This window comes from Serratia sp. MF1(2023), from assembly GCF_030954545.1.
Classification (GTDB): domain Bacteria; phylum Pseudomonadota; class Gammaproteobacteria; order Enterobacterales; family Enterobacteriaceae; genus Serratia; species Serratia sarumanii.
The window spans coordinates 1-113,997 of the sequence record NZ_JAVHUX010000046.1 but is presented as its reverse complement, the minus strand read 5'-3'; the positions used below and the strand labels follow the sequence as shown (position 1 = coordinate 113,997).

Annotated in this window: 109 protein-coding genes, 1 tRNA gene, 1 other RNA gene and 1 pseudogene (1 of these 112 only partly in view); 30 read left to right on the top strand and 82 right to left on the bottom strand. The window is 58.8% G+C overall.

Annotated elements, in window-relative coordinates; all coding sequences use genetic code 11:
* From REA38_RS22695 to REA38_RS22615, 17 genes are all read right to left on the bottom strand, one after another.
* Positions 1-34: the 5' end (the start) of a response regulator transcription factor gene (locus tag REA38_RS22695; RefSeq protein WP_004931798.1), read on the bottom strand. 650 nt of this gene lie to the left of the window's left edge; only the first 34 of its 684 coding nucleotides appear in the window; the start codon lies at positions 32-34; its stop codon lies off the left edge, out of view.
* A 45-nt stretch (positions 35-79) separates the two neighbouring features.
* Positions 80-775, bottom strand: coding sequence for a response regulator transcription factor (locus REA38_RS22690; RefSeq protein ID WP_033649483.1), 696 nt, complete (start codon positions 773-775; stop codon positions 80-82).
* Between the two features lie 50 nt (positions 776-825).
* A complete protein-coding gene (locus REA38_RS22685) occupies positions 826-1,353 on the bottom strand; it encodes a fimbrial protein (protein ID WP_103774440.1) in 528 nt (175 codons plus the stop codon).
* A gap of 57 nt (positions 1,354-1,410) precedes the next feature.
* A complete protein-coding gene (locus tag REA38_RS22680) occupies positions 1,411-2,469 on the bottom strand; it encodes a fimbrial protein (protein ID WP_308886677.1) in 1,059 nt (352 codons plus the stop codon).
* A 10-nt stretch (positions 2,470-2,479) separates the two neighbouring features.
* On the bottom strand, positions 2,480-5,029 hold the full coding sequence (locus tag REA38_RS22675) for a fimbria/pilus outer membrane usher protein (protein ID WP_308886676.1): 2,550 nt from the start codon (positions 5,027-5,029) through the stop codon (positions 2,480-2,482).
* Positions 5,030-5,134: 105 nt separating this feature from the next.
* On the bottom strand, positions 5,135-5,812 hold the full coding sequence (locus REA38_RS22670; protein WP_033635793.1) for a molecular chaperone: 678 nt from the start codon (positions 5,810-5,812) through the stop codon (positions 5,135-5,137).
* 97 nt (positions 5,813-5,909) lie between these two features.
* On the bottom strand, positions 5,910-6,431 hold the full coding sequence (locus tag REA38_RS22665; protein ID WP_033635794.1) for a fimbrial protein: 522 nt from the start codon (positions 6,429-6,431) through the stop codon (positions 5,910-5,912).
* Between the two features lie 481 nt (positions 6,432-6,912).
* Entirely contained in the window at positions 6,913-7,461 is a 549-nt protein-coding gene (locus tag REA38_RS22660) for a tyrosine-type DNA invertase (protein WP_033635795.1), read from the bottom strand.
* A 553-nt stretch (positions 7,462-8,014) separates the two neighbouring features.
* A complete protein-coding gene (locus tag REA38_RS22655) occupies positions 8,015-8,257 on the bottom strand; it encodes an acyl carrier protein (RefSeq protein WP_033649480.1) in 243 nt (80 codons plus the stop codon).
* Positions 8,258-8,268: 11 nt separating this feature from the next.
* Complete coding sequence (locus REA38_RS22650) at positions 8,269-9,522, bottom strand: beta-ketoacyl-[acyl-carrier-protein] synthase family protein (protein ID WP_060438394.1); 1,254 nt, start codon at positions 9,520-9,522, stop codon at positions 8,269-8,271.
* A gap of 2 nt (positions 9,523-9,524) precedes the next feature.
* The gene (locus REA38_RS22645; RefSeq protein WP_060436997.1) at positions 9,525-10,904 is read right to left on the bottom strand and encodes an efflux transporter outer membrane subunit; all 1,380 of its coding nucleotides are present in this window, start codon (positions 10,902-10,904) and stop codon (positions 9,525-9,527) included.
* Positions 10,901-12,853, bottom strand: coding sequence for an ABC transporter permease (locus REA38_RS22640; protein ID WP_308886674.1), 1,953 nt, complete (start codon positions 12,851-12,853; stop codon positions 10,901-10,903). Before REA38_RS22640 ends, REA38_RS22645 begins: the two co-directional genes overlap by 4 nt.
* The gene (locus REA38_RS22635) at positions 12,843-13,970 is read right to left on the bottom strand and encodes an efflux RND transporter periplasmic adaptor subunit (RefSeq protein WP_374213804.1); all 1,128 of its coding nucleotides are present in this window, start codon (positions 13,968-13,970) and stop codon (positions 12,843-12,845) included. Before REA38_RS22635 ends, REA38_RS22640 begins: the two co-directional genes overlap by 11 nt.
* A 40-nt stretch (positions 13,971-14,010) precedes the next feature.
* Complete coding sequence (locus REA38_RS22630; RefSeq protein ID WP_033654087.1) at positions 14,011-16,134, bottom strand: peptidase domain-containing ABC transporter; 2,124 nt, start codon at positions 16,132-16,134, stop codon at positions 14,011-14,013.
* Positions 16,135-16,153: 19 nt separating this feature from the next.
* Positions 16,154-17,098: an ABC transporter gene (locus REA38_RS22625; RefSeq protein WP_308886673.1), complete on the bottom strand. Its 945-nt coding sequence runs from the start codon at positions 17,096-17,098 to the stop codon at positions 16,154-16,156.
* Positions 17,098-17,763 carry a DsbA family protein gene (locus tag REA38_RS22620; protein WP_308886672.1) on the bottom strand — a complete coding sequence of 222 codons (666 nt, stop codon included), beginning with the start codon at positions 17,761-17,763 and terminating at the stop codon, positions 17,098-17,100. Before REA38_RS22620 ends, REA38_RS22625 begins: the two co-directional genes overlap by 1 nt.
* Positions 17,764-17,938: 175 nt before the next feature.
* On the bottom strand, positions 17,939-18,142 hold the full coding sequence (locus REA38_RS22615) for a DUF4762 family protein (RefSeq protein WP_033635804.1): 204 nt from the start codon (positions 18,140-18,142) through the stop codon (positions 17,939-17,941).
* Positions 18,143-18,569: 427 nt separating this feature from the next.
* Here REA38_RS22615 and REA38_RS22610 point away from each other — a divergent pair, with 427 nt between their 5' ends.
* The 3 genes from REA38_RS22610 to lldD all read left to right on the top strand — a co-directional run bounded on the left by REA38_RS22610 (position 18,570) and on the right by lldD (position 22,579).
* Entirely contained in the window at positions 18,570-19,490 is a 921-nt protein-coding gene (locus REA38_RS22610) for a LysR family transcriptional regulator (RefSeq protein ID WP_308886670.1), read from the top strand.
* 323 nt (positions 19,491-19,813) lie between these two features.
* Positions 19,814-21,397, top strand: a complete 1,584-nt coding sequence (locus tag REA38_RS22605) for an L-lactate permease (protein WP_164098811.1) — start codon at positions 19,814-19,816, stop codon at positions 21,395-21,397.
* Between the two features lie 42 nt (positions 21,398-21,439).
* Positions 21,440-22,579, top strand: a complete 1,140-nt coding sequence (gene lldD, locus REA38_RS22600) for an FMN-dependent L-lactate dehydrogenase LldD (RefSeq protein WP_308886667.1) — start codon at positions 21,440-21,442, stop codon at positions 22,577-22,579.
* Between the two features lies 1 nt (position 22,580).
* On the opposite strand, the gene REA38_RS22595 is transcribed toward lldD, so the two are convergent.
* Entirely contained in the window at positions 22,581-23,390 is an 810-nt protein-coding gene (locus REA38_RS22595; RefSeq protein ID WP_308886665.1) for a MoaF C-terminal domain-containing protein, read from the bottom strand.
* Positions 23,391-23,426: 36 nt separating this feature from the next.
* The gene (locus tag REA38_RS22590) at positions 23,427-24,692 is read right to left on the bottom strand and encodes an MFS transporter (protein ID WP_041036539.1); all 1,266 of its coding nucleotides are present in this window, start codon (positions 24,690-24,692) and stop codon (positions 23,427-23,429) included.
* Positions 24,693-25,346: 654 nt separating this feature from the next.
* On the opposite strand from REA38_RS22590, the gene REA38_RS22585 reads away from it, so the two are divergent.
* Positions 25,347-25,778 (top strand): VOC family protein, encoded by a 432-nt coding sequence (locus REA38_RS22585; RefSeq protein ID WP_033654080.1) that lies wholly within the window; start codon positions 25,347-25,349, stop codon positions 25,776-25,778.
* Between the two features lie 6 nt (positions 25,779-25,784).
* Here the strand turns inward: REA38_RS22585 and REA38_RS22580 are convergent, their stop codons facing one another.
* A complete protein-coding gene (locus tag REA38_RS22580) occupies positions 25,785-27,329 on the bottom strand; it encodes a BCCT family transporter (RefSeq protein ID WP_033654079.1) in 1,545 nt (514 codons plus the stop codon).
* A gap of 158 nt (positions 27,330-27,487) precedes the next feature.
* Between REA38_RS22580 and betI the strand changes: the two genes are divergently transcribed.
* Positions 27,488-28,084 (top strand): transcriptional regulator BetI, encoded by a 597-nt coding sequence (gene betI / locus REA38_RS22575; protein WP_033649464.1) that lies wholly within the window; start codon positions 27,488-27,490, stop codon positions 28,082-28,084.
* A 9-nt stretch (positions 28,085-28,093) separates the two neighbouring features.
* Here the strand turns inward: betI and REA38_RS22570 are convergent, their stop codons facing one another.
* The gene (locus REA38_RS22570; RefSeq protein ID WP_041038101.1) at positions 28,094-29,863 is read right to left on the bottom strand and encodes an ABC transporter ATP-binding protein/permease; all 1,770 of its coding nucleotides are present in this window, start codon (positions 29,861-29,863) and stop codon (positions 28,094-28,096) included.
* A gap of 181 nt (positions 29,864-30,044) precedes the next feature.
* Here REA38_RS22570 and REA38_RS22565 point away from each other — a divergent pair, with 181 nt between their 5' ends.
* Positions 30,045-30,902, top strand: a complete 858-nt coding sequence (locus REA38_RS22565; protein WP_033635812.1) for a GyrI-like domain-containing protein — start codon at positions 30,045-30,047, stop codon at positions 30,900-30,902.
* A gap of 34 nt (positions 30,903-30,936) precedes the next feature.
* Here REA38_RS22565 and actS read toward each other — a convergent pair whose 3' ends face one another.
* Both actS and REA38_RS22555 read right to left on the bottom strand, forming a co-directional pair.
* Positions 30,937-31,689, bottom strand: coding sequence for an amidase activator ActS (gene actS, locus REA38_RS22560; RefSeq protein ID WP_033635813.1), 753 nt, complete (start codon positions 31,687-31,689; stop codon positions 30,937-30,939).
* A 159-nt stretch (positions 31,690-31,848) separates the two neighbouring features.
* On the bottom strand, positions 31,849-32,526 hold the full coding sequence (locus REA38_RS22555) for a hydrolase (protein ID WP_033635814.1): 678 nt from the start codon (positions 32,524-32,526) through the stop codon (positions 31,849-31,851).
* Between the two features lie 272 nt (positions 32,527-32,798).
* Here REA38_RS22555 and REA38_RS22550 point away from each other — a divergent pair, with 272 nt between their 5' ends.
* On the top strand, positions 32,799-33,662 hold the full coding sequence (locus REA38_RS22550; RefSeq protein ID WP_308886663.1) for a LysR substrate-binding domain-containing protein: 864 nt from the start codon (positions 32,799-32,801) through the stop codon (positions 33,660-33,662).
* Between the two features lie 119 nt (positions 33,663-33,781).
* Positions 33,782-34,351 (top strand): HdeD family acid-resistance protein, encoded by a 570-nt coding sequence (locus REA38_RS22545; RefSeq protein WP_033635816.1) that lies wholly within the window; start codon positions 33,782-33,784, stop codon positions 34,349-34,351.
* 58 nt (positions 34,352-34,409) lie between these two features.
* On the opposite strand, the gene REA38_RS22540 is transcribed toward REA38_RS22545, so the two are convergent.
* Both REA38_RS22540 and REA38_RS22535 read right to left on the bottom strand, forming a co-directional pair.
* Complete coding sequence (locus REA38_RS22540) at positions 34,410-35,669, bottom strand: glycoside hydrolase family 75 protein (RefSeq protein WP_171884656.1); 1,260 nt, start codon at positions 35,667-35,669, stop codon at positions 34,410-34,412.
* A 293-nt stretch (positions 35,670-35,962) separates the two neighbouring features.
* On the bottom strand, positions 35,963-36,469 hold the full coding sequence (locus REA38_RS22535; protein ID WP_308886662.1) for a hypothetical protein: 507 nt from the start codon (positions 36,467-36,469) through the stop codon (positions 35,963-35,965).
* A 607-nt stretch (positions 36,470-37,076) separates the two neighbouring features.
* Here REA38_RS22535 and REA38_RS22530 point away from each other — a divergent pair.
* From REA38_RS22530 to REA38_RS22515, 4 genes are all read left to right on the top strand, one after another.
* Positions 37,077-37,691 carry a 2OG-Fe dioxygenase family protein gene (locus REA38_RS22530; RefSeq protein WP_223182037.1) on the top strand — a complete coding sequence of 205 codons (615 nt, stop codon included), beginning with the start codon at positions 37,077-37,079 and terminating at the stop codon, positions 37,689-37,691.
* Positions 37,688-38,920 (top strand): cysteine desulfurase-like protein, encoded by a 1,233-nt coding sequence (locus REA38_RS22525; RefSeq protein ID WP_308886660.1) that lies wholly within the window; start codon positions 37,688-37,690, stop codon positions 38,918-38,920. Before REA38_RS22530 ends, REA38_RS22525 begins: the two co-directional genes overlap by 4 nt.
* A gap of 160 nt (positions 38,921-39,080) precedes the next feature.
* Entirely contained in the window at positions 39,081-39,428 is a 348-nt protein-coding gene (locus REA38_RS22520) for a hypothetical protein (protein ID WP_049194800.1), read from the top strand.
* Positions 39,429-39,583: 155 nt separating this feature from the next.
* Positions 39,584-41,581, top strand: a complete 1,998-nt coding sequence (locus REA38_RS22515; protein WP_308886659.1) for a choline BCCT transporter BetT — start codon at positions 39,584-39,586, stop codon at positions 41,579-41,581.
* A gap of 133 nt (positions 41,582-41,714) precedes the next feature.
* On the opposite strand, the gene REA38_RS22510 is transcribed toward REA38_RS22515, so the two are convergent.
* From REA38_RS22510 to xerD, 12 genes are all read right to left on the bottom strand, one after another.
* Positions 41,715-42,020 (bottom strand): contact-dependent growth inhibition system immunity protein, encoded by a 306-nt coding sequence (locus REA38_RS22510; protein WP_185741838.1) that lies wholly within the window; start codon positions 42,018-42,020, stop codon positions 41,715-41,717.
* A gap of 18 nt (positions 42,021-42,038) precedes the next feature.
* Positions 42,039-42,869 (bottom strand): RNase A-like domain-containing protein, encoded by an 831-nt coding sequence (locus tag REA38_RS22505; RefSeq protein WP_142002913.1) that lies wholly within the window; start codon positions 42,867-42,869, stop codon positions 42,039-42,041.
* 208 nt (positions 42,870-43,077) lie between these two features.
* On the bottom strand, positions 43,078-44,559 hold the full coding sequence (locus REA38_RS22500) for a DNA translocase FtsK (protein WP_308886658.1): 1,482 nt from the start codon (positions 44,557-44,559) through the stop codon (positions 43,078-43,080).
* A 150-nt stretch (positions 44,560-44,709) separates the two neighbouring features.
* On the bottom strand, positions 44,710-45,042 hold the full coding sequence (locus REA38_RS22495) for a hypothetical protein (RefSeq protein WP_142002917.1): 333 nt from the start codon (positions 45,040-45,042) through the stop codon (positions 44,710-44,712).
* Positions 45,043-45,893: 851 nt separating this feature from the next.
* A complete protein-coding gene (locus REA38_RS22490; protein WP_142002919.1) occupies positions 45,894-46,154 on the bottom strand; it encodes a hypothetical protein in 261 nt (86 codons plus the stop codon).
* A 13-nt stretch (positions 46,155-46,167) separates the two neighbouring features.
* Entirely contained in the window at positions 46,168-46,494 is a 327-nt protein-coding gene (locus REA38_RS22485; protein WP_142002921.1) for a hypothetical protein, read from the bottom strand.
* Positions 46,495-46,958: 464 nt separating this feature from the next.
* Positions 46,959-47,032 (bottom strand) — tRNA-Gly (locus REA38_RS22480).
* 147 nt (positions 47,033-47,179) lie between these two features.
* The gene (lysS, locus tag REA38_RS22475) at positions 47,180-48,697 is read right to left on the bottom strand and encodes a lysine--tRNA ligase (RefSeq protein WP_033649459.1); all 1,518 of its coding nucleotides are present in this window, start codon (positions 48,695-48,697) and stop codon (positions 47,180-47,182) included.
* Positions 48,698-48,706: 9 nt separating this feature from the next.
* Positions 48,707-49,805, bottom strand: a protein-coding gene (gene prfB, locus REA38_RS22470; protein WP_096242572.1) for a peptide chain release factor 2 whose coding sequence is annotated in 2 segments (ribosomal slippage) — positions 48,707-49,729 and positions 49,731-49,805 — 1,098 coding nt in all. Because the reading frame shifts where the segments join, the coding sequence is not laid out codon by codon here.
* Between the two features lie 166 nt (positions 49,806-49,971).
* Complete coding sequence (gene recJ / locus REA38_RS22465) at positions 49,972-51,705, bottom strand: single-stranded-DNA-specific exonuclease RecJ (RefSeq protein ID WP_308886657.1); 1,734 nt, start codon at positions 51,703-51,705, stop codon at positions 49,972-49,974.
* 6 nt (positions 51,706-51,711) lie between these two features.
* Positions 51,712-52,428 carry a bifunctional protein-disulfide isomerase/oxidoreductase DsbC gene (gene dsbC, locus REA38_RS22460; RefSeq protein WP_041036552.1) on the bottom strand — a complete coding sequence of 239 codons (717 nt, stop codon included), beginning with the start codon at positions 52,426-52,428 and terminating at the stop codon, positions 51,712-51,714.
* 26 nt (positions 52,429-52,454) lie between these two features.
* Complete coding sequence (gene xerD, locus REA38_RS22455; protein WP_033638574.1) at positions 52,455-53,354, bottom strand: site-specific tyrosine recombinase XerD; 900 nt, start codon at positions 53,352-53,354, stop codon at positions 52,455-52,457.
* A gap of 106 nt (positions 53,355-53,460) precedes the next feature.
* On the opposite strand from xerD, the gene fldB reads away from it, so the two are divergent.
* Positions 53,461-53,979 (top strand): flavodoxin FldB, encoded by a 519-nt coding sequence (fldB, locus tag REA38_RS22450; protein WP_033635825.1) that lies wholly within the window; start codon positions 53,461-53,463, stop codon positions 53,977-53,979.
* Positions 53,980-54,016: 37 nt separating this feature from the next.
* Here the strand turns inward: fldB and creD are convergent, their stop codons facing one another.
* The 5 genes from creD to sdhE all read right to left on the bottom strand — a co-directional run bounded on the left by creD (position 54,017) and on the right by sdhE (position 58,241).
* A complete protein-coding gene (gene creD / locus REA38_RS22445; protein WP_041036554.1) occupies positions 54,017-55,381 on the bottom strand; it encodes a cell envelope integrity protein CreD in 1,365 nt (454 codons plus the stop codon).
* 80 nt (positions 55,382-55,461) lie between these two features.
* A complete protein-coding gene (gene creC / locus REA38_RS22440) occupies positions 55,462-56,880 on the bottom strand; it encodes a two-component system sensor histidine kinase CreC (RefSeq protein ID WP_033654070.1) in 1,419 nt (472 codons plus the stop codon).
* Positions 56,877-57,572 (bottom strand): two-component system response regulator CreB, encoded by a 696-nt coding sequence (creB, locus tag REA38_RS22435; RefSeq protein WP_049232287.1) that lies wholly within the window; start codon positions 57,570-57,572, stop codon positions 56,877-56,879. Before creB ends, creC begins: the two co-directional genes overlap by 4 nt.
* Positions 57,572-57,994, bottom strand: coding sequence for a protein YgfX (locus tag REA38_RS22430; protein WP_033649453.1), 423 nt, complete (start codon positions 57,992-57,994; stop codon positions 57,572-57,574). Before REA38_RS22430 ends, creB begins: the two co-directional genes overlap by 1 nt.
* Complete coding sequence (gene sdhE, locus REA38_RS22425) at positions 57,975-58,241, bottom strand: FAD assembly factor SdhE (protein ID WP_004931679.1); 267 nt, start codon at positions 58,239-58,241, stop codon at positions 57,975-57,977. The genes REA38_RS22430 and sdhE overlap by 20 nt, the downstream gene beginning before the upstream one ends.
* A gap of 320 nt (positions 58,242-58,561) precedes the next feature.
* Here sdhE and ygfZ point away from each other — a divergent pair, with 320 nt between their 5' ends.
* Positions 58,562-59,554, top strand: a complete 993-nt coding sequence (gene ygfZ, locus REA38_RS22420; protein ID WP_047570651.1) for a tRNA-modifying protein YgfZ — start codon at positions 58,562-58,564, stop codon at positions 59,552-59,554.
* A 38-nt stretch (positions 59,555-59,592) separates the two neighbouring features.
* On the opposite strand, the gene REA38_RS22415 is transcribed toward ygfZ, so the two are convergent.
* Together REA38_RS22415 and REA38_RS22410 are read right to left on the bottom strand one after the other, a co-directional pair.
* Positions 59,593-60,090 (bottom strand): DUF2165 family protein, encoded by a 498-nt coding sequence (locus REA38_RS22415; protein WP_033649451.1) that lies wholly within the window; start codon positions 60,088-60,090, stop codon positions 59,593-59,595.
* 150 nt (positions 60,091-60,240) lie between these two features.
* The gene (locus REA38_RS22410) at positions 60,241-60,915 is read right to left on the bottom strand and encodes a hemolysin III family protein (protein WP_033649450.1); all 675 of its coding nucleotides are present in this window, start codon (positions 60,913-60,915) and stop codon (positions 60,241-60,243) included.
* A 183-nt stretch (positions 60,916-61,098) separates the two neighbouring features.
* Between REA38_RS22410 and REA38_RS22405 the strand changes: the two genes are divergently transcribed.
* On the top strand, positions 61,099-61,707 hold the full coding sequence (locus REA38_RS22405; protein WP_025304127.1) for an HD family hydrolase: 609 nt from the start codon (positions 61,099-61,101) through the stop codon (positions 61,705-61,707).
* Positions 61,708-61,739: 32 nt separating this feature from the next.
* Here REA38_RS22405 and rbsK read toward each other — a convergent pair whose 3' ends face one another.
* From rbsK to REA38_RS22345, 12 genes are all read right to left on the bottom strand, one after another.
* Positions 61,740-62,666, bottom strand: a complete 927-nt coding sequence (gene rbsK, locus REA38_RS22400) for a ribokinase (protein ID WP_033635835.1) — start codon at positions 62,664-62,666, stop codon at positions 61,740-61,742.
* Positions 62,663-63,571 carry an allose kinase gene (alsK, locus tag REA38_RS22395; protein WP_060443588.1) on the bottom strand — a complete coding sequence of 303 codons (909 nt, stop codon included), beginning with the start codon at positions 63,569-63,571 and terminating at the stop codon, positions 62,663-62,665. The genes rbsK and alsK overlap by 4 nt, the downstream gene beginning before the upstream one ends.
* 10 nt (positions 63,572-63,581) lie before the next feature.
* Positions 63,582-64,253: a D-allulose 6-phosphate 3-epimerase gene (gene alsE / locus REA38_RS22390; protein WP_033649445.1), complete on the bottom strand. Its 672-nt coding sequence runs from the start codon at positions 64,251-64,253 to the stop codon at positions 63,582-63,584.
* Between the two features lie 31 nt (positions 64,254-64,284).
* Positions 64,285-65,319 (bottom strand): ABC transporter permease, encoded by a 1,035-nt coding sequence (locus tag REA38_RS22385; protein ID WP_308886655.1) that lies wholly within the window; start codon positions 65,317-65,319, stop codon positions 64,285-64,287.
* Between the two features lie 10 nt (positions 65,320-65,329).
* Positions 65,330-66,316 (bottom strand): ABC transporter permease, encoded by a 987-nt coding sequence (locus REA38_RS22380; RefSeq protein WP_033635839.1) that lies wholly within the window; start codon positions 66,314-66,316, stop codon positions 65,330-65,332.
* Positions 66,309-67,826: a sugar ABC transporter ATP-binding protein gene (locus REA38_RS22375; protein ID WP_308886654.1), complete on the bottom strand. Its 1,518-nt coding sequence runs from the start codon at positions 67,824-67,826 to the stop codon at positions 66,309-66,311. The genes REA38_RS22380 and REA38_RS22375 overlap by 8 nt, the downstream gene beginning before the upstream one ends.
* Before the next feature lie 2 nt (positions 67,827-67,828).
* Positions 67,829-68,812 (bottom strand): substrate-binding domain-containing protein, encoded by a 984-nt coding sequence (locus REA38_RS22370; RefSeq protein ID WP_033635841.1) that lies wholly within the window; start codon positions 68,810-68,812, stop codon positions 67,829-67,831.
* 49 nt (positions 68,813-68,861) lie between these two features.
* Positions 68,862-69,680, bottom strand: a complete 819-nt coding sequence (locus REA38_RS22365) for a DeoR/GlpR family DNA-binding transcription regulator (protein WP_004931653.1) — start codon at positions 69,678-69,680, stop codon at positions 68,862-68,864.
* A gap of 311 nt (positions 69,681-69,991) precedes the next feature.
* Complete coding sequence (locus REA38_RS22360) at positions 69,992-71,317, bottom strand: MFS transporter (RefSeq protein WP_033654062.1); 1,326 nt, start codon at positions 71,315-71,317, stop codon at positions 69,992-69,994.
* Positions 71,314-71,967: a DUF4286 family protein gene (locus tag REA38_RS22355; protein ID WP_308886653.1), complete on the bottom strand. Its 654-nt coding sequence runs from the start codon at positions 71,965-71,967 to the stop codon at positions 71,314-71,316. The genes REA38_RS22360 and REA38_RS22355 overlap by 4 nt, the downstream gene beginning before the upstream one ends.
* A gap of 49 nt (positions 71,968-72,016) precedes the next feature.
* Positions 72,017-73,363, bottom strand: coding sequence for an amidase (locus tag REA38_RS22350; RefSeq protein WP_308886652.1), 1,347 nt, complete (start codon positions 73,361-73,363; stop codon positions 72,017-72,019).
* A complete protein-coding gene (locus REA38_RS22345) occupies positions 73,363-74,076 on the bottom strand; it encodes a DUF2848 domain-containing protein (protein ID WP_033635845.1) in 714 nt (237 codons plus the stop codon). Before REA38_RS22345 ends, REA38_RS22350 begins: the two co-directional genes overlap by 1 nt.
* 162 nt (positions 74,077-74,238) lie before the next feature.
* Between REA38_RS22345 and REA38_RS22340 the strand changes: the two genes are divergently transcribed.
* Positions 74,239-74,883, top strand: a complete 645-nt coding sequence (locus REA38_RS22340) for a GntR family transcriptional regulator (RefSeq protein WP_170929847.1) — start codon at positions 74,239-74,241, stop codon at positions 74,881-74,883.
* A gap of 225 nt (positions 74,884-75,108) precedes the next feature.
* Here REA38_RS22340 and REA38_RS22335 read toward each other — a convergent pair whose 3' ends face one another.
* The 3 genes from REA38_RS22335 to REA38_RS22325 all read right to left on the bottom strand — a co-directional run bounded on the left by REA38_RS22335 (position 75,109) and on the right by REA38_RS22325 (position 76,535).
* Positions 75,109-75,426 carry a BrnA antitoxin family protein gene (locus tag REA38_RS22335; RefSeq protein WP_033635847.1) on the bottom strand — a complete coding sequence of 106 codons (318 nt, stop codon included), beginning with the start codon at positions 75,424-75,426 and terminating at the stop codon, positions 75,109-75,111.
* The gene (locus REA38_RS22330) at positions 75,389-75,712 is read right to left on the bottom strand and encodes a BrnT family toxin (protein ID WP_308886650.1); all 324 of its coding nucleotides are present in this window, start codon (positions 75,710-75,712) and stop codon (positions 75,389-75,391) included. Before REA38_RS22330 ends, REA38_RS22335 begins: the two co-directional genes overlap by 38 nt.
* 76 nt (positions 75,713-75,788) lie before the next feature.
* Positions 75,789-76,535: an SDR family oxidoreductase gene (locus REA38_RS22325; RefSeq protein WP_308886649.1), complete on the bottom strand. Its 747-nt coding sequence runs from the start codon at positions 76,533-76,535 to the stop codon at positions 75,789-75,791.
* 137 nt (positions 76,536-76,672) lie between these two features.
* Between REA38_RS22325 and REA38_RS22320 the strand changes: the two genes are divergently transcribed.
* Both REA38_RS22320 and REA38_RS22315 read left to right on the top strand, forming a co-directional pair.
* Entirely contained in the window at positions 76,673-76,831 is a 159-nt protein-coding gene (locus REA38_RS22320) for a hypothetical protein (RefSeq protein WP_154231761.1), read from the top strand.
* Positions 76,828-77,358 carry a GNAT family N-acetyltransferase gene (locus tag REA38_RS22315; RefSeq protein WP_033649436.1) on the top strand — a complete coding sequence of 177 codons (531 nt, stop codon included), beginning with the start codon at positions 76,828-76,830 and terminating at the stop codon, positions 77,356-77,358. The genes REA38_RS22320 and REA38_RS22315 overlap by 4 nt, the downstream gene beginning before the upstream one ends.
* Positions 77,359-77,368: 10 nt before the next feature.
* Here the strand turns inward: REA38_RS22315 and REA38_RS22310 are convergent, their stop codons facing one another.
* The 8 genes from REA38_RS22310 to REA38_RS22275 form a co-directional block, all read right to left on the bottom strand.
* Positions 77,369-78,334, bottom strand: a complete 966-nt coding sequence (locus REA38_RS22310; RefSeq protein ID WP_049194810.1) for a zinc-binding alcohol dehydrogenase family protein — start codon at positions 78,332-78,334, stop codon at positions 77,369-77,371.
* Between the two features lie 108 nt (positions 78,335-78,442).
* Positions 78,443-81,322 (bottom strand): aminomethyl-transferring glycine dehydrogenase, encoded by a 2,880-nt coding sequence (gene gcvP, locus REA38_RS22305; protein WP_033635855.1) that lies wholly within the window; start codon positions 81,320-81,322, stop codon positions 78,443-78,445.
* A 92-nt stretch (positions 81,323-81,414) separates the two neighbouring features.
* Complete coding sequence (gene gcvH, locus REA38_RS22300; RefSeq protein ID WP_033649434.1) at positions 81,415-81,801, bottom strand: glycine cleavage system protein GcvH; 387 nt, start codon at positions 81,799-81,801, stop codon at positions 81,415-81,417.
* A gap of 46 nt (positions 81,802-81,847) precedes the next feature.
* A complete protein-coding gene (gene gcvT, locus REA38_RS22295) occupies positions 81,848-82,945 on the bottom strand; it encodes a glycine cleavage system aminomethyltransferase GcvT (protein WP_033635857.1) in 1,098 nt (365 codons plus the stop codon).
* A gap of 506 nt (positions 82,946-83,451) precedes the next feature.
* The gene (ubiI, locus tag REA38_RS22290; protein WP_039567268.1) at positions 83,452-84,654 is read right to left on the bottom strand and encodes an FAD-dependent 2-octaprenylphenol hydroxylase; all 1,203 of its coding nucleotides are present in this window, start codon (positions 84,652-84,654) and stop codon (positions 83,452-83,454) included.
* Positions 84,655-84,734: 80 nt separating this feature from the next.
* On the bottom strand, positions 84,735-85,913 hold the full coding sequence (gene ubiH, locus REA38_RS22285) for a 2-octaprenyl-6-methoxyphenyl hydroxylase (RefSeq protein ID WP_308886648.1): 1,179 nt from the start codon (positions 85,911-85,913) through the stop codon (positions 84,735-84,737).
* Position 85,914: 1 nt separating this feature from the next.
* Complete coding sequence (gene pepP, locus REA38_RS22280) at positions 85,915-87,234, bottom strand: Xaa-Pro aminopeptidase (RefSeq protein WP_308886647.1); 1,320 nt, start codon at positions 87,232-87,234, stop codon at positions 85,915-85,917.
* 55 nt (positions 87,235-87,289) lie between these two features.
* Positions 87,290-87,868, bottom strand: a complete 579-nt coding sequence (locus tag REA38_RS22275) for a YecA family protein (protein ID WP_308886646.1) — start codon at positions 87,866-87,868, stop codon at positions 87,290-87,292.
* A 319-nt stretch (positions 87,869-88,187) separates the two neighbouring features.
* Here REA38_RS22275 and zapA point away from each other — a divergent pair, with 319 nt between their 5' ends.
* From zapA to REA38_RS22260, 3 genes are all read left to right on the top strand, one after another.
* Positions 88,188-88,517, top strand: a complete 330-nt coding sequence (zapA, locus tag REA38_RS22270; RefSeq protein ID WP_004931621.1) for a cell division protein ZapA — start codon at positions 88,188-88,190, stop codon at positions 88,515-88,517.
* A 39-nt stretch (positions 88,518-88,556) separates the two neighbouring features.
* A non-coding RNA gene (gene ssrS, locus REA38_RS22265) (6S RNA) lies at positions 88,557-88,739 on the top strand.
* A 52-nt stretch (positions 88,740-88,791) separates the two neighbouring features.
* The gene (locus tag REA38_RS22260) at positions 88,792-89,400 is read left to right on the top strand and encodes a 5-formyltetrahydrofolate cyclo-ligase (RefSeq protein ID WP_101427326.1); all 609 of its coding nucleotides are present in this window, start codon (positions 88,792-88,794) and stop codon (positions 89,398-89,400) included.
* Positions 89,401-89,448: 48 nt separating this feature from the next.
* Here REA38_RS22260 and serA read toward each other — a convergent pair whose 3' ends face one another.
* Both serA and rpiA read right to left on the bottom strand, forming a co-directional pair.
* Positions 89,449-90,687 (bottom strand): phosphoglycerate dehydrogenase, encoded by a 1,239-nt coding sequence (gene serA / locus REA38_RS22255; protein WP_025304156.1) that lies wholly within the window; start codon positions 90,685-90,687, stop codon positions 89,449-89,451.
* 292 nt (positions 90,688-90,979) lie between these two features.
* Positions 90,980-91,636, bottom strand: a complete 657-nt coding sequence (rpiA, locus tag REA38_RS22250; protein WP_101427327.1) for a ribose-5-phosphate isomerase RpiA — start codon at positions 91,634-91,636, stop codon at positions 90,980-90,982.
* Positions 91,637-91,840: 204 nt separating this feature from the next.
* Here rpiA and REA38_RS22245 point away from each other — a divergent pair, with 204 nt between their 5' ends.
* Positions 91,841-92,734 (top strand): LysR family transcriptional regulator ArgP, encoded by an 894-nt coding sequence (locus tag REA38_RS22245; protein ID WP_033635863.1) that lies wholly within the window; start codon positions 91,841-91,843, stop codon positions 92,732-92,734.
* A 48-nt stretch (positions 92,735-92,782) separates the two neighbouring features.
* Here REA38_RS22245 and REA38_RS22240 read toward each other — a convergent pair whose 3' ends face one another.
* Both REA38_RS22240 and argO read right to left on the bottom strand, forming a co-directional pair.
* Entirely contained in the window at positions 92,783-93,514 is a 732-nt protein-coding gene (locus REA38_RS22240) for an oxidative stress defense protein (protein ID WP_025160209.1), read from the bottom strand.
* Between the two features lie 121 nt (positions 93,515-93,635).
* A complete protein-coding gene (argO, locus tag REA38_RS22235) occupies positions 93,636-94,253 on the bottom strand; it encodes an arginine exporter ArgO (RefSeq protein ID WP_025304159.1) in 618 nt (205 codons plus the stop codon).
* Between the two features lie 204 nt (positions 94,254-94,457).
* Between argO and REA38_RS22230 the strand changes: the two genes are divergently transcribed.
* Positions 94,458-95,156 (top strand): RluA family pseudouridine synthase, encoded by a 699-nt coding sequence (locus REA38_RS22230; protein WP_060437701.1) that lies wholly within the window; start codon positions 94,458-94,460, stop codon positions 95,154-95,156.
* Between the two features lie 7 nt (positions 95,157-95,163).
* Here REA38_RS22230 and REA38_RS22225 read toward each other — a convergent pair whose 3' ends face one another.
* Complete coding sequence (locus tag REA38_RS22225; RefSeq protein ID WP_033635867.1) at positions 95,164-95,703, bottom strand: DUF2058 domain-containing protein; 540 nt, start codon at positions 95,701-95,703, stop codon at positions 95,164-95,166.
* Positions 95,704-96,008: 305 nt separating this feature from the next.
* Here REA38_RS22225 and REA38_RS22220 point away from each other — a divergent pair, with 305 nt between their 5' ends.
* The 3 genes from REA38_RS22220 (at position 96,009) to REA38_RS22210 (ending at position 99,564) form a co-directional block, all read left to right on the top strand.
* Positions 96,009-96,986: a DUF1852 domain-containing protein gene (locus REA38_RS22220; protein ID WP_308886644.1), complete on the top strand. Its 978-nt coding sequence runs from the start codon at positions 96,009-96,011 to the stop codon at positions 96,984-96,986.
* A 25-nt stretch (positions 96,987-97,011) separates the two neighbouring features.
* Positions 97,012-98,043, top strand: a complete 1,032-nt coding sequence (locus REA38_RS22215; RefSeq protein WP_308326022.1) for a methionine synthase — start codon at positions 97,012-97,014, stop codon at positions 98,041-98,043.
* Between the two features lie 171 nt (positions 98,044-98,214).
* The gene (locus tag REA38_RS22210; RefSeq protein ID WP_060388355.1) at positions 98,215-99,564 is read left to right on the top strand and encodes an aromatic acid/H+ symport family MFS transporter; all 1,350 of its coding nucleotides are present in this window, start codon (positions 98,215-98,217) and stop codon (positions 99,562-99,564) included.
* Between the two features lie 82 nt (positions 99,565-99,646).
* Here REA38_RS22210 and mscS read toward each other — a convergent pair whose 3' ends face one another.
* Positions 99,647-100,513, bottom strand: coding sequence for a small-conductance mechanosensitive channel MscS (gene mscS, locus REA38_RS22205; RefSeq protein ID WP_033635871.1), 867 nt, complete (start codon positions 100,511-100,513; stop codon positions 99,647-99,649).
* Between the two features lie 205 nt (positions 100,514-100,718).
* On the opposite strand from mscS, the gene REA38_RS22200 reads away from it, so the two are divergent.
* Complete coding sequence (locus REA38_RS22200) at positions 100,719-101,387, top strand: DUF1345 domain-containing protein (RefSeq protein WP_033635872.1); 669 nt, start codon at positions 100,719-100,721, stop codon at positions 101,385-101,387.
* A 56-nt stretch (positions 101,388-101,443) separates the two neighbouring features.
* Here REA38_RS22200 and fbaA read toward each other — a convergent pair whose 3' ends face one another.
* From fbaA to REA38_RS22160, 8 genes and pseudogenes are all read right to left on the bottom strand, one after another.
* A complete protein-coding gene (fbaA, locus tag REA38_RS22195; protein WP_025304179.1) occupies positions 101,444-102,523 on the bottom strand; it encodes a class II fructose-bisphosphate aldolase in 1,080 nt (359 codons plus the stop codon).
* Positions 102,524-102,639: 116 nt separating this feature from the next.
* A complete protein-coding gene (gene pgk, locus REA38_RS22190; RefSeq protein ID WP_025160206.1) occupies positions 102,640-103,803 on the bottom strand; it encodes a phosphoglycerate kinase in 1,164 nt (387 codons plus the stop codon).
* Between the two features lie 70 nt (positions 103,804-103,873).
* Positions 103,874-104,890 carry an erythrose-4-phosphate dehydrogenase gene (gene epd / locus REA38_RS22185; RefSeq protein ID WP_004931582.1) on the bottom strand — a complete coding sequence of 339 codons (1,017 nt, stop codon included), beginning with the start codon at positions 104,888-104,890 and terminating at the stop codon, positions 103,874-103,876.
* A gap of 312 nt (positions 104,891-105,202) precedes the next feature.
* Positions 105,203-105,328, bottom strand: a pseudogene (locus REA38_RS22180) (LysR family transcriptional regulator); the annotation flags it as partial.
* A 66-nt stretch (positions 105,329-105,394) separates the two neighbouring features.
* The gene (locus tag REA38_RS22175) at positions 105,395-106,465 is read right to left on the bottom strand and encodes an ABC transporter ATP-binding protein (RefSeq protein ID WP_060422082.1); all 1,071 of its coding nucleotides are present in this window, start codon (positions 106,463-106,465) and stop codon (positions 105,395-105,397) included.
* Positions 106,458-108,227: an iron ABC transporter permease gene (locus REA38_RS22170; protein ID WP_033635883.1), complete on the bottom strand. Its 1,770-nt coding sequence runs from the start codon at positions 108,225-108,227 to the stop codon at positions 106,458-106,460. The genes REA38_RS22175 and REA38_RS22170 overlap by 8 nt, the downstream gene beginning before the upstream one ends.
* A gap of 78 nt (positions 108,228-108,305) precedes the next feature.
* A complete protein-coding gene (locus tag REA38_RS22165; RefSeq protein WP_060428925.1) occupies positions 108,306-109,394 on the bottom strand; it encodes an ABC transporter substrate-binding protein in 1,089 nt (362 codons plus the stop codon).
* A gap of 165 nt (positions 109,395-109,559) precedes the next feature.
* Positions 109,560-110,477 carry a DMT family transporter gene (locus REA38_RS22160; RefSeq protein ID WP_033635885.1) on the bottom strand — a complete coding sequence of 306 codons (918 nt, stop codon included), beginning with the start codon at positions 110,475-110,477 and terminating at the stop codon, positions 109,560-109,562.
* 291 nt (positions 110,478-110,768) lie between these two features.
* On the opposite strand from REA38_RS22160, the gene REA38_RS22155 reads away from it, so the two are divergent.
* From REA38_RS22155 to brnQ, 3 genes are all read left to right on the top strand, one after another.
* Positions 110,769-111,101 (top strand): tRNA-binding protein, encoded by a 333-nt coding sequence (locus REA38_RS22155; protein WP_151265612.1) that lies wholly within the window; start codon positions 110,769-110,771, stop codon positions 111,099-111,101.
* A gap of 30 nt (positions 111,102-111,131) precedes the next feature.
* Positions 111,132-112,013 carry a 2OG-Fe dioxygenase family protein gene (locus REA38_RS22150; protein WP_033635886.1) on the top strand — a complete coding sequence of 294 codons (882 nt, stop codon included), beginning with the start codon at positions 111,132-111,134 and terminating at the stop codon, positions 112,011-112,013.
* Between the two features lie 213 nt (positions 112,014-112,226).
* A complete protein-coding gene (gene brnQ, locus REA38_RS22145) occupies positions 112,227-113,549 on the top strand; it encodes a branched-chain amino acid transport system II carrier protein (protein ID WP_308886641.1) in 1,323 nt (440 codons plus the stop codon).
* Between the two features lie 69 nt (positions 113,550-113,618).
* Here brnQ and REA38_RS22140 read toward each other — a convergent pair.
* On the bottom strand, positions 113,619-113,997 hold a 379-nt coding region (locus tag REA38_RS22140; RefSeq protein ID WP_277350629.1), incomplete at its 5' end, for a transketolase C-terminal domain-containing protein.

Genomic DNA, 113,997 nt, shown 5'->3' with positions numbered 1-113,997 from the left:
CTATGTTCAGCGGCTGCTGACGCCATGAATGCATAATCTGCTCCTATGCTTGCTTACCCCAGAGGCATCGCACGCTTGCCTAGCGAACAAAAGACGAACCTTGCGCAGCCATCCATTTCCCCTGAAGATACAATTCCCCATCGCTGTGAAATCCCAACTTCAACATCGCATTGCGTTTATGCGTGCTGACGGTGCGAATATCACGGCACATCGTTAACGCCACGCTGGTCACGCTTTTACCGGAAAACAACTGGGTCAGCACATCCAGTTCCTTCGCCGTCAAAGGCTTGTCGGCTGTCGCCTCATGCAATTGACGCTGACGCACCCGATGGCTGAAACTGCTGCAGCCCGCCAAGACCTGTTGGACGCAATGAGTCAACGCAATGGCCGGCTCTTGCTTCAACATCAGGCCGCGGATGCCGGATGCGATCAGTTGCCGCAGCAGCCTGGGTTCATCCAATGCCGTACAAATAATTATCGCGGTGTCCGGCGAGCTTTCACGCACATCGGCAATCAGCCTGAAGCCGTCCAATACCAATTCTGATTTGCCGCACAAATCCATCACCAGTAAACGATGCGTGTGCTGAGTGAATAAGGCTCTCAGCGCCACCAGGTTCGTCACCTGTCGAACGTTGTCGGGCTGTAGACCGCAGGACTCAATCAATCGGTTTCTCATCCCCAACGCCGTGAGGGGGCAAGGTTCCATGATAGCCACGGCCCCCGTCGCCGCATTGCCGGCCGCCAAGGTTGTTCCATAGGGATAATTAATATTCATATCATCACCTTAAATCTGTCGTTAACCTTCCATCTAGGGCAGCCCTTTGTCTACTGATAGACGAAAGTGACCTGCAGAGCCCCTTCTATCGAACCGGGCGTTGAACCGCCATTGACGCTGAATGCCCGCGCCCGCAAATTGAATTTGGCTTCATTCGTCGCCCGATTAACTAACTGGGCCATACTCTTGCCATTGCCCAGGTTTGCCCCTTGGCTATTTTGCAATTCAATTTGTACTCGGCGAGAACTGCCGGTGCTTTTGTACAAGCTGGCACCTTCATCCGCAGCCGTTCCGCTGAAGGTTGCGACGACCGACGTGGTGGTGCTTGGGCAGTTTTTTAGCGTCAAAGGGAACTCCACCCACGGGCTAAAGGCACCGGAGGTCGCCAGTACGGCGGCAGAAATATCGTCCCCCAGATTGACCGAAACCGTGCCGTTCGCGCCGTCGATTTCACAGGGTGCCGCTTTGATGTTGCCGGTAATCACTATTTTTGATACGGCATGCGCCGACGGCATCGCCAGGATAAACAGGCCCGCCAGCGCCAATTTGCAGCCAATACCGCTAAAAACCTTCCCCATAATCTGCTCCTTCTCGTTAAACGCCGGGCCCCCGGCGTGCTACCGTTGAAAAATCCGTTATTGAATTTCTGCCTGAATGGTCGCCGTTGCATTGAACTGCCCCACGGCAGGAGGTTGGCCGGTGGTGTTGATCGGATATACGCTGATCCGTGAGCTGCCACTCTGGTTGGGATATTGGAAGTTATCGATCGGCAAGCGCCCGCTCTGAGGCCGAATAACATTGCCCTGCATATCCTTAATCATCACGCCAATGTCGCGATTGCTGGTCTTCAGAGCCTCGGGCATGCTGCCGTCCGCCTCACCGCGAAATGACAGGCTGACCTTGACGCCGGCGGAAATATTGCGGCAAGCCAGCGTCAGCGTTCTCTCTTCTGGCGTGACGCCGGACGCCATCGCCCCCTTGGTTTGAATATTCGACGTCAAGATATCGCCAAAATCGATCGTGACCGTTTGCGGACTGATTTCACAGCTCTGCGGCACGGTGACGGTGCCGCTCATGGAGATAGTGGAGACCGGCACATCGCTTTTCACCCCGCTCACCACGGAGACGTAGGTGTCTACCAGGCGGGTGCTGGGGATTGTGGTCACGCCAACGAAAGGGCGGCGGAAATACAGATGAATTCGCCCGCGAGCACCGCTGTTGTAGGGCGTGCTGGCACAGGATTCGTCATCACCATCCATATCGGTCTTAAAGTTAGACTCATTGGTGAACGGTACGGCAATAAACGCGTTGCGATACCCCGCAACGAAAACTTCGCTGGCCACGCCCAGGTATTCATTCAACGCGTAATACGTTAATCCCCCGCTGCTGAATACCGGCTCGCTCAGCAGCATTTTGGCGGTGACATAAGACGCCGTACGCGTCTGACATTCGCACTTCACCCGATAAGAACCGGGCAAATTCCAGTTGCCGCCGTCAGCATTCTTAATAATCCGCCCCACCACGTTTTGCGACGGGTCGGTTAAAACCGGGGAAAAAAGGAATGAAAACCCATGGGTCCCCGAAATAGGAACACACTGCCCGAAAGCCGCCTGCACCTGTGGTGCGCCCAACGTTGCGCACGCCAATAGCCCACCGACGATGATCCCTCGTTGAATCGATATTCCTGTCGCCATCATATGCACCTTATAAACACTGTCCGTTAACGAGGCGAATCCCACCGCTCTCGGGCTGATTAGCCAATTGATAGTTGGCCTGACATTGCTGAGCCGCGTCATTGCCCCACTTAACCCGCAACCGCCCGCTATCCGCCAGGCCAGCCAGATAAACCTGGCCGCCATCACCGACGATGGCTGCATTGTCAGAGGGGCTGTTGAGAGTGCTGACGGTGGCGCCGAACGGCACCGGAGCGCCGCTGCGCGTCAGCAAGGTCAGCAACACGCGGGCACCGACGTCCGGATTAAAGCGGGCGCGCACCACGGCGCCGCGAGTTGGGATCACCGTTTGGCTACTCAGCGTCATGTCGACGTCCTCTGCGAAAGATTCACCGTCCAATCCGACGATGTTGCGCCGGTAAGGCGTCAGGTAAGGCACAACCGCATAGCCGCGCCAGTCGGTGCTGACTCCGGTCTGGTTCAGGACATTCACCCCTGAAGCACCAGGCGCTTGCACCAACGCCACCGTATCGCCCAGCGGTTGGGAAAGCGTGATGCCGTTTTGGTGCACCAGAACGCCGCCCTGCACGCCGTAGTTCACCTGCCGGCGATGGCGATCGTAGCTGTACCCCAGGTTCAACTCGGCGAGAGAGCCTTTATAATCCGCCTGAATATTGCCGTTCGCCCCCACATCCCTGCCGGTATAGCCCTGGCTGATGCTGTAGTTCAGGTTGTTTCCCGGCAACGCCGTACCGCTCAACCCAAGGTTGTTGCTGGTGGCACCATTGCGACTGGCGTTCATACTGTAGGTGGCGTAGCTGCCCGGCAGCCATTTGCTGAGCGGTACGCTGACGTTGAAAGCCACGATATGGTCACGAATACTGCTGCGATTGCCGTTACTGTCATAACCGTTCTGGTTGAACGTGTAATTCAGCCCGTAACTGACCGCTTCCCAGCTGTTGTTGTAGCTGAGGCTGACAGACTGCGAACGGCGATTGTTATCCCAGTAGTCTTCGTTAAACAGGCTGAGCGACAGCGTTCCTCCCCGCTCCCACAGGCTTTGGCTCATCGTCAGCTCGGCGCGGCTCTTCTTGTGATCGCTATAGACGGCGCTGTTGCCGCCATAGCTCTCCAGCGCCTCCTGCAGGCTATAAAAGCCGCGCGTGGAGTAGCGGTAACTGGCCAAACTAAAGTTGGTGCCGGTTTCAATGAAGTTTTTACCGTAACGCAGACGCCATGATTGCCCCTGTTCCTTCGGCCGGGTTTCCTGCTTGGTCCAGGCTTGGGTGACATCGGCAGACAGCGCGCCTACCGCCCCCATGTTCTGCCCCCATCCCAGCGCCAAAGACTGATATTTACTGGCCGCCTGCACGCCGCCATACAACGTGGCCCCCCAAGGCAAACCGTAGATCCCGGTTGCCTGGCTGAACGGGCGTTCATCAACGCCGCCGCTGTATGACCGGTATTTCCCGCTGGTCAGGCTGTATTTAAACCGCCCTTCGCGCTGCAATACCGGCACCACGGCGTACGGCACCACAAAATGCTGCTCCTGGCCGTCTGCCTCACGCACGTTTACATTCAGGTCGCCGCTGCCACCCGTGGGATACAGATCGGAAATTTCAAACGCCCCCGGCGGCACATAGCTTTGATAAATCACGTAGCCGTTTTGCCGGATTATGATTTGCGCATTCGTGCGTGCGATCCCGCGCACTACCGGCGAGTACCCTTTCATGCTGTCCGGCAGGATATCGTCCTCAGAGGCCAACTGCCCGCCGCGGAACTGCACGCTATCGAACACATCGCTGGATGTTGTGCTGTCACCCAAGGTCAGGCGGCTTTGCAACGCAACGATATCGCGCTGCAGGTAGGTATTGATTGAGCGCCAGGAAGAAGAGCCACCGGAGTAATGATTCCAGATCGAATAGTTACGCAGGCGCCAGGCGCCCCAGTTGATGCCCGAGCGCAGATTGAGGTAATAGTTATTGTTGTTTTGCCGTTCGCTGGCGCGCATCTGGCTATTGGCGCCGCTGAAATTGTAATTGACCAACAGCGCCGGTATGCCGGAATCCCATTTATCCGGGGAAACGTAGTCGCGCGCATTCAAGCGCAGTGCCGCCTGCGGGATGCTCAAATTCAGCCTCAACTGATTGAACAGGAATGTCGAAGAGGCTTGTGGAATGGCCTGCGCCAAATTGACGCAACTCTCCCCAGGCACCATCGCCGGAAACATGGCAACCCTCACGCCCAATTCAGCCAATTTTTCAGTGCTGAAACAAGGTTGCAGCGTTTGTTTACCGCCGGCTCCCGGCATAAGCCGGAACTCGACGTCGAGGCTGTCTATCTGTTCGCCGTTCAGGTAAAGATCGACCCGATAGTTCCCGGGCGCCTGGCTGCTGTTCTCCTCAAATACGGAGAGATCGGCGCCGCGCAGCGCCGGATTATCGATTTCCAGCAACGCCGGGTTGAAATAATCGCGCGCATAAGCCGTGCCGATCGGGCTCAGCAGCGCCACCTGGCAAGATATCAGGCCGGCAAGAACCGATCGCGCCCCTGGTAAACCAATGCAATTCGGGTTATTCATCCTTTTAACTCCCTGTCCCGATTGGCTCGGCCCGACGAAAAGCCAGGTAAGCCGAACACCTGCTCCAGCGTTATTCCGGAGCAAAAAACACGTACCGCAGCCCGGTTATAATGTGCTGGTGAAGGTCTGGCCGGTGCCGCCATAGTCATTGATGATTTGCCAGCTCAGACCGCCTCCTGCGCCATTCGCCGTCGGCAACGGGAAACTGGCGCTTGCCTGCGGCGCTACCATGGTGTTGCCGGTAATGGCGCGGCCATTCAGCTTCAAATTGAAAAAGGTGAGGTAGTAGGGTGAAGGGTTGGTCACCTGCAGACGATCGCCACTGCGCCGCCACGTCACTTTACCGGCCGCCTCCTCCAGATTGCCGGTGAGCCCCTGCGGGCGGTAAATCAACTTGATACGGGTCTTGATGGCGATTTGCAGGGTATTTTCTTTCTTTTCCACAGAGGGGATCGCCTTCACATTCAGCCAATACAGCGACTCTCTGTCCGTCGGTAAATTGCCGCCCGCACGTACCACGCGCAGCAGGTTATTTTGGCCGCCATCCAAGCGAAATAGCGGCGGTGTAATGATAAAAGGCGCTTTCGCGCTATCGCCTTCTTGCGCATCAACCCAGGATTGGATCAGATAAGGCATCGCATCCGGATTACTGATATTCAGAGCAGACTCTTTTTTGCCGCCGTCGTAGATCAGGCGCGTTCCCCCCACTACTACACCGGCCCGTACCGGAGTCCAAAGCGTCATCAGCAACGCCGCCGTCAGCACAAAGTATCCCGCTTTCATTCTCTTTCTTCCCGTTTCCATCACCGATGAATAAGAGCCAGAGAACACGCTCTCTGGCTCATTTTTCTAACTGTTCCGCCGCCGTAACGGCATGGCCTTACTGATAAACGATGGTGAAGTTGGCCGTAGCGTTGGCGCTACCGACGGAAACGTTGTCATAAGCGAAATAGCGCGCAACAAAGCCCAGAACGTTGTCTTTGTTCTCTGCCAGGGTATAGACGCGGGAATCGTTGCCGATATTTAACACGTTGCTGCCGTCGTCCAGCAGTTGCACGCCAATGCCGCCCGCGACCCCGGCGGTGCCGGCGCCGGTCAGTTGCAGCAGCCCGGACTGCCCCTGCACCTGAGTGCCGTCAAAACGCACGGTGGCGCCGGTGACGGTGGCCGGGCAATTTTTCAGCACCAGATTGAACGCCTTGGCGCCGGCGGTTTTGGACAGGGTGAACGCATCTTTGGCGATCTTGCCCAGAGCGACCTGCTTGTTTTTGGAATCCGCATCGACGGTGCAAGACTGATCGGTGATGGTGCCGGTAATATTCAGCGCGCCGTCGGCGGCAAATGCAGAAGTGGTAAATGCGGACGCGGTCAATATAGCTACAGCCAACAGATTCTTTTTCATCCTACTTTCCTTAAAATTATGCAAAATGTGCATGGGTTTATTTCCGACATATCCTTAATGTCATTCCTTTTATTTAGTTCCATGAATGGGAAACGTCTTAAGCCAAGTTGATTGATGGATTCTGGCTTATTCACCCAAACGATTCATTTTGAACTAAAGTGACTCCTTTGGATTTTTAAACCAATAAACAGACATTTGTCGGAATTTAAAACCAACCAATTGATGAATAACTGATAAATCAGACTAAAAAACCGAGGTGATAACGCAGTGATTTAAAATCGTGGGGTTTTGAGTAGGATTTTACTTAGACTTCCAGGGATGACACGGCATGCACAAAAAACACAAAACATTGTTTTTAAATGATATTTATCTTTATCCTGGAAAGAAGGCATGGGAATATTGACATTGTTTTTACGCGTCCTTACAGTATGTTTCAGTTTAGTTCAAAGTGACTCCTTAACGTTATTAACTTAAATCACACTTACCAAATTTCCTTGAAGCGCTGCGCATTGCTGGCAGTATAAATCACCGTATTCTGGATATTTCGGTGCCCGAGGTAATCCTGAATTAAACGGGTGTCGACACCGCGATCCGCCAATGCAAATCCGCAGCCATGCCGCAGCATGTGCGGGTGCGCATTGACCTCCAATTTAGCCACCTTGCTGTAATGGCGAATCAACCCGTAAATACGTTGACGCGACAGGCGGCCGCCGCGATTGGAAAGAAACAGCCACTCCTGATCTGCCCAGCGGTGCCGCTGACGTTTATCCAACCAGCGCCGCAAACATTGTCTTTCGCGCAGATAAAGCGGATGCACGGTGGAAAAACCATTTTTCAACCGATGCACATAGATATTACCGCCTTCCAGATCGATATCCGACAAACGCCATCCCCCTATTTCACTGGCGCGGCACCCATGAATAAAACACATATAAATCAAACAATAATCGCGTTCTGGATTCTTTCCATGCAGCGTGACCTCAAGCAGTCTCTCCACTTCAGAAGGCGTCAGATGTTTACGATTAGACATACAACCTCATTACTTTGATAGGAAAAATGTGGCTGTCATTTTCCTTTTACATCACCACAATGGACACTCAGGGCAGCCCCTGACATATGGATAGGTTCCTGCATCCAGCGCGGAGTATAACGGATTTGCCGAATGCGAACAGCGCGACAACCGTTATTCTCGCGGCCATCAATCGCCCCTGAGAATCGCTATCGTGAATAATCTGCGCAGCTTTCCGGCCGTATCATAAATAATGAGGCCGCACTGCCGCTATTTTCTTTAGCTTGCATTATCACTTACAAGCGCGATGTAGAGTGAGATTGATAAATTAACCGGCAAAACAAAGAATATTCCTAAAAAATATCGCCACATAATTAACACTCATCATTCATAACGCCGCCAAAGGTTGAATAAAAAAACGCCATCTCTGGCCATATTAACCTGACGGATAAGCATTAATATTTATGGATATCGATAACTGAGTGAGGCAGGATGCGAAAAGAATGAAATGGACGTTACAACAGACGAAAAACCCAGGCCAGACCCTAGCAAGCGATCGCCTGGGGGGATGAAATTATTGACGGGTTATCAGGTGGCACAATTCGCCGAGGGTCAATTCAGGATGCTCGATAAGCATTTCCGCAGTGAGCGTAATGCCGAATTCTCGCCGAACCAACAACATCAGCTCCATATAATCCAGGCTGTCCAGCCCAAGCTGCTGTAGCGGCATATCCGCCGACAGCAGCGTTCTCTCCAGCCCTCGGGCTTCATGCAACATGCCGCAAATCGTCTCATATAACCGATGATATTTTTCCATGCGTTCTACCGTTATTCATAGTGATTGCCAAATACCAGCGCCGCATTGGCGCCGCCGAAACCGAAACTGAGGCTCATGACATTACGCAGACGACCATGCCGATGTCCTTCGCGAATATAATCGAGATCGCATGCGGGATCGGCTTCGTGCAAATGGCAGGTCGCCGGCATCATTTGCTGCTGTAACGCTTGCAGGCAGACGATCGCCTCAAAGCTGCCGGATGCGCCAAGCAGGTGCCCGGTATAAGATTTCGTGCTGGAAATCGGTGTGCGATAGGCATCGCGCCCCAGCGCCGCCTTGATCGCCTCGGTTTCGTTCACGTCGTTTTGCAACGTAGACGTGCCATGCGCATTGATATAGTCGATTTCATGGCTGCCGAGCCCCGCCTGCTCCAAGGCCCGTCGTAGGGTTTTCACCTTGGCCTGAGGATCCTTCGACGGCGCGGTAAGATCAAAAGCGTCTGAAAAGTTGCCGTATCCTTTGATTTCGCCCAAAATCGTCGCACCGCGCGCTAAAGCCGCTTCCCGTTCCTCAAGGCATAATACGGCGGCCCCTTCCGCCAGGACGAAACCGTTGCGTTCCCGGCTAAACGGGCAACTGGCTTTGGTGATATCCTTTTGCTCCCGACTCAACAAACGCAACGCATCCATATTCCAGATCGCGCCGTTGCCGCGCAGCGACTCCGAGGCGCCGGCCAGCATCATTGAAGCGCGGCCGCTGCGTATCACCTCAAACGCATCGCCAATCGCGATGCCGCCGGTCGCGCAGGCCGCCGCCGGCGAGCCTTGATAGCCCCGTAGCAACCAATGCTGGCCGCATATGGCGGTCGCGATATTCGGCATCGCGTGAAAACAGCCAAACAGCTGCCCCAGCCCGGATTGCAGATAGTCCGCATTGTTTTGCATGATCTCATCCTGGCCGCCCCAGCCACTGCCGATAATCGCTCCGCACTCCAACGACGAATAAAAGTGCGCGGGCCCAACAAAACTGGATGAAAACGCCATTTCGATCGCCTCCGCGGCGGCGGCAAGCGCCAGTCTGGCGAATCTGGGCAAGCGGCGGCTTACCCGCGCGGCAACGCCCTCCAGCGGCGGTTCGGCCTCCAGCAAAGCAAAAAAGCGCGCGTGGATCCCCGCCGCCGATTTATCGTGATAACGATAGGCCAGACGGCTGGCCATGATAGCCTGCCAGCTTTGCTGCGCGTTGCCCCCCAGCGCGGTGACGGCACCGTAACCGGTAACCACTACGCGTCTTGTTTTCTCCATGCTTATTCTCCTTGCCCGGATGCGAAAGCCTCGTTGCCGCCCAGCGCCAGCCAGAGTTGCATCGTGGCGTTCAGATAGCGGAATTGCAGTGCCGACAGCGAATTCTCGCTGGCCAACACCGCCTCTTGCGCATCCAGCAGCGTTTGCAGCGCAACGGAACCAGCCTGATATTGATGTCGCGCCAACGCCACGGCTTGTCGACTCATCGCCAGATGCCACCGCTGATTGCCGATTTGCCGCTGTGCTTCCAGGCGTTGTCGCATGGCGTTGTCCACATCGGCCAGCGCACGGTAGACCGCATCGCGAAATTGAATCTCCGCCCGCTGCGCCTGCAACGCCGCTTTGTCGCTGGACAAGCGCATCTTGCGCCATTCGATAAACGGCAGCGTCAACGTGGCGCCCAGCGAGCGCGAAGGTTCACTGAACCACTGGCGGAAAAGTCCGCTGCCGGCATCCAACCCGGCCTCCAGGCTCAGCGCCGGATAAAAACTCAATCTTGCCGCCTCGGCACCGGCCAGCGCCGCTCTCAGACGGCGTTCTGCTGCCTGAACATCCGGCCGGCGCGCAATCACCCACGCCGGCTGACGCTGCGCGACAGCCACCTCGTCAAGCGGCAACGAACGCCGTTCGCTATAGCGCAGCAGCGGCGATCGCCCGAACAACAGTGCCAACGAGTTACGCGCATCTTCCCGCTGCCGCTCCAGCTCATGCAGCTGATTCTCTCGCGCCAACAAGCTTTGCTCCGCCTGCAACAGCTCGAATCGGCCAACGTCGCCGGCGGTGTGACGTGCCGCCACCAGCCGCAAAGTTTCACGCGCGATCGCCAGCGCCTGTTGCTGATGGAGGACTTGCTGATTCAAGTCGGCAATCTGCCAGTACCCGCGCGCGGTAGCACCGATCAAGGTCAACGCGGTATTGCGCCGGTCCAACTCCGAGGCGACGGCCAGCCATTCGGCCTGTTCGCGAATGCGCGCCAGCTTGCCCCATAAATCCAGTTCATAGCTCAGAGAAAGCCCTGCACGGTAGCTTTCCTGCGCCGTAGACGCGCCCCGCAACGCTCGGGTATTGCGGCCGCTTAGGCTGGCGGTGAAATCCGGCGTCAAGTTGCCCTCCGTTAATCCGGCCTCCAACATGGCCTCGCGCCACTGCAATCCGGCCAGCGCCAAATCCTGATTCGCGATCAGCACGCCATCGATCAGCGAGGAGAGTTGCGGATCATTGAAGTTTTCCCACCAGGCGACGCCCGCCCGCAGCGAACCGGAACGCTCATCGACCACGCGCCACTGCTGCGGCAGCGACGGTGGCGCCGTGGCGTCGATCGGCCGCCCTCCGCAGGCGCTCAGCGACAGCATCACCAGCCCGTAAACCCAAAGTCGGCTCATTCTCGCGCCAGCGCCTCCACCGGCTGCAGGCGCGCGGCGGTGCGAGCCGGAAAGAACCCGAACCCGACACCGATCAACGCCGAAAATCCGCAGGCCAGGAGCAACGGCGGCCAGGTAAAGATCATCGTCACCTGCGGCGCCAATCCGCTCAGAACCCCTTTGACCAGCGCGGCGCAGGCGATCCCCAACACGCCTCCCAGGCTGCAGATCACCACCGCCTCAATCAAAAACTGCCGCATAATGTCCTTCTCGGCGGCGCCCACCGCCATTCGAATACCGATCTCATGGGTCCGTTCCGTCACCGAGACCAGCATGATGTTCATCACCCCCACACCGCCCACCAGCAGCGAGATGGCGGCAATCGCGGTAATCAACAGTTGCATGGAGCCTGAGGCGCGCTGAATGGATTGCGTCAGCTGATCGTCGGTCAACGTGAAGAAATCACGCCGCCCGTGTTCTACGATCAAACGCCGGGTCGCATCCCGCCCCGCCTCTTCCAGCGTCAGTTTTTCATTCACTCGCATCACAATGGATTCCAGCGGCATATCGCCGGCGATGCGGCCGGTCAGGGAGGTATAGGGCAGCCAGGCAAGCGGCTGAGAGCCGGCGTATTGAGCGCCGCGGCGCTGCGCGACGCCGATCACCCGATAAGGCACGCCCGCGATCAGCACTACCGCGCCTATAGGGTCTTGCCGGGAAGCAAACAGCGCCTGTTTCAGCAAGGGATCAATCACCGCTACCGGTGCGCGCTCACTCAGATCCTGCGCGGTAAACAGGCCGCCGGAAAGCAGGCGAATGCCCTGCGTGCGGAAATACCCTTCGCCGACGCCCATCACGGCAAGCGGCACCTGTTTGCCTTCGCGAACGGCCAGCAGTTGGGTGCCGATCACCGGCGAAACGCTGTCGACGTAAGGCAGCGCCGCCAATAATGCGGCATCCCGCTCGCTCAGCGAGCGCGCAAGGTCGGGCCGCGGTTTCTCCCACCCGAGGCCTGGGCGAATCTCCAGCGTGCTGGTGCCAAGCTGGCTGATTTCCTTGAGAATATTACGCCGCGTGCCTTCTCCGATGGCGATGGCGGAGACCACCGCCGCAATGCCGATAATGATGCCGAGCATCGATAGCAGTGCCCGGACCCGGTGCCCCAGCAATGCCCGCCAGGCCATGCCGACGGCCTCTTTCAACGCCGCGCCCGGCGCCATGCGTTTCAGCGGCGCCGCCAGCGGTCGCTCGAACGTAGAAAGATGTCGGGAGGCTTCATGGCGACGATCCGCCACGATCTCGCCGTCGCCGATCTCAATGATCCGCCGCGCCTGTTCGGCGATCCGCCGATCGTGTGTCACGATGACGACGGTATGCCCGATAGCGTTCAGCTCGTGCAAAATGGTCATTAACGCCTGACCGCTGGCGCTATCCAGCGCACCTGTCGGTTCGTCGGCCAAAATAATTTCCGCGCCGTTCATCAGGGCGCGAGCAATACTGACCCGCTGCTGTTGCCCACCGGAAAGCTGCGCCGGACGATGACCGCCGCGCTGCGCCAACCCGAGCCGGGCCAGCAAATGCGCTGCCCGCAGGCGGCGTTCGACGGCCGGCATGGCGGTATACAACGCCGGGATCGCCACATTCTCACCGGCGGTCAGATAGGGCATCAGGTGATAGCGCTGGAAGATAAAGCCGATATGCCGGCTGCGAAGCTGCGCCAGGCGATCGGCGTCGGCTTGCCCAATAGCCACTCCGTTGATGTGCACGTCGCCCTGAGAAGGTTTGTCCAGACAGCCGATGATGTTCATCAACGTCGATTTTCCGGAACCGGAAGCGCCGACGATAGCGACCATTTCCCCCCGTTGAATGCTCAGGGAAATGCGCTTAAGGACCGCAATTTTCTGCTCCCCCGCCTGAAACTCGCGCGAGACGTTATCCAACGCAATGATGGGAGCGGTGTTAACTGACATCAGCGCCCTCCTCCACATCAGGCTGTTGCTCCAGCAGCACCTGCTCTCCTGCGTTCAGCCCTTCCAACACTTCGGCATAGCGGCGATCGCGGGTACCGATACGCACGCGGCGCACCACCGTTTGCCCGCCTTCCAGCACCTTGACCTGATAGCTTCCTTCCTCCAATGCCGCGCCCAGCGCAGCCATCGGTACCCGCACCACCCCCTGTGCGCGTTCGGTCATGATGAATACCTGCGCCGTCATCGAGGTGCGCAATCGACGCTCGCCGTTGGCGACGGCAAACACGCCGTTGTAATACACCGCCGCCGTTTGCTGGCTTGAATTCCTGCCCAGCGGGTCGGTTTCCAGCGCCTCCGCCGGCGCCTGCTGTATCACGCCCATCGCACCCTCATAGCGGCGGCTGGGATCGGCGGCGACGTAAAACCACAGCGGCTGCCCCGTCTTCACCTGCAAGATGTCATTTTCCGATATGCGGGTGTGCACCATCATGGTATCCACGTCTGCCATTACCAAAATGGTCGGCGCGCTTTGCGACGAGACGATGGTTTGCCCTTCCTGGGTAACGATGCCCAGCACTTCGCCGTCGATAGGGGCGGTAATACGGGTAAAAGCCAGATTGGCCCTGGCGGTTTCCTGCGCCACTTCGGCCTGGACGATCTGCGACTCGTTCACTTTCAACTGCGCCAGTTGCGCGTCGTGCTGCGCCTGCGCTTTTTCCAAATCGCTGGCCACGCCGGCGCGGTCTCGCGCCAGCGCTCTTTGCCGCTTCAGCTCCAGCTGGTACTGCTTCAGCTGCGCCTGGCTCGCCAGTTTCTGCGCCTGCGCGCTGCGTAATTCGGCCTGTGACTTGCGCAGCTCGTTAAGCTGCAGCGTCGGATCGATCTCAGCCAACAGCTGCCCCTGGATCACCCTGTCACCCTGTTTGACATACAGTTTTTTCAACTGCCCGTTGACCTGCGCGCCCACGTTCACCTGCCGAAGCGGTTTCAGAATCCCGGTCGCCAACACGCTTTTTTCGATGTCCCCGCGCTCGACGCGCGCCGTTTGCGGTGGTTGCGTGTCAGGGGGCCGATTCAGCAACGACAGCCCGCCAAGCAACGCCGCCAAAACGACCATCGCCAACGCCACTCGCCGCCAGCGTCTCTTTCCGGGCACCTCACTCCACCTCTGCACAATCATTCATCCTGGCGTCGTCGGTGGATTCAGGCACCAGCCGCCCCTGCGACATGCGCAAGACCCGATCGAATAACGGCAACAACCGCGGATTATGGGTGACCGTCACCAGGGTTTTACGGTTTTCACGGCAATGCGCCACCAGAGCCGACATCACCGCCGCCGCGGTCTTTTCATCCAGATTCGCCGTCGGTTCGTCCAGCACCAACACCGGGCAACGGCTGTACATGGCGCGCGCCAGCAACAGACGCTGCCGCTGCCCCAGCGACAGCCCGGCATGGCTCTCCCGCACCAGGGCGTTCACGCCCCCCGGCAGCTGCGCCACCGCGTCCGCCAGCCCCAAACTGCGCAACGCCTGTTCCACCTGCCGTTGCTGGCCCGGCGCCGACGGCGCGAACAGCGTGATGTTCTGCAACACCGAGGCGTTGAACAGAATGTCCTCCTGGCTTTGCAGGAAGAACAGCCGCTGCGCGGCGGCACTTGCCAGTACGCGCCCATCCAGCGTCAGCTCCCCCTGCTGCGGCGTCAGCAGGCAGGCGAGCACCTTCAGCAACGTGCTCTTGCCCGCGCCGGAACCGCCGCAAATGGCGATGCACTCGCCACGCTCCAGCGTCAGCGACAAATCGCGCAACACCGGTTGACCGGCGTCGTAAGCGAAGGCCACACTCCGATACGCCAACCGCGCGTCAAAATGGCTCACGCTTTCGTCCGCAGACTGGGCCCGAGCGGATACTGCAGGAAACAGATCCCGCGCGCGTTCATCGATGACGTGCAGCTGGTTTTTCTGCAAAACGGCAAAAAAGATCTTGCTGCTGTACGAAGTAAAGATTTCGCGCAGAAAGCTGTAGGCGAAGAATGCCCCCAGACTGAGTTCGCCCTCCTTGAGCAGCGGCAACGCCAGCAGCATGAACAACACCATCTCCAGACTGCCGATCAGCTGGTAAATGCTGCCTTTTATCTGTTCATAGATCTTTTGCTGCTGCAGGCAATTGAACAGCGAGCGGGCATGTTCGGCGAACCCTTCCTGCCGCTGGCCGGCCAGGCCGGCTGATTTGATGGTCGAAAACCCCTGGATGGTTTCCAGGATGAAGTCATTTTGCACCGCGCCTCGCACCTGCAGCTGCTGGGTGTAATGCCGATCGCGGTAGATGGCCCATACGCTGACCGCCCCCATCAGCAGCACGCCGACAACCGGCACCAGCGCCAGCATCGGGCTCAGGTAGCACATCACCGCCAACGCGATGGCGCCGATGATCCAGTCGGTGCGCAGGCCGTTGTCCAGTTCGATTTTCTGGCCGGCGGCCATCTGCCAGCTGGTGAAACGGCTGAAGATCTCGCCGGGGGCGCGCTTGCTGAAGAAATTGAGTGAGTTTTCCAGCAGGCGAGAAAAACCGGCGGCGCCGTGCAACAACACGAAATTTTTGATGAAGCGTTCGGTGAGGGTGCGCGCAATCAGCGCCAACGCCGTGGACGCCACAAACGCCAGCAGATAATAGGCGTAGGGGAACGCGACCTCGCCGGCCATGGCGAACACCTGATTGATCGCGCTGGCGACCATCATCGGCATGATGAACAGCGTCAATGAGATAAAAAACGTCATCGCCGCCAGGCGATAGATGCCGGCGATGCCGGCGGTATCCTTCAGGCTTAAGCTGGCGAAAGCGCTGCGGCGGTGGCTGCGCCGGGCCGGGACGGTGGCTGGCAAATCATCGCGATCCAGCACCAACGCATAACCGCTGATTTCCGCTTTCAGGGCGGCATACGGCAGCAGCTGCTGCCCCAACGCCGGGTTCATTACGCACACGTACCCCCCCTGGCGATACGCCAATAACACATAGTGGCCCGCACCGTAATGCAAAATGGCCGGTAACGGCAGCGCCGCCAGATCCCGGTGCTCGAACGCCACCGGATAAGCCGGTAGCGCCAGCTCTCCCAAAATGGCGCACAGCGTCGCCAGCGAAGTGCCGTGCTGCGAAGCGGGATAACGCTCCCGCAGCTCCGTCAACGGTGCGCGAATGCCCTGAGTTTCCGCCAGCATGGCGATGCAGGCCAGCCCGCACTCATTGATTTCGCTCTGCAAGACCGGCGTAGGAAGGGTGTTTTCCATACGTTGTGATATCCCTGACTTATTCGTTAATAAAAAATAAAGAGTGCGAATGCCATAGCAACCAATCATCCGCATGCCGCCGGAGGGTTCGCTCGACGATCGCCGGCATGGCGCGGCCGACCCGATCTGCGGCGACAGGTTCTTCAATGTGAATGCGGATGCCGCGATCGAAATAAAGCGAATAGAACACCACCTGAGCCCGCAACGCCCGGGACAGCCGAACGATGCCGCTGTGCAAATGCGCCGGCCGGCCGAACAGATGGCAGGCCAATTTAGCCGCCACATCCTGATTGCTGTGCAGGGTGTAATCCGGCGTGATATCGGGGAAGAGGATGATGTTGCGCCGATGTTCCGCCGCTTCCAGCATCGCCTGCGACAAGGTGCCGGCGATGTGCCGCGGATCGTCGTGAATCGAGCAATAGTCGAGCCGCTGCCGCCATTCGTCTTCCGGCGATCGCCGCGCAAACGCCTGCACATCGCCGGAAACGATCACCGTGGCCCGCCCGGGATAAACGCCCGCGCCGACCAGCGTCGCCAACACGTCGGAGACCGTATGCATCGGCGCCAGCAGCACCGGCACGCCCGCGCGATGCAGCGGTTCCACGACCTGATCAAGCTGCGCGGAACAGTGCGCCAAATGGCTCATCAACGCCGCATTGCGGGCAGAGGCCGCCGCCATGTCCAGCCACTGCCGCCGCTGCATCAGCCAGGCGAAGTCCAGCTTGCCTTCACCCAACAGGCTTTGGCGGTTCGCCAGCGCTACCGCATGCCGGTGGCGAAAGCGGCGCTGCGGCCTGCTTCCCCTCAACCGCCGGCGCACCGCCAGCCACAGGCGATAGTCCACGCGCCGCAGCAGGGCACACGTCAGGCGGTTGCCCATCCCGGCACCGGCAGCCGATAAGCGGGCCATCGCGTCCAGGCCGTTGCGCCAGGCCAAATACCCTCGAACCGCGAGCAGGCGCATCAGGGGGCCAGCGGTTTATCGTGCTGCAACAGCGACAGCAGCTGCCCGCTGAAAGCGGAAAACTCGCGATCTTGCAGCGCCAGCCATTTGCGATTGACGATAAAACTGGGGGTCGCGTTGATCTTGTAATAGCGGCTTACCGCCGTCATATGCGCCAACAACGCCTTGACCCGCTCTGACTCTCTGGCCTGCCGATAGGCAGCCTCATCGATACCGTTGGCCGTCAGCCAGGCGCTGAGCTGCTTGTCGTCCGCCAGGTTGAGGTTTTCTTTGATAATGGCGCGATAAGCGGCGGGGCGATGCTGTGCTTCGATCCCCATGATCGTCAGCGTGGCGAACAGGGGCGCAAAGGCCGCCATGCCGGCTTGACTGTCGTCGCTGAGGTGCAAGCGCACCAATTTGGCGCCCGCCGGCAAACGTTTTTCCAGCTCTGCCACGCCGCTTTCGTTGACTTCACAATAGTGGCAGGCGTAAGAGAAGACTTCGACAATGGTATTATCGTCTTGCAACGGGCTTTGTTCGATTTTTTCCGGGGAGATAAAACTCAGGCTTTCCGCCTCCGCCGGTTGCATGACGTAATGTTGAAAATAAAATGCGGTCAAAAAAGAAGAGGCAAAAATAATAACGAGCGTGTAGCCGATAAAAAGCAAGGGACGTTTATACATAACGGACGCATCCTGCGCATATATTAATATTCACCCGGCAGAGTGAATACATGAAAAAGAGTTAATGCCGTAAATAATGAGAACGTAAGACGACTTTTTCGCCGGTATCAGGCGGGACAGCGCGAACGCTGCCCGCCTGCCCACCGCTAATCTAAATGCAGGGGGTCAACCCGCATCAGCTTGGCGTGGTTGGGTTAGACGGGCAGCTTGCTACCGGCGCCGGGTAATAAGACTTCTGTACGCCACCGAATTTGTTCGCACAGGTTTTCACCAGCTGGCAGGTGCGGTTGTTGCCGCTGCCCACCCAGGCAAATTCCTTGGTACAAACAAAAGTACCGCCGACGATGTTTTCCGCTTCTGACAGATTGATTTTTTTCATTACAATATCCTTATTTATATTAAAACATAAACACACTACCCATTACCCTGTCGGCAGACAGAGCAATCCTTCAATACATTTCAAAACTATTTAACCAATAACAATGAGAGCGCTTCGGGAAAAAGCATAGCCATCCCAAACGAGCAGATCAATACAATTATTTACACTGCAAGTTAAAGTTAATCGAATAAGTAACGCTCGATTACAGGACTATTCCAATTTAAATTGGACTAAAAAAAAGAAAAGTAGACTAAACCCGGTTACAGCAAGAAAAATAAAAAAGGATAATTCTCAGTAAAATGAAAAAACAAATAAGAAAAATTCAGATCTGACCAGTTGGTGACGACGTGCGACACGCTGAAAAGATTGCTTCCTGCCGCGCCGGATTTACACTGGGACAAAAGGACTCTCACTCTACAGGATGCCCATGCTCGCCACCCACGAATACGCCAACGACCTGATTCTGTTCGCCCTGATCGTCGACTGCGGCTCGTTCAGCAAGGCCGCGGAGAGCGCCGGCATCACCAGCTCGGTGGTCAGTAAACGCATCGGGCGGCTGGAAAAATCGCTGGGTGCCCGGCTGTTGTACCGCACCACCCGCAGCCTGACACTGACCGAAAGCGGCCAGGCGCTCTACCAGCAGGCCAAAGAGATCGGCGCCAAAGTGCAGGAGGCGCTGTACGCCGTCAGCGAAAAGAGCGAAGAGTTGACCGGCACCATTCGCATGTCGGTGCCGACCATTTCGGGCGAGCTGCTGCTGAGCGAGAGCGTGGCGGAATTTTGCGCTCTGCATCCCAGCCTGAAAGTCGAGATGCGGCTGGAAAACCGCTTTGCCGATCTGGTGGAAGAAGGCATCGATCTGGCGATCCGCACCGGCACCATGCCGGATTCAAGCCTGATTGCCCGGCCGATCTTCGATTCCCGCTGGGTGATCGTCTGCTCGCCGGGGTATTTGGAAAGCCACCCGGAACCGCGTTGCGCCGAAGACCTGCTCGGCCACAACTGTCTGACCTACACCTATCAGGAGAGCGGCACCGCCAACTGGCTGATGAAACAGCCGGGGCGCAACGACATCTACGAGCTGCAGGTTAACGGCAACCTGTCGGCCAACAATGCGCGGGCGATCCGCAAAGCGGTGATCGGCGGCCACGGCATCGCCATGGTGCCACGCTGCATGGTGTATGAAGATTTGCAGGACGGCAAACTGACGGAGATCCTGGCCGGCCACTGCGGCAAGGTATTGGGCATTTACGCCGTCTATCCTTACACCCGCAATCTGCCGTTAAAAACCCGTCTGCTGATCGAGCATATCATCGGTTCCTACCAAAATATCAGCCACTATTTTTGAATTTTCCTCGCTGATTATTTCCCCGCGGCCGCAAAAGTCCGCGGAGATTACGGCATTTTTGGACATAATCTATTGAACATTACCGCTTAATTAATGTGAGCCTGCGCATTCATCACACAATAACACTTTCTATCAATCTGATTTTTAAGCAGTTAATCCATCCCCTTCTACCGGCCAATTTCCCACCGCCGGCGCCGTTCGCCGATGTTAAAAAAATACCGCATGGCATCGTCGTCGACGTTGTGATTAGAATGAAAATGTTGCGCTAATTAACCTTTCAGCTACATATCTCTGCCCATAAAAATAATAACCCTGAGGATCTTATGCCCCTGTTTTTCAGTATTGCGCCCATCGTCCTGCTGATTTGGATGATGACCAAAAGGAATGGCGTGCCCTCTTATCTCGCCCTGCCGCTGACGGCCGCCGTGGTCTACGCCGTACAGCTCCTGTGGTTCGATGCCTCGCTGCGGCTGCTGCATGCCAATATCATCACCGCGCTGGTATCGACGCTGACGCCGATCACCATCATCGCCGGCGCCATCCTGCTCAACAAACTGATGCAGGTAAGCGGCGCGGAGAACGTAGTGCGCCGCTGGCTGGAAACCATCAGCCCCAATCCCGTGGCCCAGCTGATGATTATCGGCTGGGCGTTCGCCTTTATGATTGAGGGCGCCAGCGGCTTCGGCACCCCGGCCGCCATCGCCGCGCCGATTCTGGTCGGGCTGGGCTTCAACCCGCTGCGCGTCGCCCTGCTGACGCTGGTGATGAACTCGGTGCCGGTCTCCTTCGGCGCCGTGGGCACCCCCACCTGGTTCGGCTTTGCCAACCTCGGCCTGTCGGACGCCAGCCTGCTGGAGATCGGCCGGCAGACCGCGCTGATCCATTTTGTCGCCGGCTTCGTCATTCCTCTGCTGGCGCTGCGCTTTATCGTTTCCTGGCAGGATATCCGCCGCAACCTGCCGTTTATCCTGCTCAGCGTGCTGAGCTGCACCCTGCCCTATCTGCTGCTGGCTCAGGTGAACTATGAATTCCCGGCGCTGGTCGGCGGCGCCATCGGCCTGGCGCTGTCGGTGCTGCTGGCACGCGGCGGCATCGGCCTCGCCCGCAGCGGCAAACCGCAGAGCGCCGGGCAGGCGGTGCCGTTCTTGCAGGTGGTCAAGGCCATGACCCCAACCCTGCTGCTGATTGCTATCCTGATAGTGACGCGCGTCCACCAGCTGGGCCTTAAAGCCTTGCTCAACAACACCGCGCTGCTGTGGCAGGAAAATCTCGGCTGGCTCGGGGAGCTGCGCATCAGCCGGGCGCTGATCGTCGAACTGCAGCAGGTGCTGGGCACCTCCGCCGCCGCCGGCTACAAAACGCTGTATGTCCCGGCGCTGATCCCGTTCCTGCTGGTGGTGCTGCTGTGCATTCCGCTGTTCCGTCTGAATGGCGGCCAGGTGCGGCAAATGTTCAGCGAAACCGGCGGGCGTATCACGCGGCCCTTTATCGCCCTGTTCGGCGCGCTGGTGATGGTCAATCTAATGATGCAGGGCGGCGACAACGCGCCGGTGATCCTGATCGGTAAAGCGCTGGCGGCGCTGACCGGCGAGAGCTGGCTGCTGTTCTCTTCGTTCCTCGGCGCGCTGGGATCGTTCTTCTCCGGTTCCAATACCGTTTCGAACCTGACCTTCGGCGGCATTCAGCAATCGATCGCCCAGAGCAGCGGCCTTGACGTCAACCTGACGCTGGCCTTGCAGTCCGTCGGCGGCGCCATGGGCAACATGGTGTGCCTGAACAACATTATCGCCGTCTGTTCGATCCTCGGGATCGGCAACGCCGAAGGCAAAATCATCAGAAAGACCGTACTGCCGATGCTGGCGTACGGCGGGATTGCGGCCGGTATGGCGGCGATCCTCACGCTCTGACTGACCACTCGTTATCGCAAGCAAGACAAGAAGGTAAACACTATGATCATCTCCGCGTCAACCGACTACCGGGCCGCCGCCCAGGCCAAACTGCCGCCGTTTCTGTTTCACTACATCGACGGCGGGGCCTACGCGGAGCATACGCTGAAGCGCAATACCGCGGATCTGGCCGATATTGCCCTGCGCCAGCGCGTGCTGCGCAATATGTCCGAACTCAGCCTACAGACCACGCTGTTCGGCGAGCAGCTGGCGATGCCGGTGGCGCTGGGGCCGGTGGGGTTGACCGGCATGTACGCCCGCCGCGGCGAAGTGCAGGCCGCGCGCGCCGCGGCTAAAAAAGGCATTCCGTTCACGCTGTCCACCGTGTCGGTCTGCCCGATCGAAGAGGTGGCGCCGGCGATCGATCGGCCGATGTGGTTCCAGCTCTACGTGCTGAAAGATCGCGGCTTTATGCGCAATGCGCTGGAGCGCGCCAAGGCCGCCGGCGTGAAAACGCTGGTGTTCACCGTCGACATGCCGGTGCCCGGCGCCCGTTATCGCGACGCCCACTCGGGGATGAGCGGCCCTAACGCCGCCCTGCGCCGCGTGCTGCAGGCGTTTGCGCATCCGCAGTGGGCCTGGGATGTCGGCCTGCTCGGCAAGCCGCACGATCTGGGCAACGTCTCGGCCTACCGCGGCAAACCGACCAGCCTGGAAGACTACATCGGCTGGCTGGGCGCCAACTTCGATCCGTCGATTTCCTGGAAAGATCTGGAGTGGATCCGTGAATTCTGGGACGGCCCGATGATCATCAAAGGCATTCTCGATCCGGAAGACGCCAAAGACGCGGTGCGCTTCGGCGCCGACGGCATCATCGTCTCCAACCACGGCGGCCGCCAGCTGGACGGCGTGCTGTCGACCGCGCGCGCCATGCCGGCGATCGCCGACGCGGTGAAAGGCGACATTACCCTGCTGGCCGACTCCGGCATCCGCAGCGGCCTGGACGTAGTGCGCATGATCGCGCTGGGCGCCGACAGCGTGCTGCTGGGGCGCGCCTTCGTCTATGCGCTGGCGGCGGCCGGTGAAGCCGGGGTGGCTAACTTGCTGGATCTGATCGACAAGGAAATACGCGTCGCCATGACGCTCACCGGCGCGAAAACCATCGCGGAGATCAACGCCGGATCGCTGGTCAGAAACGCCTGAATCAAAGCGGCTGCACGCCTTCCGGGTAGGCGTTATAGCTCATCTTGCTGATGAAGGCCCCGGCCGGTGACACCAACACCCGACCGGCGGCGTCCAGCCCGAGGAAGGTGCCGGTGCAGCGCCCGGAAATAAAGTCGAAGAAGAACACCGAGCACACCGGGATGATCTTTTCCCGGAAGGTGAACAGGAACATCTCGTCCTCAAACTTGTAGTAGGTGGCGTAGTCCATGTCGCCGTGGCCGAATTGTTCGCCGCGCAGATTTTGCCAGGCGTAGCGCTCGGTGTTGACATAGAAATGTTCGTAATAGTGGTTGGGGCTGTAGACGTTCAGCGTGCGATAGCCGATAAGCTCGCGGGTCAGATGCGGCGCGACGCCACCCGGCGTGGCGCCGACAATCCGGCCGACGTGGAAGCTTTGCTTGAGGCGGGACCCCTTTTCCACCGTCTGTTCCGGCAACAGCGTGCTGCGCACCAGCAGCGCCCGGCCGCTGTCACGATTGAATACCAGCGTCAGGCACTCGTTGCCCGGCGACTGCAGCGGAATATTGAAGAAATAGCGCGCGGCGGAGGTTTGCACCTCTTCGTAAGCGTCCTCGCCGCTCTCCCCGCCCCAGGCCCACAGCACCCGCTGCCGATCGGCGCTGAAGCGCAACGTGATTTCCCCGCTGCTTTCAAAAGCGATCTGCAGCGTTTTGCCGCGCCAATCCTGGGTGCCCGGCAGCCGGTTAGTGTCGATACCGCGCGCAAAATCGTCGTAATTCTTCCAGTCCGGTTCAGCATTCTGATTCAGTACGGATTGTTCTGCTGACATCTTCGCTCTCCTTGATTGAATGGGATGAAAACCGCCTCAAACGTCGGCGACGCCCGCCGGTTTCACCGCTCTGCGGCTCACCACCGCAGGTGCAGTTTCATCGAGAAAACAACTCAGTACGCCGGCGCACACGGCGCCGGTAGCCGCCAGCCACATCACGCTGACCAGCCCATAGCGATCGGCGATCAGCCCGGCGATAAACGGCGCCAGACAGCCGCCAATCACCTCGCCAATCCCCATCACCAGCCCCAACGCGGTCGCGATGCGGGCCGGTGACACCGTTTCAGACGGGATGGTGGCCATAAACAGCGTGAAGCAGCCAAGGCCGGTATAAGACAGGAACACCAGCACGCCCAGCAGCCACGGGTTATCGACGTAACTGAGGAACAGCGGGCAGCACACCGCCAGCAGCGAAAAGAAGATCAGCGTCGGCTTGCGGCCAAGGCGATCGGAAATCGCCGGCACCGCCACGCCCCAAAACACCCAGGCGGCGCCGATGGCGCTCATGATGCCGCCCATCGTGCCCTCGCTGAAGCCACGGTCGGTCACCAAAAAGTTGGGGGTGAAGGTAATGATGATCATGAACCAGGTGACGAACACGCAGGAGATCAGAATGCACAGCGCTACGTTCTTGATTTTAAACAGCTCGCCGTAAGCGCCTTTGTTCGCCGCCTTGTCGGCCGCCGGCGCGGCGCTGAAAGCGGGATCCTTCTTGCCGTTCACATAACGATAGATCAGCCACGCCAGAATGATGCCCGGTACGGCGGTCAGGTGAAACGCCATGCTCCAGCCCCACTTCTGCGCCAGATAGATGATCAGCGGCGGCGCGATAATACCGCCCAACAATCCCGGCGCCGCCCCCTGGATCAGCCCCATATTGAAGCCGCGGCGCTGCGGCTGCGATTTTTCCACCATCAGCGATTGCGCGATCGGCAGCACCGGCCCTTCGGCGATCCCCATCAGCGCGCGGAAGATCAATAACATGGCAAAGCCGCTGACCAGCCCCGACAGCGCGGAGAACAGCGAAAACACCAGGATCGACAGGATCAGCATCGGTTTGCGGATATTAAAGCGATCGGCTATCGCCCCCAGCCCCGCGCCAGATAGCGCCCAGGTCAATGCCAGCACCGCCGACAGCGTGCCAAGATGCACGTTACTCAACTTCAAATCGGCGGCAATCATCGGAAACAGAAAAGAGATGGTCAGACGATCGACGAACACGCAGCCGAAAACAAAAAACAAAATGATCAGCAATCGGTTCTCTTCGCTCAATCGCGAGCGCTGTCCTGGCGAATTATTCATAGCGTCATTGGTCCATAAGTTAACTTATAAATGGCGAGCGGCCATGGCATAAGTCGGTTGAGCGCTCGGCCAAGAGAGATATTGGCCATCGGTCACGATAACAACTCATTAACATGTTAATGATATAAACTTATCTCAAGCTACGGGCATGTCAAACAGCCGTTGAGAACGGCGACGGAGAGGCGATTCAGGTATTTCTCACAGAACGCGAATGACATGAAAATAAATCAACATTATGTTTTTACTGATTTAAATAAAATTAAACGGCACTTTTTACTTTTATCGAAAAAGCCAAAACACGCTGATTTATAAACAGGTTAACAAATAAAACTTAACTCCTGCTTATAAATGGACGGTATTTCCCTTTTCATCAGCCGCATTACCCCGCCCTCTTTATTATTTGAATCCGTTTGCTTTATAGCGGCCATAACGAGAACCATTAACTCCATTGTGTTAATCAATAATCACGCAATGACATTATCAATGCTGAATGATAATAAAAGCGCAGGCCGTGACAGGAATCACAAACAGACCGCCCCTTAACGCCCTGGTAGCGGGTTATTACCGGCGCGGCTAGCTTATGCCAACTCGATCCAACCCCGGATGGGAAAACAACGGCATGATAAGCGGCAGGCAACCAGCAAGGAGATGAATATGACGACAGCATTGACAAAAGCCGGTTTCTGGCGCAAAACCGCCGACTCTTCATCGCTGCGTGAGCCGCGCGTGCTGATTCGGGTCTACGTTGGCGAAGGCGAAATCGACCGCACCATCGCGTTTTACGAGCAGCTACACGGCGTAACGGCGGACATGCGCTTCGATTTTCCCGAACATCGGCTGGTATTGGCGGCGGTGGGGCCGTTTCTGATCCTGGAAGGGGCGGAAGAGCAGTTGCGCCCTTTCCGCAGCACCGTCGGCACGCTGCTGGTCGATGACATTTATCCCTACCACCAGCGGCTGCTGGCCGCCGGCGCCGAGATTTTCTTCGGCCCGGTGGAGGTGCCCACCGGCGCCTGTTTCAATGCGCGCCTGCCGGACGGCACGATTGTCGAGTACGTGCATCACCGGCCGCGCGCGGGCGAATAAACCGCCTCAGGGCAGCGCCGGCTTCATGGCGTAACGGCGCAGATCCTTGCGCAGGCTGATCATGTACAGCACGATCACCGCCGAGAACGGCAGGCCGCACAGCACCACCGCGGTCTGCATCGCGCTGAAACTGCCGGCGTACAGCAAGCCGGCGCATACCAACGTGGTGACCGCTGCCCAGAACACGCGCAGCCAGGCCGGCGCGTCATCATGGGCGGAGCCGCCCTGGCAGGAGAGGTTGGCTATCATCAGCGTGCCGGAATCGACCGGCGTCAGGAACAGCACGAAGCTGATCACCACCACAAAGCCGGCGGTCAGTTGGGTATAGGGCAAGTATTCGAACAGCTTGAACACCGCCATCGGCGGATCGCTTTGCGCCACCTGCCCCAGGATCGCCTGCCCGCCTTCCAGCACCAGACTGATGGCGGTATTGCCGAAGATCGACAGCCACGCCAGCGTGAAGCCCAGCGGGATCAGCAGCACGCCGAAAATCAGTTCGCGAATGGTGCGCCCTTTGGAGATGCGCGCGATGAACAGCCCGACGAACGGCGCCCACGCCACCCACCAGGCCCAGTAGAACAGCGTCCAGGCACCCTGCCACTGGCGCGCCTTGCCGTACAGATACATATCGAAGCTGCGGCTGACCAGCGAGGTGAGATAATCGCCGAGGTTCTGCAACATGCCGTTCAGCAGGTTCAGCGTCGGCCCGGCCAAAAACACGAACAGCAGCAGCAGGCACAGGAAGCCGACGTTGATGTTCGACAGCATGGCGATGCCCTTCTCGACGCCGGTGACCGCCGCCAGCGTGGCCACCACCATCATCACCACGATCAGCGCCAGCAGCACGCCGGTGCTTTGCGGGATGTCGAACAGATAAAACAGCCCGGAGTTCACCAGCAGCGCGCCGATCCCCAGGTTGGTCACCATCGAGATCACCGTCACCAGAATGCCGAAGCTGTCCACCAGATGACCGACACAACCGTGGGTGCGCTCGCCGAAGATCGGGTATAGCGCAGAGCGTAGCGCCAGCGGCAGGCCGCGGCAATAGGCGAAATAGGCCAGCGCGGTGGCGATCAGCGCATACAGCGCCCAGCCGTGCAGCCCCCAGTGCAAAAAGGTCAGCGCCATCGCCTGTCGCGCCGCCTGCACGGTGCCGCCGCTGCCTTCCGGTGGCGACAGGAAGTGATCCAGCGGCTCATAGGCGCCGTAGTACACCAGCGCAATGCCGATGCCCGACGAGAACAGCATCGCCACCCACGAGGGATAGCTGAACTGCGGCGGCTCGTCATCCTGGCTGAGGCGAATATGGCCGAAGCGCGACAGCGCCAGCCAGAACACGAATGCCATGCAGGCGACCATCAATAACATGTAGTACCAGCCGAATACGTCGGCGACCCAGCTTTGCGCGGCGTTCAGCCACAGTTTGCTGGCGGAGGGGAACAGAACGACCAGCGTTCCCAGCAGCAGGATCACCGCCGCCGAGCCGAAAAATACCGGAACATTCAATCTGACAGGTTCTTCGTCAAGCGATGGGGGAGTTTTTGTTGTCATTGGCAGGCTTCCATGATGCGAAAGACAGACGATTTCAATGCAACTTTTAGTTAACATATTATCGCCATTTATTTGACATTTTCGCAGCATATAGAGTATTGATTGACCGTTCAATCAATCAAATCCAAAGTGTGATTGGCCTATCAGTTGAGGAAAATATGTACCGAAGAGACATTCCGGAACAGCGTAAGGAGCAGTTGATTAACGCCGCCTTCGAGACCATTAACGTCGTCGGGCTGGCCGGCGTCACCCTGTCTCAGGTGGCGAAAGAAGCCGGGCTGTCGACCGGCATCGTCAGCCACTATTTTGGCGATAAAGAGGGGCTGCTGAGCGCCACCATGCGCAAAATCCTGCGCGACCTGCGCGATGCGGTGGCCGAGTGCCGCGCGCAGGCGGCAAGCGACAGCCAGTCACAGCTGTTCGCCATTATCCAGGGCAACTTCCACCCCAGCCAAACCAATGCCGTGTCCATGCGCGCCTGGCTCGACTTCTGGGCTGCCAGCATGCATCAGCCGGTGCTGCGCCGCCTGCAGCGCGCCAACGATCGGCGGCTCTATTCCAATATTTGCAGCCAGTTCCGCCGCGAGCTGCCGCTGCCGCAGGCGCGCGACGCGGCGCGCGGGCTGGCGGCGATGATCGATGGGCTCTGGCTGCGCGGCAGCCTGGCCGGCGACGAGACTGACCTGAAGCAGGACTGCCGCATCGCCTGCGACTACGTGATACAACGGCTCAAGGCCGCGCCATCGGCGGCGTGACCGCCTCCGTCAGTGTGGCTCCTGCTCTTCGCTGTACTGGGTTTGCCACATCGCGGCGTAGCGGCCGTTAGCCGCCAGCAGCGCCTCGTGCCCCCCGCGCTCGACGATCTCCCCCGCCTCCAGCACGATGATTTCATCGGCGTCCACCACGGTGGAGAGCCGGTGGGCGATCACCAGCGTGGTGTGGTTGCGGCTTACCTCGCGCAGGTGCCCCTGGATTTCGCGCTCGGTCTGGGTATCCAGCGCGCTGGTCGCCTCGTCGAACACCAGGATGGCCGGATTTTTCAGAATGGTGCGCGCGATCGCCACCCGCTGCTTTTCACCGCCCGACAGCTTCAGCCCGCGCTCGCCCACCCGGGTGTCGTAACCGTCGGGCAAACCGACGATAAAATCATGGATATGCGCCAGCCGCGCCGCCCGCTCGATTTCTTCATCGCTGGAGCCGGTTTTGCCGTAGCCGATGTTGTAGCGCAGCGTATCGTTGAACAGCACCGTATCCTGCGGCACGATGCCGATCGCCTGCCGCAGGCTGGCCTGCGTCAGTTGGCGAATGTCCTGGCCGTCGAGGGTAATAGCGCCGCCCTGCACGTCGTAGAAACGGAACAGCAGGCGCGACAGCGTGGACTTGCCCGCGCCGGAGGCGCCGACCACCGCCACCGTGTGGCCCGCCGGAATGGTAAAACTCACCTGCTTGAGGATCGGCCGCCGCGTGTCGTAACCGAAGCTGACCGCGTCGAACCGCACTTCGCCGCGATCGAGACGCAGCGGCTGCGCATCCGGGCTATCGACGATCTCACGCTTTTCCTGCAGCAGATCGAACATGTTTTCCATGTCGATCAGCGCCTGGCGCACCTCGGAATAAATAAAGCCGAAGAAGTTCAGCGGCTGATACAGCTGCAGCAGATAGGCGTTGACCAGCACGAAGTCGCCGACCGTCATCGTTCCCTGCGTAATGCCCTGCGCCGCCATGGCCATCATCACGATCAGCCCGATCGAAATAATGGCGGTTTGCCCCAGGTTGATCGCCGTAAAACTGAATTGGTTCTTGATGGCGGCGTATTCGTACAGCCGGCGCGACAGGTCGAAACGCTCGGCCTCGAACTCTTCATTGCCGAAGTACTTCACGGTCTCATAGTTCAGCAGGCTGTCGATGGATTTGCTGTTGGCGTCGGCGTTGGCCTTGTTGAGCTCGCGGCGAAAGCGGGTGCGCCAGCTGACCGCCAGCACGGTAAACAGGATGTAGCAGCCGACCGTCGTCAGGATCGCCAGCGCGAACCAGCCGTTCAGCATGTGCCACATGATCGCCGTGACCAGCGAGAGCTCGAACAGGATCGGCACGATGGAGAACAGCAGCCGCGACAGCACCGTGGACACCGCCTGGGTGCCGCGCTCGATGGACAACGACAGCCCGCCGGTCTGGCGCTCCAGATGGAAGCGCAGGCTCAGCGCATGCAGCTGGCGAAACACCCGCACGCCCAGCAGGCGCGTGGCGTTCTGGCTGACGTGAATGAACATCACGTTGCGCAGTTCCTCAAACAGCGCGCCGCCCACCCGCGCCACGCCGTAGGCGACGATCAGCCCCAGCGGCACCGCCAGCATTTTCGCCGTCTCACCGCTCAGCGCATCGACCATCGCTTTGTAGGCCAGCGGCACCAGCGTGGTGCTGACCTTGGCCGCCACCATGAACACGAAGGCCACCACCAGATACGCGCGCAGCCGCGGGTTGTCTTTCGGCCACAGGTAGGGCAGCAGGAATTTCAGCAAACGGGAACGATCCATCATGTAATATTCATCTTCTCGGTCGGGATCGCGGCGCACGGCCGCGCGGGGGTTATGAGTTTGGCCTGGCCGGCGGCGAACGCCGCAGCCATCCCGTTTTCCTGCGGCGGCAACTCAGCATCATCCGTCAGGAGAAGCGGCGGCGGCTCGGGCAAAGTTCAGGCATGGAGGAGACAATCACATGACCCAGACGTATGCAAAGCGCTTTGCGCAGGTCTTTGACTATATCGACCGCCACCTGGACGAGGCGCTCACCGTCGAAAAACTGAGCGAAGTGGCCCACTTTTCGCGCTTTCACTTTCAACGCCAGTTTAGCGCGTATTGCGGCATCTCGGTGTGGCGTTATATCCAGTGGATGAGGCTCAAACGCGCCTCGTACCGCCTGGCGTATAACCCGCTGGAGCCGGTGATTGACATCGCGCTGGACGCCGGTTTTCAAAACCCGGAGTCCTTCAGCCGCGCCTTCAAACAGGCGTTCAGCCAAACGCCAAGCCAGTTTCGCAAACGGCCGGCCTGGATCGATTGGCAGCAGCGCTTTCCCGAGCCGAAACACACAAGGAAACAACCCATGAAGGTAGACATTGTCGACTTCCCGGCCACGCCGGTGGCGATGATCGAACATCGCGGCCCGTCCGCGCTGGTCAACGAAACCGCCGCACGCTTTATCGAGTGGCGCAAAACCAGCGGCCTGTCGCCGGTCAGAAGCAGCCGCACTTACGGCATCGCACCGCACGATCCGGCCACCACCGAAGCGCAGGACTTCCGCTTCTTCATTTGCGGCGAGGTCACTGCGCCGATCCCCGAAGACAACGCCTTCGGCGTGGTGAACAGCACGCTGCCGGCCGGACGCTGCGCGGTGCTGCGCCATCACGGCTCGCTGGATGGGCTGTCTGAAAGCGCTCGTTATCTCTACAGCGAGTGGTTGCCGAACAGCGGCGAGGAACCGCGCGATTTTCCGCTCTATTTCCACTACCACAACTTTGTGCACGAGGTGGCGGAATATGAACTGGTGACCGATCTTTACCTGCCGCTGAAGTAACAAAAGTCAGGCTCCTCACGGAGCCTGACTGACGTCAACAGGACGGCGACGATCCCTGCGGCGGCAGATAACGCTGCGGATCGAGCGCAGTGGCGCGGTAGCGGATCTGGAAGTGCAGGAATACCGAATCGGTGCCGGTGCTGCCCATGGTGCCGATCTTCTGCCCCGCCTTCACATCCTGGCCGTTGCGCACCAGCGTGGTGTCGTTGTGCGCATAGGCGGTAATGAAGTCCTCACCGTGCTTAATCATGATCAGATTGCCGTAGCCGCGCAGCTGATTGCCGACGTACACCACTTTACCCTTGGCGGAAGCGTAGATCGGCTGGCCGCGCTTGCCGGCGATATCGATGCCCTTGTTGCCGCCGTCGGAATTGGAGTACGCCTGCACGATCCGACCGCTGGTCGGCCAGCGCCAGCAGCGGGAAGCGCCCGGCGGCGGCGTTTGTTTGACGATTGCGGCGGAAGACGACTTTTTACGGCGCGTAGCGGCGGTTTTGGCCGGCGCGCTGCCGCTCAGCCGCAGTTTCTGCCCCACCTCGAGGCTATAAGGCGGACGAATTTTGTTGATTCTGGCCAGCTCGCTGACTTCACTGTCGGTGATCCAGGCGATGTAATACAGCGTATCGCCCCGTTTGACGGTATAGGTTTTGCCGGAATAACTGCCCTTCGGCAGTTTGTCATAGTCGCGGTTATAGGTGTTTTTGCCCGAACACCCGGCCAACAGCAGCCCCAATGCCAAACACACCGCCACGCGGCGCCACCCAGCCAGTTTGCTTCCTGTGCTCAAATCCTGTCCCCAGTCGTCGTTTCGGTTCTGATACGCGTCAGCCGCACAGTGTAACATTTGCGCCGGGTCAGTCAAAAAAGGGGGATAAAGGGGGGCGATAAACAACACGAAAATGGCGCCCTCAGGCGCCAAGCGAAAAACGAGCAGGCAAAGGACGTTTCAACGCTGCGAGTCCAGGATCTCGTTTTTCTTAATCACATCCTGCGCTTTGTTGTAGCTTTCAATCAGCAAGCGATAGTTCGGGAAGATTAAGGTGTAAACGTCTGCCCATTCAGCCGCATCCGCGCGATTCCAGGTTTGCTGAATTTCCGACGCGACGGCGGCGGTATCCATCGGCACCGCCCCGGCTTGCACCACGCGAGCCAAGGTGATTTCCTGAGCCATCTTGGAATAGGTGCCGGAGGCATCAACCACGGCAAACACCTGATAACCGGCGTCAATTGCGCTGATCGCCGGGAAAGCCATACAAACGCTGGTGATCGTACCTGCGATGATCAACTGTTTTTTGCCCGTGGCTTTCACCGCCGCAACGAAATCCGGGTTATCCCAGGCGTTTATCTGTCCGGTGCGAGCGACATACTGCGCATGGGGCGCACTTTCGTGGATTTCCGGAATCAATGGCCCATTTGGCCCCTGCGGCACGGAAGCGGTAGTAATGACAGGCATTTTCGCCAGAGTGGCGATTTTGGCGAGCGCTGTCGCATAACGGCGCAGATCAGGCATGGGCATATCACCGATCGTTTGAAACAAACCGCTTTGATGGTCGATAAGCAGCATTGCCGCATCGGCAGGGTTAATCACCGGGCGTTGATTATTAAAGTTGGCTGGAGAGCTCATATATCCTCACTTATTCATCCTGAAACCTTGTGGCGATTTTTTAAGCGCCGGTCGGCGGCTAACTCGTCGTAACGACCAGAGATATTTCAACGCGTCCGGCGCCATATCATCAAATTCTGATGGTTTGAAGCATTTCAAATATTTACCATGCAATGAAATCTTCACTTTTCAAACTAGCAATGAATCGACAGGATAAACAGTAAGGAAATTGGGAATGAGTATTTCACCAATGGGAAGGTCAGATTTGTATGATAGATTTCAATGAAATGTTTATGTTTGCCAAAGTGGTTGAATGTGGTGGTTTTCTTGCCGCCAGCAAGAAATTCGGCATATCAAAATCCATGCTGTCCAGAAAGATATCCAATCTTGAAAAGAGGCTTAACGTCAGGTTAATTCAACGTTCAACCCGAAAAATAATGATTACCGATATCGGAAAGGAATATTATCGCTACTGTATAAAAATGCTCACCGCCGCTGAAGAGGCGGATAATTTCATTATTAATAAAATCGAAAAACCCACGGGAAAAATAAGGATAACATGTTCAAACATGCTTATTGATCTTGGCTTGCCAGCTATTTTAACCAAGTTCATGTTGCAGTACCCCGAGGTCAGTCTGCATGTAAAGATATTCAACAGAGATGTTGATATCATTGCCGAAGGGTATGATATCTCATTAAAAATTGTCACCGACGTGCCCAAAAACAGCAATCTGGTTATGCGGACCATTTGCACCATACCTTCTGCATTTATGGTGAGCGCATCAGCATTCGACAAATATTCTTTAAGCAAACCTGCGGATTTATCGAAAGTGCCCACGCTTGGCTGGCTGGCTTCACACGTCCAGGCTACCTGGACATTTCGTCAAGCCAAGCGCGAGATCAAAATCAACAGCGATCCATGCCTGGTGTGCGACGATATTCGCCTGATAAAAGATGCCTTGGTGGGCGGCGTCGGCGTTGGTTTTTTGCCGCTGGCGCTGGCGGAGCAAGAGTTGATGGCAGGAAGCCTGAAAACCGTTTTCGACGATTGGTCTGTGGAGGCGCATAAAATTGTCGCCATTTACCCCACCCGACAAGGCCTGCCTCCCGCTGTCAGAGTATTAATTGATTTCATTGTTGATGAATTCAATGGATAGCAGGCGATTTTTCAACCCATTACTGCCGCGGCATTTTCTCTTATATCCCCAATGGCGACTATGCTAGTAATCGACAGTCGTAGATTTCAGGATCGTAATACGCAAAATGGAGAACTATCATGTTGAACCTCGACCGCAATAATCTGCCCCTCCTGAGCGAAGAACTGCTCAAAAAGCAACGCACTACCCTGCTGATCATCGCCTTCCTGCTGCTGGCGGGCGGCATACTGTGCCTGGTCAATCCTTTCGCCTCCGGCGCGGCGCTGAGCATCGTAGTCGGCATCCTGCTGCTGTTGAGCGGCGCCGGGCTGATTATCGCCATGATCGCCAACCGGGCGCAGAATACCTGGCCGATGATCGGCGGCATTTTGCTGGGTGTGGCCTACCTGATTATCGGCTATGTGTTCATCGCCAGCCCGCTGGCGGGCATTCTGGCGCTGGCGGTGTACCTCGCCGTGCTGTTCGCGCTCGGCGGTATCGCGCGCCTGGCGGCGGGCTACATGCGCCGCGGGCTGCCGGGCAACTGGCTGCAGTTCGTTATCGGCGTGCTCGATTTGATCATCGCCTGGATGCTGATCGGCTCAGGCCCGGCGGCGTCGGTCACGCTGGTGACGGCGATCGTCGGCATCGAGATGCTGGTCAGCTCCTTTGCGCTGTTCCAGGCGGCGAATCTGTTTAAAAAAAGCTAACTCAGTAGCCGCCGCTCTCTTGAGCGGCGGCTTTGGATATCACGCCAATAAAAATTCCCTAGGGCATTCTTATTGCGTAACGCCATTCCCCTATCTTTGAACCTATACCGTCGAGAGAACGTGTATGGATGCCAAAGTATTGATTATCAAAAATAACTGCATAACCAACCTGCTCGGTAGAAAACGAGACAAAGCAATAAACGTGGTCAAATTCCTTGGGGTGGCCAATCGGCCCGGAGACACAAATATCTCCCGGCGCCAGACTCGCACGGTGGGTTATCTTCTGCCATCCCTGCTCTAGAGCCCATTCAACGAAGTAATCAACATTGATAGACTGCATGCTGCCAAGTTTCGGATAAGGCAAGCCACAGAGCTTAAGGCAACTGACCTGGTGTGCAACGCAGGCATTGCTTGTCGCGGTAGGGCTGTATTCTGGCACAAACCAGTCTTCTACCGCTTCCCGGATTGAACGGTAATCTTCTTTAAACATCCCGACAAACCGCTCAGCGCTGCTGTAAAAATGATCATCCCACACCACGGCATCAGCCAGTTGCGCGACAAACGGTGCATCTATCGTGACCTTTGTTTTGGGCAGCAGTTGCAATATCAGAGCAAGTTCCTGAGTATCACTATATTCTTTAACATGACTTTCTCCCGATTTCGACGAGATAACTACCGTCGGCGTTCCCTTTCCATTACTACCTAACATAACACCTGAGATATCTTCGATTTTCATCGGCAAACTAAAAGGCAAATTTTCCTTGAACAACTCTCGACCATATGCCTGGATCGTTTCAAAACTCACCGTGGCCCCCAAGCTTGCAGAGCCTGCAATGATCTCATAGGTCACTCCATACCCGATCCCTCTGATTATTTTTTCCTTATTTTTACTCCATGGGTTAACGCCAAGCGCTTCAACTGCGGCAATGGAAGCCTCTCCGATAGACTCTTTTCCACCGACGTCTGCACAGATTGCATAGATATGACTATCTCTATAATTTATTTTAGCCATATCCCCCATATTTACAGCGACTCCGGTGATCTTCTTCCAATTACCTGGAATAACAAAATAAGGAATAATTCGCGCATTGACATAATCTCCCTCACCTCGCCAACCATTTCCTCTTCTTAAGCTGGTTTCCTTTTGACCTGTCGGATCGATTTCCTCCGCATCAGGACTACCATCGGCATCCGTATCTGCATCGGCAATAATTAAAATATGGCCATCATCTTTAATCATAACAACAGGATCTGGCATGACCGGCTCACCTGGGGAAGTCCGGCTATTTTTCCATGGGTGGGTGATGACATTTGACATAATGTTACCCTCGGTGAAAGCATGGAGCCAAATGATATATATTACCGACAAGCATAAAGACATACATAATAAATTACGACGGTTTGTCGGCCATATTAATTCGGCAGATTTTTATTTTCAACTTCACAGAATCGATAGCTAACTCTTTGTCTTCTTTACTGTAAAACTTATACCCCTGAATCGTTGCGACACCCAACAACCTTGCTTTGCTTTGTTGTTCTTTTTTAATGGCCTACGCCAGTGCATCAAGATTAGGCGTGATTAATTCAACACCCGCCAGCCTGATTTCCAATTCATATACCAACCCCCCTCAGATTTTGGTAAAGATAATTTCCCACATCAGTATAGTATGCCTTATTATTATCAATAATTAACGCAACATCCTGGTCTAAAAGGTTGATAACTTCATACATGTAATTAGCCGATGCCGCAGCCGTCTTGTAATTATAGATTTGCGCCGCATAATTATAATGACCAGAAAAAATATTATCGCCAACAGCAATGCCGCCACTGTACATCGCAGTCGTCACTGAACCACTTGCGGCGGAAATCACAGCAACGAGAGAGCCCAAAAAACCCACTTCATTATACTCATAGGTTTGTTGATAAAGACTTATGTATTTTTCTCGCCATAAATTACGATAAACTAAAGCGATTTTTTTAATGTTATCAATCTTAGGATATTTTTCTGCCGAGACCGGCCACGGTGCGGGCCGAGGTTTTTCTACCGGTATCGGATAAGGGCTGGTACAGCCAGAAAGCATCCACGCTAATGATAATGAAGCTAATAGATTATTCATATTCCAAGCTCACAACATAGACACTTATTTATAAAAATAGCTCAGCACTTTTTTTCCTCCACTTTTCTAGTTATAGACTTTTACTTTGAAGTTTAAATCTAAAAAATCAACGCCCGCCTGATATTTTGTTCTTCACAATGGTTTACCTATGCATAAAAATCTTGGATAAAATATCTTTGACCACCGTTCCTTTTCACTAAAGTTAAAAAATTCAATATAATAAAGCAGACCTCTGCCCTGACAGAAAATCGCCAATAGATATGAAAGTCTTGTGCACACCATTCGATAATTTGTCCTCTTATCCCTCCCCCCTCATTTGACGGGCAGTGTTCTATCATGCCCCCACTCCTTAGCCAGGTGTAAACCAAGCTTGATTGGGATGCTCTTGTAAGAATGACGTTTACCTCTCATTACCACCGAAAAACGCGTTGATGCAACCGTTCCCTCTCCGCGTTCACCCCACTTTACGACCGCCGTCACACCTCGCCACCGCCAAATTGCGTTGGTTATAGAGTCGTCTACAATTCAATCGAATTACCCCCTACAACATCAGAAATTATTATTATTAGAGGTGATTATGTTACAGAAACACGAAAACGTAATAAGTATGACTGTACTAAGCCCGCAAGCCACCCAACAACTGATGCCTTCGTTTTCCTCCTTGCCCCACACGCAACACGCCGACGGCAAATATCGCCTGCGCCGTTATTCGGTCGTTAAATACCTCAACCCCAACGTCGCCGAAGTGGGGCCACGCACCTTCATGCAGTCCGATCAGATCAACCACTTCCAGGGCAACGTGGTGCGCCGCTTCGAGCCTATCGACAGCGCCGTACTGCAGAGCGCCGGCATGGCGGAGATGTGCAACCTGTTTGCAGAAAGCAACGAGCTGCCGGAAGGCGCCGAGATTGAGATCCATCAGATGCGCGTGGTCGCCATCGAGAAAGACACCCAGGTGGCGCCGGAAGGCATTCACCAGGACGGTTTCGACCATATCGCGATGATCGCCATTCACCGGCACAACATCGTCGGCGGTGAAATCATGCTGTACGACGACAGCCACCACGATCCCTTCTTTAAAAAAGCGCTGGCGGACGGTGAGGCCGTGCTGCTGGCGGACAGCAAACTGTGGCACAACGCCACGCCGATCAACGCCGTGAACCCAACTGAGGAAGGCCATTTGGATCTCTTCGTCCTCACCGCGCGGGGAGAGAAAGCATGACCTTTACGCCCGAGCTCGCCCGACGCCAGTTCAGCGCCCTGTCTCAGCAAATCGACGGCAAACCGGCAATCTTTTTCGACGGCCCCGGTGGAGCGCAGGTTTCACGGGGCGTGCTGGAAAAAATGACGGACTACCTGGGGAAATACAACGCCAACCTGGGCGGCCACTACTTCTCCAGCCGGGTCACCGGCGAGGTGATGGGCCAGGCGCGAGAATCGGTGCGCGCCTTGTTAAATGCGCCGTCGCCCGACAACATTGTCTTCGGCATGAACATGACCACGCTGACTTTCCATCTCAGCCGCATCATCAGCCGCGACTGGCAGGCCGGCGATGAGGTCATCGTCACCGCGCTCGATCACTACGCCAACGTCTCCAGCTGGCAGCAGGCCGCCGCCGACAAAGGAGCCGTGGTGCATCAGATACCGCTGGAGAACGCAGACTGTTCTCTCGACGCCGCAAAGGTGTGTGAACGCATCAACGCCAACACTCGCCTGGTGGCGGTCAGCTATGCCTCCAACGTCACCGGCAGCATCGTCGATATCAAAACCATCGTCGAAGCCGCGCATCGGGTCGGCGCGCAGGTGTATGTCGACGCCGTGCACTATGCGCCGCACAACCTGATCGACGTGCAGGCGCTGGGCTGTGATTTCCTGGTATGCTCCGCCTACAAGTTCTTTGGCCCGCACGTCGGCATGGCCTACCTTGCGCCGCAGTGGCTGCAACGCCTGCGGCCCTATAAAGTCGAGCCGGCCACCGACGTTGGCCCCGGCCGTTTCGAGACCGGCACGCAAAGCTTCGAGGCGCTGGCCGGCGTCGCGGCGGCGATCGACTATCTGGCGCAGTGGGGCACGCCCGGCGCGCCGTTAAGGCAGCGCTTGCAGGAGAGTTTCGCCGCCTACCACCAGCATGAAGAGGCGCTGTGCCGCCACTTTTTGCAACGGCTGCAGCAACTCGACGGCGTGCGGCTCTACGGCCATTCACAGGCGGACAGCGCGCGCCGCACGCCAACCTTCGCCCTGACCTTCAACGGCCAGACGCCTGACGCAATCGCCCGTCATCTCGGGCAGCACAACATCTGCGCCGGCAGCGGGCATTTCTATGCGCAGGGCCTGATCCAGCAGTTGGGGTTACAGGACGGCGGCGTGCTGCGCATCGGCATGATGCACTACAACACCCAGAGTGAAATAGACACGCTGTTTAAAGTGATCGCCGAAGATATCCTCAGTTAACTCGCCACATCGGCCCGCTCACCTTATTGAGCGGGCCGCACAGCGCCACATCTTTCGCAGGCCATATCGGTCAAACAACAGACGCCTTCACCAACGCTGCCCATCGCGCAACGCCGGGGGTAGAATACAGAGGATTTTATTTTAGAAATGGATTTTTACTTTGCGAAAATATGCAGTTATCGCCGCCGCGTTGATGATGTCTTCCTGCGCCACGCCGGAGAAATGGGAAGCGCAAACGGCAACCCCGACGCCCCTGGAAGCGGCCAGAGCCAGCTGCCGGCAAGCAGCTGAACAGCGCTATCCCGTCAGCCTGTCTTTGCACGCCAGCTCACCGGCCTTCTCCTCCATGACTATCAACGGCACGGAGATCCCCAACGCCGGTGGCGGCGCCTTTCCCTCGGACAGCAATGCAATGCGCAGAACAGAACACGTTAATGCCTGCATGAAATTGGAAGGATGGGAAAATAAAAATAAGGTGACGGGGTTATTGGCATTTTTATTTAACTAACGGCAACACGGAATAACTCGGAATTACCGCACTCAGGCAGCGGTAATTCCGCCCTATTGACCGACACCGACAGCCTGACTATTTTGCTACGATATAACAGGTTACACCTCTCCTCCATTCAGGGCGATAATCAAACAAATGGAATAAATTAATTTATGAGTGAGAAAGACACCCCCCTAAAAAATCCGCAAAGCCATATCAACAAAGCGGTATTCTTCACCTCTGCAGTCCTCATTTTTCTTCTGGTCGCGTTCGCCGCCTTTTTCCCCGACGTCGCTGACAAGAACTTCAAACTTCTGCAGCAACAAATCTTCACCAACGCCAGCTGGTTTTATATTTTGGCCGTGGCGCTGATTTTGCTCAGCGTGACGTTTCTGGGGCTTTCCCGCTACGGCGACATCAAACTCGGCCCCGATCATGCGCAACCCGATTTTCGCTACCACTCATGGTTTGCCATGCTGTTTTCAGCGGGGATGGGCATCGGCCTGATGTTCTTCGGCGTGGCAGAACCGGTTATGCACTATCTTTCGCCGCCGGTCGGCACGCCCGAGAGCGTCGAGGCGGCCAAACAGGCCATGCGCCTGACCTTTTTCCACTGGGGGCTGCACGCCTGGGCGATCTACGCCATCGTGGCGTTGATTCTGGCCTTCTTCAGCTATCGGCATGGCCTGCCGTTGACTCTGCGCTCTGCGCTTTATCCGATCATCGGCGACCGCATTTATGGCCCTATCGGCCACGCCGTCGATATCTTCGCCGTCATCGGCACCGTGTTCGGGGTCGCGACCTCGCTGGGTTATGGCGTGTTGCAGGTCAACGCCGGGCTTAACCACCTGTTTGGCGTGCCGATCAACGAAACCGTTCAGGTGATCTTGATCGTGGTGATTACCGGACTGGCCACCATTTCCGTGGTTTCAGGGCTGGAGAAAGGCATACGCTTTCTGTCAGAGCTGAACCTTGGCCTGGCGCTGTTGCTCCTGGCCCTGGTCTTGCTGTTGGGGCCAACCGTCCTGCTGTTGAAATCCTTTGTGGAAAATACCGGCGGCTATCTGTCCGAGCTGGTCAGCAAGACGTTCAACCTGTATGCCTACGAGCCAAAATCCAGCAACTGGTTAGGCGGATGGACGCTGCTCTACTGGGGGTGGTGGCTCTCCTGGTCGCCTTTCGTCGGTATGTTCATCGCTCGGGTTTCCCGCGGCCGAACCATCCGCGAATTTGTCACGGGCGTGCTGTTCGTCCCGGCAGGCTTCACCCTCATGTGGATGACGGTGTTCGGCAACAGCGCCATTTACCTCATCATGGAACAGGGCGCGACAGACCTCGCCACTACGGTACAGCAAGACGTGGCGTTGGCGTTGTTTAACTTCCTGGAGCATTTCCCGTTCTCCAGCGTGCTTTCGTTTATCGCCATGGCGATGGTGATCGTCTTTTTCGTCACGTCCGCCGATTCCGGCGCCATGGTCGTAGATACGCTGGCTTCGGGCGGCTCCAGCAACACGCCGGTTTGGCAACGCATTTTCTGGGCGTCGCTGATGGGCATCGTCGCCATCGCCTTGCTGATCGCCGGGGGGCTCAGCGCGCTGCAAACCGTCACCATCGCCAGCGCATTGCCGTTCTCAGCCATCTTGCTGATATCCATTTACGGTTTGCTTAAGGCGCTGCGCCGCGACCTGACCAAGCGCGACAGCCAAAATATGGCCACCATCGCCCCCACCGCCGCCCGCAACCCCATTCCCTGGCAGCGCAGGCTGCGCAATATCGCCTATCTGCCAAAACGCTCGCTGGTTAAGCGCTTTATGGATGAGGTTATCCAACCGGCCATGACGCTGGTGCAGGAAGAGCTGAGTAAACAAAACACGCTCAGCAGCATCAACGCCACTGCGGAAGACCGCATTCGTTTCGAGGTCGATTTGGGCGATGAGCTTAACTTTATCTATGAAGTCAGACTGCGCGGCTACAGTTCGCCGACGTTCGCTCTGGCCGGGCTGGATAACGATGAACAGCAAGCCGAGCAGCACAAGTATTATCGCGCGGAGATCTACCTGAAAGAAGGTGGCCAGAACTACGATGTCATGGGCTGGAATCAGGAGCAGTTGATCAACGATATTCTCGACCAGTACGAAAAACACCTGCATTTCTTGCATCTGGTTCGCTGAATGCCGACATGCCGTCCCGAGGGGCGGCATGTACACTCCTATTATGTGCTACGTATCTATACATATGCACACCGTCGCTTCGGCTCACACAAGTATGCATAGCCGCTTTAAGCATTCACACATAACGCCAGAATTAGTGAGCCAACTGATGGTGGGCTGCCAGTATCCGAATTTGTTTCAAGAAATCCTGTGTCGTTGTTCCCCATAGCTCCGGCAACACATCGTTCCCCCATCGAGCACTGAATTCATCATCAAGCGAGCCCGAGTATGCCGTTTCAAATTCGACAATATCCGCGATCAAGGTGTCTATCTTCGATGATGGGTTGTCTTGAAGATAGAAGCCCATAACGCCGGGAAGAGTTGTCGCCCCTGTGATTTCGTAGCTATCCTGCCCGAAATAAATTTGTATCAGATGTTCCAGGGCGGAAAAGTTACCCATTATTTTCATCGTGTGATCTCAAAAAGTGGGGTAAGCAGTAAGGATGTAATACGGCTTGCCGTGAAAAACCTCAAAGCGTATGACAACCCTAAGATTGGTCAGTTTGATAATGTTCTGCTCGCCACGCCGTAAACCATAGCCAATTACACGTCCGGCAGAATAGTTCACGACGAGAGGCGACAAGGGACGCGTTGAGCTTCTTACCCAAATTTTTATCCATTCCTGATTATGTTTCACTGCGCCGGAAATAGCCTCTTCGGCAATACGCACGTTAGTGAATGTTGTTGCTGCCCGCATGGTAGGGATTGTAGCAAGTCTTTGCGCCAATTCATCCGGTGTCTTGGCTATATGCTTCGCAATCGTATGGCCGCCAGGTTTCGCGCCCGTCATAGACTCATGCTCAACCAGTCTTACTCTCCCCATACGAACAGAAGCAACACGCGCCGCGCCTATCGCTGCCGCAAACACCAACGGCACCGCAACATCGACCGTAAGCCCTACGTTATAAGCCGTATCATCTTCCGCGCCCAGCGTTCTAGCCAGTGCAACAGCAGATTGGTAAGTATCAGTGGTTGTCGGTTGGCCAGTAACAATTTGATTGGAGGCGGCTTTGATACTATCGAGACTATGGGTACCGACAATGACACAACCAACCTTGGTTAAAAATGTTGGGTCCGGTGCATAACACAGCGCACCAGCACCAATGAGTTCAACAACTCCACCAGCAAGCCCCAACCCGCCAAACAGGCGATTACTCAAGGTTTCCCCTTCCGTAACGCTTCTGTCTGACATAACTGCCGCCAGTTGAACCGGCGAAAGCACAGCGCTTAAACCTTCCTCTGTTGCCATGATAAATCCTTTTATTGCGGTTCATTTTTCTGTGTACAGTCGCAGTAAATATTGTACTGCGTAGTTTTCGCTATCAGGTCACAATAGGTGTTGACCGCCTCAGCTCCATACCGAACCCTGTAAAAATTAATAGAAGCTACAACTTCTGATGATATAATTCATATGAACTTCTATCATCGTTCTAGATATAACTATTGACCGAGAATTCTTATCTGATAGGCACTATCACCTTTCTGTTACCATTGGATCCTTGCTCACTAATGATACCCAGTTCCTCCATCTTTTCGATGATGCGATTAGCACGGTTATAACCAATGCGGAACTGGCGTTGCACTAAAAAAACGGAAACTCTGCGCTCATCGATAACAAATGTTACAGCTTCGTCGAATAAGGGATCTAGTTCTTCATCAAAGTCCGTTTCAACAGGAAACTCCCCACTATTGAAAATACCCGGTTGGTATTGGGGCCATTCGCGAATTTTCCAATCCCTAACTACCGCATAAATATCTTGTTCGTTGACGAACGCACCATGAACACGTTGTGGTTTATTGGAGTTTGCAGCCATGTAAAGCATATCACCAGCCCCCATTAGCAATTCAGCACCCCCTTGCCCTAAAATAGTGCTTGAATCGCCCTTACTTCGAACGGTTAATGCAATGCGGGTAGGTATGCTGGCCTTAATCGCGCTGGCCATTGCGGTAACCGATGGCAGGGAAGTAGACATTATGATGTGAATACCTACTGAATGAGCCTTCTGAGCCAAACTAACGATCATCTCTTGAGCTTGTTCACCCGCAGCCATCATTAATTCGGCAATGTTGTCCACTACAACCACAATATAAGGCTCTTTTTCCAGTACTGGTGGAGTGTGTTCCGCTTTGCTAGAAGGTTTCCAGAACGGATCCGGGAGTGGTCGCCCCATAACTGTAGCCAACTCAATACGATCGTTGTAACTGGTCAACTGACGCACACCTAATGCATACATCAGCTTAAAGCGACGTTCCATCTCAGCCATGCACCAACATAATGCATTGACGGCTTCTTGCATGTCAGTAATGACATTAGTTAATAGATGCGGGATACCTTCGTAAAACGATAAATCCAGCATTTTTGGGTCAATCATAATGAATCGAACCTCTTGCGGACTTGCCCGATACAATATGCTTAGAATCACCGCATCAAGGAGCACAGACTTACCTGAACCGGTCATGCCCCCTATCAATAAATGGGGCATACACGCCAGATCAACAACTACTGATTTACCCGTAATGTCTTTACCCAATGCCACGGCTAAGGGGGAAGACTGCCTCCTGAACTCGGAGCTATCCAGCACCTCACGCAAATAAACTGCATGACGGTATGTGTTGAGCACTTCTATCCCTATGTGTGGCTTTCCAGGAATAACATGCAGAATCCTTAGTTTTTCAGCTGAGAGTACACGGGCTAGATCATGAGCCAAAGTAGCAACACGGCTAACAGTTACACCAGGTGCTAGTCGTAATTCAAAGGTTGTAAATATCGGCCCTTGTGATATGCCAGCAACTGTAGCCGCCACGTGATACAAAGCTAAACTGGATTCGATAAGCCGAACCATTTCAATAAGCTTCGAACTATTCGATTTGAAATTATCAACCGGAGGGACAGATAACAGTTCAATTTTTGGTAACGGAGTCGTTGCAAAATTTGGCATAGCTCCCTCTATATAGTAGTTAACGAAGCAAACGAAATGATTACTCTATCATCTGTTACTAAGGATCTATACCCTATTACGGCGTATAGTCATGCTTTGAAACATCGATTGGATTGATATCCGAGAGATTATTTTTAGCAGTCGCTTGCGTTACAACGATTTCAGAGAGGCCGCCGCCACCAAAAAAACGCCCAGTCCTACTGGATAGAACAACCAGGAGATAATACGCCTGCTCCATGACTTCTCAGGCGTCACATCATTGATTATTGCACCAACACTAAGAATGGAAGTAAAAAAACCTATTATTGCTAAGAAAGCGATCCCAGTAAGCCCTAAGTAATAAAAAATATTATTCAATGCTTCACGCTTTGCTAAACACCCCATCATTACCAGCATTTGAATCACGCTCAGAGCGAGAGCACCGGAACTCTTTTCAGCAACCTGCCGATAATCTCTAAAAACCTCACGAATCAATTCCTTCAATTTATTACCCCCCAATAAAAAAACATTAAAGCCATTTGACTTTCAACTACTAAGCATCATTACAGAGTTTACGTGGCAATAATAATTTATTTAACATTACTAATCATACTAACATTAAACAAACAGTTAAACGACCTCATCTCACACATTTTATGGGATATTCCTTCCACCTATTGACAAGCTTACCTGGCTGATCATATTAAAAAAATATTCCCCAAGCTATCCGAAAATTAGGCCACTTTTTTCACTTGTAAACGATCTACTCTCTCATTATCTTGACTAAATCAGAAGAAATAGCACTACGTATAGTGTTTTTATATTCCCTAGACAACAAAAAATCCGCCCCCACATAGTGAACTCGGCTCCCCAAGAAGCTAAGTCGCTGAGAGTTTTGGGGCATAAGGCAAACCATTAGCTTGCTATCTTTCTTACAAAGAATCAGACGATTTATTGTCGACAGCATAGATGGACCTTATAAAAAATTTTGTGCCCTATGAGGGGCTAAGCCCATAAAATGAGTATTTGTTATAACAGTCATCGGTATGCTCCAGCATTCGATGGTGAAGGCCGTCACAAGTGCTGTGGATGTGCCTATCAACAAGGCTACCGACAAAGGTTACTCCGTAGTTCTCCAACATAGGTAAACCTTGAAACACTACCTTGACACCGCTCTGCCCCCCTCCCCCCTCAAGTGGCTTTTGCACAAGGGTATCGTGTGGTCTTCAGGGCTCTTACCGTCAAACTGTCTAAGTCATACAGAGAGCGTGTTAGCGCCCTTTATCTAACAGTTGTTATTTAGACTAAAATTTACCCAGTTCCGATGGGCGGTAGGACTGAGGGCGCGGCAGCAATTAAAGATCCCACGGATTCTTTTTTTGCTTCACCATCTTATGTTTAACACCACTCACAATGAAGGTTAGATTTTCAGTGTCAATCACGCCCTCATGCTCTTTGAAGTCAAATGGGAACTTTACTCTATCGTCTGTGATTTTATATAGGCCACCGGGTATATTTGGGCCATGTTCAACTTGCAAATAGTCCCCTTTGATGAGCCAACGGCCTTCTACCTGGTATCCAATAGCAGCGCCATTTTCGTCAAAATAAAAACTCATTAGCCTTGCCTCCTTATTCTTTGAACTCAATTTCCTGATCGTCAAATTCCCCATGCCGGGACATCTTGATTGAAAAGCGTTTGAATGTTTTGAAAAACTCTTCGAGCGTTATCTCAATGTGCTCTTTACGTAAACCATATTCCTCGTCAGTAATAAATGCTGAAACACTCAGGGAACGTCCCCCTGAGTAAAAGGAAATGCCCTTAACAACCTCCCCTTCCTTGAGAATACCTTTGGCTCTCAGAAGATCGCTAAAATCCTCCTGATCTGCGCCATCCGCTGCAACACTACCAGTCCAATCGTCATACTGTGCAGAAGCTTTAAAGTGCATTTTTTCCATTTTATTTACTCCTTACTATATACATGGGTAAGGTATAACCTTAGCCTAAGTCTTTCAAAAAGCAATAAAAGCCATTAAGCCCAGTTGGTGGTAACACGCAAAGCGGAGCGTTAGCGACAGCATCAGTGATCTACTCAGAGCAAGGTCTTATCAAGATAACAGTGTATCCCTTCAGGGAAGCGTGGCTGAAACGCTGGCAGAGCCTGCATATCGTGTGCAGGAACGAAAACCACCATGAACCTGTTTAGAGACATGAGGCTTAAATGCGATTTGCGATGAGATTTTTATAAGTATTTAGAGCCTACAACGAGGGCTTAGTTTTCTTGTTGTGCTATCGCGGTAGGACGCTGAAGCAACGGCATGATCGGCTCACATGTTAACCCTCGTCAAACGGTGATGCAGTTAGCGAGAATCAGTTTTCTTAAAGCGCTTAGAGCTCAATGGAGTGATGCATGAGGAAGTTTTGGAGCGGGTGAAGGGAATCGAACCCTCGTATGCAGCTTGGGAAGCTGCCGTTCTACCATTGAACTACACCCGCATCGGTGTGCGACAGGCATTATAACCGGTTATCGGCGGCGGGCAAGCGGAGATGGCGCGTAACTGTCGATGTTTTAAGCGGTTAAGTCCGGCGGGCGAAAAAAAACCGGCGCAGTTGCCTGCACCGGTGGTTTCACGCTAAACGGAATTATTTCTGTGGGCGCATCGCCGGGAACAGAATCACGTCGCGGATGGTATGGCTGTTGGTGAACAGCATCACCATACGGTCGATACCGATGCCCAGACCGGCGGTCGGCGGCAGGCCGTGCTCCAGCGCGGTGACGTAGTCTTCGTCGTAGAACATCGCTTCGTCGTCGCCGGCGTCTTTGGCGTTCACCTGATCGGCAAAGCGCTGAGCCTGGTCTTCGGCGTCGTTAAGCTCGGAGAAGCCGTTGCCGATTTCACGGCCGCCGATGAAGAACTCGAAGCGGTCGGTGATTTCCGGGTTCACGTCGTTGCGGCGCGCCAGCGGCGACACTTCAGCCGGGTACTCGGTGATGAAGGTCGGCTGAATCAGATGGCTTTCCGCCACTTCTTCGAAAATCTCGGTCACGACGCGGCCCAGACCCCAACTCTTCTCAACCTTGATGCCGATGGATTCGGCGATGGCTACCGCTTTGCCCATGTCGGCCAGGTCAGCCAGATCGGTTTCCGGGCGGTATTTCTTGATCGCCTCGGTCATGGTCAGCTTCTCGAACGGCTTGCCGAAGTCGAACACTTCGTCACCGTACTGCACCTGAGAGGTGCCCAGCACTTTCTCGGTCAGGGTGCGGAACAGCGTCTCGGTCAGTTCGATCAGGTCTTTGTAATCCGCGTAAGCCATGTAGAGTTCCATCATGGTGAACTCTGGGTTGTGACGCGGAGAAACGCCTTCGTTACGGAAGTTGCGGTTGATTTCGAACACGCGCTCAAAGCCGCCGACCACCAGACGCTTCAGATACAGTTCCGGCGCGATGCGCAGGTACATGTCGATATCCAGCGCATTGTGGTGCGTGATGAACGGACGCGCGGACGCGCCGCCCGGGATCACCTGCATCATCGGGGTTTCGACTTCCATGAAGCCGCGTTCCACCATGAAGTTGCGGATAGCCGACATCACCTGAGAACGCACCTTGAAGGTGTTGCGCGATTCTTCGTTGGCGATCAGGTCCAGGTAACGCTGGCGGTAACGGGTTTCCTGATCCGCCAGGCCGTGGAATTTGTCCGGCAGCGGGCGCAGCGCTTTGGTCAGCAGACGCAGCTCGGTGCAGTGGATCGACAGTTCGCCGGTTTTGGTTTTGAACAGCTTGCCGCGTGCGCCGAGAATATCGCCCAGGTCCCACTTCTTGAACTGGTCGTTGTACACGCCTTCAGCCAGATCGTCGCGCGCGACGTACAGCTGGATGCGGCCACCCACGTCCTGCAGCGTGACGAAGGATGCCTTGCCCATAATGCGGCGGGTCATCATGCGGCCGGCGACGGTCACCTCTACGCCCAGCGCTTCCAGCTCTTCGTTGTCTTTATCGCCGTACGCGGCGTGCAGTTTGTCGGAGGTGGAGTCACGACGGAAGTCATTCGGGAACGCAATGCCGTTCTCGCGCAGGCCGGCCAGTTTCTCGCGGCGGGACTGCAGTTCGTTATTGAGATCCAGCGCCTGATCGGCGCCCTGTACTTGTTGTTCAGACATTTCTATTCCTCATAACCCGGCTTTCAAACTTGCCTCAATGAATTTATCCAGGTCGCCATCCAGTACGGCCTGCGTGTTACGCGTTTCGACGTTGGTGCGCAAATCCTTGATGCGAGAGTCATCCAGCACGTAAGAACGGATTTGGCTGCCCCAGCCGATGTCGGACTTGTTGTCTTCCATCGTCTGCTTATCAGCATTTTTCTTTTGCATCTCAAACTCGTACAGCTTGGCTCGCAGCTGTTTAAACGCTTGATCCTTGTTCTTATGCTGAGAACGATCGTTCTGGCACTGCACCACGATGTTGGTTGGCAGGTGAGTAATACGTACGGCGGATTCGGTTTTGTTGACGTGCTGACCGCCCGCACCGGAGGCGCGGTACACGTCGATACGCAGATCCGCCGGGTTGATTTCGATATCGATATCGTCGTCGACTTCCGGGTAGATGAACACCGAGCTGAACGAGGTGTGGCGACGGCCGCCGGAGTCGAACGGGCTCTTGCGCACCAGGCGGTGAACGCCGGTTTCAGTGCGCAACCAGCCGAACGCGTAATCGCCGATGATCTTGATGGTGGCAGATTTCAGGCCCGCGACGTCGCCGTCGGACTCTTCGATCACTTCGGTCTTGAAGCCCTTGGCTTCGGCCCAGCGCAGGTACATGCGCAGCAGCATGCTGGCCCAGTCCTGCGCTTCGGTGCCGCCGGAGCCGGCCTGGATATCCAGATAGCAGTCGGCGCTGTCGTATTCGCCGGAGAACATGCGGCGGAATTCCAACTGATCCAGCTTGCTCATCAGCTGATCCAGCTCGGCGACCGCTTCGTTGAAGGTCTCTTCATCGTCGGCTTCTACCGCCAGTTCCAGCAGCCCGCCGACGTCTTCGCCGCCCTGCTCCAGCTGATCGATGGTTTCAACGATGGCTTCCAGCGCGGCGCGCTCTTTGCCGAGCGCCTGCGCGCGCTCCGGTTCGTTCCACACGTCCGGCTGTTCCAGCTCGGCGTTGACTTCTTCTAGGCGTTCCTTCTTGGCATCATAGTCAAAGATACCCCCTAAGAACCGCAGTCCGCTCGGACAGGTCCTGAATTCGGTTTTTTACCGGGTTAATTTCAAACATGGTTTCGTTCTTTTACGTTGATGTCGTCGATGGCGGAATGCCATTGGAACCGCTAATTCTAACGGATCCGGGCGGCAGTTTATAGCGAGTTGGTCAGTTTTTGTGGCGATCGGGAAGGATGCAGGGGATTGGAGAGCCCAATCCCCGAATTGTGTTCAATTTCGCCTCAGCGCGGCCAAAGATGCTGGATCAGCAGCTGCACGTTGCGGCTGCCGCGAAACTCGTTGACGTCGAGCTTGTAGGCCAGCTCGACCTCGCGCACGCTGCTGTCCGGCCACAGCGTGGTGTCCACGTTGAATGCGATGCCGTCGAGCAGCGGGCCGCCGCCGAGCGGCTCCACCATCAGCTTCAGGTGTTTCTCGCCCACCAGCCGCTGCTGCAGGATGCGGAATTTGCCGTCGAAGGTCGGTTCCGGGAACGCCTGGCCCCACGGGCCGCCCTCGCGCAGCAGCTCCGCCGTCGTCAGCGACAGCTCCTGCATCGCCAGCTCGCCGTCAGACCAGATAACCCCTTCCAGCATCGCCGGATCGAGCCATTCCCCCACCAGCTCGCCGAAGCGCTGGCGGAACTCGTCGAACCTGGCCTCTTCCAGCGACAGCCCGGCCGCCATCGCGTGGCCGCCGAACTTCATCATCAGGCCGGGGTTCAGCATATCCAGCCGCTCCAGCGCGTCGCGCATGTGCAGGCCAGGCACCGAACGGCCGGAGCCTTTCAGGATGCCGTCGCCCGCCGGCGCGAACGCGATCACCGGGCGGTGGAAACGCTCTTTGATACGTGAGGCGAGGATACCCACCACGCCCTGGTGCCATTCCGGGTGATACATCGCCAGCCCGTAAGGCAGCTCGGTACTGGTGCGCTCCAGCTGGTCGCACAGCTGCAGGGCTTCCACCTGCATGCCCTGCTCTATCTCGCGTCGCGTCTGGTTCAGCGCGTCGAGATCGTTGGCCAGCATACGCGCCTGCGCAATATCGTCGCTCAGCAGCAGCGCCACGCCGATCGACATGTCGTCCAGCCTGCCGGCGGCGTTAAGACGCGGGCCGAGGGCGAAACCGAGATCGTTGGCCGCCAGTTGGCGGGCATCGCGGTTGGCCACCTCAAGCAGCGCGCGGATGCCCGGACGGCATTTGCCGGCACGGATGCGGTTTAACCCCTGATACACCAGAATGCGGTTGTTGGCATCCAGCGGCACCACGTCGGCCACGGTGCCAAGCGCCACCAGATCCAGCAGTTCCGCCAGATTGGGCATCGCCAGCGCGCGCTGCTCGAACCAGCCGCTGTCCCGCAGCCGGGCGCGCAGCGCCAGCATCAGGTAGAACGCGACGCCCACCCCGGCCAGCGATTTGGACGGGAAGGCGCAGCCGCGCAGGTTGGGATTGACGATCGCTTCGGCCGCCGGCAGGGTCTCGCCCGGCAGGTGGTGATCGGTCACCAACACCTGCATGCCCTTGGCGTGCGCCACGTCGACGCCGGCGTGGGAGGAGATGCCGTTATCGACGGTGACGATCAGCTCCGCACCGCGCGCCGCCGCCTGCTCCACCACCTCGGGGCTCAGGCCGTAGCCGTCTTCAAAGCGGTTCGGCACCAGGTAGTCGACGCTGGCGCCGCCCATGCTGCGCAGCGCCAGCACCGTCAGTGCGGTGCTGGTGGCGCCGTCGGCGTCGAAATCGCCCACCACCATGATGCGGCGGCCGTCGGCCAGCGCCTGTTGCAGCAGGCTGACGGCGTCGTCGATGCCGTCCAGCTGTTGCCAGGGCAGCATGCCCTTGACGCCGCGTTCCAGCTCCTGCTCAGCCTGCACGCCGCGCAGGGCGTAAAGCCGGCGCAGCAGCGGCGGCAAACTGGCGGGCAGATGCGTGTCGTCCGCCGCCGGGCGGCGACGTAGTTGCGTTTTGATACTCACCGGCGATTAACCACCGGCTTTGGTGGCGGCCTGGTGCGCATCCAGCATGGCGGCCATCTCTTTCGGCCCCTGATAGCCAGGGATCATCATGCCGTTTTCCAGGATGATCGCCGGCGTGCCCTGAATGCCGAACTGCACGCCCAGCTCGTAATGCTTGCTGATGTCGGTTTTGCAGGTCGCCGGGGAGATGGCGTCGCCCTTCATGGCGGCGTCGAACGCCTTGGCCTTGTCGGCGGTGCACCAGATCGACTGCATGTCTTTCTCAGCCTGGGAGGCCAGCCCCTGGCGCGGGAACGCCAGGTAGCGCACGGTGATGCCCAGATCGTTGTACTCTTTCATCTGCTGGTGCAGCTTGTGGCAGTAACCGCAGGTGATGTCGGTGAACACGGTGATCACGTGTTTCTCTTTCGGCGCCTTGTAGACGATCATCTGATCTTTCAGCGCGTCCATCTTGCTGCCCAGCAGTTGGTTGGTCACGTTGACCGGCTCTTTGCCGCTGACGTCGAACAGCGGGCCCTGCAGGATATGCTTGCCGTCTTCGGAGGCGTACAGCACGCCGCTGTCGGTCAGCACGGTTTTCAGTCCATTGACCGGTGAAGGCTGCACGTCCGCCTGCTGGATGCCCAGGCTGGCGAGCGCTTTTTTGATCGCCGCGTCATCGGCATGGGCGGCGCTGGTCACCGAAGCCACCAGCAGTGAGAGCAGCATTAAACCTTTTTTCATTGTTCCAATCCTTTCGAACCCGCCGCTCAGGCGCGCGGGTGATGCTGTTGATGTAGCTGTTTCAGTCGTTCGGTCGCTACATGAGTATAAATTTGCGTGGTCGAGAGATCGCTGTGCCCTAACAACATCTGTACGACACGGAGATCGGCCCCATGGTTCAGCAAATGGGTGGCGAACGCGTGCCGCAACACGTGCGGCGACAGACGCTCGCTGTCGATGCCCGCAAGGATGGCATAGTGTTTGATGCGATGCCAGAACGTCTGTCGGGTCATTTGCTGGCAGCGGGTGCTAGGGAACAGCACATCCAGCGTCTGGCCGTTGACCAGCCACGGGCGGCCGTGCTCCAGATAATTTTCGATCCAGTAGACCGCCTCTTCGCCCAGCGGCACCAGCCGCTCCTTGTTGCCCTTGCCGATCACCCGCACCACGCCCTGGCGCAGGCTGACGTCGCTGATGCTCAGCCCCACCAGTTCGGAAACTCGCAGCCCGGTGGCGTACAACACTTCGAGCATCGCCTTGTCGCGCAGTTCCAGCGGCTGATCGACGCAGGGCGCCTGCAGCAGCGCATCGACCTGCGCCTCGCTCAGATCCTTCGGCAAACGCTGCGGCAGCTTGGGAGACGCCAGCTGCGCGGTGGGATCGTCGGCGCGCAGCTTTTCGCGGTACAGGTACTGAAACAGGCGGCGCATGGCGCTCAGCAAACGCGCGGAGCTGGTGGCCTTGTAGCCGCCGTCCACCCGCTCGGCGAGAAACGCCTGCAGATCCAACGCCTGCGCCTGCAGCAAGGCGGTGTTTTGCTGGCCAAGCCAGGTGCCCAGCGCCTGCAAATCCAGCCGGTAGGAGGCCAGCGTATTTTCCGCCAGATTGCGCTCAAGCCACAGCGCATCCAGGAATTGTTCAATCAGCGCATGGTCTTGCTGTTGCACGCGGTCCTCTCTTTGTTGCATTTCCACCCGCGCCATTATGCCTTAAGCCGACGCAAATCAGGTATACTCGCTGCAATTCTCTAAACGGCAACGTAACGGTTTACACATGAAGATTGGTCTGTTTTACGGCTCCAGCACCTGCTACACCGAGATGGCGGCAGAAAAAATCCGTGAGATTCTGGGTGAAGACCTGGTCGACCTGCACAACCTGAAAGACGTCTCTCCCAAGCTGATGGAGGACTATTCCATACTGATCCTCGGCATCCCGACCTGGGATTTCGGCGAACTGCAGGAAGACTGGGAAGCGATCTGGCCGCAGCTGCCGGCGCTGGATCTGAAAGGCAAAATCGTCGCCATGTACGGCATGGGCGATCAGCTCGGGTACGGTGAGTGGTTCCTTGACGCGCTGGGCATGCTGCACGATCACATCGCGCCGCTGGGCGTGCAGTTCATCGGCTTCTGGCCAACCGAGGGCTTCGAGTTCACCAGCCCCAAACCGCTGAGCGCCGACGGCAAACACTTCGTCGGCCTGGCGCTCGATGAGGTCAATCAATACGATCTGAGCGAAGAGCGCCTGCAGCAATGGTGCGAACAGATCCTGCTGGAAATGGAGCCGCTGCTGTAGCCGCTATCGGGCGCTCAACGCGCCCGATTTCCCCCGCTTATTTCCACAGACGGAAGCGTGGCTCGTCTTCGCCGGCCGGCGTCTCCTTTGCCAGACGCGCCGGATCGGCCACCTGATACCAGTCCAACTTGCGCGTCAACAGCATAATGCCCGCCAGAATGGCGAACAGCAGCCCCGCCCCCAGCACCAACGCATTGTCCTCCGACTGCAGCAGCAAATAGAGCACGCCGTACAACAGCAATAGGCTCGCGGCGAACAGCGCACCGCGCAGCTTGCCGCGCAGTACGGCGCTCAAATAGAAGCCGATCAGACCGCTGCAGGCGATGCTGGCCGCCAGGTAAGCGAGAGCGAATCCCAGGTGTTCGGAGAAGGCCAGCAGAATCAGGTAGAACAACACCAGCGCCGCGCCGACCAGCAGGTATTGAATCGGGTGCACCCGCAGCCCGGTCAGGGTTTCGAACAGGAAAAACGCCATAAACGTCAGCCCGATAAACAGCAGCGCGTATTTGACCGCGCGCTCGGTCAACTGATAGTGATCGACCGGTTCAACCAGGCTGGCGCTGAAGGCCGGCAGCTTGTCCTCGTCGATAATGCCATCGTCGTAATGGAACGCACTGTTGATGTTGTTGGCGAACCAGGTGCTGCGCCAGCGAGCGCTAAACCCTTGCTCCGTCACCTTGCGTTCGTCCGGCAGGAAGTTGCCGAGGAAATTCGGGTGCGGCCAGTTGCTTTGCAGCTGCAGCTCGCTGCTGCGCCCCAGCGGCACCAGTGACAGGCTGCTGGTGCCCGCCAGCGTCAGGGTGAAGTCGGCGCTCAGCCCCGCTTTTTGTTGCAGCGCCGCCAGCGTCAGCGGTGCGTGGATCCCCTGGCGCAACGATCCCACGCCGGTGCCCGGCTCAAACGCCACCGGCTGCGGCGTTGCCAGCGGGGAAATGCTCTTGATGCCGCGAGAATCGCTCAGCGCCACCAGCAGGAACGGCTGGCCGACGGTCACGTTGGCGCGTTGCAAATCCGCCAGCTCCGGCTGGCCGAAACGCACCTTGAAGTTCAGCGGCCCCTGGTAAACCTGCGTCTGATAAATGCCCAACTTGCGCACTTCCACATTCGGTGCCCCCTGCACCTGAAGCGACTCCGGCAGCAAATAGCGGTGATGCTGCACCCGCTGCACCACCGTTTGTCCTTTCTCGTCTTTTTTCTCTTCTCGTTCGACATAAGGAATGACAATCAACGGGCCGAGCACGCGCTGCGCCCCGCTGGTGCTTTCGCTCACCTGCCCGACCACGCTTTGCCGATAGCCGCTGCGTTCGTCGATCACGCTCATCAGTTGGGCGATGGGGATCAACATCACCACCATCAATCCCAGCAGCGTGGTTATTTTCCAGAAAAGTACCGATTTCATCATGCTCGCTCCTCGTAGGTAATGAGGCCACGATAAAACCCGCAGGTGAAATCAGAATGTGGTTATGTGAAGGGAAGGTGAAGTCACAGCGATAACATGAAAGTCGCTTCCACCCCGTGCGGCCGGCGATTGCGCAGGTGAATGCCGCCATGATGCAGACGGGCGACCTCCTGCACGAAGTTCAGCCCCAGCCCGCTGCTTTTTGGCCGTTCGGCGCGCGGCAACGAATAAAAGCGCTCGAACACCTTATCGAACGCATAGTCAGGAATGCCGCTGCCGTCGTCGCAAACGCTGATGCAGTAATGCTGTTCCCGCCGTTCGCCTCGCACGCTGACGCAACCGCCCGGCGGGGTAAAGTCGATCGCGTTGTCCAGCAGGTTGGTCAGCGCCTGGCTGATCAGCAACGCATCGCCGTTCAGCGTCACCTCCGCCAGCGCCTCCAGCCGCAACCTGACGCCGCGCTGCGTCGCCTGCGCCTCTTTGCCCGCCACCGTCTGGTCGATCAACGCCGCGATCGCGATGGGCGCCGTCTCCATTTCTGGCCGGCTCTCCAGCCGCGCCTGCACCAGCAGTTTATCCACCAGTTGTTGGATGCGCGCGCTTTGCTGCTCAATGTTGGTGAGAAAACGCCGAGCGGTTTCCGGCGGCGGCAGCTCCTGCAACAGCTCCGCCGCGCCCCTGATCGCCGCCAGCGGGCTTTTCAGCTCATGCGTCAGGGCATGCGCATATTGTTCGATATAGGCTTTGCCTTCCAGCTTCAGGCGCATGCTCTCCAGCGCCTGCGCCAGCTGGGTCAGTTCCCGGCCGCCCACTTTGGGCAATGGCGCATTTTCGCCCTGCGCCACCCCATCGGCATAACGCACCAGCCGGCCTATCGACCGGTTGATCCACCAGACGAACACCGCCCCGATCAGCAGAGCGATCCCCAGCAGCAACGCGCCGGCCCACAGAATGCGCCGTTCGCTGCGCTTGATCACCGGCGCCATGGTGCTGTTGGGTTTACCCACGGTGAGCACGCCGATAATGCGCCCTTGTTCTATCACCGGCGCGGCCACATACATCACCGAACTGTTTTCATCCTGCGGGTCGCTGCGGGTGCTGCGGGCGCCGTACTGGCCGCGCAGCGTTCGATAAACGTCATTCCAGCGCGAATAATCCTGCCCCTGCGCGCGGCCGGCGGAATCGAAGATGACCCGGCCCTGGGCATCGGTAAGATAGACGTGGTATTCACTGCGGTCCTTGCGGATGCCGGAAATGTTGGCGCCGATCGGCCGCTGATTCAGCTGCGTAAACGCCTGCGCCAGTTGGCCATGCGCCGCATCGCCGCGCTGCATGTCCTGACGGGCGATCTGCGCCAACAGGTTGGCGGTGTCCACCAGCGTGCCTTCGGTAGCGCGCCGCACGCCGGGCTTCACTTCCTGGACGAAAATGCTCAGCACGAAGTACCCGGCCACCGCTACGATCAGAAAGTACCCCAGCAGCAGGCGCAGGCCAATTTTCATGGCTGGCGGCTCACGCTGTAGCCCAATCCGCGGTGGGTGTGGATCGGCGGTTCACCGGGTTCAACCGCACGCAGCTTGGCGCGCAGCGTTTTGATGTGGGTATCGACGGTGCGATCCAGGCTTTCTTCCGCCTGCGCCCAAACGCTTTCCATCAGTTGCTGCCGCGAGAACACCCGTCCAGGCGCCAACAGCAGCGTCTTCAGCAGCAGGTATTCGTAACGGGTCAGCGGCAACGGCCGCTGATGGTATGAGATGGTGGCCGCGTCTTCGTCGAGCGCGAAAGCGCCGAAATGGTAGGGCGCGCTCTGCTGCAGGCGCTGCTGCTTGTGCAGGCGACGCAAAATGGTGCGCACCCGCGCGCTGACCTCGCGAGGAGAGAACGGCTTGGCGACATAGTCGTCAGCGCCGATCTCCAGCCCGATCAGGCGATCCACTTCATCACTGCGGGCGGTGAGAAACAGAATCGGCAGGTCGGCCGCCTGAGCCAGCAGGCGGCGACACAATTCAAAGCCGTTGATATCCGGCAAACCGACATCGAGGATAGCGAGCGCGGGCGCGCCTTGCGCCAGCGCCTGCAACGCCGGTTCCGCGCGTTCGAACCAGCGCACCTCGAAGCCTTCGCTCTCCAGCGTGTAAACCAGCGTATCGGCAATGCTGGGTTCATCCTCCACCAACCAGAGTACGGGTTTCATCAGGGATCCTCGCCGTCACCCGCCGGCGGATACAGCAACAGCTGCCGCAGGTGGCGCCACTCCTCTTTGCTCATGCAGTCGGAAGCCAGCCACAGCCGGCGGCGCTTTTTGCCCTCCATCGGCAGCAGCGTCAGCAGCATGCCGTAACCCGGCATCCACGGTTTTTTCGCCAGCCGCCACTCGCGGCCGTGCCAGCTGAAGCGCCGGTCCGCCAGCAGCCGCAGCTCGCCCTGCGCCGCGGCGATGCGCTTCTGGCTGCGAATGCACTGAAACACCACCAGCGTCAGCAGCACCAGCCAGAGCGGGCCAAAACCTTCCGGCCAGGGCGAAATCAGGATCAGCAGGATCAACACACCGTGGGTCAACAGTGAAAACAGCTGGGTGCGCCAGGAAATGCGGATATCACATCGCCACTGGGCCACGGTCTTTATTTCGCGTTTGGATCAGGGTCACCATTCTCTGCAGCTCGCCGTCCTGCGGCGCGCCATGATTCATCAGCCAGTTGAACAAATCGGGATCGTCGCACTCCAGCAGGCGGATAAACAGCGCCTTGTCCGCGTCATTCAGGCTGTCGTATTCGTACTCGAAGAACGGCATGATGGAGATGTCCAGCTCGCGCATGCCACGGCGGCAAGCCCAGTGAATACGTGCTTTGTTGTTAATATCCATGTTGTTATGACTCACCTCTTTTCAGCGCGGCAGCGCCAGCGCAGGGTTCAAATGACACACTGTATGGCAACGCCGTCGCAATATAATTCCATCAGCCGGGGATCTGTCTGCAAGGGTGCCCTGGCCGCAAGCCTATAGAGTAACAATTTGACATACACGCCGGGAAGGCGCTTTGCTGCGGAAAGCGTAATAAAGCGCAAAATGCCAAAAAAAGCGCACCCCGGCGCCGCGGCGCGAATAACAGTTTGCAAAGCCCGCCGCCTCTTTTACCATGGGTTCAATACCCTTCAGGTAAGCTAAACGTTGAGCAGGAACTTACTATGGCGCATAACATTCCATTCCCACCCCGTCAGCCCTCCGCTTCCACCCATCTGCCCCTGACGCTGATCTCGCTGGAAGATTGGGCGCTGGTGACGCTGAACGGGCCGGACACGGTGAAATATCTCCAGGGCCAGGTGACGGCGGACATCGACGCGCTGGCGGCCGATCAACACGTGCTGTGCGCCCACTGCGACGCCAAGGGCAAAATGTGGAGCAACCTGCGTCTGTTCCACCGTGGCGAAGGCTTCGCCTATCTGGAACGCCGCAGCGTGCTGGACAGCCAGCTGGCGGAAATCAAAAAATACGCGGTGTTCTCCAAAGTCACCATCGCCGCCGATAACGACGCGGTGTTGCTGGGCGTCGCCGGTTTCCAGGCGCGCGCCGCGCTGGCGGATCTGTTCGCCACGCTGCCGAGCGCCGAGCACCCGGTAGTGCAGGACGGCGAGACCACGCTCCTGCACTTCAATGCGCCGGCGGAACGTTTTCTGCTGGTGACCCGCCCCGCCGTGGCCGAACAGCTGATCGGCAAACTGCATGACCAGGCGGAACTGAATGACAGCAGCCAGTGGCTGGCGCTGGAGATCGAGGCCGGTTATCCGGTTATCGACGCCGCCAACAGCGCGCAGCTGATCCCGCAGGCCACCAACCTGCAGGCGCTGGAAGGCATCAGCTTCAGCAAAGGCTGCTATACCGGTCAGGAGATGGTGGCGCGCGCCAAATTCCGCGGCGCCAACAAGCGTGCGCTCTACTGGCTGGAAGGTAAGGCGGCCCGCGCCCCGCAGGCGGCGGAAGACCTGGAGCTGCAGCTGGGTGAAAACTGGCGCCGCACCGGCACCGTATTGGCGTCGAGCCAACTGGCCGACGGCAGGCTGTGGGTGCAGGTGGTGATGAACAACGATTTGGACGCCGACAGCAAGCTGCGGGTGCGCGAGGATGCCGCCAGCCAGCTGGCGATCAAACCGCTGCCGTATTCGCTGGCCGAAGAGAAATAATCCGTCGGCCGCAGGCGCCCTGCCTGCGGCCGTCTTCGTTACTCGTCCAACTCCCCGTCGCGCTGCACCAGATAAATTAGCACCAGAATGATGGTGACGAAGAAGCGAAACGCATCGGGCACGCCGTTCCACTGTTTCGACATCCACATGCCAAACCACTCGCCCCCAATCGACATAAAGCCGACCTGCCAGGTGAGGAAGCCCAGCGTCAGCCCCACTACCGCCAGCTTTTTCCGGCCGTTGAAAGCTTTAGCGGGCAGTTTCAGGCCGCACAGCAAGCGCAGGCCGCCGATCCAGCACAGCAGCGCGGTCAGGCTCTCCAGCGCAATGATGAAGATATAGCCGGCGTGATGCAGCCACGGCGTTTGTATCGAACGGTAGCCGATGGTGGCGTCGGGGAAAATGGTGTCCATCATAAAGACGTGGCGCACGAAGGCGAAGTTGGAGCCGTAATCGGTGATATTGCCGAAGGCCACCAGCGAAGCGAACAAAGCGATAGCGCAGACCAGCAGCGCTTTGGATAAGCGAACAATCATCGTGATGAGTCCTGAACAAAGTTTAGAGAAAGAGTATGCGGGCTCAGAAATGAAAGAACGGGCTTGCTGGATACCCGAAAGAAGCAAGCGCCTCTTTTTTAAAACAAAAGAGGCGCCTGTTCAATACGCATTCAGACGTAGCGATAACGTTTAGACGTAGAGGTAGATCGCCATGAAATGGCAGGCGCTGCCGCCGAGCACGAAGGCGTGCCAGATGGCGTGGCCAAAGCGAATGCGCTTGGAGGCGTAGAAAATCACGCCGAGGGTATAGACCACCCCGCCTATCGCCAGCAGCGTGACGCCGCCGGCCTCCAGCCGCGTAACCAGCTGATAAATCACGATCAGCGACAGCCAGCCCATCGTCAGGTAGGTTACCAGCGACAGGGCTTCAAAACGGTGAGCGAAGGCCAGCTTGAACAGCACCCCCAGCAGCGCCAATCCCCAGATTACCGCCATCAGGCCCTTCGCCAGCGGCGAATCCAGCCCCACCAGCAGAAACGGGGTGTAAGTCCCGGCAATCAGGAGATAAATGGCGCAGTGGTCAAATTTTTTCAGCCAATGCTTGGCCTTCTGATGCGGGATCGCATGGTACAGCGTGGAAGCGAGAAACAGCAGGATCATGCTGCCGCCGTACAGGCTGTAACTGGTGATGGCCGTCGCATCGGCGCCGGTATTCACCGCCTGCACCAGTAGCAACACCAGGCCGACGATACCGAACACCAGCCCGATGCCGTGGCTGATGCTGTTGGCGATCTCTTCCGCCCACGGATAAGCCGAGGCGACAATCTTATTGTTCCCGGCTTTCACTACGTCCGTTTTCCCCATAACGCGCAACCCCTCAAAATGCCCTGCTTTGTGCGAAATTAACGCAAAGCAGCTTAACTGAGAATAATTCCAGTGTACACGTGTACGCTAAAATAAAAATGTGAACGCGTGTAACCATCGAAATCGCCCGCCCGGTGGTCTACAATCGTCAGGCTTCAACCCACCCACCTTGAGGTTTACACCATGTCATCCGCTGTACCCGCGTTAGATTTCGGCTCAATGACCCAGGTCATCCAGTTCCTGATGGAAATCGATAAGTTGAAAGGCGTGCAACGCCGCACCAAAGTGCTGGGCACCCAGCGCCAGGAAAACTCCGCCGAACACAGTTGGCACTTCGCCATCGCCGCCATGAGCCTGGCGCCCTACGCCGGTGATGACGTAGACATTCAGCGCGTGATCCAGATGGCGCTGCTGCATGACATTGTGGAAATCGACGCCGGCGACGTGCTGGTCTACGATCTGGCGGCCCGCGCGGCGATCCACGATCAGGAAGTGGCAGCGGCGCGCCGCCTGTTCGGCATGTTGCCGGAGGCTCAGCGCGAGTATTTCACCGCTTTATGGCAGGAATATGAAGATGGCGAAAGCGCCGATGCACGCTTCGCCTTGCTGCTGGATCGCACCATGCCGATGCTGATGAACCTGCACAATGAAGGCCAGAGCTGGGTGGAAAACGGCATCAGCCTGGAGCAGGTGCTGGCGCGCAATGCATCGATCGCCGACGTGCACCCCGAGCTGTGGCACCACATGGAGCAACACCTGCGGGATGCGCAGCGCAAAGGCTGGTTGAAGTAAGTAAACCAGGCCGCCGCCGCAGCCCGTTATCGTCACGCGAACGCCCGTTGGCGTTCCAACGCCTCCTCATAGCTCGGCATCGATCCCGCCGCCCCGGCGCGCTCCACGCAGACCGCGGCGTAGGCGGCGGCGAAGCGCACCGCATCGGCTAACGGCACCTGATTCGCCAGCTGCGCCGCCAGGGCGCCGTTAAACGCATCGCCCGCGCCGGTGGTGTCTTTCGGCTGCGCCGGAAACGCCGGGATCAGCTCGCTGTTTTCCCCGTCCGAGAACAACGCCCCCTGCGTGCCCAAGGTCACGATCAGCAAGCGAATGCCCTTGGCGTGCAGCACCTGCGCCGCCTGGCGCGCCGAAGCCGCATCCCGCACCGGCACGCCGGTCAGCAACGTACACTCGGTGGCGTTGGGCGTCAGCATATCAACCTGCGCCAGCAGGCTGTCCGGCACCGGCTGAAACGGCGCCGGGTTGAGAATGATGAACGTCTGCGCCTCGCGGGCGATGGCGATCACCTGCTCAATCGCCGGCAGATTGTTCTCCAGCTGGGTCAACAGAATGTCCGCCGCGGCGATCGCCGGCCGGCACTGGCGCACCTCATCTTCGCTGACCGTCAGGTTGGCGCCGGGATCGACGGCGATCATGTTCTCCGCCTCCTCGCCGGCAACATAGATAAGCGCATTGCCGGTCGGGCAATCGCCGGTCGAGAACAGCGTCACCGCATCGAAACCAGCGGCGGCGAGGTGGCGCCGGGCGAAGGTGCCGAAGTCGTCGCGCCCCACCTTGCCGATGTAATGCACCCGCGCCCCGGCGCGCAGCGCGGCGGTGGCCTGATTGGCGCCCTTGCCGCCCGCGCCCATCATGCTGTTGCGGGCGATCAGCGATTCGCCGGGCTGCGGAAAGCGCGCCATGCCGGCGACGATATCCAGGTTGAACGAACCGAACACGCAGACTTTGCCTTTCATTGCGGGTACTCCCTGCTCAATTGGAAATGGCGCCGGGCGGCCAGGCAGGCGCCTTTGCTGCCGGTTTCATCGCTAAGGCGGCTGATGGAGATCGCCAGCCCCTGCGCCGGCTGCGGCCCGCGCAGATGGCGGCGGATCTCTTGCTCCAGCTGCGCCAACGGGAAACCATTCATGGCGATCACGCCGCCCCCCAGGATCAGCCGCTCTGGATCGAGCACGTTCATTTCGATGGCGATGGTCTGCGCCAATCGTTCGACGAAGCGCCGCAGATCCGGATGTTCGCCGTGGCGTTCGAACAGCCGTTCGAACGGCGTTTGCGCCGCGTTGGCATGCGCCCAGCCGGTTAGCCAGTGACCGGAGGTCAGGCTCTCGACGCAGCCCCGTTTACCGCACGGGCACTCGCCCTGATGGCCCGGCCAGGGAATGTGCCCCAGCTCGCCGGCGGCGCCGTGCGCCCCGTGGTAAAAATCGCCGTTCAGCCACAGGCTATTGCCCATGCCGGTGCCCAAATACAGCCCCACCGCCACCTGCGGCAGCGCCGGCAGCTGCTGCAAGTCCCACCACAGCAGGTGATTGACGTCTTTATCCATCCGCACCGGCAGCGCCAGCAAATCGGCCAACAGCGCCGCCACCGGCTGAGCATCCAACGCCGGAATGAACGGCAGCGACAGCACCCGCGAGCGATCGCGGCTGAGGATACCCGGCAGCCCCAGCATCACCTGCGCCACCTGACGATCCTGGCAATGCCCGGCGATCAGGCGGCCCAACGCCGCCAGCGGATCGGCCTGCCGTGCCCAATCGGCGGTCGCCATCTTGCGGTAACCGCTGAACTCGCCGTCATCATCCATCAACAGCAGGCGGGTGTTGGTGCCGCCGACGTCTACGCCAAGAAAATGCCGCATCATGTCCCCCGCCTCAGGCCGCCTGCCGCATCTGATCCAGCATTTTTTCCCATGCCGTCTCCAGATCCGGATCGAGGTTGAACAGCCCGGAGCTGCCGACGATCAACACTTCCGCGCCGGCGCCCATCAGATCGCGGTAGGTGCGCTGATTGCAGGATCCGTCGATCTCGATCAGATAGCTCAGGTTTTGCTGGCGTTTCAGATCGCGCAACTGGCGGATCTTTTCCAGCATTTCGGGAATGAACGGCTGCCCGGCATAGCCCGGATCGACGGTCATCACCGTAACCTTGTCCAGCAGATGAAGGTAGTGGCGGATAAACTCCACTGGCGTAGCCGGGTTCAGCACCACCCCCACTTTTTTGCCCAGCGCGCGGATCTGGTTGATCACCCGGAACGCGTCGCGGTTGATGGTTTCGGCGTGCGGGCAGATAAAGTCCGCGCCGGCGCGGGCGATCGGGTCGATAAAATCGGTCGGGTTCTCCACCATCAGATGCACGTCCAGCAGCAACGAGGTGTGCGGGCGGATCTGTTCGATAAAGAACGGCGACAGCGTGATGTTTTTAACGTAGTGCCCATCCATGATGTCGATATGCAGCATATCGGCGCGACAGTTCAGCACCGCCAATTGCTGGCGGATATCCATCAGGTTCATGCACATCAGTGAAGGTGAAATCTGGTATTTCATTAGCGTTATCCTGCGCAAAAGGGAAAAAGGATCAGTGGCCTGCCGCGGCTCTGGCCTGGGCCGCGCTGCGGCGCATCGCCCGCCGCTGCCGATAGCGATGGCGGAAAAACTTCAGCGCCAGCACCGCAATCAGTACCGCGCCCCACATCGCCAGACTGAAGTGCGGGCTGACGTTCATCAGGTTCAAACCGGTGGCGATCACCTGCAGCACCACCAGCGCCAGCACCACGCCGCTGACCCGGCCAAAACCGCCGAACGGATCGGTGCCGCCCAAAATGATCGCCAGCACCGTCAGCAGCAGGTAAGAGTCGCCGTAGCCCATGCGCGCCGAGTTGAAGCGCGCCATCATCACCAGCCCGGCAATGACGCACAGCAGGCTGGAGAGGGTGTAAATGGCGATCAGCACCCGATGGGTATTCACGCCGCTGAAGTGGGTGGCGTTGATGTTGCTGCCGCTCATGTAGATGCATTTGCCGAGCCGGGTTTTCTGCAAGAACAGCGCCAGCAGCACGGCGACCGCCAGGAAGATCCACAGCGGCACCGGCACGCCCAGCACGCGCTCGGCGCCGATAAACCGCACGATCTCCGGCATGCCGCTCAGGGCCGCGCCGCGCGTCAGGTAGATGCCGATGCCGTTGACCGTAGTCATGGTTGCCAGCGTCACCAGAATCGGATGGGCGCCGACGTAGGCTACCAGCGCGCCGGTCGCCGCGCCGATCGTCACGGCCAGCAGCATCGCCGCCGCCAGCGCCAACACCAGCCACAGCGCCTGCAGCCCCAGCCCGGCGTCCGGCGGCAGATAGCTGATGAACAGCCAGGCCATCAGCAGGCTGGTCAGGTTGGCGCTGGCGATAATGCACAGGTTCAGGCCGCCGCTGAGGATCGGGATGAACATCGCCAGGGTCAGCAGGCCCAGCTCCGGCAGCTGGAACGCCACGCTGGTGAAGGTGGCGCCGCTGAAGAAGCGCCCCGGCATCAGCAGGCTGAAGGCCAGCACCACCGCCACCAGCAGCGCCAACAGGCCGACGGCGGTGCCGTCCGGACGAAATTTCAGGTAGTTGCCCATCAGGCGCTCCTCAGGCGAAACCGACGTCGGTTTCTTTGCGTTTCTTGTAGTGAGTGACGGTGATCGCCGCGACGATCACCAGGCCGATCACCACGTTCATGAAGTAGCTGGACACGCCGATCAGGTTGAGGCCGTTTTTCAGCACGCCGATCAGGAATACGCCCATCAGCGTGCCGATCACGCTACCCTTGCCGCCGTTCAGGCTGGCGCCGCCCAGCACCGCCGCCGCCAGTACGTCGAGCTCACCGCCCACCAGCGCGTTGGGCACCACTTCGCCCATGCGGTACACCTGCACCAGGCCGCCGATCGCCGCCATCACGCCCAGATAGCCGTAGGCGAACAGGTGCAGCAGGCCGACGCGAATGCCGATGCGCCGCGCCGATTCCGCATCGCCGCCGACGGCAAACAGCTGGCGCCCGAGGTGCGTCTTGTTCAGCAGCAGCCAGGTCAGCAGCGCCACCGCCAGCATCACCAGCGTCGGCAAACCGAGCTGATAGCTCTGTTCACCCAACTGGAACGGCAGCACGCTGCGCGGCAGCGTCCACCAGTCCGGCAGCGCGTACAGACTGCGGCCGTTGGTCAGCCACATCAGCATGCCGAACAACAACGCCTGCATGCTGATGGTGACGATGATCGAGACGATGCGCAGGCAGTAGATCAACAGCGCGTTAACCATGCCCAGCGCGGCGCCGATCGCCAACGCCAGCAGAATGCTGCCCGCCGGGCTGGCCAGGCCGTAATGGGTCGCCAGCGTGGCGATCAGGTACTGCACCACCGAGGCCACCGCAGCGAAGGAGATATCGATGCCGCCGGTCACCAGCACCACGAACAGGCCGAGGGCGAAGATGCCGCTCACCGCATAGCTTTCGCAGAGATCGAGCAGGTTTTGCACCGTTAAAAACTGCTCGCTGAGCAGCGAAAAGACGATGACCGTCAGCAGCAGCACCCAGGCAAGGTAGCCTTCGTTGCCGCGCGGTTTCAGGCTGAATCTACGCATTGACCGCCTCCGCCAGCTGTTGCTGGCTCACCTGCCCCGGCAGGTACTCGCCGATCACGCTGCCGCCGCTGAAGTGCAGCACCCGATCGCAGTTGTAATACACCTCCGGCACTTCGTCGGAGATCAGCAAAATGGCGATCCCCTCCTGCGCCAGCAGATGGATCAGTTGGTAGATGCTGGCCTTGGCGCCGACGTCGACGCCGACGGTCGGCGAGTCGAGGATCAGGATCCGTGGCTGGGTCAGCACCCACTTGGCCAACACGATCTTTTGCTGATTGCCGCCGGACAGCGTCGAAACCGCCTGCTCCGGATCCGCCACCCGTACGCCGAGTTTGGCGATCCACTCCGCGACGATGCGATTCTTGCGGTAGTCGTCAATCAGGCGAAAACGCCCGCGCAGCTTATCGAGAATGGTCAGCACCGCGTTGTCCGCCACCGACTGTTGCTGCACCAGGCCGAGCGTCAGGCGATCCTCCGAGACGTAGCCGATGCCGGCCTTGATCGCGTCCTCATGGCCGCGAAAGCGCACCGGTTTGCTGTCGAGGTAGAGCTTGCCGCTGTCCGGCCGGGTCATGCCGAACAGGCTCAGCGCCAGCTCGGTGCGCCCGGAGCCGAGCAGGCCGCATAGACCGAGCACCTCGCCCTGATGCAGCCGGAAGCTCACGTCCTGATACTGCCCGGCGCGGCTGAGGCGATCCGCCTCCAGCAGCATCCGATCCTTATTCATGCTGGGTGACTTCAGGCGATAGTCCAGCTTCAGACCGGTCATCAGCTCGGTCAGACGATCGCCGGTGATCTCCGCCGCCGGCCAGGTGCCGATCTTGTTGCCGTCGCGGATCACCGTGACGCGATCCGAAATCTCCAGCACCTCGTCCAGCCGGTGGCTGACGAACACCACGCAGATGCCTTTCGCTTTCAGGTAATCCACCGTGCGCAGCAGCTGATTGACCTCGGTGCGGGTCAGCGAGGCGGTCGGTTCATCCATGATCACCAGCCGCGCCTCCGCCACCAGCGCGCGGCAGATCGCCACCTGCTGCCGCTGGGCGATCGGCAGCTCCGCCACCCGTTTATCGAGATCCAGATGGAAACTCAGCTCCTGCAGCAGCCGCTCGGCGGTGCGCCGCAGCCGCGCCGGGCGGTACCATCCCAGCAACCCATGCAGGTTGTGCTCGAAGGCGATGTTTTCCGCCACCGTCAGGTTGGGAAACAGCGACAGATCCTGGTAGATCACCTGAATGCCGAAGGCGCGCGCCTGATCCGGCGACAGCCGGCCGAAGGTGTGCCCGTCGATGGTGATGCGGCTGCCGTCGTCCGGTTGATACACGCCGGCGATCGCCTTGATCAACGTACTCTTGCCGCAGCCGTTGGTGCCGGCCAGGCAGTGCACTTCCCCCGGCATCAGCGCCAGCGAGATAGCGTTCAGCGCACGCTGCCCGCCAAAGGTCATCGACAGCTGTTGCAGCGCGATCAGCGGCGCGCCCTGGGTTGCCGTATTGCCGGAAATCGCCATGATTACAGCCCCATCTTCACCAGCTTCGGCAGGTTTTGCTTATCCAGGCTTTCGGTGGCGTTGCCGAGAATGGTGTGTTGCTGCGCATCCACCTGCACCTTGCCCATGCCTTCGATGGTCATGCCGTCGGTGATCTTTTCTCCCTTGTGCATCATGTCGGCGATGCGCACGAACACTTCGCCCGCCACCATCGGGTTCCAGATGTAACCGCCCTTGATGGCGCCGCGATTGACCAGCGAAGCGCCCTGGCCCGGGCTGAACGGCCCGATGACGCAGATATCGTTGCTTTTGCCGCGGTTGAGCACCGCGCGCCCGGCGCCGATCGGCCCCTGCGATCCGAACGCCAGCACGCCTTTCAGATCGGGATATTTGGCCATCAGATCGTTGGTGGTGCGCACGCTGTCATCCAGCGATTCCCCCACGCCGAACTTGTCGCCCACCAGTTGCATGTTCGGGTAGTGCTGCTTCTGGTAGTTGATGGCCGAGTCCGACCAGGTGATATGCAGCGGCACCGTCAGGCTGCCGACGTACACCGCGTACTTGCCCTGCTCTTTCATGCAGGCGGCCAGCGCTTTCATGTGGTTGACCCCGTGCTGCGAGGCGTCCACCAGCTCAAAGTCCCAGTCGGCGTACTTCTGGCCGGGGGATTCGTGCACGATCACCTTGATGCCCGCCTCCTGCGCGCGCTTGAGCACCGGCTCCAGCACCCGGGCGTCGTTCGGCACCACGCCGATGATGTCCACCTTCTGCGCGATCAGATCTTCGATGGCGCGCACCTGCAGCGCCGGATCCGCCGCCGTCGGCCCGACCATCCAGGCGTCGATGCCGCGTTTGGCACCTTCGCTTTTGATGCCGGCCTCCATGGCGTTGAACCACGGAATGCCGCCGATCTTCACCACCACGCCCATTTTCAGCTTGTCCGCCGCCTGCGCGGATAGCGACAGCAGCAGCGAGGCAAACAGACCGACCAGTACGGATTTTTTCATTGTTCTCTCTCCACAAGTGTTGGCTGTAAATAAGGGGGTTTCGTTGTTGTTATCGCGCCGCCCTTTTCGCGGCGGGTGAAACTTCAATCACGTCGACGTTGTTCCAGGCCAGTTCCTGACGAAATTCGTCGTCGCTGAGCCGATCGGTGATTAAGGTATCTATCTCCCGGTAGTGGCAGATGCGCGCGAACGAGCGGCGGCCGAACTTGTTGCTGTCCACCAGCAGGAACTTGCGTTCCGACGCCAGCAGCATCTGCTGCTTCAGCCGCGCATGGTGCTCGTTGCTTTCGCGGATGCCGCCGTCCTGGCAGATGCCGTGGCAGGAGAAAAACAGCTTGTTGATCACGAACTCTTTCAGCATCTGCTCCGCCAGCACGCCGATAAAATCCTCATACTTGGCGGAATACTCGCCCCCCAGTCCGATGGTGCGCACGTTGGCCTTGCAGGCCAGCGTCTGGATGATGTGCAGCGAGTTGGTCAACACCACCAGCGAGATATCCGGCAGTTGGCGCGCCAAAAACCAGCTGGTGGAGCTGCTGTCCAGCAGCAGGCAATCCCCCGGCGCGATAAACTCCAGCGCGCGTTTGGCGATGCGCGTCTTCTGCTCCGGCGCCTCGTTGCTGCGCTGGCGGAAAGATTCCCCCTGGTCTATCTCGGCGGGAACATAGGTTTTCTCCACCGCCGGCGGCTCGACGAACACCGCGCCGCCGTGGCTGCGCAGCAGCAGGCCGCGCCGTTCCAGCAAGGCCAGATCACGCCGCGCCGTCTCGATAGAGATGTGGCACAGCTGCGCCACCTCCTGCACCATCACGCGGCCGCGCTGGCTCAAGACTTCGGTGATAAAACGATGACGTTCTACAGGCAGCATGTTTCTTTTCTCCTCCACGACGTTGATTACGATATCGATTTGCCGCGCCGCGTTTTGCGCGCAGACGCAAAGCGCATCGCCCCGCGATCGGTCAACGATGGCGGTGTGATAGTTGTCAAAAAAATCGGGTGGAAAATGAAATGAATAATTATGAAAGTGTGGAGTAACAGGCAGTTATGATGCACGTGCGTCTTAGGCAGACAGGAGATAAACGGTAAACGGTCACAATTCCACGTTCCGCAACATGACCGTTAATGACCGTTTTTGTGGTTTTGACCGAACGCCGGGCCTAAAGTAGCCCGGCATTCTATTTACAGCGGCTTATGCGCCGTTTCCCGCGCCGCCCATACCGCCCAAAGCGTGATAAGCAGAGCCAACGCGACATAGGCGGAAATCGCCAGCGTGCTGTCGTAAGATTTAAACAACGAAGTGATGATCAGCGGGGCAAAGCCGCCACCGATAATCCCCGCCAAGGTATAGGCTAACGACGATCCGGCATAACGCACCCGTGTCGGGAACTGTTCCGTGATGAATGCCGCCTGTGGCCCATACATCGCCGCATGGATCAACAGCCCGATCACCACTGCCATGCAGATCAACACCGGTTGACTGCTGTCGAGCAGGACGAAGAACGCAAACGCCCACGCTATCGCCGCCAATGCACCGCCGATATACACCGGACGACGGCCGAAGCGATCCGACAATGCGCCAAACAGCGGTACCGCGACGGCGTTGCCTATCGCCCCCAGCATGGTGGCGCCCAGCGCCAGCGGGCGCGGCAGATTCAGCACGGTGGTGACGTAGGTCAACGTGAACACGACCACCAACGCATAGAGCACGTCAGAGCCGATACGCGATCCGCCGGCGATCAGCAGTGGGCGCATGTGCTGCGTGAATACTTCGCGGATCGGCGACTGCGTAACATCTTTCGATGCCTCCAGTTGCAAAAATGCCGGCGTCTCACCCACTCCCCGACGCAGCCACAAACCGAAGATGACCAGCACCAGGCTCAGCAGGAACGGGATCCGCCAGCCCCATTGCTGGAAATCGTCCGCCGACATCGCCAACGTCACCAGCGTAATCAGGCCGGTGCCGATCAGCGAACCGCAGGACGGCCCTACCTGAGCAAAGGACGCGTTGCGCCCGCGCTGATGCGGCTTACCGTGTTCCATCGACAACAGCACCGCCCCCGCCCATTCTCCGCCCAGCGCAATGCCCTGAATAAAGCGCAGCGTCACCAGCAGCAACGGGCTCCAAATCCCCCAGCTGGCATAGCCGGGCAACAATCCCATCAGCGCCGTGGTCACGCCCATGATCACCAGCGTGGTGACCAGTACAAAGCGCCGCCCCAACACATCGCCAAGGTGGCCGAACACGATGCCACCGATCGGCCGGGAAACATAACCCACCGCGTAAGTGGAGAACGCCAGAATCGTGCCCACCAGCGGATCGAACGATGGGAAGAATACATGGTTGAAAATCAACGCGGCCATGATGTTGTAGACGGTGAAATCGTACCATTCCAACGCCGTGCCAATCGAGCTGGCCGCCGCCAGCTTGCCGGTATTGGGCGGTGCGGCGGCACTTTCTGCGGCCGGCGCGGCAGCCTGTGCCGTTTCAGTGGTGTATGCATTCATGATGTCAGCTCCTGTGCGGTCAGTTGCCAGCCAAGGGCATAGTGCCAGGCATCGGCGGCGGGCATGTTCAGCGCTTCAGCGGCCTGCTCGCCTAAACGCAGGCCGGCTTCGGTGTCGCTGCTTTCGATCAATAGCATCGGCAGCATTCGGCGGTTTTCTCGCGATTCTTTCGGCAGCGGGGAACTGAGTTCGGCATCCGGCGTTAACAGGCTGCTGCGCACAAAGCCAGGCTGTTCAGCCAGCCGCGCGCCCAGTTGCAAGATGCGGGCATGCAGCGCTTCCGATGCCGCCGACGGCAGCACGAAGATACAGAGATGACTGCCGCACCCTTGGCCGGTGACCGCCTCCACCGCACACACCCGGCGCATTGGATCACGCATTTTCTCCAGACTGGCCACCGACCAAGGCGTTTGGTGTTGAAACGCGGCGCGATAGGCTTCGGAGGTAAAACTGGCCAACGATTCGGTTTTATACAGCCCCAAATATTGACGCCCGCCCTGCAATGCCCGATAGCGTGTGCCGGATAAAAAGCCGGGCACCCGCACCCGCTCCTCCACGTGTTCGCGGTCATACCAGCGATTGAAATCCGCAGCATCCTGCGTGGCGACATCCGTCGCGACAAACAGCATTCCGTTCGGGGAATCGTTCATGGATATTCTCCTGGTCATCTCAAAAGGCAGGCCTGCGCCCACCGGAAAATCACGCCTCGGCAAGACGGCGTTCGATCGCCAGCGCCCATCCCAGCAGCGCCTCATCACACATCGGCAAGCCCGCCAGCATCAGGCCGATCGGCGCGGCGCCCGGCCGCTGGCAGGGCAAGGACAGCGCGCAGCCGTCGAGGAAATTGACGATCGCGGGATTGCGCAGCATCAGTCCGTTGCAACGGAAGTAGGCATCATCCGCCGCCAGCTCGCCGATAGTTGGCGCAACCATCGGCACGGTCGGCATCAGCAGAGCGTCAAACCTCTGCAGCTCCGCCGTAACCCGCCGCTGCCAGTCGGCGCGTTGCCGCTGCAACAGCTGCAGATCGGCGTCGCCCAAGGATGCACCGCGGCGAATGCGCGACAGCACCCGCGGGTCATAGCCCTCGGCCCGTTCAGCGATCAACGCTTGATGCCAGCGCCAGGACTCCAGCGCGGTGAAACCACCGTTGGCATTGATCGCCGCCAGCTCGGCAAACGCCGTAGCAGGAATGAATTCAATCTGCGCCCCCGCCTGAGACAGGCATTGCAGGCTGCGCTGGAATGCCTCGGCAACCGCCGGCTGCAGTTCATCCAGCACCACCGTTTGCGGCACGGCAAAATGCGCCTGCGCCAAGCTTTTTTGCGGCACCCGCAGCGGGCTGTCGGCAATCAGTGCGTCCAGCGCAATACAGCTGGCGACGTCATGAGCAATCACGCCGATCGAATCCAGCGAAGGCGACAGCGGCAATAAGCCAGCGTCATTGATGCGCCGTGCAGTGGGTTTATAACCGGTCAATCCGCACAGCGCGGCGGGAATGCGTACCGACCCGCCGGTATCGCTGCCAATCGCGCCCAGGCACATGCCGTCGGCCACCGCCACCGCCGCACCGGAAGAGGAGCCGCCGGGAATGCGTGCCGCCTGGCGCTCCCAGGGGTTGGCCGGCGTCCCGTAATGCGGGTTGATGCCCAGCCCGGAATAGGCGAATTCCGTCATCGTCGTTTTGCCCACCACCACCGCGCCGGCTTGCAACAGCCGTTCTACTACCGCAGCGTGCTTTTCTGCGGGCGGCGCGTCGGCCAACACGCGCGAGCCCGCCGTGGTCACCTCACCGGCCACGTCAAACAGATCCTTGATTGAGACAGGCACGCCATCCAGCGCCGACAGCGGCCAGCCGGCGGCGCGCCGCCGATCGGAGGCCTGCGCTTGCCGTTGTGCCCACTCGGCGTAGGTTCGCGTAAACGCGCGCGCGCCCTCCCCCCGCTCATCGGCGATCTGCGCCAAAGCGGCGGCGGTCAGCTGCGCTGCGGTGAACTCCCCGCTAGCCAGGCCGGCGCTGGCCTGCATCAACGTCAGCTTTTTCATCACGCCACCACCGGCAGTTCAATGCTGCGATAACCGTGACTGATGGTGCGCCCAAGCACATCGTCCACCAGTTCCATGCGAAACTCGCCGGCTGGTCGAATGCCGCCGATCGCCGCTACCGTGCCGCAAGTCATCGCCAACCCGTCGGGCGTTTGCGGTTGCGCCAGCCCGCACTCCGGCGGCTGCATACCGGTGAAGTAACGCTCCAGCAAATCACCGGGCGTACGCAGCGCGGCAAGGCTGCCCTGTTGATACAATCGCCATTCGCCCTCTTCCTTGATCCACGAACGCAAGATCAAACTGTCCCAATGTTCCAGCACCTCCTGCAGCGGCCAGGCGGCTCGCGCCACCGGTTTAACGCAAATCTGTTTCGACAGCGCCACGCTGTGCGCTTCGAGTTGACGATCGGTGTGATCGGACGCCAATGACACGAACAGTTCGCCGCGATGGGCAAAAATCAGCGGTTCCGCTTCGCCGGACGTCGCGTTGCCAATGACTTCAATGGTCTCTTGCTGGCTCAACTGATTGGCGGCAACGCGGTAAAACAGGGGGATTGCACTGGGCTGGGGCACGCCCAGCTCGGCCAATTCACGAATATGGTGCAAGATCGCTTCGCGATCGCGTCCGGTCCAACCGGCGATCACCAGATGATCAATCTCAACATTCAACGTCGCCGCGCCGCGGGATTCAGGTAAAGTGAAGGTCAGTCTCATGGCAGTTTCGCCCCTCTTGTTAAAACACTGTAAAATTTCACTATATCTTTAGTTACCAAATAAGCGATTTTCATGCCATGTTTTTGTGTACTATGTCTAAAAACTTTCTTCTTGCAGGAGCAAAACGTGAAGACTGTTGACGCAGAAAGCCCGCAGCGCCCGATGACGGAAGAAGCCGGCGTCTCACTGAACGAGCTGGCCTACCGGCGCTTCAAACAGGCGCTGGTCACACTCAGCTACAAGCCGGGCGAATATCTCAATACCGCGCAGGTGATGAACGATCTGGATATGGGCAGAACGCCGATCAATCAGGCAATCCACCGCTTGGCCAACGAGGGGTTACTGCAGGTCATCCCGCGCAAAGGCGTGATGGTTTCACCGTTGTCGATGGACGATGCGTTGGAATTGATCGAAGTAAGGCTGGCTAACGAGATGCTGTGCATGCAGCTGGCGAGCCAGAGGATTACCGAGAGGCAAATCGCGACGCTGACCGAACTCAACCGGCAAATCGAAGCCGCGAGCCAGGAGCGAGATAGAGTGCGAATGATGACACTCGATCATGAGTTTCACCAAGAGCTGGCGCAGATCGCCGGCAATAACATGCTGGCGGATATCCTGAGTGTGCTGCACGCCAGGGCGCAGCGTTTTTGGGCCAGCACCCTGTCGCGGGAAGGGCATATGCGCGAAGTGATCGACGAACACCGGGCAATTATCGCCGCGCTGGCCGCACAAGACAGCGCCGCCGCCGCCGAGGCCGCGCAGGCGCATATCTTGTCATTCCGCAGCGCGCTGCTGCACGACGGGTAACCCCGCGGCGCAGGATATTACCGGGAATAGTTATGATGACCCTGTTCTGCCGATGAGCAGGAGATAAACGGTAAACGGTCACATTTCACGCTCCGCGGAATGACCGTTTTTATAGTTTTGACCGAGCTCCGTCGAGAGGTGGCCGACGTTGATAGACGTTGCCTTAAAAAACAGCAAAAAAAATCCGGTGAGAATCTCACCGGACCGTTAGCCACCTGACACAAATTATTCCTCGTGCTCATGCTCTTTCAACATCGCCTCACGCAGCACAGCGTTCAGGCGTTTCTGATAGCCCTTGCCTGGCCGCTGAAGCCAGGCCAACACATCCGCATCGATTCGGATGGTTTTCGATACTTTCATCGGTTTATAAAAACGCCCCTGAACCGCAGCCTGCCACTTCTCCTCACCCAGGGCCGGGGCATCGGTATAATCGATATCCTCATCCGGCAGCGCGCTCAGTGAAGCAATTTGCGCTTTCTGCTCCTCCGTCAACGGAGGGAGTACGCTATGCGCCAGATTTTTGGCGGAATTTTTGCGCTTCATATCTTCCCCTCTCTTTGGCATCGGCCTTGCGTGCTGAAATGATGCGCACGATCTCTACGGCATCGCCTTCGACATCCGTTTCGGTCGTCGTATGTGCCACCAGCAGCAACAAACAGGAGCCGACCATACCGATCGTTTGCCAGCGTTCTTCTCCATCCTCAATCCTTTCCAGCACGGCCAAATGGTTGGGATCCAGAAAAACCCGTTGCGCAATCTCAAAACTGACGCGGTGTTTACGCTGGTTACTGTGATTTTTATCCTGATTCCATTCAAAATAAAAATACATTTTTGTAACTACATTTTGATTGTTATTTAATCAAAATACACTCCGCACGGCGGGATGTCAAAACCCCCTCATGCATTCAACGCCCGCCTGCGGCCTCGATAAAAGTGCCGGTCACGTAAGACGCGGCGTCAGACAGCAGCCAGGCGATCGCCTCCGCCACTTCCTGCGGCTGCCCGCCGCGCTGCATCGGTAAACTGTCCTTCACGCGATCCACCCGGCCGGGCTCGCCGCCGCTGGCGTGCATCTCGGTATAGATGAATCCGGGCCGCACGCCGTTGACGCGAATGCCCTGCGCCGCCACCTCGCGCGCTAGCCCGATGGTCAGGGTATCGACGGCGCCTTTCGAGGCGGCGTAATCGACGTATTCCCCGGCAGCCCCCAACCGGGACGCCGCGGAGGAAACGTTGACGATAGCGCCGCCCTGGCCGCCATGGCGCAGCGCCATGCGCTTCACCGCCTCGCGGCAACACAAGAAGTAACCGGTAACGTTAGTGCTCAGCACCTGATTGATGCGCTCGGCGGTCAACTGCTCAATGTTCGCCTGCTGGAACAGAATGCCGGCATTGTTGACCAACGCACTGAGCGTGCCCAGCCGGGCGTCCAGCGCGGCGAACATCGCCATCACCTGCGCTTCGTCGGCCACATCGGCCTGCAGCGCCAGCGCCTTGCCGCCCTGCGCCTCGATTTCCGCCACCACCTGCCGCGCCGCGCTTTCGTCGCGCAGGTAATTCACGCCCACCGCATAACCCTGCCGGGCCAGCAATAACGCGGCCGCACGGCCAATTCCCCGGCTCGCGCCGGTCACCAATGCCACTTTCGTCATACTGTTTTTTTTTCCTGATCGACAATGTCAAAATAACGTCCTGTGTACAGGCAATCTTATTGCCCCTCAGAGTATAGGTGTCGGCGGCGCCCTGAAAAGCGAACGCCGAAACAACGGCCTGCCTCCAGAGTTGAACCGTGCGATGCGGCAAACCGACAGCAGACTGGGAGCCGCTGGCCGACAAGATCGGCGCGCAGCTGCGCGTCACCGAAGGCCTCGACGATCGCGGCATCGGTTTTATTATCGATTTGCCGGAAAGTTACCGGCCACAGACTGAGAGTGAACAACGATCATGAGCGCCCCTGTCCTGCTGCAACGGCAGCAACTCGACCGACTATGGGATATTGACCGCAGCGAAATCATCGACACCCTGTATCGCCTGCAGGACGGTAAACTGCAAGCCTACCCGGACTACTACGACGTGCGCGGTTGGGATCCGCACGACCGGGAAACCTATACGCCGATCCACGAAGCCTGCTTCGATCGCGGCGGCGCGTTCTTCGCGCGGTTCGAAGGCGAGGAGATCGTGGCGGCGGCGGCGCTGGACACCGAGCCGCGCGGCCCGCAGCGGGATCTGCGCCAGCTGCTGTTCTTTTACGTCAGCGCGCACCAACGCGGCCAGGGGTTAGGCAAGCAGCTGTTCCAGCTCTGCCTGCGTCAGGCGGCGCAAGAAGGCGCCGCCGGGCTGTACGTCTCCTCCATCCCCAACAAAAGCACCGTAGACTTCTATCTGGCGCAAGGGTGCCGGCTCATCGAGCGCCCGGATGCCGAGCTGTTCGCCCGCGAGCCGGAGGATATTCACCTGGTCTGCCCTTGCCGCTAGCGGCAGGAACTTAGCGGGCGATGCGTATCACCGAACGCACGTCGCTTTTCTTGTTCAGATCCCATACCTCGGCGATCTCCGCCAGCGCGTGCTCCTGCGTCTCGATAGTGAGCGCGCCCGTCGCCGCCAGCGCCAGAATTTCGGTCGCGTAGCGCTGCATCTCCGGGATCGGCGGGAAGTTGCCGGTGCCGCTGCCGAGGATCTGCAGCTGATTGCTGCGCAGCACCGCCGCCGGCAGCCGGATGTCCGGCGCGGCCATCGAGCCGACGTTGACCAGGCGAATGCCGCGCCCGCCGGCGTAAGACGAGAGATCGTGATTATTGAGCGTCGCGAGCAGCGCTTCGGTCGCCGGACCCCAGATATAATCGACGATCACCTGATAACCGCCCGACCCCGCCGCCGCCGCGAAGGCCTGCGTCAGCGCCTCGCCCTGCAGGCTCAGATCCACCGTGGCATCCACGCCCAACGCTTCCAGCACGCTCAGCCGACGGCCGGCGGCAACGATGCGCCCGGCTCCCGCCTGACGCGCCGCGGCGACCGCCAGTTTGCCCGAGGTGCCGGTAGCGCCGATGATCAGCACCGTTTCACCGGGCTGCAGATCCGCCCGCCAGCGCAGCGGCAGCCAGGCGGCGAAGGCCGGATTGATCAGCGCCGCCGCCGTGGCGTCGTCCACCGCCTCCGGCACCGGCACCGTCCATGACGCGACGCTGCGCTCAGCCATCGCGCCGTAAGGGCGGCGGAAGGAGGCGAAATACACCCGTAGCCCGTCGGCCGTCCGGCCCACGCCGTCGGTGCCGGGTACGATCGGCAACTGCTTGGGGCTGGAGTAATGGGTGCCGGCGACGGTGGCGCGATCCAGCTGTTTGATACCGGCCGCCAGAACGTCGATCGGCACTTCATTCGCCTGCGCCTGAGGCTCCTCAAAGGTGCCGAAAACCGGGGCTTGCCCCAACGCTGTTACGATTGCCGCTTGCATGGTGACTCCTCAAATCGTGGGAACGTACGGGAAAGAATAGGCCGCAATAAAATAAAAAGGGACACCGCATGATGCGGTGTCCCCCGAACACAAACTTTGCCGAACGTGTTATTCGTAGTCGCTCATCGGCACGCAAGAGCAGAACAGGTTACGGTCGCCGTACACGTCATCCAGACGCTTAACGCTCGGCCAGTACTTGTTCTCGCGCACGCCGGCCACCGGGAACACCGCCAGCTCACGGCTGTACGGATGCTGCCAGTCGTTGACCAGCTCAGCCTGCACGTGCGGCGCATTCACCAGCGGGTTATCTTCCAGCGGCCATTCGCCTTTGGCGACGCGATCGATCTCGCTGCGGATCGCCAGCATCGCATCGATAAAGCGATCCAGCTCCACTTTGCTTTCCGACTCGGTCGGCTCGACCATCAGCGTGCCCGCCACCGGGAACGACATGGTCGGCGCGTGGAAGCCGAAGTCGATCAGGCGCTTGGCGATGTCCATTTCGCTGATGCCGGTCTCTTCCTTCAGCGGACGAATATCAAGGATACATTCGTGCGCCACGCGATGATCGCGGCCGGTATACAGAATCGGATAGGCGTCTTTCAGGCGGGTAGCGATGTAGTTGGCGTTCAGGATCGCCATCTGGCTGGCCTGCTTCAGGCCTTCCGCGCCCATCATGCGGATGTACATCCAGCTGATAGGCAGGATGGAGGCGCTGCCGAACGGCGCCGCGGAGACCGCGCCCTGCTGGGTGGTTACGCCGTCGATCTGCACCACGCTGTGGCCCGGCACGAACGGCGCCAGGTGCGCTTTCACGCCGATCGGGCCCATGCCCGGGCCGCCGCCGCCGTGTGGGATGCAGAAGGTTTTATGCAGGTTGAGGTGCGAAACGTCCGCGCCGATGTAGCCTGGCGTGGTGATGCCCACCTGGGCGTTCATGTTGGCGCCGTCCAGATACACCTGGCCGCCGAACTGATGCACGATCTGGCACACTTCGCGGATGGTTTCTTCATACACGCCGTGGGTCGACGGGTAGGTCACCATGATGCAAGAGAGCTCTTCGCCCGCCTGCTCCGCCTTGACGCGCAGATCGTGCAGATCGATGTTGCCGTTCTTGTCGCAGGCGACCACCACCACGCTCATGCCCGCCATCTGGGCGGAGGCCGGGTTGGTGCCGTGCGCGGAGCTCGGGATCAGGCAGACGTGACGGCCCGCTTCGTTGCGGCTTTCGTGGTAGCGGCGGATTGCCAGCAGGCCGGCGTATTCGCCCTGCGCGCCGGAGTTCGGCTGCATGCACACCGCGTCATAGCCGGTCAGTTGCACCAGCCACTGAGACAGTTGGCCGATCATCTGCTGGTAGCCGGCAGCCTGCTCCGGCGGGCAGAACGGGTGCAGCTCGGAGAATTCAGGCCAGGTGATCGGGATCATTTCCGCCGCGGCGTTCAATTTCATGGTGCAAGAGCCCAGCGGGATCATCGCCTGGTTCAGCGCCAGATCCTTGCGCTCCAGGCGATGCATATAGCGCATCATCTCGGTTTCGCTGTGATAGCGGTTGAATACCGGGTGGGTCAGGATCGGATCCTGGCGCAACATGGCGGCCGGGATCGATTGACTGCTCTTGCTCACCGCCGCGTCCAGCGCGTCGATGTCCAGGCCGTGGTTGTCGCCGGCCAGCAGTGCGAACAGCGTTTGCACGTCTTCGCGCGAGGTGGCTTCGTCCAGCGTGATGCCTACGGCGCCGTGGATATCGGTACGCAGGTTGATGCCGAAGCTCAGCGCGCGTTCCAGCACCGCCGCTTTGTCTTTCACTTCAACGGTCAGGGTGTCGAACCAGGTGTTGTGACGCAGCGTCAGGCCGGCCTTCTGCAGCCCGGCGGCCAGAATGTCGGTCAGGCGATGGATACGCCCGGCGATGCGCTGCAGCCCCTGTGGGCCATGGTACACCGCGTACAGGCTGGCGATGTTGGCCAGCAGCACCTGCGAGGTACAGATATTCGAGTTGGCCTTTTCGCGGCGGATATGCTGCTCGCGGGTCTGCATCGCCATGCGCAGCGCGGTGTTGCCGGCGGCATCGCGGGAAACGCCGATGATGCGGCCCGGCATCGAGCGCTTGAACTCGTCGCGGCAGGCGAAGAAGGCGGCGTGCGGGCCGCCGTAGCCCATCGGCACGCCGAAGCGCTGCGCGGAGCCGAACACCACGTCGGCGCCCTGCTTGCCCGGCGCTGTCAGCAGCACCAGGGCCATGATGTCGGCGGCCACGCTGGTGATGATTTTGCGCGATTTCAGTTCGGCCAGCAGCGCGCTGTAGTCGTGCAGCTCGCCGGTGGTGCCCACCTGTTGCAGCAGCACGCCGAACACGCCGTCCAGCTCCAGCACTTTTTCCGCTTTATCGACGATGACGTCGAAGCCGAAGGTTTCGGCGCGGGTGCGCACCACGTCCAGCGTCTGCGGATGCACGTCGTCAGCCACGAAGAAGCGGTTGGCGTCTTTCAGCTTGCTGGCGCGTTTGGCCAAGGCCATCGCTTCGGCGGCGGCGGTAGCTTCATCCAGCAGCGAAGCGGAAGCCAGATCCAGGCCGGTCAGATCGAGGGTCACGGTCTGAAAGTTCAGCAGCGCTTCCAGACGGCCCTGCGACACTTCCGGCTGATAAGGGGTGTAAGCGGTGTACCAGCCCGGATTTTCCAGCATGTTGCGCAGGATCACCGGCGGCGTCAGCACGGCGCTGTAGCCCATGCCGATATAGGATTTGTAGCGCTGATTCTGCGAGGCGATCGCCTTCAGCTCAGCCAGCGCCTGGTGTTCGGTCGCCGCGTCGCCGACCGGCGGCGGCCCCGGCAGCTGAATGTCCGCCGGCACGATCTGTTGGATCAGCGCGCTGAGCGAGCGAGCGCCCACCGCTGCCAGCAACTCCTGGCGTTGTTCCGCAGAAGAGCCGATGTGGCGTTCGATGAACGCTTCGCTGTGTTCGAGTTGGCTGAGTGTCTGGGTCATTGCTACAAATTCCTGAATGCTTGCGTGATACGGGATATAGCTTGAGCGGTAACTAAAACGCCCCGGCCAAAAGGCCTGGGGCGTGGTCACGATTACTCGTCGATCGAGGCCTGATAAGCCGCGGCGTCCAGCAGGTTCGCCAGCTCACCTTCGTCGGCGGCTTTAATCTGGAACAGGAAGCCGTCACCGTAAGGTTCGCTGTTGACCAGCTCCGGGGAGCTTTCCAGCTCGCCGTTCACCGCCACGATTTCGCCGCTGATTGGCGCGTAAATGTCCGACGCCGCCTTGACGGACTCCGCCACGGCGCAATCTTCACCGGCGGCGACGCGGCGGCCCACTTCCGGCAGATCGACAAACACCATATCGCCCAGCAGTTCCTGCGCGTGTTCGGTGATGCCTACGGTGTAAACGCCGTTACCTTCTGAACGAACCCACTCGTGGGAGGATGCGTATTTCAATTCTGTTGGCACATTGCTCATCGCCGGTTACTCCTTCGAAGAAATAAAAGAATCAATCAATAAAAAATCAATTTGTCAGCGGCTTGCCGGCGCGAACGAAACCGGGCTTGGTCACTTTGACCGGCATTTCACGGTTGCGGATCTGCACGATGGCCTGCTCGCCGATGCCCGCCGGCACGCGCGCCAGCGCGATGCTGAAGCCCAGCGTCGGAGAGAACGAACCGCTGGTGATCACGCCTTCGTGAGTTTGCCCCGCCGCGTCGGTGAAACGCACCGGCAGCTCATTACGTAATACGCCTTTTTCCGTCATGATCAAGCCGACCAGTTGCTCGGTGCCCTGCTCGCGCTGTTGTTCCAGCGCTTCACGGCCGATGAAACGGCGATCTTCCGGCTGCCAGGCGATGGTCCAGCCCATGTTGGCGGCCAGCGGTGAAACGCCTTCGTCCATCTCTTGCCCGTAGAGGTTCATGCCCGCTTCCAGACGCAGCGTGTCGCGCGCGCCCAGACCGGCCGGCTTGACGCCCGCGGCCAGCAATTTTTGCCAGAAATCCGCCGCCTGATCTTTCGGCAGCGCGATCTCATAGCCGGCCTCGCCGGTGTAACCGGTGGTGGCGATGAACAGCTCGCCGGCCTGCACGCCGAAGAACGGCTTCATGCCTTCAACCGCACTTTTTTGTTCCGGGGTGAACAGCGTGCCGGCGCGCTCTTTGGCCTGCGGGCCCTGCACCGCGATCAGCGCCAGATCGTCGCGCACCGTCAGCGCGACGCCATACGGCGCAGCGTGCTCTTCGATCCAGGCCAGGTCTTTGTCGCGGGTGGCGGAGTTCACCACCAGGCGGAAATAGTCTTCAGTGAGGAAATAAACGATCAGGTCGTCGATCACGCCGCCGGAGGCATTCAGCATGCCGGTGTACAGCGCTTTGCCGGGTTGGGTCAGTTTGGCGACGTCGTTCGCCAGCAGGTAGCGCAGGAACTCGCGGGTGCGGGCGCCGTGCAGATCCACAATGGTCATGTGAGACACGTCGAACATGCCGGCATCCTGACGCACCGCGTGGTGCTCATCAAGCTGCGAGCCGTAGTGCAGCGGCATCATCCAGCCGTGAAAGTCTACCATGCGCGCACCGCACGCCACGTGCTGGTCGTACAGTGGGGTTTGCTTTGCCATCTTTTCCCTCTTTCCACTCGTCGCTAGAAGTTAGGGTGCTGCCACGCAATGCGGCGGAGCCTGGCTCGCGGCCCGATCGCCATGGCGCACTGACTGCTCAACACAAATGCTGCGCCGGGACGGGCGAAAACTGCGTGCAACCGCCGTGACGCAAACGATACCTTTCCCTCGAACTTATCACCGAACGACCACATTAACCATAAGTTAAAATAGGCTCATCGCCGTTCCGGGGCGGTAAAATGCCGGGCTAGTGTGCAGAGTTTTTCACTGGAAAAATGCGCTTTAAGGCACAAAATTAACAATTAAAGCGGCAAAACTCCGAAGTTATATAACAAACCGACGGCCGCACATGAGATTCCGACTTTTGATAACCGAACATGAAATTAGAAAAAGTAATGATAAAAAACGGCTGAAATTAGATTATTTCAAATGAAGGGTTATAAAGGAAAGACGATGGCATAAGGCAAGAAGCGCGAGCCCGCGGAGGGCTCGCAGAAGGCAGGATGTCAGGCAAGCCACTCGGGCAGATCGTTCAGGCCCATCGCCTGACGCACCAGCTTCGGCTTGACGCCCGGCAGGCTGTCCGCCAGCCGCAGGCCCACGTCGCGCAGCAGCTTTTTGGCCGGGTGGTTGCCGTCGAACAATTCGCGGAACCCCTGCATGCTGGCCAGCATTACCGCCGCGCCATGTTTGCGGCGGCGCTCATAGCGGCGCAGATAGAGGTGCTGGCCGATATCCTTGCCCTGCCGCTGCAGGCGGCGCAGTTCGGAAATCAGCTCGGCGGCGTCCATAAAGCCCAGATTCACGCCCTGCCCGGCCAATGGATGCACGGTATGCGCCGCATCGCCCACCAGCGCCAGGCGGTGCGCGGCGAAACTGCGCGCATAGCGGCCGGTCAGCGGGAACGCCAGCCGTTCGCTTTCCAGGCTGCAAGCCCCCAGGCGCATGTCGAAGGCCATCGCCAGTTCGCGGTTGAACTGCGCCGGTTCCAGCTGCTTGAGCCGCTCGGCCTCTTCCGGCGTCACCGACCAGACGATGGAGCTCAAATGCGGATCGCTGAACGGCAGGAACGCCAGAATGCCGTCGCCGTGGAAAATTTGCCGCGCCGTCGCCTGATGCGGCTCTTCGGTGCGAATGGTGGCGACCAGCGCATGGTGGCGGTAATCCCAGAAGGTAAGCGGAATGTCGGCGTGCTGGCGCAGCCACGACTGGGCGCCGTCGGCGCCGATCATTAGGCGGGCGGTCAGCATGCGGCCATCCTCCAGCGTGACGAAAGCGTCGTTCTCGCCCCACGCCACCTGCTTGAGCGCGGCCGGGGTAATCAGCGTGATGTCCGACAGGCTTTCGGCGCGTTTCCACAGCGCCTGCTGGATCACCGAGTTTTCGATGATGTGGCCAAGATGGCTGAAGCCGCACTCGTCGCCGCGGAAGGCGATTTTGCCAAAGCTGTCGCGATCCCACACTTCCATCGCGTTATAAGCGCTGGCGCGCAGCTGGAGAATGTCATCCCACACGCCGATATGCTGCAACAAACGCTCGCTGGCGGCATTGATGGCGGAGACCCGCAGCGCAGGCTGCTCCGACGGCGGCGCCATATCCGGCTGGCGCTGCTCCAGCACCGCCACGCGCAGCCCGCTGCCCTGCAGGCCGCAGGCCAACGCCAGCCCCACCATACCGCCACCGGCGATAATCACGTCAAATGATTGCATGCTGCTCGATTTCCTTAAATAACGCGCGACGCCTTGCCGCGCCGCGTTTTGGGCGCGCCACAGGGCGCCCGATTCTGTGTCTAACGTTCCACCCAGCCCAGCGTGCGCTTGGCGAAGGCGTCGCGCACCGCCGGCAAACGCTCCATCGCCATCAGCCCCAGGTTGCGGCCGACCACCAGCGGGGCATAACAGTTGGCGAACAGGCGGATCAATCCGTCGGTCACGCCGATCGTCGCCTGCCGATCGTTTTGCCGCCGCTGCTGATAGCGGCTCAGCAGCGCATAACCACCGGCGTCTTCGCCGCTGTTCATCGCTTCTGCCAGCGTTTCCGCCAGCGACATCACGTCGCGCAGACCGAGGTTGAACCCCTGCCCGGCGATCGGATGCAGCGTCTGCGCCGCGTTGCCCACCAGCGCCAGACGATGGCTGACATGGCGATCGGCGGTCAGCAGGCTGAGCGGATAGCTGTGCCGTTTACCGGCCTTGAGGATGCGCCCCAGCCGCCAGCCGAAGGCCTGTTGCAGCTCGGCGATAAAACGCTCGTCGTCCCAGGCATCCACCCGGGCGCGATCTTCGCGCGCATGGCACCACACCAAAGAACTGCGCCCCTGCGACATCGGCAGCAGCGCCAGCGGCCCGTAGCGGGTAAAGCGCTCGAAGGCGCGCCCCTGCGGATCTTCCGCCGTGGTGACGTTGGCGATGGTGGCGAACTGCGGATAGTCCTCCTGCCGCCACTGCACGTTGCAGGCCTGCGCCAGCGCCGAACGCGAACCGTCGGCCGCCACCAGCAGTTGCCCGCGCAGGCGCAGACCGGTATCCAGTTGTACTTCCGCCCGCTCGGCGGTGCGAATCACGTCCACCACCCGCGCGGGGCAGTGCAGCGTAACGCCCGGCGCCTTCGCCAGCAGCGCAAACAGCCGCTGCCCGGCGTCATGCAGTTCGATCACCTGGCCAAGCGCATCGACCTGATAATCCTGCGCCTGCAGATTCACGAAACCGGCGTGGCCGCGATCGCTGACGTGCACCTGAGCGATCGGCGTAGCGCAATCGCGCAGCGCCGGCCAAACGCCGATGCGCGCCAGCTGTTGGCAGGTGCCCTGCGCCAGTGCGATGGCGCGGGCGTCAAAGCCCGGATGGCTGCGGTCATCCGGCCGAGTCGCCTCGACCAGATCCACCGCCATTCTTCCCTGAGTAAGCGACGAGATAGCCAGCGCCAGCGTCGCGCCCGCCATACCGCCACCAACGATAATTACGCTCATTTTATGACCTTGTCGTCGCCGCCATCAACGCTTCGATGGCATCGGCGTCTTTCACCACGGTAGCGGTCAGGTTTTCATTGCCGTCGGCGGTGATCACGATGTCGTCCTCGATGCGGATGCCGATGCCGCGGTATTCCGCCGGCACGTCCGCATCCGGCGCAATGTACAGCCCCGGTTCCACGGTCAGTACCATGCCCGGCTCCAGCAGCCGATCGCGGCTCGGCGTGCCGTAGTGGCCGACGTCGTGCACGTCGAGGCCCAGCCAGTGGCTCAGCCCGTGCATGAAGAACTGCCGGTGCGCCTGCTCGGCGATAAGCTGATCGACTTCACCTTTCAATACGCCCAGTTCCACCAGCCCGACCACCATGATGCGCACCACTTCGTCGTTGACTTCGCGGATGCTGGTGCCGGGTTTAAACAGTTCCAAAGCGCGCTGCAGCGACGCCAGCACGATGTCGTACACCGCGCGCTGCGGCTTGCTGAACTTGCCGTTGACCGGGAAGGTGCGGGTGATGTCGCCGGCATACCCCTGGTACTCACAACCGGCGTCGATCAGCACCAGATCGCCGTCGCGCATCTGGCTCTCGTTCTCGGTGTAATGCAGGATACAGCCGTTTTCGCCACTGCCGACGATGGTGTTGTAAGAGGGGTAGCGGGCGCCGAGGCGGGTGAATTCATGGTGAATTTCCGCTTCCAGCTGATATTCGAACATGCCCGGGCGGCATTTTTCCATCGCGCGGGTGTGCGCCAGCGCGCTGATCTCACCGGCGCGACGCATCACCGCCAACTCTTCCGGCGATTTGAACAGGCGCATGTCATGCAGCCACGGCCGCCAGTCGGTAACGGTGGCCGGCGCCTGCAGATTCTGGCGGAACCCCTTGCGCAGCTTGTCCAGCGCGCCGAACAGGATCTGATCGGCGTAGGCGTATTCACCCTGCGCGTGGTAAACCACGTCCAGGCCGTTGAGCAGCAGGTGCAGCTGGTCATTGATTTCATCGAACGGCAGCGCGCGATCCACGCCCAGCTTCGCCGGCGCGGCGTCTTGCCCCAGGCGGCGGCCAAACCAGATTTCCGCCGTCAGATCGCGCACCCGGTTGAACAGCACGCTGTGGTTGTGCGTGTCGTCGCTTTTGATCAGCACCAGCACCGCTTCCGGCTCATTGAAGCCGGTCAGGTACCAAAAGTCGCTGTTCTGCCGATAGGGATAGTCTGAATCTGCACTGCGCGTCGTTTCCGGCGCAGAGAAAATAACCGCCGCGCTGGCCGGCGCCATTTTCGCCAACAGCGCCTGACGGCGGTTGTTGAATTCCTGCTGAGTCATTACCTTCTCCTGAAATCATGCCATCCGCATCGCCGGCGGAGGGCCGATAGGACGTTTAGTGCAACGTCGGTTTGATGTTTTCCGGCACCGTTGGCTTGTGACGGGTGAATTCGCCGTAGCACATGATGGCGGCAACCCGCACATACTCCGCCACTTCTTCCAGCGACTGCTCCAATTCTTCCTGATCTTCGTCTTCGTCGTAGCCCAGCTGCGCGATGTTGCGCAGATCGTCGATCGCTTCACCGACTTCGTCTTTCACCTGGGCCAGCTTGGGCTGCATCATGCCTAGCCCGAGCAGGAAGTGGTTGACCCAACCGGCCAACGCGTCGGCGCGATCGAACACGCTGACGGCTTCCCCTTCCGGCAACATCAGTTGGAACAGGAATTCATCGTCTTCCAGCGTTTCGCGCGTCACTTCATACAGCTGTTGCAGCGGTTGGCTGAGCGCCTGCGGGAAGGCGACGCCTTCGTTGGTCAGATCGTGCACCAGCGCCTGCCAGCCGGCATCACGGCTGCCGCCGCACAGCAGGCCGCTGATCAGGCCGTGCATTTCTGCCGCGGTCAGCGCCACCGACTGCTGGTTGAGGGCCACGGTCAAAGATTGGTAACTTGGAAATGTATTCTGTATAGACATGCGCATTCGTCATCGTTGGCAGGATAAGTTCGTGTTATGCTACCACCAAGGTCCGTCGCTATACCAGATAAGCGCGACACCTCAGTGGCTAGTTATAATCGCGATGTGGCAGGTCTCACACTGCGCCGGCGGGTGACGAAAGTGCGGTAAATACGCATTTTGAAACCCTTTTTTGACTGGCAATGTGCGCCACAGTAGATTACAACCAGGTACTGAAAAAGGGGTTGTATCTTGGTACCGAGGTATATATAGTGGCGCCCGCTTTGACGGCCCGGCCAGGGCGGACAAGGCTGGCGCGAAATTTAGGCAGGAAGGTGGCATGTCTGCACAACCGGTAGATATTCAAATTTTTGGCCGCTCGTTAAGAGTCAATTGCCCGCCAGAACAACAAGATGCGTTGAATATGGCGGCGGACGATCTTAACCAACGGTTGCAAGATCTTAAAGTTCGCACTAGAGTCTCCAATACTGAGCAACTGGTTTTCATCGCGGCATTGAACGTCTGTCACGAACTTGCTCAAGAACGGTTGAAAACCCGTGACTATGCGTCCAATATGGAACAACGCATACGGATGCTGCAGCAGACCATTGAACAAGCGTTGCTTGAACAAGGTCGCATCTCTGAACGTCAGGATGCACAATTCGAATAACTTAAGTTGTTGAAATCACAGTTCGGCAACGAGTAAAAAATTTCTCTGAGATGTTCGCCAGCGGGCCAGTCCCCTGAGCCGATATTTAGTACAAACAGAATGTGTTGCTCCGCGATCGGTGAGCACGCTCGGTGCGCCGAGAAGCCTTAAGATTGCGACGGCACGTTCACCTTGAACCATGGGTTCAAGGGTTACAGCCTGCGACGGCATCTCGGAGATTCCCCTTCTCAGCGGTTTATGTGTGCTGAACGCCACACTGAGCAAACCTGATACGATGCCTTTTCAATCCCAATTCGCGCAGCAGCGCCAAGCCATTCGTCAACTCATACGCCAACGTCGGCGCGAGCTTACGCCGGGCCAGCAACGCTTTGCCGCAGACAAGATAGCCGAGCGCCTCGTCGCGCATACGCACATTAAGGCTGCGCACAGCATCGCGGTATTCCTGTCGTTTGACGGTGAACTCGACACCGGGCCGCTGATCGAGCAACTGTGGACGCTCGGCAAACGGGTTTACCTGCCGGTGCTGCACCCGTTCAGCCCTGGCCACCTGCTGTTCCTGCGCTATGCGCCGGAAACGCCGCTGGTGCGCAATCGCTTCAATATTCTCGAACCGCGCCTCGATGTGCGCCAGGTGCTGCCGCTGGGCGAGCTGGACGTCGTGCTGACGCCGCTGGTGGCGTTCGATCATACCGGGCAGCGTCTGGGCATGGGCGGCGGCTTTTACGATCGCACCCTGCAAAACTGGCGCAGCGGCGGCCCTTATCCTATCGGCCTGGCCCATGATTGCCAGCAGGTGGAGCGCCTGCCGATCGAGCACTGGGATATCCCGCTGCCGGAAATCCTCACCCCGCTCTGCAGCTGGGCGTGGCACGAGCCCAAATAGCAAAAGGCCGGATCGCTCCGGCCTTTTTCGTTGCGGCGAGCCGCCGAATCAAAACAGCAGACGGGCGCGAATGGTGCCGTCGATGGCCTTCATGCGCTGCAGCGCGGCGTCGGCGCGCGCGGTTTCCGCTTCGATGTCGATCACCACGTAGCCGATTTCAGGCCCGGTTTGCAGATACTGTGCGGCGATGTTAACCCCCTCTTCGGCGAAGATCTGGTTAATCTGCGTCAGCACGCCCGGGCGGTTTTCGTGGATGTGCAGCAGGCGGCTGGCGTTCGGGCCATGCGCCGGCAGCGACACTTCCGGGAAGTTGACGGCGGACAGGGTCGACCCGTTGTCGGAGTATTTCGCCAGCTTGCCGGCCACTTCGTCGCCGATATTCTCCTGCGCTTCCTGGGTGGAGCCGCCGATGTGCGGCGTCAGCAGCACGTTGTCGAACTCACACAGCGGCGAGTTGAACGGATCGCTGTTGGTCGCCGGTTCTTCCGGGAAGACGTCGATCGCCGCGCCCGCCAGGTGATTGCTGGCCAGCGCGTCGCACAGCGCGGGAATATCCACCACGGTGCCGCGCGAAGCGTTGATCAGAATGGCGCCCGGTTTCATCAGCGCCAGCTCTTCCGCCCCCATCATGTTCTTGGTGGCCAGCGTTTCCGGCACGTGCAGCGTCACCACGTCGCTCATATTGAGCAGATCGGACAGATGGCGCACCTGTTGCGCGTTACCTAACGGCAGCTTGTTCTCGATGTCGTAGAAGAACACCTTCATGCCCAGCCCTTCGGCCAGAATGCCCAGCTGGGTGCCGATGTGGCCGTAGCCGATAATGCCCAGCTTTTTGCCGCGCGCCTCGTAGGAGCCCACGGCCAGTTTGTGCCACACGCCGCGGTGCGCCTTGGCGTTGGCGGCCGGAATGCCGCGCAGCATCAACAGCAGCTCGCCCAGCACCATTTCGGCCACGGATCGGGTATTGGAGAACGGGGCGTTGAAGACCGGAATACCGCGCTTGGTCGCCGCTTTCAGATCAACCTGGTTGGTGCCGATGCAGAAGCAGCCCACAGCCACCAGTTTTTCTGCGGCGGCGAACACCTCTTCGGTCAGATGCGTACGCGATCGGATGCCGACGAAGTGCGCATCGCGGATGGATGCCTTCAGCGATTCGGTGTCTAACGCACCCTTGTGGTATTCGATGTTGGTATAACCGGCGGCACGTAAATTATCGACCGTGCTCTGATGAACCCCTTCCACCAACAGGAATTTAATCCTGTCTTTCTCCAATGATACTTTTGCCATTTACCCGACCCTATGTTCAGACTTCAGAAGCGGCTGTGACGACACAGCTCCCATCCAACATAACAAAAATAACGCGGGCGGCAATACAAACGATTGCCTGCCCGGCAGGACAAGGCGCAGCGTTGATGGCGGTTTACGGCAGAAAATGCCATAGGGAAAGTTTTCGGCAGAAGCTTTGGGGAGTCAGTTTTCACAATGTGACATAAGTCACCAAATTTGCCGTTTTTCAGAAAAGATATTTTAACCGAAGAATTATGCGGCCCGGCACTACCGGGCCACAAACGGCGGAGGTTTATTTGACCACTTTCACGCCTTCCGGGGTGCCGACCAGCGCCACGTCCGCGCCGCGGTTGGCGAACAGCCCCACGGTCACCACGCCGGCGATGCCGTTGATCTTGTTCTCCAGCGCGATAGCGTCGTTGATGCTCAGGTTATGCACATCGAGGATCACGTTGCCGTTGTCGGTCACCACGTTTTGGCGATACTCCGGCAGGCCGCCCAGCTTCACCAGCTCACGCGCTACGTAAGAGCGAGCCATCGGAATCACTTCCACCGGCAGCGGGAACTTGCCCAGCACGTCCACTTGCTTGCTGGCGTCGACGATGCAGATGAATTTCTTGGCGATGGCGGCGATGACCTTCTCGCGCGTCAACGCCGCGCCGCCGCCTTTGATCATCTGCATATGGCCGTTGATTTCGTCCGCGCCGTCCACGTAGATATCGAGCGAGTCCACTTCGTTGCTGTCGAACACATGGATGCCGAGGCTTTTCAGCTTGGCGGTGGAGGCGTCGGAGCTCGATACTGCGCCTTCGATCTGGTGCTTGATGGAGCCCAGCGCGTCAATAAAGTGGGCGGCGGTAGAACCGGTGCCGACCCCGACGATGGTGCCCGGCGTCACGTATTCCAGCGCTGCCCAGCCCACCGCTTTTTTCAGTTCATCCTGCGTCATAATATGTCCCTTGCCTCTGTACGAAAACGTGTGCGTATTATAGGGTAAAACGCTGTTTTTCACGCTGGCAGGATCACACTTATTTGCCGCAGCCCGCATTTTTAGCCGCTTAGCGGCGAGACGGGGGCGTGATTTTTCCACCTGCGCCGCGCGCAAAATGTGGCATAGTGCCGGTATCATTCTAATTTAAGGGATATCTTTCCGATGAAACGCCCAGACTATCGTACGCTGCAAGCGCTGGACGCGGTGATCCGTGAGCGCGGCTTCGAGCGCGCCGCTCAAAAACTCTGCATCACGCAATCGGCGGTATCCCAACGCATCAAACAGCTGGAAAACCTGTTCGGCCAACCGCTGCTGGTCCGTACCGTGCCGCCGCGCCCGACCGAACAAGGGCAAAAGCTGCTGGCGCTGCTGCATCAGGTGGAATTGCTGGAAGAAGAGTGGCTGGGCAACGACACCGGCGTCGATACGCCGCTGCTGCTGTCGCTGGCGGTCAACGCCGACAGTCTGGCAACCTGGCTGCTGCCGGCGCTGAAGCCGGTGCTGGCGGATTCCCCCATTCGCCTGAATCTGCAGGTGGAAGATGAAACCCGCACCCAGGAGCGGCTGCGCCGCGGTGAGGTGGTGGGCGCGGTAAGTATTCAGCCGCAGCCGCTGCCGAGCTGCCTGGTGGATCGGCTGGGAGCGCTGGATTACCTGTTCGTGGCCTCCAGCGCCTTCGCCGAGCGCTATTTCCCGAGCGGCGTCACCCGCTCCGCGCTGCTGAAAGCGCCGGCGGTGGCCTTCGACCATCTCGACGACATGCATCAGGCATTCCTGCAGCAGAACTTCGATCTGTCGCCGGGCAGCGTGCCCTGCCATATCGTGAACTCGTCGGAAGCCTTCGTGCAGCTGGCGCGTCAGGGCACCACCTGCTGTATGATCCCGCATCTGCAGATCGAAAAGGAGCTGGCTTCCGGTGAGCTGATCGATCTGACGCCGGGGCTGTATCAGCGCCGCATGCTGTACTGGCACCGCTTCGCGCCGGAAAGCCGCATGATGCGCAAAGTGACCGACGCACTGCTGGAACACGGCCACCAGGTGCTGCGCCAGGATTAAAACGAAAAAAGGTTCGCCGCAGCGAACCTTTTCTTCAACACGAACACCTTACTGCGCGGCGTTGCGCTGCAGCTCGAACACCACATCCACCTGATCGTCGAAGTGAATGCTTTGCTGCTCATAGGTTTGCGCCGCGTCGCTTTCCGCCGCCGCACCGGCCGCCTTATACATCCGCGCCACCGGCATCGGCTGGTAGTTGGCGACCCGGTAGCGAATGCTATACACCGGCCCCAGCTTGGCGTGGAAACCTTTGGCCAGGGATTCGGCCTGCTGAGTCGCGTTCTCGATCGCTTTTTGCCGCGCCTGCTCGCGATACACGTCCGGCTTGGCGACGCCCAGCTCCACCGCGCGGATCTCGTTCAGGCCGGATTTCAGCGCGCCGTCCAGCAGCTCGTTCAGCTTGTCCAACTGACGCAGGGTCACCTGCACCTGACGCACCGCCCGGTAGCCCTTCAGCACCGACTCGCCGGTTTTCAGGTAGTCGTACTCCGGCTGGGTGCGCAGGTTGGCGGCGCTGATGTCTTTCTTCTCGATGTTATTTTTCTGCAGGAAATCAAAGTACTGCGCTACGCGCTCGTCCACCTGCTTCTTCGCCTGGGCGGCGTCTTTGGAGGAAACGCTCACTTCGATCGCCAGGGTGGCGATATCCGGCGTGGCGTCCACGCTGGCGGTGCCGGAGGTGACGACGTGCGGCCCTTCAGGCACTTCAGCCGCCTGCAGCGCCATCGGTAACGTCCCTAATCCGACCATTGCGGCCATAGCCAATGCTTTTAGCTTCACAGTGTCTCCTTAATGACAGGCTGTCTCTGATCGCCGGCTTTTCCCTGTGAGAACCGCCGGATTCCTGGCATCAAACGTAGCATATCGCGCGGCGTTTTGAATTCGGATTAGTGGCAAATTCTTATAAATTTGCCCCCTGCCAGGCCAGCTGCAGCGCGATGCCCCACATCACCAGCCCGACCAGCGCGTTGATGATGCGCTGCGCCCGCTGGGTGTTCAGCCACGGCGCCAGCCAGGAGGCCAGCAGCGCCAGCCCGAAGAACCACACCGCCGACGCGCTGACCGCGCCGAGCGCGAACCAGGAGCGTACGTCCGCCGTCAGTTGCCCGCCCAGGCTGCCGAGCACCACAAAGGTATCCAGATAAACGTGCGGGTTCAGCCAAGTGACCGCCAGCATGGTGACCACGAGGCGCCAGCGGCTCTGCGCCAGCTCCTGCGCCGCGGCCTGCGCCGGTTGCGGGCTGAAGGCGGAACGGAACGCGCCCCAGCCGTACCACAGCAGAAACGCCACCCCGCCCCAGGTGACCAGCGCCAGCAGCAGCGGCGAGCGGGTCAGCAACGCGCTGCCGCCGAAAATACCGGCGCAGATCAGCACGATATCGCTCAACGCGCACAGCGAGGCGATCATCAAATGATACTGGCGGCGAATGCCCTGATTCATCACGAATACGTTCTGCGGGCCCAGCGGCAAGATCATGGCGGCGCTCAGGGCAAAACCCTGCAGGAAGACGGCTAACATGGGAGATTCCTCGAATGATAAAAGGCGCCGGACGAGGGCGCGTATCGGTCAACACGCGCATCATACGAGGAAGCGATCATTAGGTGAAATTGATGTTTCTAATCCAGTATCAGAGATGCTAATGCTTAAATGAGCGCGCCGTCAAATTCGCTCATCGACGCGAAATTCGCTATCATCCGCACCCACCCTCCAGCCGGCCGCCCGATGTCTACCGTCACCGATACCTTTATCGCCCCGCCATGCCATGACCAAATAGAGATCCTCTATCAGGACGATCATCTGGCGCTGATCAATAAGCCGGCCGGGCTGCTCAGCCTGTCGGGCAAGAATCCGCAGAATCTCGATTCGGTACACCATCGGCTGGTACAGATCTTCCCCGGCTGCACCCTGGTGCACCGCCTGGATTTCGGCACGTCCGGCTTGATGGTGGTGGCCCGCAACAAGGCCGCCAACGCCGCGCTCTGCCGGCAGTTCAGCGAGCGCACCGTCGGCAAAGTGTACAGCGCGCTGCTGTGCGGCCATCTGGCGGATAACGAAGGGGTAATAGACGCGGCGATCGCCAAAGATCCGGCGCTGTTCCCGCTGATGTCGATTTGCGCCCTCCACGGCAAGCCCGCCCGCTCCCGCTATCGGGTCGTCGAGCGTTTTTATCGTGAAGCGGAAGACGGGATCTCGCTGCCGCTGACGCGGGTGCAGCTCATCCCGGAGACCGGGCGCACCCACCAGCTGCGTATTCACAGCCGGCAGTTGGGCCACCCTATTTTAGGCTGCGATCTGTATGGCGGGCGACTGCTGCCGGGTACCGAACAGACGCCGCGGCTGATGCTGCACGCCAGCGAGCTGGACTTTGTGCACCCCATTAGCGGGGAGCGGATCGCCGCTCGTCACGCCGCGCCGTTCTGAACGCGGCTTACCACATCAAATCGTCGGGCACTTTAAAGTCGGCGTACGGATCGTCTTCATCCTGTTCTTCCTGACTCAGCGCGCTGTGCAGCACAATGCTGGCCGCATCGCGCTGCGCGATTTTATCAGCGACGCTCGCGGGAATAATCGCGTATTCACACTCTTCGCGGTTCTCGACCACCAGGCGTGCAATGGCGAGGCGGCCATTGATCAGCTGGGTTTGCGTCGCCTTATCCACCAGGATTTTCTTGATCAGGTTACCGTCGGTGAAGTTGAAACCGATATCGCCTTTCGCCAGAACGATGCGGTTCATTTCGATCAGCTGTTTCACCTGCGCCTTGTACTCTTTGGACAGCGCGGCCTGCTTTTGCTGCTCGTTCAGCTGCTTATCGCGCTCAAGCTGCGCCTTTTTATTCTCTTCCACCGCCTCTCTGGCCTCGCGGGCCTGAACGCGTGATTTTTTAGCCGTTCTTTGGACTTTGGCCATTTTCTTGCTGGTTACCAAGCCCGCTTTGAGCATCTGCTCTTGTAAGGTGAGTTTTGTCATGTTCGTGTCTGAAGCCGTGGGATCATGGGGGGATTATACCCGTAATTTTTCAGGCTGCACCAAGTTGCCGGCCCGGTACGTTGGCGGTTTGCGCCGCAGGGCGACGGCGGCCACGCCAGATCATGAATAGCGCTCATGTGGTAATGAAATTAAGTCTCTTTCACTCCCACCGGGACTCTGGCAAAAATAGACCTCATTAACGACAGACAATATGAAATCGGCTGAATAAAAAAAGAGAAAAACAACCCATTGAAAGAAATGGATAAATCCAGCCTTCATATCATATAACAGGATGCTATAAGACGATGAATAGAGACTTTGCCTTTACGATTAAGAGCAGTTCTTTCGATGAAGATTATAACCCTTCTGAAAGTACGCGTATCACCACCAACTTCGCCAATTTGGCCAGAGGGGAAAACCGCCGGGAGAACCTGCGCAACACGCTGGTGATGATTAACAATCGCTTCAATTCGTTGGCGCATTGGGATAACCCCAAGGCCGACCGCTATTCGGTTGAGCTTGACATCATTTCGGTGGAGATGCGCGTTGAAGATCAGGGCGCCAGCTTCCCGGTGATCGAAATCCTGAAAACCAACATCATCGATAAAAAAACGCAAAAGCGAATTGATGGCATCGTCGGGAACAATTTCTCGTCTTACGTGCGCGATTATGACTTTAGCGTCTTGCTGCCGGCGCACAATAAAAACACGGCGGAATTCACTATCCCGAATGATTTCGGCGATTTGCACGGCAATATCTTTAAGCACTTCATCAATTCAAACGAATACCATGAGAATTTCAGCAAACCGCCGGTGATCTGCCTCAGCGTGTCCAGCAAAGACACCTATCATCGGACGGGCAATCAACATCCGGTGTTGGGCGACGAGTATCGGCAAGACGGCGCTTCGCTGACCGACCGGTATTTTAAAAAAATGGGCCTGCAGGTGCGCTATTTCATGCCGAAAAATAGCGTCGCGCCCCTGGCGTTTTATTTCCCTAGGGATTTGCTGAGCGATTACACCGATCTGGAGCTGATCGGCACCATCAGCACGATGGAGACCTTCCAAAAAATCTATCGGCCTGAAATTTACAATGCCAACTCGGCGGCGGGGCAATGCTATCAGCCAAGCCTGAATAACCAGGACTATTCATTAACCAAGATTGTTTACGATCGCGAAGAGCGTAGCCAGTTAGCGATTGAGCAGGGGAAATTTACGGAAGAGCAATTTATCAAACCCTACAAGCCCATTCTTGAGCAATGGTCTGCTCACTACGCGCTTTGAGTCACTCAAATACAGGTCATCTATTATGAAAATATTGCTCCCTACCTCGACCGCCGGCAGCTTGCCCAAACCTTCCTGGCTGGCCCAACCGGAAACCCTGTGGTCGCCCTGGAAATTGCAAAATGAAGAATTAATCGAAGGGAAACAGGATGCCCTGCGTTTGTCGCTGGCTGAACAACAACAGGCTGGCATCGATATCGTCAGCGATGGCGAGCAAACGCGCCAACACTTCGTCACGACGTTTATCGAGCACCTCAGCGGCGTCGATTTCGAGAAACGCGAAGTGGTTAAAATCCGCAATCGCTATGAGGCGAGCGTGCCGAGCGTCGTGGGGGCGGTCGCGCGCCAAAAGCCCGTTTTCGTTGAAGACGCCAAATTTTTACGCCAGCTGACCAAGCAGCCGATTAAATGGGCCCTGCCGGGGCCGATGACCATGATCGACACGCTCTATGACAACCACTATAAAAGCCGCGAAAAATTGGCCTGGGAGTTCGCCAAGATCCTCAATCAGGAAGCCAAAGAGCTCGAGGCCGTCGGCGTCGACATTATTCAGTTTGATGAGCCCGCATTTAACGTGTTCTTTGACGAGGTGAATGACTGGGGCATCGCCGCCCTGGAAAGGGCCGTTGAAGGGCTTAAGTGTGAAACGGCGGTGCATATCTGCTATGGATACGGCATTAAGGCCAATACCGACTGGAAAAAGACGCTGGGCTCAGAGTGGCGGCAATATGAAGAGGCGTTTCCTAAGCTGCAAACGTCTACTATCGATATTATCTCGCTCGAGTGTCATAACTCGCACGTCCCGATGGATCTGCTGGAACTGATTCGCGGCAAAAAAGTGATGGTCGGCGCCATTGATGTAGCGAATCATACCGTTGAGACGCCGGAGGAAGTGGCCGCTACGCTGCGCAAAGCGCTGCAGTTTGTCGATGCCGACAAGCTCTATCCGTCGACCAACTGCGGCATGGCTCCCCTGCCTCGTCAGGTCGCCAGCGGCAAGCTGAATGCCTTGAGTGCCGGCGCCGAGATCGTGCGCCGAGAACTGCTGGCCAAATAATCGCGCCAGCGCCCGCCGCAGTAGCCTCCTGCGGCGGGCGATGATCATCGACTCCCCCTCCCCGCAACGCCCCCGCTCTGGTGTATACTCGGGTTTCTACGCGATGCCAGCCACGGCGGCCTGAACGGCCCCTCAGCCAGCCCACACCAGCTTAATAACAGTGGAACCCTCATGAGCCCAGATACCGCTCGCATCAGCGAAATTATCGATCGCGCCAGGATCTCGCCTTATCAAATCCTCATCCTCACCCTGTGTTTCCTGATCGCCCTGCTGGACGGGTTCGATACCGCCATCATCGGCTATATCGCCCCGGCGCTGCGCGAAGAGTGGGGTCTGCAGCCCTCGCAGCTCTCCCCCGCCTTCGGCGCGGGGTTGTTCGGCCTGCTGATCGGCAGCCTGCTGTTCGGGCCGATCGCCGACGCCATCGGCCGCAAACGCGTGCTGCTCGTCGCGGTGCTGGTATTTGGCGGCTGCACCCTGGCTTCGGCCTATACGCATTCGATCGAATCCCTGACCCTGTTGCGCTTCATCACCGGCATTGGCCTCGGGGGCGCGATACCGACCTGCATCACCCTCAGCTCGGAGTACTCACCGGCGCGCCGCCGCATGCTGATGGTCACCCTGAGCTGGAGCGGCTTTACCGCCGGCTTGGCCCTGGGCGGCCTGCTGGCCGGGCAGATCATTCCTGCATTTGGCTGGCGCGGCGTGCTGCTGGTCGGCGGCATCGCGCCATTGGCGCTGCTGCCGCTGCTGGCCTGGCAGATGCCCGAATCGGTGCGCTTTATGGCCGCCAGCGCCAGGCATGCCGATCGGCTGCGCCGGGTGGTCGAGCGTATCACCGGCCAACGTTGGACGGGGATAACCATTGTCGATGACGAGCGCCCGGCGCAGGCCAAGTCGCCGATCTCGCACCTGTTTATCGAAGGACGCGCCGTGCGCACCCTGCTGCTGTGGGCGGCGTTCTTCTGCTCGCTGTTCGTGTTCTACCTGCTCACCAGTTGGCTGCCGACGATACTTAAAGACGCCGGTTACGATATCGCCCACGCCTCGCGCATCGGGGCGATGGTGCCGCTCGGTGGCACCCTGGGCGCCATCCTGATGGCGCTGCTGATGGACCGGATCGGGCCCTACCGCGTGCTGGCCGTCTCCTACCTGGGGGCCGCGCTGGTGATCGGCGCGACCGGGTATCTGATGGGCGACGTCTACACGCTGGCCGCCGTCGTGTTCCTGATAGGCTTCGGCGTGGCCGGCGCGCAGAACGGCCTGAATCTGGTTTCCGCCACCCTTTATCCGACCGCGGCCCGCGTCACCGGCGTCAGCTGGGCCATGGCCAATGGCCGCTTCGGCTCGATCGTCGGCTCAATGCTCGGCGCCTGGATGATGACCGCCGCCGGCTCGGCGGAAGTGTTCTTCCTCTGGCTGGCGCTGCCTGCGCTGCTGGGCGCGGGCGCCATCTTCCTGCTCTATCGCCTCAGCCTGCGCCGCCGCGCGCCGCTCGCCAAGCCGGTCGCCGGCGCCTGAGCTCGCGGAAAAGAAAAGGCCGAGACGCCCTTGGAGACGTCTCGGCCTGTAATCAAAAAGGGGGCCAAGGCCCCCTTCTCTGTTATTCCGCCTTGGCGGAAGCGTCTTCGGTGCGATACAGGTGCACGTCCATCTGCGGGAACGGAATGCCGATGTTGTGGGCATCCAGCGCGCGCTTGAAGTTTTCCATCAGATCGAAGTACACGTTCCAGTATTCCGCGTTGGTGGTCCAGGAACGGGTGACAAAGTTCAGGGAAGACGGCGCCATCTCGTTCAGACGCACGGTCACGCCTTTGGCGTGCATGATGCGCTTGTCGGCGGCGATCACATCGCCCAGCACCTTCTTCACCACGTCGATATCGGCGTTGTAGGCCACGCCTACCACGATATCCACGCGGCGGTTCGGCTCGCGAGAATAGTTGATGATGTTGCCGGCGATGATTTTACCGTTCGGCACCACGATGGTTTTGTTGTCTGCGGTACGCAGGGTGGTGGAGAAAATCTGCACCTGATCGACGGTACCGGCCACGCCGCCCAGATCGACATATTCCCCCACGCGCAGCGGACGGAAGATCACCAGCAGCACGCCGGCGGCGAAGTTGGACAGCGAGCCTTGCAGCGCCAGGCCGACGGCCAAACCGGCGGCGCCCAGCACGGCGATCACCGAGGTGGTCTGCACGCCGACACGCCCCAGCACGGCGATGAAGGTGAACGCCAGCACGCCGTAGCGCACGATCGCCGCCAGGAAGTCTGCCACCGTGGCATCGATGCCGCGCAGCTTCATCACGCGGTTCAGCGCATTACCGACCACGCGGGCCACGATCGAACCGATGATCAGGATAACGATGGCGGCGACGATATTCACCGCGTACTGGATCAACAGATCCTGGTTCTTCACCAACCAGTTGCCGGCACCGTTGATGCCGTCTACTACATTCAAATCTTTCATTCGTGTCGTCCTAACTCAGTCCCTAACGGGAGAAACTCGCAAAAATACACTGGCCTCGGCAGCCAGTCGGAAACCACCGCCTAAGGGTAACCAACATTAAAGGCTCATGCCAACCGTCAGCGTTAAAAATAGCCGAAACCGCCCGCCGCTTCTTCTATGCTGAAAACAGCGCGTTGGCCATTTCACGACAAGGGATCCGTTCTTCATGCACATTCGCTCTTCGCTCAAACACTATTGGCAAGTGCGGCCCAGGCTGCTGTTTTCCGTCGGCGCCGGGCTGTTGTGCTTTCTGCTGCTGCCCGCCCAGCTCTCGTTGCTGCAGCGCTTGATGATCGGCTGGAATACGCTGGCCTGGCTCTACCTGCTGTTTCTCTGGCGGCTGATGCTGGTCAGCACGCCGCAGCACATTCGCCAGATCGCCCGGCGACAGGATGAAAGCGCCAGCACGGTGTTGGCGCTGGTCAGTTTCGGTTGTCTGGTGAGCATTCTGGCGATCCTGTTCGAATTGAGCAGCGCCAAACAGGCCAGCGACTCGCTGAAAACCCTGCATCTGGCGTTAACCGGCGGAACGCTGGCGGTCTCCTGGCTGCTGCTGCCGACCGCCTTCACCATGCACTACGCCCATCAATTTTATCGCCAGGGTGCGCAGCAGGAGCCTTTGCCGCTGCTGTTTCCCGGCAATCTCACCGAGCCGACCTATCTGGACTTCGCCTACTTCTCTTTCACCATCGCGGTCGCGTCGCAAACCGCCGACGTGGCGGTCGGCGCCGCGGAGGTGCGTAAAATCGCGCTCGTACAGTCGGTTATTTCGTTCGTGTTCAACATGCTGATCCTGGGCCTGTCTATCAACGTCGGCGCCGGCCTGCTGGGCTGAAAACGAAAAAGGCTCCCCGCAGGGAGCCTTTTGCATCGTGCAACAGGTGCCGAAGATTACAGAACGTCTACCGCGTTCAGATCTTTGAAGGCCTGCTCCAGACGCGTCACCATGCTGGTCTGCGCTGCGCGCAGCCATACGCGTGGATCGTAGTATTTCTTGTTCGGCTGATCGGCGCCTTTCGGGTTGCCCAGCTGGCCCTGCAGGTAAGCTTCGTTCGCTTTGTAGTACTGCAGGATGCCGTCCCAGGTCGCCCATTGGGTGTCGGTGTCGATGTTCATCTTGATCACGCCGTAACCCACAGACTCTTTGATCTCTGCGTCGGTAGAACCGGAACCGCCGTGGAACACGAAGTTCAGGCTGTTGTGCGGCAGGTTGAATTTCTTGGACACGTAGTCCTGAGAATCACGCAGGATGGTCGGGGTCAGCTTAACGTTGCCTGGCTTGTACACGCCGTGCACGTTACCGAAGGAGGCAGCGATGGTGAAGCGCGGGCTGATGGCGTTCAGTTTTTCGTACGCGTAAGCCACGTCTTCCGGCTGGGTGTACAGTGCGGAAGCGTCCATATGGCTGTTGTCCACGCCATCTTCTTCACCGCCGGTGCAGCCCAGTTCGATTTCCAGCGTCATGCCGATTTTGGCCATGCGCTTCAGGTAGGCGCTGCAGATCTCGATGTTTTCTTCCAGAGACTCTTCAGACAGATCGATCATGTGAGAAGAGAACAGCGGTTTGCCGGTAGCGGCGAAGTGCTTCTCGCCAGCGTCCAGCAGGCCGTCCAGCCATGGCAGCAGTTTCTTCGCGCAGTGGTCGGTGTGCAGGATCACCGGCACGCCGTAGTGTTCAGCCATCTGGTGAACGTGGTGTGCGCCGGAGATGGCACCCAGAATCGCTGCGCCCTGAGGCACATCGGTCTTCACGCCTTTGCCGGCGATGAACGCGGCGCCGCCGTTGGAGAACTGAACGATGACCGGCGCGCGCACTTTAGCCGCGGCTTCCAGCACTGCGTTAATGGAGTCGGTACCCACGCAGTTTACCGCTGGCAGCGCAAAGTTGTTCTCTTTAGCAACTGCGAAGACTTTCTGAACGTCATCACCCGTGATGACACCCGGTTTTACGAAATCAAAAATTTTAGACATGTTACTTTGTCCTGTTTCGTCGGCCGTAGATGGATGTAAATCGATGTTTTCACGCCGCGCAGCGTGAGCCGCGCGGTATAAAACAAACGGGCGGCTTTCGCCTCCCGTTGTCTGAATTACTGCTTAGCGCGCTCTTCCAGCATCACGACTGCAGGCAGCGGTTTCCCTTCAACGAATTCCAGGAATGCGCCACCGCCGGTGGAGATGTAGGAAATTTTGTCAGCGATACCGAACAGATCGATGGCTGCCAGAGTGTCGCCGCCGCCAGCGATAGAGAAAGCGTCGCTATCGGCGATCGCGCGGGCGACAATTTCGGTGCCCTTACGGAAGTTAGGGAACTCGAATACGCCAACCGGGCCATTCCACAGAATGGTCTTGGCGTTCTTCAGGATAACGGCCAGACGCTCGGCAGAGACGTCGCCCATATCCAGAATTTGCTCGTTGTCCTGGATCTCGTTGGCCTGCTTCACGGTTGCGGTCGCGGTTTCGGAGAACTCGGTCGCTACGCGCACGTCGGTCGGAACCGGGATGTCGCAGGTTTCCAGCAGTTTCTGCGCGTTCGGGATCAGGTCAGGTTCGTACAGGGACTGGCCCACGTTGTTGCCCTGCGCCGCCACGAAGGTGTTGGCGATGCCGCCGCCGACGATCAGCTGATCGGCGATTTTGGACAGGGAATCCAGCACGGTCAGTTTGGTGGAGACTTTAGAACCGCCCACGATGGCAACCATCGGACGGGCCGGGTTGCCCAGGGCCTTGCCCAGCGCTTCCAGCTCGGCGGACAGCAGCGGGCCGGCACAGGCGACAGGCGCGAACTTGCCCACGCCGTGGGTGGAAGCCTGCGCGCGGTGCGCGGTACCGAACGCGTCCATTACGTACACGTCGCACAGCGCCGCGTATTTCTTGGACAGGGTTTCGTCGTCTTTCTTCTCGCCCTTGTTGAAACGGACGTTTTCCAGCACCACCAGTTCGCCTTCGGCGACGTCGACGCCATCCAGATAATCCTTCGCCAGACGCACTGGGGATTTCAGGTGATCTTTCAGGTAGTTAACAACAGGCAGCAGGGAGAATTCTTCGTTGTACTCGCCTTCGGTAGGACGACCCAGGTGGGAGGTTACCATCACGCGGGCGCCTTGCTTCAGCGCAGCTTCGATAGTCGGCAGGGAAGCGCGGATACGCGCGTCGGAAGTCACTTTACCGTCTTTTACCGGCACGTTCAGATCGGAGCGGATCAGTACGCGTTTACCCGCCAGATCCAGATCGGTCATCTTAATTACAGACATGGTGAACCCTCTTTATTGAATCTCTATAAAATTGCCTGAGCAGCGCGCCAATCACGCCGGCGCCGCCGTACTAGAAACCGCTGGCGGCCATTGCCCGTGTTGTATCCAACATCCGATTGGCAAAGCCCCATTCATTGTCGCACCAGACCAAGGTCTTTATCAGGTGCTGCCCGCTGACCCGGGTCTGCGTACCGTCGACGATAGCGCTGTGCGGGTCATGGTTAAAATCGATCGAGACCAATGGTAATTCCGTGTAGTCAACTATACCACGAAATGATTCCCGTGCGGCCTTTTGCAACAGCTGGTTGACCTCCGCCACCTTCACCGCGGCGCTCACGCTGACGCTGAGATCGATAGCCGTCACGTTGATGGTCGGCACGCGCACCGAGATCGCCTCGAAGCGATCGCAAAACTGCGGGAAGATACGGGTGATGCCCGCGGCCAGCTTGGTGTCGACCGGAATGATCGACTGGCTCGCCGCGCGGGTGCGCCGCAAATCCGCGTGATACGCGTCGATCACCGGCTGATCGTTCATCGCCGAGTGAATGGTGGTCACGGTGCCGGATTCGATGCTGTAGGCGTCGTCCAGCAGCTTGATCACCGGAATAATGCAGTTGGTGGTGCACGAGGCGTTGGACACGATGCGATGTTCCGCCAACAGCGTCTGATGGTTGACGCCGAACACGATGGTGGCGTCCAGATCGTTGCCGCCCGGATGGGCGAACAGCACTTTCTTCGCCCCCGCCGCCAGATGGGCTTCGCCATCCGCCCGGCTGCCGTACACGCCGCTGCAGTCCAGCACCACGTCGACGCCCAGCTCGCCCCAGGGCAACTGCTCCACCGCCGGCTGATGCAACAGGCGAATCGCGTCGTCCCCGACGCTCAGCGTGTCGCACTCTTGCCGCACATCCCAGGCGAAGCGGCCGTGGCTGGAATCGTACTTCAGCAGATGGGCCATGCCCTCGGCATTCGCCAGCTCGTTGATCGCCACCACGGAAATTTCCGCCCGTCGTCCCGATTCGTACAGTGCGCGCAATACGCTGCGGCCGATGCGGCCAAAGCCGTTTATCGCTATGCGGATGGTCATGCTGCTCCTGAAAAAGGGCCGTCCCGCCGGGCTGACTCACCGGCGCCGGGCCGGCGCTGACTGGTTGTCTCACTAACCCGCATAGAGTAGTGGATCGCACCGCCCGCTGTGAATCGCCGCGTTTGCATTATTCCTGCGCTTCAGCAGCTTTTCGCCGCCGTCACATCGGCATTTCTGTCGAAGAGTGCTTCAACTGAAACGCTTCAGCTGAGCATAAACCAAAGTTTTAGCAAAAGGAACAGGTGCAACAGTTCCACAAGTAACGGAGGGGAGTTTTACGAGCATAAGATGATCTGGCGCACATTTTTGGCCTCAAGGCCGCGGCGGATTTTCACTCGCTGGCCCCGTTTCGCCGTAGTGCTTGCGGAAATAGTCGCGCAAAAATTCGACCGTCACCCGCACTTTCGCCGACGTTGCCAGCCGGGAAACGTACACCGCCCGGAAAAGATCGCCGCTAGCGGTTTAACTCTGTAAACGGAGCGCCCGCGCCTGCGGGCGTCCTGATTAGGCTTTCGGGAATATCCACAGATGCTCGGCCGGCAGGGAGAGCCGGCACAGCGCCCGATCGCGCGCTTCGTGGCCATAGGCGCGCACCACGAAATCCTCGGCCACGGTGCGGAACAGGTATTCCCAGCGATCGCCGAGATACATGCTGGTCAGCAGCGGCAGCTCAAGCTGGTTGCCCTGCGGATCTTCGCCCAACCGCACGCGCTCCACGCGGATCACCGCCGAGCCCTCCTGGCCAACCTGCACGCCTTCGCCCGCTTTGCCCCACAGCGCCCAATCCTTGCCTTCGATGCGCGCCCGGTCGCCTTCCAGCGCGACAACCTTGCCCGGCAAGCGGTTGTTGCTGCCCATAAACTCGGCGGTGAACAGCGTGGTGGGCGAACCGTACATCTCCTGCGGCGTGCCCTGCTGCTCGATTTTGCCGTTATTGAGCAGCAGGATGCGATCGGAAATGGCCATCGCCTCGTTCTGATCGTGAGTCACCATCAGCGCCGACAGGCCAAGCTTGATGATCAATTCGCGCAGGAATACCCGCGCCTCTTCGCGCAGTTTGGCGTCGAGGTTGGACAGCGGCTCGTCCAGCAGGATCACCGGCGGGTTGTAGACCAGCGCCCGTCCGATCGCCACGCGCTGCTGCTGGCCGCCGGATAGCTGGTGCGGATGGCGCTTGGCCAGATGCCCCAACCCGAGCTGATCCAGCACCGCCTGCACCCGCTGGGTGATTTCCGCCGAGGCGATCTTACGCAGCTTCAACGGGTAAGCGACGTTCTCAAACACCGTTTTATGCGGCCACAGCGCGTAGGACTGAAACACCAGCCCCAGATTGCGCTCTTCGGCAGGAATTTCGCTGCGTGCGCTGCCGTTGTACACCGCGCTGTTGCCGATGACGATCCGCCCCTGGCTCGGTTTCTCCAGCCCGGCCACCGCCCGCAGCAGCGTGGTTTTGCCGCTGCCCGACGGGCCCAGCAGTGAGACCACTTCGCCCCGTTTCAGATCCATCGACACCCCTTTCAGCACCGGGTTGTCGCCATAGGTCAAATGCAGATTCTCTACCGAAAGTTCAATCATGTAATTTCACTCCAAAGCGCAAGGCGATCCCTAACCCCAGCACCACCAGCAGGATATTGATGAACGACAGCGCGGCGACGATATCGATAGCGCCCGCGGCCCACAGGGAAACCAGCATCGAGCCGATGGTTTCCGTGCCCGGAGACAGCAGATACACCCCGGTGGAGTATTCGCGTTCAAAAATCAGGAACATCAGCAGCCAGGAGCCGATCAGGCCGTAGCGCGACAGCGGAATGGTGACGTGGCGAGTGATCTGGCCGCGGCTGGCGCCGGCGCTGCGCGCCGCCTCCTCCAGTTCCGGCCCCACCTGCAGCAGCGTGGAAGAGATCAGCCGCAGGCCGTAAGCCATCCACACCACGGTATACGCCAGCCAGACGCTGAAGATGGTGCTGCGCAGCGAACGCAGCCAGACAATCCAGTTAGCACGCAGCCACTCGGCCATCGGCAGCGCCGACAGCCAGCCCTCCTTGAGCGATTTGTCCAACCACATCGGCAGGAACAGAAACACCCACAGGAACGCCAGACCGGCCAGCAGCCCCGGCACCGCGCGCGGCACCAGCACGCTGTAGTCGAGGAAACGCGTGGCGCCATCCGGCTTGCGGTGCATGGCGATGCCGATGAACAGATAGCACGCCACCGCCAGCGCCCCGCCGATCACCCCAATCGCCATTGAGTTGACGATGGCGCGCAGCAGGTTGGGCTGCGCCCAGATGGTGCGGAAGGTGTTGATCGACAGCTCGTCCCAGACTGACACGCCCACGCCCCAGTTGGAGATAAAGGCGCGCAGCACTACGCCTATCAGCGGCACGCCGATGGTCACGGTCAGCCAGAACACCACCACCGCGCCGGCCACCCAGCGCCATTTGCCCAGCGGCAGCGCACGGGCCTGCGAGGCTTTGCCCTTGACGGTAACGAAGCGGTTGGCGGTGCGCATCAGCCGACGCTGCAGCATCACCAGCGGAATGGTGATGCAGATCAGCACCACCGCCACCGCCGCCATCAGGTGGTAAGACGGCGTGCCCAGCTTGTTGGTCAACTGGTAAAGGTAGGTCGCCAGCACCAGGTTGCCCTCCGGATCCCCCAGCACCAGCATCAGGCCGAACACTTCCAGCCCGAGGAAAAACAGCAGCACTCCGGCATACAGGATAGACGGCCGCACCATCGGCAGGCTGACGGCGGTCATCACCTGCAGCGGCGTGGCGCCGGCGGTGCGCGCCGCTTCTTCAACGTCGGAGCCCACGCTGCGCAGCGCCGAGGAGATGTACAGATACGCGTGGGGCACGTGCGTCAATCCGGCAATCACCACGATGCTGGCCATCGAATAGATGTTCCACGGCACAAAGCCCAGCAGCGCCTGCGCCCACAGCGAGAAGAAGCCCACCGGCCCCGCCGCCACCACGTAACCGAAGCCCAGCACCATCGGCGACACGAAGATCGGCACCAGAATCAGCGGTTCGATGATCCGCCGCCCCGGCAGATCGGTGCGCACCATCAGGAAAGCCAAAATGCCGCCGAGGGGGATGGCGATGATCACCAGGCCGAATGCCAGAATAAAGCCGCTTTTCAGCGCCTTGTAGAAATCCGGATCGGTAAAGATGAACTCGAAGGCCTCCAGGCTGAAGACCTTGGAGGGAGAGAAAAACGGTGCCGAAAGGAAGCTTTGAATGATGATAAACGACAGGGGGACATAGATAACCAGCGCGGTTATCAACACCACCAGGCCGCGCGGCAGGCTCTGCCACTTTCTGCGCCATGCTTGCATAAATGCTCCCTATGGTTGTAAACGACGACCAAAGGGCGCGCGCCTCTAAGGCAGGCGCGCGTCCGAATGCAGTCCCTGTTATTTCGCCGCGGCGGCGCGCCACTGTTTGATGTAGTCGAGGCGTTTGGCCGGCTGCAGATATTCCAGCAGGCTGTCGTCAACCGGGATCGGCTTGAGCGCGTTACCCAACAGCTTGGTCATGCCGTCGATGTCGTTCTTGCCTTCGATGTCGTTGCGGATCGAGGGGATATCCGCCTGATTGGCGAGAATACTTTGCCCTTTCTCCGACAGCACGTAGTCGAACCACAGCTTGGCGGCGTTAGGGTTGCCGGCCTCTTTGCTGATGAAGCTCACGCGCGACAGCACCAGGGTATAGTCTTTCGGATAGACGATGCCGAGCGACGGGTCGCTTTTGGCGCGGGCCTCGGCGTACGAACCGAGGATATTGAAGCCGATCAGGTTTTCACCGGAGGAGACGCGCTCCATCATGGTGCCGGTGGAGGATTGCACCGCCAGCCCGCCCTTGGCCACGTCGGCCAGCGTTTTGAAGTAGTTGGGATCGGCCTTGAAGTCCTGCACCGACAGCATGAAGCCGACGCCGGATTTTTCGATGTCGTACGTGGTGACTTTCTTCTTGAATTTGTCCGTCTGGCCGGCGATCAGCTTGGCCAGCGCCGCGTGCGAATCCGGCACATCGCCTTGCGGGATCAGGCGTTTGTTATAGATAAACACCACCGGCTCATAGGTGGTGCCATACACTTTATCTTGCCATACCGCCCATTTCGGCAGCTGGGCCTGCTCAGGGGAGGCATACTCCTGCGCGTAATCGCCCGCCAGTTTCAAAATGGTGTCCATCGACGAGCTCCACACCACGTCGCCGCTGGTGCCGCCGGCCGCCTGCTCGCTGATGAAGCGGTTATAGAGTTCGGTGCTGTTCATGTCGTTGTATTCCACCTTGATGCCCGGGTACAACGCCTCGAACCCCTGAATCAGCGGCGCCGCCGCCTTGGTGTCGGTGGTCGAGTAAATCACCACCTTGCCTTCTTTCTTCGCGCCGTCGACCCATTTCTGATAGTCGGCGGGGTAGCCCGCCGGGAAGGCCGCATAGGCGGAAACGGAGCCCAGTAAGGTGATTACAGCTACGGTCGCGCTGATTTTTTTCATCATCATCCATCCCCTGATCACATTTAATAAACCAAAAATTAACATATAGTTAATAACTGCAACGAGGCAACGGCGTTGCTTTGTTATCTTTCGGTTTTGTGAGGCTGGGCGTTTTTTAGCCAACAAAAAAGCCCGGCAGCGCGGGCTTTACGGACTTTCTGTTGCAGACTATTCGGCCAGGCGAGAGCGCCGCAGCAGGCGAATTCGCTGTACGATGGCGACCCCCAGCAGGGTCAGGGCAAACCCCGCCAACTGCACCAGCGACAGCGCCTCGCCAAACAGCGCGTAAGCCTGCAGCGCCGCCGCCGGCGGCACCAGCAGCATCAGCGCGGTAATGCGAGTCAAATCGCCGTGGCGCACCATCCAGATAAACAGCGCGGTGCCGCCCAGCGACAACACGCCGGCCGACCACAGCAGCGAGAACCACAGCGTCGGCGAATTGTCCCAGGCGCCGGAGCCCATCACGGCCGCCAACACGCCGGTCACGATCGCGGCGCCGAGGTGCTGAATGGCGCCCGCCGCCCGCAGATCGGCCGCCGCCAGCGAAGACTTCTGCACCATGATGCCGATCGTCAGCGCGACGATGCTGCCAAACCCCATCAGGATCGGCAACAGCGCCATATTGCCGACGTCGATGCCGGTCAGCCGGGGAGAGAGCACCAGCGCAACGCCGATAAAACCGACCGCCAGCCCGGCCCAGGAGCGTAACCCTATCGATTTGCGCAGCACCAGCGCGAAAATCAGCGCGGTGAACAACGGCTGCAATCCGCCGATCAGCGACATCACCCCGGCCGCCAGGCCGTTCGCCACCGCCCACCAGCTTGCAGCGAGATAAACGCCGTTCATCAGCATGCCGGTCAGCAGGTGCATCACGAACTGCCGCCCCTTGGGCCAGGCGCAATGCAGCGCCAGCAGGGCGAATACCGCAGCGGCGATCAAAAAGCGAAAGGTCAGGAAAAGGTTGGGATCGGCATGATCCGCCACCGCCCGCGCGGCAATAAAACCGGTCGACCAAATTAATATCAGGAAAAACGGCGCGATAAATGCCTTTCGCCGATCGCGTTTTTCGCGCTGGGTTATTTCCATATCACTACCCGAAAAAATGCAGTTGATGAATTAATGTGGAGCATACTAACCAATTTAACACCGGCTTAACAGCACCGACGCCGGCAGCAAAACAGCGTGCTGAACACTATGGCGGGAAATAATAACTTTTCAACCTTATATAATTCACCAAGCTTATAATTAATCCCCTTGCGTTACGAAATTGTAAATTAATTGCTACATCCGGTATAACCATTCCCCTCCTGGCGACATTGTCGGAATAATTCCCCTTTGCTAGCCTTCCTGAAGCCACTTAATTAACTGGACTGACTCATGGCCGAAATCACTGACTTTATGAAACTGGATATGCGTATTGGCGAAATTATTTCCGTGGAATATAACGACAAGGCGTTAAAGCCCGCCTATAAGCTGCGCATTGATTTCGGCGAAGACATTGGCATTAAAAACAGCTCGGCGCAATTATGCGAAAACTATCAGGAAGATGATCTGCTCGGCAGAAAAGTCATCTCCGTCGTTAATTTCCCCGCCAGGCGGGTTGCCGGATTTAAATCCGAAGTGCTGGTACTTGCCGCGGTCACCCGGGATCAAGGCACCGTCTTGCTGAAACCCGATTTCGACGTGGAGATCGGCAGCAAGATTTTATAATCGCCATATCATTCGTGAGGCCACCGAGAAATGCGACAGTTATCCCTGCTTGATGAAGTTAAGAAGGCCTACCAGGAACACCGTTCAGCCTTTATCCCCGGCGCCACCATGCAAGCGATCCTGCTGGCGCTGGGCGCGCGGCCGGAAGATTTCGCCAAGCTGCAGCAGGTCAGCGACAATTTGGCGGACGATCCCACGCTGCCTTTCCGCAAGTCCAGAAACGGCCGCTTCTGTTTCGACTTCGATCGCGCCCGGATTGAGCGGCTGGAGTTCCAGCCTTTCGTGCTCTCGGTCGAGGAAGACTTCGTCCGCTACGATTCGGGAAAGGTGCGCCACTTTCGCGGCATCAACGACGATCTGCAGTTGAATACGGCATTTCAGGCTCTGATGAAATTCAAAGCCTACGTGATCGATGGCGTGAGCGTGACGCCGCGCCCCCGGCTTAATCAGGAGATCAACAAGTTCGTCTGCACGGTGTTCAACCTGCGTACCGTCACCACGCCGCAGATGCTGGGCGAGCCGGCGCTGGAAGGCGTGCACAGTGACGGCGTCGACCACACCATGACGACCTTCCTCGGCTGCGACAACATGACCGACGACAGCGCCAAGACCTTTATTCACGATATGCGCGAAACCAGCGGGATCAAATTCGATCGGGCCCGGCCGGAATGGATTTTGGGCGAGATACAGCATCGGCATTTCCTCGATACCCTGCTGATTGTCGATCATGAACGCAAACACAGCCTCTCACCGGTGGAAGCGCAGGACAAACGCCGGCATTCGACCCGCGATATGCTGATCTTTTTCACCCGCAAACCGGTCGAAGACGGCCATGTCTCTTTCGCCTATGACTCTTTCAAACCGCATATCGAAATCCCGCTGTCGATAGACATGGTGGCGCGCGCGAGCTAAAGCCCTGCCGGGCCGGCCGCCATGATCCCTCTGTGCGGCCGGTTCACGCCAGGATAAACAGCGCTGGATTAATCAGGTTTTTGTCGCCGAATTATTATATCCTGCCGGACGAAAATTTTGCGGGCACTCGCGGCCCCCTGCGCCTGTCCTTCTGCGGTTCTCCATCCGCAGCCAGGCCGTTTATTTCATGAATACAGGCAGTGCCATACCGTTATGACCAAGAATTTATCCCCGAAAGACATTATCGCCCTGGGCTTTATGACCTTCGCCCTGTTTGTCGGCGCCGGCAACATCATTTTCCCGCCGCTGGTGGGGCTGCAGTCCGGCGAACATCTGTGGCCGGCCGCCCTCGGGTTTATGGTGACCGCCGTCGCCCTGCCGGTGATCGCCGTGATCGCGCTGGCGCGCGTCGGCGGCAGCATCAGCCTGCTGACCGGCCCCATCGGCCGCACCGCCGGCCTGCTGTTGGCGACCGTCTGCTATCTGGCGCTCGGCCCGCTGTTCGCCACGCCGCGAACCGCCAATGTCTCTTTCGCCCTCGGCATCGCGCCCTTCACCGGCGACGGCGCCCTGCCGCAGTTCATCTACAGCCTGCTGTTCTTTACCCTGGCGATGATCGTGTCGCTGTATCCCGGCCGCTTGCTCGATAACGTCGGCCATATTCTGGCGCCGCTAAAAATTCTGGCGCTGGCCGCGCTCGGCATCGCCGCCCTGGTTTGGCCCGCCGGTGAACCGGTCTCCGCCGTCGGCAGCTATCAGGCAGCGGCGTTTTCCACCGGCTTCGTGCAGGGTTATCAAACCATGGACACGCTGTCGGCGCTGATGTTCGGCTCGATTATCGTCACCGCCGCCCGCTCGCGCGGCGTCAGCGACAGCGGCCTGCTGCTGCGCTACACCCTGTGGGCCAGCCTGATCGCCGGCGTCGGCCTGACGCTGGTCTATATCTGCATGTTCAAGCTCGGCGCCGGCAGCGGCAGCCTGGTCGAGAGTGGCGCTCAGGATGGCGCGGCGATCCTGCACGCCTATGTGCAGCACACCTTCGGCGATCTGGGCAGCATCTTTATGGCGGTGCTGATGTTCATCGCCTGCCTGGTGACGGCGGTCGGCATGACCTGCGCCTGCGCGGACTTCTTCTCTCGCTACCTGCCGCTCTCTTACCGCGCGCTGGTGGTCATCCTCGCCCTCTTCGCCATGCTGGTCTCCAACATGGGGCTGGCCAATCTGATCCGCGTCTCGCTGCCGGTGCTGACGGCGATCTATCCGCCCTGCATCGCACTGGTGTTACTCAGCTTCAGCCAGAACCGCTGGCGCAGCGCCAAGCGCGTCTTCGCGCCGGTGATCGCCACCAGCCTGGTGTTTGGCCTCGCCGACGGCCTGAAGGCTTCCAGCTTCAGCGGCCTGCTGCCCGCCTGGTTCGATAAGCTGCCGCTGGCCGAACAGGGTCTGGTCTGGCTGCAGCCTACGCTGCTGGTGCTGTTGCTGGCGGCGGCTTACGACCGGTTGCGCAGCGTCGAAAGCGCCAATGCCGCGTCGTAACCGCGGGTCACGCCCATAAAAAAAGCCGGTCACGATGACCGGCTTTCTTATTGGCTGGTGCCAGGCCGCTTACTTCAGCAGCGCCTGCGCCTTGGCCACCACGTTGTCCACGGTGAAGCCGAACTCGGCGAACAGCTGCTCCGCCGGCGCCGACTCACCGAAGGTGGTCATGCCCACGATGGCGCCGTTCAGCCCCACGTACTTGTACCAGTAGTCCGCGATACCCGCTTCCACCGCCACGCGCGCCGTCACCGCCGCCGGCAGCACCGATTCGCGGTACGCCGCATCCTGCTTGTCGAACGCGTCCGTCGACGGCATCGACACCACGCGCACCTTGCGGCCCGCCGCGGTCAGCTTGTCCGCCGCTTCCACCGTGATGCCCACTTCGGAGCCGGTGGCAATCAGGATGACGTCCGGCGTGCCCGCGCAGTCTTTCAGCACGTAGCCG

What these genes read in the sequence shown, in the direction of transcription:
- REA38_RS22690 (WP_033649483.1), bottom strand. Translation starts at nt 775, where the DNA reads ATGAATATTAATTATCCCTATGGAACAACCTTGGCGGCCGGCAATGCG.
- REA38_RS22685 (WP_103774440.1), bottom strand. Translation starts at nt 1,353, where the DNA reads ATGGGGAAGGTTTTTAGCGGTATTGGCTGCAAATTGGCGCTGGCGGGC.
- REA38_RS22680 (WP_308886677.1), bottom strand. Translation starts at nt 2,469, where the DNA reads ATGGCGACAGGAATATCGATTCAACGAGGGATCATCGTCGGTGGGCTA.
- REA38_RS22675 (WP_308886676.1), bottom strand. Translation starts at nt 5,029, where the DNA reads ATGAATAACCCGAATTGCATTGGTTTACCAGGGGCGCGATCGGTTCTT.
- REA38_RS22670 (WP_033635793.1), bottom strand. Translation starts at nt 5,812, where the DNA reads ATGAAAGCGGGATACTTTGTGCTGACGGCGGCGTTGCTGATGACGCTT.
- REA38_RS22665 (WP_033635794.1), bottom strand. Translation starts at nt 6,431, where the DNA reads ATGAAAAAGAATCTGTTGGCTGTAGCTATATTGACCGCGTCCGCATTT.
- REA38_RS22660 (WP_033635795.1), bottom strand. Translation starts at nt 7,461, where the DNA reads ATGTCTAATCGTAAACATCTGACGCCTTCTGAAGTGGAGAGACTGCTT.
- REA38_RS22655 (WP_033649480.1), bottom strand. Translation starts at nt 8,257, where the DNA reads ATGGAAAAATATCATCGGTTATATGAGACGATTTGCGGCATGTTGCAT.
- REA38_RS22650 (WP_060438394.1), bottom strand. Translation starts at nt 9,522, where the DNA reads ATGGAGAAAACAAGACGCGTAGTGGTTACCGGTTACGGTGCCGTCACC.
- REA38_RS22645 (WP_060436997.1), bottom strand. Translation starts at nt 10,904, where the DNA reads ATGAGCCGACTTTGGGTTTACGGGCTGGTGATGCTGTCGCTGAGCGCC.
- REA38_RS22640 (WP_308886674.1), bottom strand. Translation starts at nt 12,853, where the DNA reads ATGTCAGTTAACACCGCTCCCATCATTGCGTTGGATAACGTCTCGCGC.
- REA38_RS22635 (WP_374213804.1), bottom strand. Translation starts at nt 13,970, where the DNA reads ATGGTCGTTTTGGCGGCGTTGCTTGGCGGGCTGTCGTTGCTGAATCGG.
- REA38_RS22630 (WP_033654087.1), bottom strand. Translation starts at nt 16,134, where the DNA reads ATGGAAAACACCCTTCCTACGCCGGTCTTGCAGAGCGAAATCAATGAG.
- REA38_RS22625 (WP_308886673.1), bottom strand. Translation starts at nt 17,098, where the DNA reads ATGCGCCTGCTCGCGGTTCGAGGGTATTTGGCCTGGCGCAACGGCCTG.
- REA38_RS22620 (WP_308886672.1), bottom strand. Translation starts at nt 17,763, where the DNA reads ATGTATAAACGTCCCTTGCTTTTTATCGGCTACACGCTCGTTATTATT.
- REA38_RS22615 (WP_033635804.1), bottom strand. Translation starts at nt 18,142, where the DNA reads ATGAAAAAAATCAATCTGTCAGAAGCGGAAAACATCGTCGGCGGTACT.
- REA38_RS22610 (WP_308886670.1), top strand. Translation starts at nt 18,570, where the DNA reads ATGCTCGCCACCCACGAATACGCCAACGACCTGATTCTGTTCGCCCTG.
- REA38_RS22605 (WP_164098811.1), top strand. Translation starts at nt 19,814, where the DNA reads ATGCCCCTGTTTTTCAGTATTGCGCCCATCGTCCTGCTGATTTGGATG.
- lldD (WP_308886667.1), top strand. Translation starts at nt 21,440, where the DNA reads ATGATCATCTCCGCGTCAACCGACTACCGGGCCGCCGCCCAGGCCAAA.
- REA38_RS22595 (WP_308886665.1), bottom strand. Translation starts at nt 23,390, where the DNA reads ATGTCAGCAGAACAATCCGTACTGAATCAGAATGCTGAACCGGACTGG.
- REA38_RS22590 (WP_041036539.1), bottom strand. Translation starts at nt 24,692, where the DNA reads ATGAATAATTCGCCAGGACAGCGCTCGCGATTGAGCGAAGAGAACCGA.
- REA38_RS22585 (WP_033654080.1), top strand. Translation starts at nt 25,347, where the DNA reads ATGACGACAGCATTGACAAAAGCCGGTTTCTGGCGCAAAACCGCCGAC.
- REA38_RS22580 (WP_033654079.1), bottom strand. Translation starts at nt 27,329, where the DNA reads ATGACAACAAAAACTCCCCCATCGCTTGACGAAGAACCTGTCAGATTG.
- betI (WP_033649464.1), top strand. Translation starts at nt 27,488, where the DNA reads ATGTACCGAAGAGACATTCCGGAACAGCGTAAGGAGCAGTTGATTAAC.
- REA38_RS22570 (WP_041038101.1), bottom strand. Translation starts at nt 29,863, where the DNA reads ATGGATCGTTCCCGTTTGCTGAAATTCCTGCTGCCCTACCTGTGGCCG.
- REA38_RS22565 (WP_033635812.1), top strand. Translation starts at nt 30,045, where the DNA reads ATGACCCAGACGTATGCAAAGCGCTTTGCGCAGGTCTTTGACTATATC.
- REA38_RS22555 (WP_033635814.1), bottom strand. Translation starts at nt 32,526, where the DNA reads ATGAGCTCTCCAGCCAACTTTAATAATCAACGCCCGGTGATTAACCCT.
- REA38_RS22550 (WP_308886663.1), top strand. Translation starts at nt 32,799, where the DNA reads ATGTTTGCCAAAGTGGTTGAATGTGGTGGTTTTCTTGCCGCCAGCAAG.
- REA38_RS22545 (WP_033635816.1), top strand. Translation starts at nt 33,782, where the DNA reads ATGTTGAACCTCGACCGCAATAATCTGCCCCTCCTGAGCGAAGAACTG.
- REA38_RS22540 (WP_171884656.1), bottom strand. Translation starts at nt 35,669, where the DNA reads ATGTCAAATGTCATCACCCACCCATGGAAAAATAGCCGGACTTCCCCA.
- REA38_RS22535 (WP_308886662.1), bottom strand. Translation starts at nt 36,469, where the DNA reads ATGAATAATCTATTAGCTTCATTATCATTAGCGTGGATGCTTTCTGGC.
- REA38_RS22530 (WP_223182037.1), top strand. Translation starts at nt 37,077, where the DNA reads ATGACTGTACTAAGCCCGCAAGCCACCCAACAACTGATGCCTTCGTTT.
- REA38_RS22525 (WP_308886660.1), top strand. Translation starts at nt 37,688, where the DNA reads ATGACCTTTACGCCCGAGCTCGCCCGACGCCAGTTCAGCGCCCTGTCT.
- REA38_RS22515 (WP_308886659.1), top strand. Translation starts at nt 39,584, where the DNA reads ATGAGTGAGAAAGACACCCCCCTAAAAAATCCGCAAAGCCATATCAAC.
- REA38_RS22510 (WP_185741838.1), bottom strand. Translation starts at nt 42,020, where the DNA reads ATGGGTAACTTTTCCGCCCTGGAACATCTGATACAAATTTATTTCGGG.
- REA38_RS22505 (WP_142002913.1), bottom strand. Translation starts at nt 42,869, where the DNA reads ATGGCAACAGAGGAAGGTTTAAGCGCTGTGCTTTCGCCGGTTCAACTG.
- REA38_RS22500 (WP_308886658.1), bottom strand. Translation starts at nt 44,559, where the DNA reads ATGCCAAATTTTGCAACGACTCCGTTACCAAAAATTGAACTGTTATCT.
- REA38_RS22490 (WP_142002919.1), bottom strand. Translation starts at nt 46,154, where the DNA reads ATGAGTTTTTATTTTGACGAAAATGGCGCTGCTATTGGATACCAGGTA.
- REA38_RS22485 (WP_142002921.1), bottom strand. Translation starts at nt 46,494, where the DNA reads ATGGAAAAAATGCACTTTAAAGCTTCTGCACAGTATGACGATTGGACT.
- lysS (WP_033649459.1), bottom strand. Translation starts at nt 48,697, where the DNA reads ATGTCTGAACAACAAGTACAGGGCGCCGATCAGGCGCTGGATCTCAAT.
- dsbC (WP_041036552.1), bottom strand. Translation starts at nt 52,428, where the DNA reads ATGAAAAAAGGTTTAATGCTGCTCTCACTGCTGGTGGCTTCGGTGACC.
- fldB (WP_033635825.1), top strand. Translation starts at nt 53,461, where the DNA reads ATGAAGATTGGTCTGTTTTACGGCTCCAGCACCTGCTACACCGAGATG.
- creD (WP_041036554.1), bottom strand. Translation starts at nt 55,381, where the DNA reads ATGATGAAATCGGTACTTTTCTGGAAAATAACCACGCTGCTGGGATTG.
- creC (WP_033654070.1), bottom strand. Translation starts at nt 56,880, where the DNA reads ATGAAAATTGGCCTGCGCCTGCTGCTGGGGTACTTTCTGATCGTAGCG.
- creB (WP_049232287.1), bottom strand. Translation starts at nt 57,572, where the DNA reads ATGAAACCCGTACTCTGGTTGGTGGAGGATGAACCCAGCATTGCCGAT.
- sdhE (WP_004931679.1), bottom strand. Translation starts at nt 58,241, where the DNA reads ATGGATATTAACAACAAAGCACGTATTCACTGGGCTTGCCGCCGTGGC.
- ygfZ (WP_047570651.1), top strand. Translation starts at nt 58,562, where the DNA reads ATGGCGCATAACATTCCATTCCCACCCCGTCAGCCCTCCGCTTCCACC.
- REA38_RS22415 (WP_033649451.1), bottom strand. Translation starts at nt 60,090, where the DNA reads ATGATTGTTCGCTTATCCAAAGCGCTGCTGGTCTGCGCTATCGCTTTG.
- REA38_RS22410 (WP_033649450.1), bottom strand. Translation starts at nt 60,915, where the DNA reads ATGGGGAAAACGGACGTAGTGAAAGCCGGGAACAATAAGATTGTCGCC.
- REA38_RS22405 (WP_025304127.1), top strand. Translation starts at nt 61,099, where the DNA reads ATGTCATCCGCTGTACCCGCGTTAGATTTCGGCTCAATGACCCAGGTC.
- rbsK (WP_033635835.1), bottom strand. Translation starts at nt 62,666, where the DNA reads ATGAAAGGCAAAGTCTGCGTGTTCGGTTCGTTCAACCTGGATATCGTC.
- alsK (WP_060443588.1), bottom strand. Translation starts at nt 63,571, where the DNA reads ATGATGCGGCATTTTCTTGGCGTAGACGTCGGCGGCACCAACACCCGC.
- alsE (WP_033649445.1), bottom strand. Translation starts at nt 64,253, where the DNA reads ATGAAATACCAGATTTCACCTTCACTGATGTGCATGAACCTGATGGAT.
- REA38_RS22385 (WP_308886655.1), bottom strand. Translation starts at nt 65,319, where the DNA reads ATGGGCAACTACCTGAAATTTCGTCCGGACGGCACCGCCGTCGGCCTG.
- REA38_RS22380 (WP_033635839.1), bottom strand. Translation starts at nt 66,316, where the DNA reads ATGCGTAGATTCAGCCTGAAACCGCGCGGCAACGAAGGCTACCTTGCC.
- REA38_RS22375 (WP_308886654.1), bottom strand. Translation starts at nt 67,826, where the DNA reads ATGGCGATTTCCGGCAATACGGCAACCCAGGGCGCGCCGCTGATCGCG.
- REA38_RS22370 (WP_033635841.1), bottom strand. Translation starts at nt 68,812, where the DNA reads ATGAAAAAATCCGTACTGGTCGGTCTGTTTGCCTCGCTGCTGCTGTCG.
- REA38_RS22365 (WP_004931653.1), bottom strand. Translation starts at nt 69,680, where the DNA reads ATGCTGCCTGTAGAACGTCATCGTTTTATCACCGAAGTCTTGAGCCAG.
- REA38_RS22360 (WP_033654062.1), bottom strand. Translation starts at nt 71,317, where the DNA reads ATGAATGCATACACCACTGAAACGGCACAGGCTGCCGCGCCGGCCGCA.
- REA38_RS22355 (WP_308886653.1), bottom strand. Translation starts at nt 71,967, where the DNA reads ATGAACGATTCCCCGAACGGAATGCTGTTTGTCGCGACGGATGTCGCC.
- REA38_RS22350 (WP_308886652.1), bottom strand. Translation starts at nt 73,363, where the DNA reads ATGAAAAAGCTGACGTTGATGCAGGCCAGCGCCGGCCTGGCTAGCGGG.
- REA38_RS22345 (WP_033635845.1), bottom strand. Translation starts at nt 74,076, where the DNA reads ATGAGACTGACCTTCACTTTACCTGAATCCCGCGGCGCGGCGACGTTG.
- REA38_RS22340 (WP_170929847.1), top strand. Translation starts at nt 74,239, where the DNA reads ATGACGGAAGAAGCCGGCGTCTCACTGAACGAGCTGGCCTACCGGCGC.
- REA38_RS22335 (WP_033635847.1), bottom strand. Translation starts at nt 75,426, where the DNA reads ATGAAGCGCAAAAATTCCGCCAAAAATCTGGCGCATAGCGTACTCCCT.
- REA38_RS22330 (WP_308886650.1), bottom strand. Translation starts at nt 75,712, where the DNA reads ATGTATTTTTATTTTGAATGGAATCAGGATAAAAATCACAGTAACCAG.
- REA38_RS22325 (WP_308886649.1), bottom strand. Translation starts at nt 76,535, where the DNA reads ATGACGAAAGTGGCATTGGTGACCGGCGCGAGCCGGGGAATTGGCCGT.
- REA38_RS22315 (WP_033649436.1), top strand. Translation starts at nt 76,828, where the DNA reads ATGAGCGCCCCTGTCCTGCTGCAACGGCAGCAACTCGACCGACTATGG.
- REA38_RS22310 (WP_049194810.1), bottom strand. Translation starts at nt 78,334, where the DNA reads ATGCAAGCGGCAATCGTAACAGCGTTGGGGCAAGCCCCGGTTTTCGGC.
- gcvP (WP_033635855.1), bottom strand. Translation starts at nt 81,322, where the DNA reads ATGACCCAGACACTCAGCCAACTCGAACACAGCGAAGCGTTCATCGAA.
- gcvH (WP_033649434.1), bottom strand. Translation starts at nt 81,801, where the DNA reads ATGAGCAATGTGCCAACAGAATTGAAATACGCATCCTCCCACGAGTGG.
- gcvT (WP_033635857.1), bottom strand. Translation starts at nt 82,945, where the DNA reads ATGGCAAAGCAAACCCCACTGTACGACCAGCACGTGGCGTGCGGTGCG.
- ubiI (WP_039567268.1), bottom strand. Translation starts at nt 84,654, where the DNA reads ATGCAATCATTTGACGTGATTATCGCCGGTGGCGGTATGGTGGGGCTG.
- ubiH (WP_308886648.1), bottom strand. Translation starts at nt 85,913, where the DNA reads ATGAGCGTAATTATCGTTGGTGGCGGTATGGCGGGCGCGACGCTGGCG.
- pepP (WP_308886647.1), bottom strand. Translation starts at nt 87,234, where the DNA reads ATGACTCAGCAGGAATTCAACAACCGCCGTCAGGCGCTGTTGGCGAAA.
- REA38_RS22275 (WP_308886646.1), bottom strand. Translation starts at nt 87,868, where the DNA reads ATGTCTATACAGAATACATTTCCAAGTTACCAATCTTTGACCGTGGCC.
- zapA (WP_004931621.1), top strand. Translation starts at nt 88,188, where the DNA reads ATGTCTGCACAACCGGTAGATATTCAAATTTTTGGCCGCTCGTTAAGA.
- REA38_RS22260 (WP_101427326.1), top strand. Translation starts at nt 88,792, where the DNA reads ATGCCTTTTCAATCCCAATTCGCGCAGCAGCGCCAAGCCATTCGTCAA.
- serA (WP_025304156.1), bottom strand. Translation starts at nt 90,687, where the DNA reads ATGGCAAAAGTATCATTGGAGAAAGACAGGATTAAATTCCTGTTGGTG.
- rpiA (WP_101427327.1), bottom strand. Translation starts at nt 91,636, where the DNA reads ATGACGCAGGATGAACTGAAAAAAGCGGTGGGCTGGGCAGCGCTGGAA.
- REA38_RS22245 (WP_033635863.1), top strand. Translation starts at nt 91,841, where the DNA reads ATGAAACGCCCAGACTATCGTACGCTGCAAGCGCTGGACGCGGTGATC.
- argO (WP_025304159.1), bottom strand. Translation starts at nt 94,253, where the DNA reads ATGTTAGCCGTCTTCCTGCAGGGTTTTGCCCTGAGCGCCGCCATGATC.
- REA38_RS22230 (WP_060437701.1), top strand. Translation starts at nt 94,458, where the DNA reads ATGTCTACCGTCACCGATACCTTTATCGCCCCGCCATGCCATGACCAA.
- REA38_RS22225 (WP_033635867.1), bottom strand. Translation starts at nt 95,703, where the DNA reads ATGACAAAACTCACCTTACAAGAGCAGATGCTCAAAGCGGGCTTGGTA.
- REA38_RS22220 (WP_308886644.1), top strand. Translation starts at nt 96,009, where the DNA reads ATGAATAGAGACTTTGCCTTTACGATTAAGAGCAGTTCTTTCGATGAA.
- REA38_RS22215 (WP_308326022.1), top strand. Translation starts at nt 97,012, where the DNA reads ATGAAAATATTGCTCCCTACCTCGACCGCCGGCAGCTTGCCCAAACCT.
- REA38_RS22210 (WP_060388355.1), top strand. Translation starts at nt 98,215, where the DNA reads ATGAGCCCAGATACCGCTCGCATCAGCGAAATTATCGATCGCGCCAGG.
- mscS (WP_033635871.1), bottom strand. Translation starts at nt 100,513, where the DNA reads ATGAAAGATTTGAATGTAGTAGACGGCATCAACGGTGCCGGCAACTGG.
- REA38_RS22200 (WP_033635872.1), top strand. Translation starts at nt 100,719, where the DNA reads ATGCACATTCGCTCTTCGCTCAAACACTATTGGCAAGTGCGGCCCAGG.
- fbaA (WP_025304179.1), bottom strand. Translation starts at nt 102,523, where the DNA reads ATGTCTAAAATTTTTGATTTCGTAAAACCGGGTGTCATCACGGGTGAT.
- pgk (WP_025160206.1), bottom strand. Translation starts at nt 103,803, where the DNA reads ATGTCTGTAATTAAGATGACCGATCTGGATCTGGCGGGTAAACGCGTA.
- epd (WP_004931582.1), bottom strand. Translation starts at nt 104,890, where the DNA reads ATGACCATCCGCATAGCGATAAACGGCTTTGGCCGCATCGGCCGCAGC.
- REA38_RS22175 (WP_060422082.1), bottom strand. Translation starts at nt 106,465, where the DNA reads ATGATTGAACTTTCGGTAGAGAATCTGCATTTGACCTATGGCGACAAC.
- REA38_RS22170 (WP_033635883.1), bottom strand. Translation starts at nt 108,227, where the DNA reads ATGCAAGCATGGCGCAGAAAGTGGCAGAGCCTGCCGCGCGGCCTGGTG.
- REA38_RS22165 (WP_060428925.1), bottom strand. Translation starts at nt 109,394, where the DNA reads ATGATGAAAAAAATCAGCGCGACCGTAGCTGTAATCACCTTACTGGGC.
- REA38_RS22160 (WP_033635885.1), bottom strand. Translation starts at nt 110,477, where the DNA reads ATGGAAATAACCCAGCGCGAAAAACGCGATCGGCGAAAGGCATTTATC.
- REA38_RS22155 (WP_151265612.1), top strand. Translation starts at nt 110,769, where the DNA reads ATGGCCGAAATCACTGACTTTATGAAACTGGATATGCGTATTGGCGAA.
- REA38_RS22150 (WP_033635886.1), top strand. Translation starts at nt 111,132, where the DNA reads ATGCGACAGTTATCCCTGCTTGATGAAGTTAAGAAGGCCTACCAGGAA.
- brnQ (WP_308886641.1), top strand. Translation starts at nt 112,227, where the DNA reads ATGACCAAGAATTTATCCCCGAAAGACATTATCGCCCTGGGCTTTATG.